This window comes from Burkholderia semiarida (genome assembly GCF_029268935.1).
GTDB lineage: Bacteria > Pseudomonadota > Gammaproteobacteria > Burkholderiales > Burkholderiaceae > Burkholderia > Burkholderia semiarida.
Map to the genome: position 1 here is coordinate 1,790,009 of NZ_JAHLCL010000008.1, position 115,343 is coordinate 1,905,351.

General features: G+C 68.1%; 94 protein-coding genes and 1 tRNA gene (2 of these 95 running past the window's edge). 36 read left to right on the forward strand and 59 right to left on the reverse strand.

The annotated features are described in order from the left end of the window. The 3 genes in view from KPB06_RS31195 to KPB06_RS31205 are tightly spaced (at most 6 nt apart) and all read left to right on the forward strand, a layout consistent with a single transcriptional unit that may run on beyond the window. Positions 1-1,056, forward strand: the 3' portion of a protein-coding gene (locus tag KPB06_RS31195; RefSeq protein WP_059640876.1) for an efflux RND transporter periplasmic adaptor subunit. The gene continues 141 nt to the left of window position 1, outside the view; the window shows 1,056 of its 1,197 coding nt (coding positions 142-1,197); its start codon lies off the left edge, out of view; the stop codon is at positions 1,054-1,056. Further along, the gene (locus KPB06_RS31200; protein WP_410469497.1) at positions 1,053-3,143 is read left to right on the forward strand and encodes a MacB family efflux pump subunit; all 2,091 of its coding nucleotides are present in this window, start codon (positions 1,053-1,055) and stop codon (positions 3,141-3,143) included. Before KPB06_RS31195 ends, KPB06_RS31200 begins: the two co-directional genes overlap by 4 nt. A 6-nt stretch (positions 3,144-3,149) precedes the next feature. Then, entirely contained in the window at positions 3,150-4,532 is a 1,383-nt protein-coding gene (locus KPB06_RS31205) for an efflux transporter outer membrane subunit (protein WP_059584532.1), read from the forward strand. Between the two features lie 37 nt (positions 4,533-4,569). Here KPB06_RS31205 and KPB06_RS31210 read toward each other — a convergent pair whose 3' ends face one another. Then, complete coding sequence (locus KPB06_RS31210; protein WP_059584530.1) at positions 4,570-6,108, reverse strand: MFS transporter; 1,539 nt, start codon at positions 6,106-6,108, stop codon at positions 4,570-4,572. A 177-nt stretch (positions 6,109-6,285) separates the two neighbouring features. On the opposite strand from KPB06_RS31210, the gene KPB06_RS31215 reads away from it, so the two are divergent. Beyond that, positions 6,286-7,206, forward strand: a complete 921-nt coding sequence (locus tag KPB06_RS31215; RefSeq protein ID WP_059584529.1) for a LysR family transcriptional regulator — start codon at positions 6,286-6,288, stop codon at positions 7,204-7,206. A 52-nt stretch (positions 7,207-7,258) separates the two neighbouring features. Here the strand turns inward: KPB06_RS31215 and KPB06_RS31220 are convergent, their stop codons facing one another. From KPB06_RS31220 to KPB06_RS31245, 6 genes are all read right to left on the reverse strand, one after another. Then, the gene (locus tag KPB06_RS31220) at positions 7,259-8,398 is read right to left on the reverse strand and encodes an enoyl-CoA hydratase/isomerase family protein (protein WP_059584527.1); all 1,140 of its coding nucleotides are present in this window, start codon (positions 8,396-8,398) and stop codon (positions 7,259-7,261) included. Continuing rightward, positions 8,395-9,186, reverse strand: a complete 792-nt coding sequence (locus tag KPB06_RS31225) for an enoyl-CoA hydratase (RefSeq protein WP_059584526.1) — start codon at positions 9,184-9,186, stop codon at positions 8,395-8,397. The genes KPB06_RS31220 and KPB06_RS31225 overlap by 4 nt, the downstream gene beginning before the upstream one ends. Beyond that, positions 9,186-10,085 (reverse strand): 3-hydroxyisobutyrate dehydrogenase, encoded by a 900-nt coding sequence (gene mmsB / locus KPB06_RS31230; RefSeq protein ID WP_059584524.1) that lies wholly within the window; start codon positions 10,083-10,085, stop codon positions 9,186-9,188. The genes KPB06_RS31225 and mmsB overlap by 1 nt, the downstream gene beginning before the upstream one ends. A gap of 18 nt (positions 10,086-10,103) precedes the next feature. After that, positions 10,104-11,633, reverse strand: a complete 1,530-nt coding sequence (locus KPB06_RS31235; protein WP_059584523.1) for a CoA-acylating methylmalonate-semialdehyde dehydrogenase — start codon at positions 11,631-11,633, stop codon at positions 10,104-10,106. A gap of 112 nt (positions 11,634-11,745) precedes the next feature. Further along, positions 11,746-13,452, reverse strand: coding sequence for an AMP-binding protein (locus KPB06_RS31240; RefSeq protein WP_059584521.1), 1,707 nt, complete (start codon positions 13,450-13,452; stop codon positions 11,746-11,748). 198 nt (positions 13,453-13,650) lie between these two features. After that, a complete protein-coding gene (locus KPB06_RS31245) occupies positions 13,651-14,784 on the reverse strand; it encodes an acyl-CoA dehydrogenase family protein (RefSeq protein WP_059584519.1) in 1,134 nt (377 codons plus the stop codon). A gap of 137 nt (positions 14,785-14,921) precedes the next feature. Here KPB06_RS31245 and KPB06_RS31250 point away from each other — a divergent pair, with 137 nt between their 5' ends. The 3 genes from KPB06_RS31250 (at position 14,922) to KPB06_RS31260 (ending at position 18,398) form a co-directional block, all read left to right on the forward strand. Next, positions 14,922-15,956 carry an AraC family transcriptional regulator gene (locus KPB06_RS31250; RefSeq protein ID WP_059584518.1) on the forward strand — a complete coding sequence of 345 codons (1,035 nt, stop codon included), beginning with the start codon at positions 14,922-14,924 and terminating at the stop codon, positions 15,954-15,956. A 121-nt stretch (positions 15,957-16,077) separates the two neighbouring features. Beyond that, complete coding sequence (locus KPB06_RS31255; protein WP_059585093.1) at positions 16,078-17,628, forward strand: NfeD family protein; 1,551 nt, start codon at positions 16,078-16,080, stop codon at positions 17,626-17,628. Then, a complete protein-coding gene (locus tag KPB06_RS31260) occupies positions 17,625-18,398 on the forward strand; it encodes a slipin family protein (protein ID WP_059584516.1) in 774 nt (257 codons plus the stop codon). Before KPB06_RS31255 ends, KPB06_RS31260 begins: the two co-directional genes overlap by 4 nt. Before the next feature lie 87 nt (positions 18,399-18,485). Here the strand turns inward: KPB06_RS31260 and KPB06_RS31265 are convergent, their stop codons facing one another. Next, on the reverse strand, positions 18,486-19,763 hold the full coding sequence (locus KPB06_RS31265; RefSeq protein WP_059584514.1) for an HAD family hydrolase: 1,278 nt from the start codon (positions 19,761-19,763) through the stop codon (positions 18,486-18,488). 494 nt (positions 19,764-20,257) lie between these two features. Here KPB06_RS31265 and KPB06_RS31270 point away from each other — a divergent pair, with 494 nt between their 5' ends. The 5 genes from KPB06_RS31270 to KPB06_RS31290 all read left to right on the forward strand — a co-directional run bounded on the left by KPB06_RS31270 (position 20,258) and on the right by KPB06_RS31290 (position 24,922). Next, on the forward strand, positions 20,258-21,157 hold the full coding sequence (locus KPB06_RS31270) for a M24 family metallopeptidase (protein ID WP_059585092.1): 900 nt from the start codon (positions 20,258-20,260) through the stop codon (positions 21,155-21,157). A gap of 49 nt (positions 21,158-21,206) precedes the next feature. Further along, positions 21,207-22,994 (forward strand): SDR family oxidoreductase, encoded by a 1,788-nt coding sequence (locus KPB06_RS31275; protein ID WP_059584512.1) that lies wholly within the window; start codon positions 21,207-21,209, stop codon positions 22,992-22,994. A 29-nt stretch (positions 22,995-23,023) separates the two neighbouring features. Further along, positions 23,024-23,929 carry a metal-dependent hydrolase gene (locus KPB06_RS31280; protein WP_059584510.1) on the forward strand — a complete coding sequence of 302 codons (906 nt, stop codon included), beginning with the start codon at positions 23,024-23,026 and terminating at the stop codon, positions 23,927-23,929. Between the two features lie 79 nt (positions 23,930-24,008). After that, positions 24,009-24,296 carry a hypothetical protein gene (locus tag KPB06_RS31285; protein ID WP_059525440.1) on the forward strand — a complete coding sequence of 96 codons (288 nt, stop codon included), beginning with the start codon at positions 24,009-24,011 and terminating at the stop codon, positions 24,294-24,296. Positions 24,297-24,547: 251 nt separating this feature from the next. Then, entirely contained in the window at positions 24,548-24,922 is a 375-nt protein-coding gene (locus tag KPB06_RS31290) for a DUF2917 domain-containing protein (RefSeq protein WP_059585091.1), read from the forward strand. A 160-nt stretch (positions 24,923-25,082) separates the two neighbouring features. On the opposite strand, the gene KPB06_RS31295 is transcribed toward KPB06_RS31290, so the two are convergent. Further along, positions 25,083-25,361 carry a hypothetical protein gene (locus KPB06_RS31295; RefSeq protein WP_006480752.1) on the reverse strand — a complete coding sequence of 93 codons (279 nt, stop codon included), beginning with the start codon at positions 25,359-25,361 and terminating at the stop codon, positions 25,083-25,085. An 823-nt stretch (positions 25,362-26,184) separates the two neighbouring features. On the opposite strand from KPB06_RS31295, the gene KPB06_RS31300 reads away from it, so the two are divergent. Further along, positions 26,185-27,486, forward strand: coding sequence for an NCS2 family permease (locus KPB06_RS31300; RefSeq protein ID WP_059584507.1), 1,302 nt, complete (start codon positions 26,185-26,187; stop codon positions 27,484-27,486). 243 nt (positions 27,487-27,729) lie between these two features. Here KPB06_RS31300 and KPB06_RS31305 read toward each other — a convergent pair whose 3' ends face one another. Together KPB06_RS31305 and KPB06_RS31310 are read right to left on the reverse strand one after the other, a co-directional pair. After that, on the reverse strand, positions 27,730-28,017 hold the full coding sequence (locus KPB06_RS31305) for a DUF1488 family protein (RefSeq protein ID WP_006486743.1): 288 nt from the start codon (positions 28,015-28,017) through the stop codon (positions 27,730-27,732). 240 nt (positions 28,018-28,257) lie between these two features. Then, complete coding sequence (locus KPB06_RS31310; RefSeq protein ID WP_226291178.1) at positions 28,258-28,533, reverse strand: DUF2964 family protein; 276 nt, start codon at positions 28,531-28,533, stop codon at positions 28,258-28,260. Positions 28,534-28,717: 184 nt separating this feature from the next. Here KPB06_RS31310 and KPB06_RS31315 point away from each other — a divergent pair, with 184 nt between their 5' ends. The 8 genes from KPB06_RS31315 (at position 28,718) to KPB06_RS31350 (ending at position 34,155) form a co-directional block, all read left to right on the forward strand. Further along, positions 28,718-30,622 (forward strand): sigma-54-dependent Fis family transcriptional regulator, encoded by a 1,905-nt coding sequence (locus KPB06_RS31315; protein WP_059584505.1) that lies wholly within the window; start codon positions 28,718-28,720, stop codon positions 30,620-30,622. 79 nt (positions 30,623-30,701) lie between these two features. Beyond that, on the forward strand, positions 30,702-31,004 hold the full coding sequence (locus KPB06_RS31320; RefSeq protein WP_059584503.1) for a 2Fe-2S iron-sulfur cluster-binding protein: 303 nt from the start codon (positions 30,702-30,704) through the stop codon (positions 31,002-31,004). 58 nt (positions 31,005-31,062) lie between these two features. Then, positions 31,063-31,557: an SRPBCC family protein gene (locus tag KPB06_RS31325; RefSeq protein ID WP_059585090.1), complete on the forward strand. Its 495-nt coding sequence runs from the start codon at positions 31,063-31,065 to the stop codon at positions 31,555-31,557. A gap of 92 nt (positions 31,558-31,649) precedes the next feature. Next, a complete protein-coding gene (locus KPB06_RS31330; RefSeq protein WP_059584501.1) occupies positions 31,650-32,027 on the forward strand; it encodes a DUF2946 domain-containing protein in 378 nt (125 codons plus the stop codon). A 293-nt stretch (positions 32,028-32,320) separates the two neighbouring features. Continuing rightward, positions 32,321-32,686, forward strand: coding sequence for a copper resistance CopC family protein (locus tag KPB06_RS31335; protein ID WP_059584499.1), 366 nt, complete (start codon positions 32,321-32,323; stop codon positions 32,684-32,686). 92 nt (positions 32,687-32,778) lie between these two features. Further along, a complete protein-coding gene (locus KPB06_RS31340) occupies positions 32,779-33,222 on the forward strand; it encodes a copper chaperone PCu(A)C (RefSeq protein ID WP_059584498.1) in 444 nt (147 codons plus the stop codon). A gap of 31 nt (positions 33,223-33,253) precedes the next feature. Further along, positions 33,254-33,427, forward strand: a complete 174-nt coding sequence (locus KPB06_RS31345; RefSeq protein ID WP_164725533.1) for a hypothetical protein — start codon at positions 33,254-33,256, stop codon at positions 33,425-33,427. A gap of 98 nt (positions 33,428-33,525) precedes the next feature. After that, positions 33,526-34,155, forward strand: coding sequence for a LysE family translocator (locus KPB06_RS31350; protein ID WP_059584495.1), 630 nt, complete (start codon positions 33,526-33,528; stop codon positions 34,153-34,155). A gap of 14 nt (positions 34,156-34,169) precedes the next feature. Here KPB06_RS31350 and KPB06_RS31355 read toward each other — a convergent pair whose 3' ends face one another. Then, complete coding sequence (locus tag KPB06_RS31355) at positions 34,170-35,483, reverse strand: leucine-rich repeat-containing protein kinase family protein (protein ID WP_059584494.1); 1,314 nt, start codon at positions 35,481-35,483, stop codon at positions 34,170-34,172. Between the two features lie 144 nt (positions 35,484-35,627). Between KPB06_RS31355 and KPB06_RS31360 the strand changes: the two genes are divergently transcribed. Continuing rightward, positions 35,628-35,712 (forward strand) — tRNA-Leu (locus tag KPB06_RS31360). 74 nt (positions 35,713-35,786) lie between these two features. On the opposite strand, the gene KPB06_RS31365 is transcribed toward KPB06_RS31360, so the two are convergent. Beyond that, positions 35,787-36,659 carry a LysR family transcriptional regulator gene (locus tag KPB06_RS31365; RefSeq protein WP_089465715.1) on the reverse strand — a complete coding sequence of 291 codons (873 nt, stop codon included), beginning with the start codon at positions 36,657-36,659 and terminating at the stop codon, positions 35,787-35,789. Positions 36,660-36,798: 139 nt separating this feature from the next. On the opposite strand from KPB06_RS31365, the gene KPB06_RS31370 reads away from it, so the two are divergent. Further along, positions 36,799-38,040, forward strand: coding sequence for an MFS transporter (locus KPB06_RS31370; RefSeq protein WP_060011878.1), 1,242 nt, complete (start codon positions 36,799-36,801; stop codon positions 38,038-38,040). A 73-nt stretch (positions 38,041-38,113) separates the two neighbouring features. On the opposite strand, the gene KPB06_RS31375 is transcribed toward KPB06_RS31370, so the two are convergent. The 10 genes from KPB06_RS31375 to KPB06_RS31420 form a co-directional block, all read right to left on the reverse strand. Continuing rightward, positions 38,114-39,361 carry a RhtX/FptX family siderophore transporter gene (locus tag KPB06_RS31375; protein ID WP_060011880.1) on the reverse strand — a complete coding sequence of 416 codons (1,248 nt, stop codon included), beginning with the start codon at positions 39,359-39,361 and terminating at the stop codon, positions 38,114-38,116. Positions 39,362-39,383: 22 nt separating this feature from the next. After that, positions 39,384-40,895 (reverse strand): PepSY-associated TM helix domain-containing protein, encoded by a 1,512-nt coding sequence (locus tag KPB06_RS31380; protein ID WP_089465716.1) that lies wholly within the window; start codon positions 40,893-40,895, stop codon positions 39,384-39,386. 1 nt (position 40,896) lies between these two features. After that, on the reverse strand, positions 40,897-41,160 hold the full coding sequence (locus tag KPB06_RS31385; protein WP_059640820.1) for a hypothetical protein: 264 nt from the start codon (positions 41,158-41,160) through the stop codon (positions 40,897-40,899). Then, positions 41,160-43,343, reverse strand: a complete 2,184-nt coding sequence (locus KPB06_RS31390) for a TonB-dependent siderophore receptor (RefSeq protein WP_218828261.1) — start codon at positions 43,341-43,343, stop codon at positions 41,160-41,162. The genes KPB06_RS31385 and KPB06_RS31390 overlap by 1 nt, the downstream gene beginning before the upstream one ends. Before the next feature lie 146 nt (positions 43,344-43,489). Continuing rightward, a complete protein-coding gene (locus tag KPB06_RS31395; protein WP_059584483.1) occupies positions 43,490-45,253 on the reverse strand; it encodes an ABC transporter ATP-binding protein in 1,764 nt (587 codons plus the stop codon). Then, positions 45,250-46,977, reverse strand: coding sequence for an ATP-binding cassette domain-containing protein (locus tag KPB06_RS31400; RefSeq protein WP_059584480.1), 1,728 nt, complete (start codon positions 46,975-46,977; stop codon positions 45,250-45,252). The genes KPB06_RS31395 and KPB06_RS31400 overlap by 4 nt, the downstream gene beginning before the upstream one ends. Then, positions 46,974-48,026 (reverse strand): Gfo/Idh/MocA family oxidoreductase, encoded by a 1,053-nt coding sequence (locus tag KPB06_RS31405; RefSeq protein WP_059584479.1) that lies wholly within the window; start codon positions 48,024-48,026, stop codon positions 46,974-46,976. The genes KPB06_RS31400 and KPB06_RS31405 overlap by 4 nt, the downstream gene beginning before the upstream one ends. Beyond that, the gene (locus KPB06_RS31410; RefSeq protein WP_059584477.1) at positions 48,023-53,500 is read right to left on the reverse strand and encodes a non-ribosomal peptide synthetase; all 5,478 of its coding nucleotides are present in this window, start codon (positions 53,498-53,500) and stop codon (positions 48,023-48,025) included. Before KPB06_RS31410 ends, KPB06_RS31405 begins: the two co-directional genes overlap by 4 nt. After that, a complete protein-coding gene (locus tag KPB06_RS31415; protein WP_059584476.1) occupies positions 53,497-57,897 on the reverse strand; it encodes a non-ribosomal peptide synthetase in 4,401 nt (1,466 codons plus the stop codon). Before KPB06_RS31415 ends, KPB06_RS31410 begins: the two co-directional genes overlap by 4 nt. Before the next feature lie 123 nt (positions 57,898-58,020). Continuing rightward, a complete protein-coding gene (locus KPB06_RS31420; protein WP_059584474.1) occupies positions 58,021-58,962 on the reverse strand; it encodes a helix-turn-helix transcriptional regulator in 942 nt (313 codons plus the stop codon). A gap of 214 nt (positions 58,963-59,176) precedes the next feature. Between KPB06_RS31420 and KPB06_RS31425 the strand changes: the two genes are divergently transcribed. The 4 genes from KPB06_RS31425 to KPB06_RS31440 are packed head-to-tail and all read left to right on the forward strand — an operon-like array spanning position 59,177 to position 63,331. Continuing rightward, positions 59,177-60,829: a (2,3-dihydroxybenzoyl)adenylate synthase gene (locus KPB06_RS31425; protein WP_059584472.1), complete on the forward strand. Its 1,653-nt coding sequence runs from the start codon at positions 59,177-59,179 to the stop codon at positions 60,827-60,829. Continuing rightward, positions 60,826-61,599 carry a thioesterase II family protein gene (locus tag KPB06_RS31430; RefSeq protein ID WP_059584469.1) on the forward strand — a complete coding sequence of 258 codons (774 nt, stop codon included), beginning with the start codon at positions 60,826-60,828 and terminating at the stop codon, positions 61,597-61,599. The genes KPB06_RS31425 and KPB06_RS31430 overlap by 4 nt, the downstream gene beginning before the upstream one ends. Beyond that, on the forward strand, positions 61,596-61,901 hold the full coding sequence (locus KPB06_RS31435) for an isochorismate lyase (RefSeq protein ID WP_059584467.1): 306 nt from the start codon (positions 61,596-61,598) through the stop codon (positions 61,899-61,901). Before KPB06_RS31430 ends, KPB06_RS31435 begins: the two co-directional genes overlap by 4 nt. Next, positions 61,898-63,331: an isochorismate synthase gene (locus tag KPB06_RS31440; RefSeq protein ID WP_275905732.1), complete on the forward strand. Its 1,434-nt coding sequence runs from the start codon at positions 61,898-61,900 to the stop codon at positions 63,329-63,331. The genes KPB06_RS31435 and KPB06_RS31440 overlap by 4 nt, the downstream gene beginning before the upstream one ends. 13 nt (positions 63,332-63,344) lie before the next feature. Here KPB06_RS31440 and KPB06_RS31445 read toward each other — a convergent pair whose 3' ends face one another. Continuing rightward, positions 63,345-64,229, reverse strand: a complete 885-nt coding sequence (locus KPB06_RS31445; RefSeq protein WP_059584463.1) for a LysR family transcriptional regulator — start codon at positions 64,227-64,229, stop codon at positions 63,345-63,347. A 77-nt stretch (positions 64,230-64,306) separates the two neighbouring features. On the opposite strand from KPB06_RS31445, the gene KPB06_RS31450 reads away from it, so the two are divergent. Further along, positions 64,307-65,608 carry an aspartate aminotransferase family protein gene (locus KPB06_RS31450; protein WP_275905731.1) on the forward strand — a complete coding sequence of 434 codons (1,302 nt, stop codon included), beginning with the start codon at positions 64,307-64,309 and terminating at the stop codon, positions 65,606-65,608. Between the two features lie 68 nt (positions 65,609-65,676). Here KPB06_RS31450 and KPB06_RS31455 read toward each other — a convergent pair whose 3' ends face one another. Next, entirely contained in the window at positions 65,677-66,426 is a 750-nt protein-coding gene (locus KPB06_RS31455; protein ID WP_060968477.1) for an SDR family oxidoreductase, read from the reverse strand. Positions 66,427-66,467: 41 nt separating this feature from the next. Here KPB06_RS31455 and KPB06_RS31460 point away from each other — a divergent pair, with 41 nt between their 5' ends. From KPB06_RS31460 to KPB06_RS31470, 3 genes are all read left to right on the forward strand, one after another. Continuing rightward, a complete protein-coding gene (locus KPB06_RS31460; protein ID WP_275905730.1) occupies positions 66,468-67,445 on the forward strand; it encodes an AraC family transcriptional regulator in 978 nt (325 codons plus the stop codon). 73 nt (positions 67,446-67,518) lie between these two features. Continuing rightward, entirely contained in the window at positions 67,519-68,376 is an 858-nt protein-coding gene (locus KPB06_RS31465; protein WP_275905729.1) for an AraC family transcriptional regulator, read from the forward strand. A gap of 44 nt (positions 68,377-68,420) precedes the next feature. Then, complete coding sequence (locus KPB06_RS31470) at positions 68,421-68,828, forward strand: DUF2000 domain-containing protein (protein WP_059640792.1); 408 nt, start codon at positions 68,421-68,423, stop codon at positions 68,826-68,828. A gap of 33 nt (positions 68,829-68,861) precedes the next feature. Here the strand turns inward: KPB06_RS31470 and KPB06_RS31475 are convergent, their stop codons facing one another. The 6 genes from KPB06_RS31475 to KPB06_RS31500 form a co-directional block, all read right to left on the reverse strand. Beyond that, complete coding sequence (locus tag KPB06_RS31475; RefSeq protein ID WP_059640790.1) at positions 68,862-69,212, reverse strand: VOC family protein; 351 nt, start codon at positions 69,210-69,212, stop codon at positions 68,862-68,864. Between the two features lie 163 nt (positions 69,213-69,375). Continuing rightward, positions 69,376-70,077, reverse strand: coding sequence for an ABC transporter ATP-binding protein (locus KPB06_RS31480; protein WP_006484776.1), 702 nt, complete (start codon positions 70,075-70,077; stop codon positions 69,376-69,378). Further along, on the reverse strand, positions 70,077-70,850 hold the full coding sequence (gene livG, locus KPB06_RS31485; protein WP_104012572.1) for a high-affinity branched-chain amino acid ABC transporter ATP-binding protein LivG: 774 nt from the start codon (positions 70,848-70,850) through the stop codon (positions 70,077-70,079). The genes KPB06_RS31480 and livG overlap by 1 nt, the downstream gene beginning before the upstream one ends. Beyond that, the gene (locus KPB06_RS31490; RefSeq protein ID WP_059640787.1) at positions 70,847-72,118 is read right to left on the reverse strand and encodes a high-affinity branched-chain amino acid ABC transporter permease LivM; all 1,272 of its coding nucleotides are present in this window, start codon (positions 72,116-72,118) and stop codon (positions 70,847-70,849) included. Before KPB06_RS31490 ends, livG begins: the two co-directional genes overlap by 4 nt. An 11-nt stretch (positions 72,119-72,129) precedes the next feature. Continuing rightward, on the reverse strand, positions 72,130-73,056 hold the full coding sequence (gene livH, locus KPB06_RS31495; protein ID WP_059584442.1) for a high-affinity branched-chain amino acid ABC transporter permease LivH: 927 nt from the start codon (positions 73,054-73,056) through the stop codon (positions 72,130-72,132). A 183-nt stretch (positions 73,057-73,239) separates the two neighbouring features. Next, positions 73,240-74,358, reverse strand: a complete 1,119-nt coding sequence (locus KPB06_RS31500; protein WP_104012571.1) for a branched-chain amino acid ABC transporter substrate-binding protein — start codon at positions 74,356-74,358, stop codon at positions 73,240-73,242. 785 nt (positions 74,359-75,143) lie between these two features. On the opposite strand from KPB06_RS31500, the gene KPB06_RS31505 reads away from it, so the two are divergent. Beyond that, a complete protein-coding gene (locus KPB06_RS31505) occupies positions 75,144-75,797 on the forward strand; it encodes a hypothetical protein (RefSeq protein ID WP_081075384.1) in 654 nt (217 codons plus the stop codon). Between the two features lie 330 nt (positions 75,798-76,127). Here the strand turns inward: KPB06_RS31505 and KPB06_RS31510 are convergent, their stop codons facing one another. From KPB06_RS31510 to KPB06_RS31565, 12 genes are all read right to left on the reverse strand, one after another. Then, positions 76,128-76,880, reverse strand: a complete 753-nt coding sequence (locus KPB06_RS31510; protein WP_104012570.1) for a macro domain-containing protein — start codon at positions 76,878-76,880, stop codon at positions 76,128-76,130. Next, positions 76,877-79,846 (reverse strand): RHS repeat-associated core domain-containing protein, encoded by a 2,970-nt coding sequence (locus KPB06_RS31515; RefSeq protein WP_104012569.1) that lies wholly within the window; start codon positions 79,844-79,846, stop codon positions 76,877-76,879. The genes KPB06_RS31510 and KPB06_RS31515 overlap by 4 nt, the downstream gene beginning before the upstream one ends. 134 nt (positions 79,847-79,980) lie before the next feature. Continuing rightward, entirely contained in the window at positions 79,981-80,778 is a 798-nt protein-coding gene (locus KPB06_RS31520; protein ID WP_146075216.1) for a hypothetical protein, read from the reverse strand. A gap of 6 nt (positions 80,779-80,784) precedes the next feature. Further along, positions 80,785-85,272, reverse strand: a complete 4,488-nt coding sequence (locus KPB06_RS31525) for a DUF6531 domain-containing protein (RefSeq protein ID WP_060011909.1) — start codon at positions 85,270-85,272, stop codon at positions 80,785-80,787. A 7-nt stretch (positions 85,273-85,279) separates the two neighbouring features. Further along, positions 85,280-85,702 carry a DcrB-related protein gene (locus KPB06_RS31530; RefSeq protein ID WP_060011910.1) on the reverse strand — a complete coding sequence of 141 codons (423 nt, stop codon included), beginning with the start codon at positions 85,700-85,702 and terminating at the stop codon, positions 85,280-85,282. A 21-nt stretch (positions 85,703-85,723) separates the two neighbouring features. Beyond that, complete coding sequence (locus tag KPB06_RS31535; RefSeq protein ID WP_104012565.1) at positions 85,724-87,844, reverse strand: type VI secretion system Vgr family protein; 2,121 nt, start codon at positions 87,842-87,844, stop codon at positions 85,724-85,726. A 133-nt stretch (positions 87,845-87,977) separates the two neighbouring features. After that, the gene (gene tssF, locus KPB06_RS31540) at positions 87,978-89,906 is read right to left on the reverse strand and encodes a type VI secretion system baseplate subunit TssF (RefSeq protein WP_275905728.1); all 1,929 of its coding nucleotides are present in this window, start codon (positions 89,904-89,906) and stop codon (positions 87,978-87,980) included. A 240-nt stretch (positions 89,907-90,146) separates the two neighbouring features. Continuing rightward, on the reverse strand, positions 90,147-90,659 hold the full coding sequence (yfiB, locus tag KPB06_RS31545) for an outer membrane lipoprotein YfiB (protein ID WP_059584428.1): 513 nt from the start codon (positions 90,657-90,659) through the stop codon (positions 90,147-90,149). 86 nt (positions 90,660-90,745) lie between these two features. Continuing rightward, positions 90,746-92,014 (reverse strand): diguanylate cyclase DgcN/YfiN, encoded by a 1,269-nt coding sequence (gene dgcN, locus KPB06_RS31550; protein WP_059584426.1) that lies wholly within the window; start codon positions 92,012-92,014, stop codon positions 90,746-90,748. Then, positions 92,011-92,709: a regulatory sequestration protein YfiR gene (yfiR, locus tag KPB06_RS31555; protein ID WP_104012568.1), complete on the reverse strand. Its 699-nt coding sequence runs from the start codon at positions 92,707-92,709 to the stop codon at positions 92,011-92,013. Before yfiR ends, dgcN begins: the two co-directional genes overlap by 4 nt. 429 nt (positions 92,710-93,138) lie before the next feature. After that, positions 93,139-93,864, reverse strand: coding sequence for an SMI1/KNR4 family protein (locus KPB06_RS31560; protein ID WP_275905727.1), 726 nt, complete (start codon positions 93,862-93,864; stop codon positions 93,139-93,141). A 6-nt stretch (positions 93,865-93,870) separates the two neighbouring features. Then, a complete protein-coding gene (locus KPB06_RS31565; protein WP_124862821.1) occupies positions 93,871-94,149 on the reverse strand; it encodes a hypothetical protein in 279 nt (92 codons plus the stop codon). A 718-nt stretch (positions 94,150-94,867) separates the two neighbouring features. Here KPB06_RS31565 and KPB06_RS31570 point away from each other — a divergent pair. Continuing rightward, entirely contained in the window at positions 94,868-96,109 is a 1,242-nt protein-coding gene (locus tag KPB06_RS31570) for an NAD(P)/FAD-dependent oxidoreductase (protein ID WP_059584421.1), read from the forward strand. Between the two features lie 51 nt (positions 96,110-96,160). Here the strand turns inward: KPB06_RS31570 and KPB06_RS31575 are convergent, their stop codons facing one another. From KPB06_RS31575 to KPB06_RS31620, 10 genes are all read right to left on the reverse strand, one after another. After that, entirely contained in the window at positions 96,161-97,306 is a 1,146-nt protein-coding gene (locus KPB06_RS31575; RefSeq protein ID WP_275905726.1) for an alpha-hydroxy acid oxidase, read from the reverse strand. A gap of 178 nt (positions 97,307-97,484) precedes the next feature. Then, positions 97,485-98,252 carry a FadR/GntR family transcriptional regulator gene (locus tag KPB06_RS31580; protein ID WP_059584418.1) on the reverse strand — a complete coding sequence of 256 codons (768 nt, stop codon included), beginning with the start codon at positions 98,250-98,252 and terminating at the stop codon, positions 97,485-97,487. 68 nt (positions 98,253-98,320) lie between these two features. Beyond that, positions 98,321-99,211 (reverse strand): L-fucono-1,5-lactonase, encoded by an 891-nt coding sequence (locus KPB06_RS31585; protein WP_124657673.1) that lies wholly within the window; start codon positions 99,209-99,211, stop codon positions 98,321-98,323. Between the two features lie 70 nt (positions 99,212-99,281). Continuing rightward, on the reverse strand, positions 99,282-100,223 hold the full coding sequence (locus KPB06_RS31590) for an ABC transporter substrate-binding protein (RefSeq protein ID WP_059502372.1): 942 nt from the start codon (positions 100,221-100,223) through the stop codon (positions 99,282-99,284). 94 nt (positions 100,224-100,317) lie between these two features. After that, a complete protein-coding gene (locus KPB06_RS31595; protein ID WP_059584416.1) occupies positions 100,318-101,355 on the reverse strand; it encodes an ABC transporter permease in 1,038 nt (345 codons plus the stop codon). A gap of 26 nt (positions 101,356-101,381) precedes the next feature. After that, positions 101,382-102,920, reverse strand: a complete 1,539-nt coding sequence (locus KPB06_RS31600) for a sugar ABC transporter ATP-binding protein (RefSeq protein WP_059584414.1) — start codon at positions 102,918-102,920, stop codon at positions 101,382-101,384. Between the two features lie 12 nt (positions 102,921-102,932). Beyond that, positions 102,933-103,709, reverse strand: a complete 777-nt coding sequence (locus KPB06_RS31605; RefSeq protein ID WP_124862815.1) for an SDR family oxidoreductase — start codon at positions 103,707-103,709, stop codon at positions 102,933-102,935. An 89-nt stretch (positions 103,710-103,798) separates the two neighbouring features. Further along, complete coding sequence (locus KPB06_RS31610; protein ID WP_124657672.1) at positions 103,799-105,076, reverse strand: L-fuconate dehydratase; 1,278 nt, start codon at positions 105,074-105,076, stop codon at positions 103,799-103,801. A 23-nt stretch (positions 105,077-105,099) separates the two neighbouring features. Beyond that, positions 105,100-105,942, reverse strand: a complete 843-nt coding sequence (locus KPB06_RS31615) for an ureidoglycolate lyase (RefSeq protein WP_226232790.1) — start codon at positions 105,940-105,942, stop codon at positions 105,100-105,102. Positions 105,943-106,049: 107 nt separating this feature from the next. Next, positions 106,050-106,814 carry an SDR family oxidoreductase gene (locus KPB06_RS31620; protein ID WP_275905725.1) on the reverse strand — a complete coding sequence of 255 codons (765 nt, stop codon included), beginning with the start codon at positions 106,812-106,814 and terminating at the stop codon, positions 106,050-106,052. 664 nt (positions 106,815-107,478) lie between these two features. Here KPB06_RS31620 and KPB06_RS31625 point away from each other — a divergent pair. The 3 genes from KPB06_RS31625 (at position 107,479) to KPB06_RS31635 (ending at position 109,436) form a co-directional block, all read left to right on the forward strand. Continuing rightward, positions 107,479-107,769: a DUF3331 domain-containing protein gene (locus KPB06_RS31625; RefSeq protein WP_006484717.1), complete on the forward strand. Its 291-nt coding sequence runs from the start codon at positions 107,479-107,481 to the stop codon at positions 107,767-107,769. Positions 107,770-107,935: 166 nt separating this feature from the next. Next, positions 107,936-108,922 (forward strand): oxidoreductase, encoded by a 987-nt coding sequence (locus KPB06_RS31630; protein WP_275905724.1) that lies wholly within the window; start codon positions 107,936-107,938, stop codon positions 108,920-108,922. 214 nt (positions 108,923-109,136) lie between these two features. Continuing rightward, positions 109,137-109,436, forward strand: coding sequence for a DUF4148 domain-containing protein (locus KPB06_RS31635; RefSeq protein WP_050012329.1), 300 nt, complete (start codon positions 109,137-109,139; stop codon positions 109,434-109,436). 193 nt (positions 109,437-109,629) lie between these two features. On the opposite strand, the gene KPB06_RS31640 is transcribed toward KPB06_RS31635, so the two are convergent. The 6 genes from KPB06_RS31640 to KPB06_RS31665 all read right to left on the reverse strand — a co-directional run. After that, on the reverse strand, positions 109,630-110,823 hold the full coding sequence (locus KPB06_RS31640) for a TauD/TfdA family dioxygenase (RefSeq protein ID WP_275905723.1): 1,194 nt from the start codon (positions 110,821-110,823) through the stop codon (positions 109,630-109,632). Positions 110,824-110,846: 23 nt separating this feature from the next. Continuing rightward, positions 110,847-111,803 carry an alpha/beta hydrolase gene (locus KPB06_RS31645; protein WP_059584407.1) on the reverse strand — a complete coding sequence of 319 codons (957 nt, stop codon included), beginning with the start codon at positions 111,801-111,803 and terminating at the stop codon, positions 110,847-110,849. A 56-nt stretch (positions 111,804-111,859) separates the two neighbouring features. After that, entirely contained in the window at positions 111,860-112,348 is a 489-nt protein-coding gene (locus KPB06_RS31650; protein ID WP_059584405.1) for a thioesterase family protein, read from the reverse strand. A gap of 10 nt (positions 112,349-112,358) precedes the next feature. Continuing rightward, positions 112,359-113,324 carry an L-carnitine dehydrogenase gene (locus tag KPB06_RS31655; RefSeq protein WP_124862803.1) on the reverse strand — a complete coding sequence of 322 codons (966 nt, stop codon included), beginning with the start codon at positions 113,322-113,324 and terminating at the stop codon, positions 112,359-112,361. An 89-nt stretch (positions 113,325-113,413) separates the two neighbouring features. After that, on the reverse strand, positions 113,414-114,343 hold the full coding sequence (gene cdhC / locus KPB06_RS31660) for a 3-dehydrocarnitine:acetyl-CoA trimethylamine transferase CdhC (RefSeq protein ID WP_059584402.1): 930 nt from the start codon (positions 114,341-114,343) through the stop codon (positions 113,414-113,416). A gap of 61 nt (positions 114,344-114,404) precedes the next feature. After that, on the reverse strand, positions 114,405-115,343 hold the 3' portion of the coding sequence (locus KPB06_RS31665) for a choline ABC transporter substrate-binding protein (RefSeq protein ID WP_060011927.1). The gene runs 15 nt beyond the window's last position; only the last 939 of its 954 coding nucleotides appear in the window; the start codon falls outside the window, past its right edge — the gene reads right to left on this strand; it ends in the stop codon at positions 114,405-114,407.

A 115,343-nucleotide genomic window follows, 5' to 3' on the forward strand; every position in this document is an offset into this window, starting at 1 on the left:
CTCGAGAACGCAGTGCTCGCGACCGGCGCGCTGCAGGCGTTCAGGCAGGTCGACGTCGGTGCACAGGTGTCGGGGCAGTTGAAGACGCTGAAGGTCAAGCTCGGCGACAAGGTCACGAAGGGCCAGTGGCTCGCCGAGATCGACCCGGTGATTTCGGAAAATGCGCTGCGCCAGGCGCGCGCCAGCGAGGAAAGCCTGCGCGCGCAGCAGCAGTCGACCGCCGCGCAGCTCACGCAGGCCGAACTCGCGTTTCGCCGCCAGCAGGCGATGCTGCCCGACGACGCGACGTCGCGCGAATCGTTCGAGGCCGCGCGCGCAACGCTGGACGTGCAGCGCGCGACGCTCGCGTCGCTCGCCGCGCAGATCCGTTCGGCCCGCATCCAGATCGAGACCGCGCAAGCCAACCTCGGCTACACGCGCATCGTCGCGCCGATCGACGGGGAAGTCGTCGCGATCGTCACGCAGGAAGGCCAGACCGTGATCGCGCAGCAGCAGGCGCCGGTGATCCTGAAGCTCGCGAATCTCGACACGATGACGGTGAAGGCGCAGGTGTCGGAAGCCGACGTGATCCGCGTGAGCGCCGGCCAGACCGCGTATTTCACGATCCTCGGCGAACCGGACAAGCGCCACTACGGCAAGCTGCGCGCGATCGAACCGGCGCCGCAGAACTACGCGGAGGCACAGAGCGCGCTCGGCGGCGGAGGTAGCGGCGGCAGCACGAAGCCGAACAGCGCGGTGTTCTACAACGCGCTGTTCGACGTGCCGAATCCCGGGCATCGGCTGCGCATCGCGATGACCGCGCAGGTCAACATCGTGCTCGGCAACGCGCGCAACGCGCTCAGCATTCCGGCCGCCGCGCTCGGCGACAAACGCAAGGACGGCACCTACGCGGTGCGCGTGCTGCGCGCCGACGGCGGCACAGAAACGCGCCACGTGCGCATCGGCATCAACAACAACGTGCGCGTCGAAGTGCTGGCCGGCCTGAAGGACGGCGAACGCGTCGTGATCGGCGAGGCGTCGCCGGACGAGCGCGCGCCGCTGGCGGACGCGGTATGACGATGAGAAGCCAGCCCCTGCTGAAACTTGCCGCCGTCACGCGACGCTTTCCGGCCGGCGACAAGGACGTCGTCGTCCTGAACAACGTGAACCTGTCGATCGACGCGGGCGAGATCGTCGCGATCGTCGGCGCGTCGGGCTCCGGCAAGTCGACGCTGATGAACATCCTCGGCTGCCTCGATCATCCGAGCGAAGGCACGTACACGGTCGGCGGGCGCGACACGCACATGCTCGACAGCGACGAGCTCGCGCAACTGCGCCGCGAGCACTTCGGCTTCGTGTTCCAGCGCTATCACCTGCTGCCGCACGTCGACGCGGTGGCGAACCTCGAAATGCCGGCGATCTACGCGGGCACCCCGCGCGCCGAGCGGCACGCCCGCGCCCGCGCGTTGCTCGCGCGCCTCGGGCTCGCGGATCGCGCGCATCACCGGCCCGGGCAACTGTCCGGCGGCCAGCAGCAGCGCGTGAGCATCGCGCGCGCGCTGATGAACGGCGGCCAGGTGATCCTCGCGGACGAACCGACCGGCGCGCTCGACACGAAAAGCGGCCAGGACGTGATCCGGATCCTGCACGAACTGAACGCGCTCGGCCATACCATCGTGATCGTCACGCACGACAAGGCCGTGGCGCGCCATGCGCGGCGCATCATCGAGATCAGCGACGGCGAGATCATCGCCGACCGGCCGAACCGCCACTACGCGGAGGCGCTTGCCGAAGCGCTTGCCGAAGCGCTCGCGGAAGCGCCTGCCGAAGCGCTCGCGGAAGTGGGCGCCGACGCGGCCGCGAGTACGCCGTCCGCGCCCGCCGCTGACGATGCACGGCCGCCCGTCGGCGCCGATCCCGTCGCCAATGCCGATCCCGCGCCACCCGGCCGCCGCTTCGCGGCAGGCACCGGCCGCTTCGCCGAGGCGTGCCGGATGGCGTGGATCGCGCTCGTGTCGCATCGGCTGCGCACGCTGCTGACGATGCTCGGCATCATCATCGGCATCACGTCGGTGGTATCGATCGTCGCGGTCGGCGAAGGCGCGAAGCGCTACATGCTCGAAGAGATCGGCAGCATCGGCACCAACACGATCAACGTCTATCCGGGCACCGACTGGGGCGACAGCCGCGCGGACACGATCCAGACGCTCGTGCCCGCCGACGTCGCCGCGCTCGCGGAGCAGCCGTACGTCGACAGCGCGACGCCCGAAACGTCGCGCACGCTGCTGCTGCGCTACCGCAACATCGACGTCAACGCGCTCGTGAGCGGCGTCGGCGATCGCTACTTCCAGGCGCGCGGGATGCGCTTCGCGCTCGGCGTCGCGTTCGACGACGATGCCGTGCGCCGCCAGGCGCAGGTGGCCGTGATCGATCAGAACACGCGCCGCAAGCTGTTCGGCGCGACGCGCAATCCGGTCGGCGAAGTGATCCTGGTCGACAACGTGCCGTGCGTCGTGATCGGCGTGACCGCCGACAAGAAGAGCGCGTTCGGCAGCGTGAAGAGCCTGAACGTGTGGGTGCCGTACACCACCGCGAGCGGGCGCCTGTTCGGCCAGCGCTATCTCGACAGCATCACCGTGCGCGTGCGCGACGGGCAGCCGAGCGCCGCGGCCGAGAAAAGCCTCGAGAAGCTGATGATCCAGCGCCACGGCCGCAAGGACTTCTTCACGTACAACATGGACAGCGTGGTCAAGACCGTCGAGAAGACCGGCCAGTCGCTGACGCTGCTGCTGTCGCTGATCGCGGTGATCTCGCTCGTCGTCGGCGGGATCGGCGTGATGAACATCATGCTGGTGTCGGTCACCGAGCGCACGCGCGAGATCGGCATCCGGATGGCGGTCGGCGCGCGCCAGTCCGACATCCTGCAGCAGTTCCTCGTCGAGGCCGTGCTCGTGTGCCTGCTCGGCGGCACGATCGGCATCGCGCTGTCGTTCGGGCTCGGCGCGCTGTTCTCGATGTTCGTCACGCAGTGGAAGATGGTGTTCTCGGCCGGCGCGATCGTGACCGCGTTCGCGTGCTCGACGCTCACCGGTGTGATTTTCGGGTTCATGCCCGCGCGCAACGCGTCGCGGCTCGACCCGATCGATGCGCTCGCGCGCGACTGACGAAACATGGCCATCATCACGCACGCCTCCCCGCTTCACCGTCTCGGCGCATTCGCGTGCGCGGCCGCGCTGCTCGCCGGCTGCGCGGGTGCGCGCCACGCACCGCCGCCGGCCGTCGCGATGCCCGCGAACTGGGCCGCGCCGGTCGCGGCCGACGCGCCGGCCGCCACGCGCGACTGGTGGCGCAGCTTCGGCGATCCGCAACTCGATGCGTTGATCGACGACGCGCTGCGCGCCAACAACGACCTCGCGATCGCGGCGATCCGCGTGTATCGCGCGCAGTTGCAGGCCGGGCTCGTCGATACGAACCTGACGCCCAGCGTGACGCTCGGCGCGAACGGCGCCGTGTCGCGCACGCTCGATACGCACCGGATGAGCCGCTCGAGCGGCCTCAACGGTTCGCTCAGCTACGAAATCGACCTGTGGGGCCGGCTCGCCGCGCTGCGCGATGCCGCGCGCTGGGAAGCCGACGCGACGGCCGCCGATCTGGAAGCCGCGCGGCTGTCGCTGATCGGCACGACCGCGGCGCTGTACTGGCAGATCGGCTATCTGAACCGGCAGATCGCGCTCGGCGACGCGAACATCGCGTATGCGCAGCGCACGCTCGCGCTCGTCCGGTCGCGGCACGCGGCCGGCGCCGTGTCGGGGCTCGACCTCGCGCAGGCCGAACAAAGCCTCGCCGCGCAACGCGCGGCGCAGACGCAATTGATCCAGCAGCGCACCGAGAACCGCCACGCGCTCGCGATCCTGTTCGACCGGCCGCCGCAGCAGCGCGTGGCCGAACCGTCGGCGCTACCCGACGCGGCGCCGCCCGAGGTCGCGGCCGGCCTGCCCGCGAGCCTGCTCGGCCGGCGCCCCGACCTGCGTGCGGCGGAATTCCGGCTGCGCGAGTCGCTCGCGCAGGTCGATGCGACGCGTACGAGCTTCTACCCGACCTTCACGCTGACCGGCAACGCCGGCACGACGAGCACGAGCCTCGAGCGCGTGCTGACGAATCCGGTCGGCACGCTCGGGCTCGGCCTCGCGCTGCCGTTCATCCAGTGGAACACGATGCAGCTGCAGATCCGGGTGTCGAAGTCGCAGTACGAGGAAGCGGTGGTCGGGTTCCGCCAGCGGCTCTACACGGCGCTCGCGGAAGTCGAGAACGCGCTGTCGGCACGCGTGCAGCTCGAACGCGAAGCCGAACAGCGCGCGCTGTCGCTGGCCCAGGCGCAGCGCGCCGAACGGCTGGCCGCCGCGCGCTTCGCGGCCGGCGCGACCGCCGTGCAGCCGTGGCTCGACCAGCAGCAGGTGCTGAGGAGCGCGCAGAGCGCCGACGAACTGACGCGCCTGAACCGGCTCAACAACCAGATGAAGCTCTACCGCGCGCTCGGCGGCGGAACCTCCTGACCGGCCGTCACGCGTCATACGTCGCGCGCCGCCCGCGTCATTCGCACACGGCCGCCCCGCGCCGCACCGGCGCGAACGCCACCGCGCTCGCGGTCGCGAGCACGGCCACGCCCGCCGCGCCGTACAGCATCACCCAGCCGAAGCCGTGCACGAGCGCCGCATGCAGCGCCGCGCCGCTCGGATCGGCCTGTGCGAGCGCCGGCGCGATCGCCTGCAGCCCGTCGGTGCGGCCCGCTGCGATTTCCTGCGCGAGCCGGCGCAGCGCCGCGTCGCCGATCGCGCCGGCCGGCCCGCCCTTCAGGCTCGCGACGATCCCCGCCACCAGCACGAAGCCCATCGTCGCGATGTTCAGCGCGAGCGAGATCATCCGCGCGCTCATGTCGATGCCCGACGCCATGCCGGCGCGCGCACTCGGCACCGCGCCCGTCGTCGTGTTGGTGACGGGCGTGTTGGTCAGCCCGAGCCCGATGCCGGCGATCATGCAGCCCGGCAGCATCGTCAGCCAGCTTGCGTGAACGGCCGCGCTGCCGAGCCGCATCAGCACGAAGCCGGCCGCGATCGTGAACAGGCCGCCCGGAATCACGACGCCGGGCCCGTAGCGCAGCGCAAGCCGTTCGCCGAACGGCGGCGCGATCAGCGTCGGCAACGTGTACGCGAGCAACGCGAGGCCGGCCGTCACGCTGTCGTAGCCGAGCGCGATCTGGAACCAGATCGGCAGGTAGATCATGAACGGCCAGAAGCTGAAATTCATCCCCATCGAGCCGAAGATCGCGCCGGTGAACGCGCGGATCCGGAACACCGAAAAGTCGAACATCGGCCGCGCGCTGGCGCGCTCCGCGATGAAGAAACCGATCAGCGCGAGCACGGTCGCGCCGAGCACGCCGAGGCCGGCCGCGCTCGCGAGCCCGAGTTCGGCGCTCTGGGTGATGTAGAAGGCAAGGCCGAGCACCGCGAGCGACAGCGTGACGATGCCCGCGACGTCGAGCGTGCCCGCATGCGGATCGCGCGATTCCCGCACCGCGCCGCCGATCAGCACGAGCGCGACGGCCGCGAGCGGCGCATGGACGAGAAACACCCACGGCCAGCTCGCGAGCGCGACGATCGCGCCGCCGACGATCGGCCCGAAACCGAGCCCGATGCCGAACACGATCCCCCAGATCCCGAATGCGCGGCCGCGCTCGCGCCCTTCGCGGAACTGGTGCGACAGCACGGCGATCTGGCAGATCAGCATCGCGCCGCCGCTCGCGCCCTGCAGTAGCCGGCCCGCGACGAGCACCGGCACGTTCGGCGCGAGCCCGCACAGCAGCGACGTCGCGCCGAACAGCACGGTGCCGATCACGTACACGCGTTTGCGGCCGAACCGGTCCGCGAGCGTGCCGGCCGCCATCAGCACCGTCGTACAGGCGATCGTGTACGCGTTCATGATCCACTGCATGCCGTTGAATTCGCCATGCAGCACGTGTTCGAGCGTCGGCAGGATCACCGGCACGCTCGAGATCTCGAGGCCGAACATCAGCGACGTGAGACAGACGGCCGCGAGCGCGACCGCATTCCTGCGGGAGTCGGATAGCGTCATGCGTATTTGCGCGGCGGCCCGGCAACGGGCCGCGCGCCTCCAGGTCAGTAGGATTCGCCGCGCGCGGCCGGCGACGCACGCTGGGCGGGAATCGGTACTATAGTGAGAATTCGCCTCCCCATTGACGCACGCATTTCCACGCACTGGGGAATTTACGGACCCAATCGACGCAACGCGATGACCGACAGACTCGACGGCGTAACGACCTTCGTCCAGGTGGTGGAATCAGGCAGCTTCGCGCTGGCCGCGGAGCGGCTCGACATGACGCGCTCGGCGGTCGGCAAGGCGATCGCGCGGCTCGAGAAGCGGCTCGGCGCGCGGCTGCTGCAGCGCACGACGCGCAGCCAGAGCCTGACCGACGACGGCCAGGCGTACTACGACCGCTGCGTGCGCGCGCTCGCGGAACTGGAAGCGGCGGAAGCCGATCTCGACTGCGGCCGCCACGAGGCACGCGGCAAGCTGCGGCTGAGCGTGCCGCTCGCATTCGGGCACCACTGCGTGACGCCGATCGTGCTCGATCTCGCGCGCAGCTATCCGCACCTGCGCATCGACGTGTCGATCACCGACCGATTCGTCGATCTCGTCGAGGAAGGGATCGACCTCGCGGTGCGGATCGGCACGCTCGCGGACAGCACGAGCCTCGCGGTACGGCGGCTCGGCACACAGTACGGCAGCCTCGGCGCGGCGCCGTCGTATCTCGCGCGCCATGGGGTGCCGAAGACGCTCGACGATCTGAAGCACCACCGCACGATCGCGTATTCGCGTTCGGGCGTGGTGCAGCCGTGGGATTTGCGCGCGCCGGACGGCTCGACAGTGCGGGTCGACATGCCGCATCAACTGAGTTTCGACGACGTGCAGGCGATCGCCGCGGCCGGCGCGGCCGGGTTCGGGATCGCGTGGGTGCCGAGCTGGCTGCTCGATCAATACGTGAAGCGCGGGGAGATGGTGGTCGTGCTCGATCGCTGCTTCGTCTGCGAAGGCGACATTCACGCGATCTGGCCGAAGACGCGCTACCTGCCGCGCAAGACGCGCTGCGTGATCGACGCGCTCGCGCAGGCGATTCCGCCGATGATCGAGCGCGCGGACGAACCGCGATGAGATGAATGGAAACCGACGCGCCGCACGGGCGCGCCGGGCCATCACGCAAGGATCACGCCGCGCCGAGATCGGCGAGCGGATGCGCGAACAGCTTCCACGGCGACGTCAGGAAATGCCGCACGCGTTCGGCGCGCAGCTCGACGAGCGACGCGGGCGCCCAGCGCGGCTTGCGATCCTTGTCGACGAGATGCGCGCGCACGCCTTCGCAGAAATCGCCTTCCTCGATCGCACGCGCGACGATGCCGAGCTCCATCCGGAACGATTCCGCGAGCGTCATCTGCCGGCCGCGCAGCAGCGCCTCGCGCGTCACCGCGAGCATCGTCGGCGAATGGCTCGCGAGCGCGTCGAGTGTCGCCTGCAGCCATTGGCGGTGCTCGCGCGCGAGTTCGTCGCGCGCCAGATCCTGCGTGAGCGTCGCGACGATCCGCTCGACGGTCGAGCGCTTGTCGAAGTGGCGGACGATCCACGGCATCTGGCTGTCGAGCGCCGCATGCGGCACGACGTTGCACGGCGGCTCGAACACCTTGCGCAGCAGCGGCAGCACATCGCCGTCCCACTTGACGCTTTCGATGCGCGTCTCGAACGTGTCGAGCCACGCGGACGGCACGCAGAGGTCCGCGAGCTTCGCGGCGAGCGCGTCGGCGCCCGACAGCATCGCGCCGGTCAGCCCCACGTACAGTTCGAGTTCGGCCGGCATGCGCGACAGGAAATGCGTCGCGCCCACGTCGGGTACGAGGCCGATGCGCGTTTCCGGCATCGCGATCTTGCTGCGCTCGGTCGCGACGCGCAGCGCCGCGCCCTGCGCGAGCCCCATGCCGCCGCCCATCGTGATGCCGTCCATCAGCGCGACGACCGGCTTCGGGAACGTGTGGATCGCGTAGTCGAGCCGGTATTCGTCGACGAAGAACGGCAGCCAGGTTTCGCGCTGCGCGACCATCTTGTACAACGCGCGCACGTCGCCGCCCGCGCAGAAGCCCTTCTCGCCCGCGCCGCGCAGCACGACCGCGACGATCCGGTCGTCGCGGCGGCAACGCTCGAACAGTGCGGCGAGCTCGCCGATCATCGCGTACGACAGCGCATTGAGCGCGGCCGGCCGGTTCAGCGTGATCAGCGCCACGCGGTTCACCACGCGAAACAGCACCTCGGGCGCATGCTCCGCGAATGCATCGTGATTCGTCACCGGCGTGCTCATCGTTGCGGCTCTCCATCGGTGCGCCACTGCGGCGCGCGCTTGCCCAGGAACGCCGCCACGCCTTCGCGCGGATCGGCCGTGTCGAACAGATCGACGAAGCGTTCGCGCTCGACCGCGAGCGCCGCGCCCCGCGGCACGCCGCGGCGCGCGAGGCCGATCAGTTCCTTGCTGTAGGCCACGGCATGCGGGCTTTGCCGCGCGACGTTGCGAGCCAGCACGAGTGCCGCCTCGCGCGCGGCGCCGCTTTCGACCACGTCCTCGACGAGGCCGATCCGCAGTGCGGTGGCCGCATCGACGCGCGCACCGGTCAGGATGATCTTCTTCGCCCAGCCCTCGCCGACGAGCCAGGGCAGCGTCTGCGTGCCGAGCCCGCACGGCAGCAGCCCGACCGAAGGCTCGGGCAGCGCCATCTGCGCATGCGTCTCCGCGATCCGCAGGTCGCACGCGAGCGCGCATTCGAGGCCGCCGCCCATTGCATAGCCGTTGATCGCCGCGATCGTCACGACGCGTGCGTCGTGCAGCGCCTCGAACGCCGCGCCGAAGCGCGACGCCATCGCACGCGCGACCGCGCGATCGCCGTCGGCGAACGTGTTGAGGTCGGCGCCCGCGCTGAAGAACTTCGGGCCGTCGCCGGTGATCACCAGCGCGCGCACGCGCGGGTCCGCATTCAGTTCGGCGACGGTTTGCTGCAGTTGCCGCAGCCCGTCGGCGGTAAAGGCGTTCGCGGGCGGACGCTTGAGCGTCGCGCACGCGATCGCGCCGTCGTCGACGTAGTCGAGTTCGATCATCACGCGTCCTTCTTCGTGGCCGGTTGGTACAGGCGGATCACCGCCGAGAAATCGAGCTGGCCGTCGCCGCGGCTGCTCATCGTCTGATACAGCTGCTGCGCGAGCGCACCGAGATAGACGGGCTGGCGCGCCTGCTTCGCCGCGTCGTTCGCGAGGCCGAGATCCTTCAGCATCAGGTCGGTGCCGAAGCCGCCCGAGTAGCCGCGCGACGACGGCGCGGTCTCGATCACGCCCGGATACGGGTTGTACGTGTCCGAGCTCCAGCAGCGGCCCGTCGACGTGTTGACGATGCCGGCCAGCACCTTCGGGTCGATGCCGAGCGCGACGCCGAGCGACATCGCCTCCGACACCGCCGCCATCGAGATGCCGAGCACGAGGTTGTTGCAGACCTTCGCGACCTGCCCCATGCCCGTCGCGCCGCAGTGGACGATGTTCTTGCCCATCCCGGCGAGCACCGGTTTCACGCGCTCGAAATCCGCGTCGCTGCCGCCGACCATGAAGGTCAACGTGCCTGCCGCCGCGCCGCCGGTGCCGCCCGACACCGGCGCGTCGACGAACGCGCCGCCGTGCTCGCGCACCAGCGCGCCGAACGCCTGCGCGCTCGCCGGGTCGATCGTGCTCGAATCGATCACCGTCGCGCCCGCGCCGAGGCCGGCCAGCGCGCCGTTCTCGCCGGTGAGCACCGAGCGCACGTGCGGCGCGGCCGGCAGCATCGTGATCACGAACGTCGCGCCCGACGCCGCATCGCGCGGCGACGCGGCCACCTGCGCGCCGGCGTCCTGCAGTGCGCGCAATGCGTCGGCGCTCAGGTCGAACGCGTGCACTTCGTGGCCGGCTTTCAGCAGGTTCAGCGCCATCGGCGCGCCCATGTGGCCGAGGCCGATAAATCCGATTTTCATGGTGGTGTCCTCCGCCGCTCAATGCAGCCGGATCGTCGTGTTCACCGGGCCGGCCGTCGTATCGTCGTCGAACCAGCGCGCGGTGACCGTCTTGGTCTGCGTATAGAACTGCACGACCTGCTTGCCGTACGGGCCGAGATCGCCGAGCTTCGAGCCGCGCGAACCGGTGAAGCTGAAGAACGGCACCGGCACCGGGATCGGAATGTTGATGCCGACCTGGCCGACGTCGATCTCGCTCTGGAACCGGCGCGCGGCCGCGCCGCTCTGCGTGAAGATGCCCACGCCGTTGCCCATCGGATTCGCGTTGACGAGCGCGATCGCCTCGTCGAGCGTGTCGACTTCCATCACGACCAGCACCGGCCCGAAGATTTCATGCGTGTAGATCGTCATGTCGGTCGTCACGCCGGAGAAGATCGTCGGCCCGATGAAGTTGCCTTCCTCGAAACCGGGCACCTTCACGTCGCGGCCGTCGAGTTCGAGCTTCGCGCCTTCCTTGATGCCCATGTCGATCAGCGACAGGATGCGCGCCTTCGCGCCGCGCGACACGACCGGCCCGACGTCGGTGCCCGCTTCCGATCCCGCGTTGACCTTCAGCGTCTTCGCCTTCGCGACGATGTCCGGCAGCCATTCGCGCGCCTTGCCCACCAGCACCGCGACGGACGTCGCCATGCAGCGCTGGCCGGCCGCGCCGAAACCCGCGCCGACGAGCGCGTTGATCGCCTGTTCGCGGTTCGCGTCGGGCAGCACGACCGCGTGGTTCTTCGCGCCCATCATCGACTGCACGCGCTTGCCCTGCGCGCTGCCGAGGTTGTACACGTGCGTGCCGACCGTGGTCGAACCGACGAACGAGATCGCCTTCACGAGTGGATGCGTGCAGATCGCGTCGACGACGTCCTTGCCGCCGTGCACGACGTTCAGCACGCCTTTCGGTATGCCGGCTTGGAGCGCGAGCTCGACGAGCTCCATCGTCGACATCGGGTCCTGCTCCGACGGCTTCAGCACGAACGTGTTGCCGCACACGATCGCCATCGGGAACATCCACAGCGGAATCATCGCGGGGAAATTGAACGGCGTGATGCCCGCGCACACGCCGAGCGGCTGGCGCAGCGTGTAGGTGTCGACGCCGCCCGCGACGTTCTCCGCGAATTCGCCGAGCTGCAGCGTGCCGATCGAGCACGCGTGCTCGACCACTTCGAGGCCGCGGAAGATGTCGCCTTCGGCGTCGGGAATCGTCTTGCCCTGCTCGGCCGTCAGCGTCCTGGCGATGCGCTGCTGGTTCGCGCGCACCAGATCCTGGAACTTCAGCATGATGCGCATGCGCGCGGAAATCGGCGTGCTCTTCCACGTCGCAAACGCGGCGTGCGCGGACTGCACGGCCGCGTCGACTTCCGCGACGGTCGCGAACGGCACGCGCGCGAGCACCTGTTGCGTCGCCGGGTTGACGATGTCGCGCCACTCGCTCGTGGCGGACTCGACGAAGGCGCCGTCGATCAGCAGCTTGACCGTCGGCACGTCTTGCCCCGTACGGGGCGTCGGATTCGCGTTCATCAGTGCAATCTCCTTGCAGTGGGCCGCGACGTAACGGCATGCCGCCGCGCGACCGTTTCAATTCGGCTGCGGGCGGCCGCCGCGGCATGCGGCGCGCACGGCCCGCGGCCGGTCATTTCAGTTCGGCGGCGAAATCTTCTTCCCAGTATTCGCCGGGCATGCGCGCGCTCGCGTCGTCGCCGCGCTCGATCTCGCGGCGGCGCAGCTCGACGCGGCGGATCTTCCCCGAGATCGTCTTCGGCAGCTCCGCGAACTGCAGGCGGCGAATGCGCTTGTACGGCGCGAGCTTCTCGCGCGAGAAGCGAAAGATCTCCAGCGCGAGCGCCGGGCTTTCTTCATAGCCCTCGCGCAGCGTGACGAACGTCTTCGGCACCGACAGCCGCACCGGGTCCGGGCTCGGCACGACGGCCGCTTCCGCGATCGCCGGGTGCTCGATCAGCACGCTCTCCAGCTCGAACGGGCTCAGCCGGTAGTCGGACGACTTGAACACGTCGTCCGCGCGGCCGATGTACACGTAGTAGCCGTCGTCGCGACGCATCGCGATGTCCGACGTGCGGTAGTGGCCGTCGCGCATCGCATGGGCCGTCGCGTCGGGATTGTTCGCGTAGCCCTTCATCAGCCCGACCGGGCGCGCGACGCCATCGCCGATCGGCAGCGCGACCTCGCCTTCGGTCACCGGCGCGCCGTCCGGGTCGAGCAACGCGATCCGGTAGCCGGGCAGCGGCCGGCCCATCGAGCCCGCGACGACCGGCTGGCCCGGCGAGTTGCCGATCAGGCAGGTCGTCTCGGTCTGGCCGTAGCCGTCGCGAATCGTGATGCCCCACGCGTTCTTCACGCGCTCGATGATCTCGGGATTCAGCGGCTCGCCCGCGCCGACGATCTCGCGCAGCTTCACGTCGAACGACGCGAGCGGCTGCTGCACGAGCATGCGCCACACGGTCGGCGGCGCGCACAGCGTGGTCACGCGGTATTTGACGAGCGCATCGAGCACGGCCTTCGGCTCGAAGCGCGCGTAGTTGAATACGAACACGCACGCCTGCGCATTCCACGGCGCGAAAAAGCAGCTCCACGCGTGCTTCGCCCAGCCCGGCGAGCTGATGTTCCAGTGGATGTCGCCGGGCTGCAGGCCGACCCAGTACATCGTCGACAGGTGCCCGACCGGATAGGTGCGGTGCGTATGCTCGACGAGCTTCGGCTTCGACGTCGTACCCGACGTGAAGTACAGCAGCATCGGATCGTTCGCGTGCGTGACGGCGTCCGGCTCGAACGCGGCGCTCGCCGCATAGCCGTCGTTCATCGCGAGCCAGCCTTCGCGCGGCGCGCCGGCGACGATCTTCTGCTCGAGGCCGAGGCCGGCCTGCTCGAACTTCGCGGTTTCGTTCTCGTCGACGATCGCGTAGGTCGCGCCGCCGATCTGCACGCGGTCGCGCACGTCGTCGGGCGACAGTTGCGTGGTGGCGGGCAGCACGATCGCGCCGAGCTTCATCGCCGCGAGCATCGCGTCCCACAGCTCGACACGGTTCGGCAGCATCAGCAGAATGCGGTCGCCGCGCCCGACGCCGATCGAGCGCAGCCAGTTCGCGATCCGCGACGAACGCTCGGACATCTGCGCGAACGAATACGGGTCGCCCGTGCCGGTTGCCGCATCGACGATCCACAGCGCGGGCTGGTCGTTGCCGCGCGCCATCGGGTCGAAATAGTCGAGCGCCCAGTTGAACGCGTCGAGCACCGGCCATGCGAAATCGCGATACGCGGTGTCGTAGTCGGTGCGATGGCGCAGCAGAAAGTCGCGTGCGTCGAGGAATGCCTGTACCGTCATGTGTCGTCTCCGTCCAGTCTCCATGCCCAGCGGTCAACCGGCGCAGGTGCTGCAGCACCTGCCCGGTTCCGTGTCGCCCGGCGCACGGTCACGTCGCTGCGTGCCGCGTTTGCCGCGCTGCCCTCGTGCCTGCGTTGTATGCCTGCTCGTTCGACCGTTTGTTCGACTGCGTGATGCCGGATGGGCGCGCGCCGCGACTCACAGCTGCCGCGCGATCACCATCCGCTGCACTTCGCTGGTGCCTTCGTAAATCTGCGTGATGCGCGCGTCGCGATAGTGGCGCTCGACTTCGTAATCGGCGAGATAACCGTAGCCGCCGTGGATCTGGATCGCATCCGAGCACACGCGCTCGGCCATCTCGGACGCGAACAGCTTCGCCTGCGACGCTTCGGACAGGCACGGCAGCCCGGCCGTGCGCAGCTTCGCCGCGTGATGCACGAGCAGGCGCGCGGCGTTGATCTGCACGGCCATGTCGGCGAGCTTCTGCTGGATCGCCTGGTGCTCGGCGATCGGCTTGCCGAACTGCACGCGCTCGCCCGCATAGCGGCGCGCCTTGTCGAACGCGGCGCGCGCGATGCCGAGCGCCTGCGCGGCGATGCCGATGCGGCCGCCTTCGAGGTTCGACAACGCGATCTTCAGCCCTTCGCCGCGATTGCCGAGCAGGTTCTCTTCGGGAATCGCGCAGTTCTCGAACGTGATCGGGCACGTATCCGACGCGCGGATGCCCATCTTCTTCTCGGGCTTGCCGACGATGAAGCCCGGCGTGTCGGTCGGCACCAGGAACGCGGAAATGCCGCGCTTGCCCGCTTCCGGATCGGTCATGGCAAAAACGATCGCCACGCCCGCGCGCTGGCCGTTGGTGACGAACTGCTTCGCGCCGTTCAGCACCCATTTGCCGTCACGCAATTCGGCCCGCGTGCGCAGGTTGTTCGCCTCGGAGCCCGCCTGCGGCTCGGTCAGGCAGAATGCGCCGATCACGCGGCCGGCCGCCATGTCGGCCAGCCAGCGATCCTTCTGCGCGGGCGTGCCGAAGCCGAGGATCGGCCCGCAGCCGACCGAGTTGTGCACGCTCATCATCGTCGCGCACGCGGCGTCGCCGGCCGCGACTTCCTCCATCGCCAGCGCATAGGCGACGTAGTCCGTATACGAGCCGCCCAGTTCCTGCGGCACGATCATCCCGAGCAGCCCGAGCTCGCCGAGCTGCGCGACGATCGCGTCGGGCAGGTGCGCGTCGTGGTCCCACTGCGCCGCGTTCGGCGCCAGCCTCTCGGTGGCGAACGCGCGCGCGGCGTCGCGGATCATCCGCTGGTCTTCGGTGTAAAGCTCGTCCATGGTGCTGCTGTCTCCCGCGGCCGCCGGGCGCGACCGTCCTTGCGTTTCGATGCAACAAGTGTAGGCAAGCACGCGCGACTGTTCGATGCTCGCGCCGCTCATTTACACTGAGCGTTTTTGCCATACCGGCGACACCGATGAAGCAGGAAGACAAGGGAACCGTCGCGATCAGCCTCGTCGCGTACAGCGTCGCGCTGGCCACACGGCGCGGCGTCGCGGCCGAGCCGCTGCTCGCGCAGGCCGGCATCGCCCCGGCGCTGCTCGGTCAGCCGCGCGCACGCGTGTCCGCGCAGCAATACGGCGCGCTGTGGAACGCGATCGCCCGCACGCTCGACGACGAGTTCTTCGGGCAGGACAGCCACCCGATGCGCAGCGGCAGCTTCATCGCGATGAGCCAGGCGGCGCTATCCGCGCGTGACGGGCTGCACGCGATGGCGCGCGCGGTGAACTTCATGCACTGCGTGCTCGACGACCTGCACGCGGAGCTCGACGCGAACCCGCAGCGCGTGCGGCTGCGCTTCGTGCACCGCAACAACGGCGCGACACCCGCGATGTTCACGTACGCGACCTATTTCATCATCGTGTACGGGCTCACCTGCTGGCTGATCGGCCGGCGCATTCCGCTGCTGCATGCGAGCTTCCGCTGCGACACGCCGCCCGCCGACCACGAATACCCGTCGATGTTCTGCGACGACATGCGTTTCAACGAGCCCGATTCGTATGTCGATTTCGATCCCGAATTCGCGACGCTGCCGGTCGTGCAGAACGCGAAGACGCTGAAAACGTTTCTGCGCAACGCGCCGGCCAGTTTCATCGTCAAGTACCGTAACCCGAACGCGCTCGCGCAGCGCGTGCGCGCGGTGCTGCGCGGAATGCCGCCGGCCGCATGGCCGGGCGCGGGCGGGATGGCCGCGCGGCTGCACGTGGCCGAGGCCACGCTGCGCCGCAAGCTGCATCAGGAAGGTCACGCGTACCAGTCGATCAAGGACACGCTGCGGCGCGATCTCGCGTTCGAGGCGCTGGCCGACCCCGCCCGCACGATCGCGGACGTCGCGGCCGCGACCGGGTTCGCGGAGCCGAGCGCGTTCTACCGCGCGTTTCGCAAATGGAGCGGGCGCAGCCCGGCCGACTATCGCGACGAAGTGCTCGCGCGCGGCGGCGGCGCAAGCTGACGCCGGCCGGTGCGGCCGCAACTTCGCGCTTTCGGCCGAAACCGCCTAATCTTCAAGCATCGGGCCCACGCCCTTTTCGCGAGCCGGACGGCACGCGGCCGTGCGCCGCCCGGACGTCCCGATGCGCTTTCACCGTCATGGGCCGCCGCCGGCGCCTGCCGCGGCCGACGGCCGCCTCCGTCACCCGCTGTCCGCGCGGGTCGCGCGCGCCGCGCTGTTCGCGGCGCTGCTCGTCGTGTGTGCCGCGGTCGCCGCGCCGCCATCGGCCGACGCGCCCGCCGCGCATCCGGTCGTCGTGATTCCCGTCAACGGCGCGATCGGCCCGGCCAGCGCCGATTTCATCGTGCGTTCGCTCGCGCGCGCCGCTCGCGAGCACGCGCCGCTCGCGATCCTCCAGCTCGACACGCCCGGCGGCCTCGATACGTCGATGCGGCAGATCATCAAGGCCATCCTCGGCTCGCCGGTGCCGGTCGCCGCATTCGTCGCGCCGGGCGGCGCGCGCGCGGCGAGCGCGGGCACCTACATCGTCTATGCGAGCCACTTCGCGGCGATGGCGCCCGGCACCAATCTCGGCGCGGCGTCGCCCGTGCAGTTGGGCATCGGCGGCGCCGCGCCGCCGGGCGCGAACCCCGCCGCGCCACATCCCACCGGTGCGCCCGGTGCATCGGGTGCGTCCGCCACGCCGGCCGCGCTGCCGACCGATACGCAATCGACCGAGATCCGCAAGGCGATGCAGGACGCTTCCGCGTACATCCGCGGCCTCGCGCAGTTGCGCGGACGCAATGCCGAATGGGCCGAGCGCGCGGTGCGCGAGGCCGTGAGCCTGTCGGCGAATGAGGCGCGCGCGCAGCACGTCGTCGACCTGATCGCGCAGGACGCGGCCGATCTCGCGCGCCAGCTCGACGGCCGCGCGGTGACGACCACCGCCGGCACGCTGCGTCTGGCGACCGCGCACGCGCCGCTCGTCGCGCTCGCGCCCGACTGGCGCAGCCGCTTCCTCGCGATCATCGCCGATCCGAACGTCGCGCTGATCCTGCTGACGATCGGCATCTACGGCCTCTTCTTCGAATTCGCGAACCCCGGTTTCGTGCTGCCGGGCGTCGCCGGCACGATCTGCCTGCTGGTCGGACTGTTCGCGATGCAGTTGCTGCCGGTCAGCTATGCGGGCCTCGGCCTCGTGCTGCTCGGGCTCGGCTGCCTCGTCGCGGAGGCGTTCCTGCCGACCTTCGGCGTGCTCGGGTTCGGCGGAATCATCGCGTTCACGATCGGCGCGCTGATGCTGATCGACACCGACGTGCCCGGCTACGGGATTCCATGGCCCGTGATCGCGAGCCTCGCGCTCGGCGGCGGGCTGCTCGTCGCGGGTGTGTCGGGCGTCGCGCTGCGCGCGCGGCGCCGCCCGGTCGTGACGGGTGCCGAGGCGCTGCTCGGCAGCATCGGCGAAGTGCTCGACGACGGCCTGCAGCCGGACCAGCCGCCAGGCGCGGCCGGCGCCGTGCCGTCGGCCGCCGGCTGGGCGCGCGTGCACGGCGAGCGCTGGCGCGTGGCGAGCAGCACGCCGCTGGCCGCCGGCTGCCGCGTGCGCGTGACCGGCCGCCACGGGCTGACGCTGACGGTCGCGCCGCTCTACGACGTGCCCGCGCCGGTCCATCCCCAGGGAGAACCTTCATGATCGGTTACACGTTCGGCTTCAGCAGCGTCCTCATCGTCTTCGTCGTGGTGCTCGTCGCATCGTCGATCCGCATCTTTCGCGAGTACGAACGCGGGGTCGTGTTCATGCTCGGCCGGTTCTGGAAAGTGAAGGGGCCGGGGCTCGTGCTGATCATCCCGATCGTCCAGCAGGTCGTGCGGATCGACCTGCGCACCGTCGTGTTCGACGTGCCCGCGCAGGACGTGATCACGCGCGACAACGTGTCGGTGAAGGTCAATGCGGTCGTGTATTTCCGCGTCGTCGATCCTGAGAAGGCCGTGATCCAGGTCGCGCGCTTCTTCGAGGCGACGAGCCAGCTCGCGCAGACGACGCTGCGCGCGGTACTCGGCAAGCACGAACTCGACGCGCTGCTCGCCGAGCGCGAGCAACTGAACGCGGACATCCAGAAGACGCTCGATGCGCAGACGGATGCGTGGGGGATCAAGGTGTCGACGGTCGAGATCAAGCACGTCGACCTGAACGAGACGATGATCCGCGCGATCGCGCGGCAGGCCGAAGCCGAGCGCGAGCGGCGCGCGAAGGTGATTCACGCGGAAGGCGAATTGCAGGCGTCGGAAAAGCTGCTGCAGGCCGCGCAGCGGCTTGCGCTGCAGCCGCAGGCGATGCAGTTGCGCTACCTGCAGACGCTGACGACGATCGCGGCGGACAAGAACTCCACGATCGTGTTTCCGTTGCCGGTCGATCTGCTGGGGGCGTTGCTGGATCGGTTGGGCCCCGCGCGCGAGCGTTGAGACGCGCGCGTGCCGGGCCACATGACGCCGCGGCCGGTGCCGATGGGCGCGGGGGCCGACGCCCCGCCCCCCGGCGCCCCGCCCGCGTCAGGCCAGCAGCTTGCGCTCGGCCTTGCCGTACTTGATCGACTTCTCGTCCGGAATCATCAGGCCCGTGTGCTCGTCGCGGCCCTGCAGCAGGAAGCGTGCGTCCGGGTTGCCGATCTGTTCGGCCGCGAGCTTGCTGTCCGCGCCGATCTCGCCCTTCTTCATCCGGTTGACGATCACGCCGGCCGCGGTGTCCTTGAAATCGCGCAGCATCCACGCGTCGCCGTCGCTGTCGCCGAACACCAGCAGCGGGCCGTAGCCCTTCTTCGACGCGAGGACGTTGCGAATGCCCACCGTCTTGCCGGGCCCCCAGTTGAAATGCCAGCCGGCCGGATAGGTGCTCGTGTACTTGCCGTCCTGCATGTCGAGACGCAGGCCGATCACGTTCTCGGGCGGCACGCCGTAGCCGTAGTTCGGATTGCCGGCAAATACGCGCACGACGTCGTCGAGCGACGCGGTGCTCACGTACACGTCGATGCCGTTCGCGCGCAGCGTATGCATCACCGCGCGGATTTCCTCGTGAATGCGGATGCCGTGGAAATGCGTGTCCGCGACCACGCCGGCCTTGCCCGGCAGCGTCTTCGGGCTTTCGTAGCGGACCTTGCGCAGCGCGTCGCCGATACCGTAGTTGTTCGACGCTTCCGCCATCGCCTGCAGCTCGGCGGTCGTCATGTTCTTGTAGAAGTAGATGATCCACTTGTAGCCGACTTCGAGCGGATGCGTGTCGCAGATCGCGTCGTACATGAAGTACAGCTTCGCGCGAAAATCCTTGAACTGGTCGGTCTCGCGGATCTCGTCGAGGCTCTTGTCGCCGCCGAGGCCCTTGTAGTTCGCATGGAGCCAGCGGTAATCGGACTCGACGTCGGCGGCGAGGTCCTCCATCGTCACCGGCTTGCCGTCGAGCGTCGTGTAGTCCTTCATGAACGCGCCCTTCGGCACGTCCTTCCACATCACGCCGACGAATTCATCCGGCGTCAGCTTGTACTGCAGATGGTTGATCTGGTACATCAGCAACGCCTCTTCACAGTCGTTCATGATGCACGTGTTGTCCCAGTCGAACACCGCATACGGGCGGCGCTTTCCGTCGTAGTGCGCGCTCGCGACACCATGCCGGTCGAGCACCGCCTGCAGGCGCGCGGCGTTGAACGGCGACCAGCGGCCCGGGTCCAGCGCGTCCGGCGCGGCTACGCTCTTCGCGCCGGACGTGCCGGCCTTGAGCATCAGCGGCGTCGCGGCGGTCGCCGCGGCAAGGGTGTTCATGAACCGGCGGCGCTGCATGGTCTCTCTCCGTGGAAATGTCGAATCGGCTTCGGTCGCCCCGCGCGACGCGCGACACACCGGCCCCGCGAAGCCGCAAAGGCTTCGAATCCGGGCGCATGATGTGACGAAATTATTTCGGCAATTTGACAGCGTCGCGCCACGACACGACGGAGAGTTGATCCGGCGCGACATCCCGGGCCCGTGCGGCGCTCCCCGGCCGGCCCCCGCCGCTCGAGACGCGTGCGCAGCGATGGACATCCGGCCCCCACCGCCGGAAACCTAGAGCAACCCCTCCATTTCGACCCTTCATTAGGAGAAGCCCTCATCTCCGGGCGCTGGCGCGCGACGTCGAATCGGCTATTATCGTTACATCACACAATGGCACATTAAATGCTGACTGAATAATCCGCCTCCGAATCACCGGCGGAAGCGTTCCGGATCAGCGCCCAGCCTTGCACAAGGACCCGCATCGCGCCGACACGCAAACGCGGGCCGACACATGGAGACGCATCATGACCGCCCACCATCCGCTGCCGGAAGTCCACCTCGACGAGCTGCCGCAATTCCGCGCGGTCCAGCAACTGGCCTACCGCTGCGTCGAGACCGTCGGCGCGATGCTCTACCCCGGCATCACCGAGAAGGAAGCCGCGCGCCTGCTGACCGAATGGCTGCAGGATCACGGCGTGCACGACTGGCTGCACAAGCCGTTCGCGTGGTTCGGCGACCGCACCGCATTCGACGGCTTCTCGGGCCTCAAGCACATGGGCGGCTTCAATCTCGCGTTCTTCCCGAGCAACCGTCAGCTCGAAACCGACATGCCGGTGATCCTCGACGTCGCGCCCGTGCTCGACGGCATCGTCGCCGATGTCGGCTATGCGCACTGCGTCGGCCGCAACCCGATCCTCGAGCAGTTGCAGGACGACCTGATGGACCACCGCGACATGATCGTGCGGCTCGTGAAGGCGCGCCGGTCGATGGCGGAGGTCGCGCAGGAAGTCGACGCGCTGTGCCGCCGCCAGGGCGTCGACCCGCGCCACAAGGCCTATCCGTTCAAGGTGCTCGCGCATCGTGTCGCGAAGATCCACAAGCTGTCGAAGCCGCGCTTCGTCGCGCGCTTCGGGCTGAACGCGACGCGCAACCTGCTGCTCGACCAGGGCCGCGCGGCGAAGCAGCAGGGCTGGTCACCGCTGTGGTCGATCGACCGCCGCTCCGAGCATGCGCCGGTGCCGGGCCTGTGGGCCGTCGAGCCGCATCTCGGCTTCGCGGGCGTCGGCGCGAAATTCGAGGAACTGCTCGTGATCACCGACGACGACGCGTACTGGCTCGACGACGACCTGCCGCACGTGCGCCGCTGGCAGCGCCGCCAGGCCGAGCGCGCGCAGGCGGCGGCGAACGTGCCGGCCGCCGCTTGACACGCACGTCACGCGCCCTCCTCCCGACTCCCTGAACGACGGACTCACGATGCAGCCTCTTTCCGACGAAGCGCCGCTGGCCCTGTTCGAATCGGTTCACAGCGAAACGGCGGTCGCCTCCGGCGACCTGACGCTCGCGGTGCGCACCTGGGGCGACCCGGCCCGCTCGCCGGTCGTGCTGGTGCACGGCTATCCCGACGACAGCAGCGTCTGGCGGCACGTCGCGCCGCTGCTTGCGCGCAAACACTACGTGATCGCGTACGACGTGCGCGGCGCGGGCCTGTCCGGCGTGCCGACGCGCACGGCCGACTACCATCTCGCGAAGCTGACCGACGATTTCGTCGCGGTGATCGACGCGCTCTGCCCCGGCCGCGCGGTGCACCTCGTCGCGCACGACTGGGGGGCGATCCAGGGCTGGGAATTCGTCACCGATCCGCGCCTGGCCGGCCGCATCGCGTCATATACGTCGTGCTCGGGCCCGTGCCTCGACCACGTCGGCTTCTGGCTGCGCGAACGCGTGCTGCACCCGACGCCCGCGTCGCTGGCCAGGCTCGGCGGCCAGCTCGTGCGCTCGTGGTACGTCTACCTGTTCCACCTGCCGCTCCTCCCCGAACTCGGCTGGCGGCTGTGGCTCGGCCGCGCGTGGCCGGGCCTGCTGCGCCGGATCGAGAAAACGCCCGCCACGCCGCGCCCGACGCAGGCCGACGACGGCGCGCGCGGCGTGCGCCTCTACCGTGCGAACTTCATCCGCTGCCTGTTCGCGCCGCGCGAACGCTATGCGCATGCGCCGGTGCAGACGATCGTGCCGCTCGGCGACAAGTACGTGAGCCCCGCGCTGTCCGAGAACCTGTCGCGCTGGGTGCCGCGGTACTACCGCCGCGAAGTCGCGGCCGGCCACTGGCTGCCGCTCGCCGATCCCGCGCGCTTCGCGGATCTCGCCGGTCAATTGATCGATTCGGTCGAATCCGGCGACGAACCGCCCGCGCTCGCGAACGCGCGCCGCCGCGCGACCAGCGGGCGCTTCAGCGGCAAGGTCGCGGTCGTCACCGGCGCGGGCAGCGGCATCGGCCGCTGCGCGGCGCTGGCCTTCGCACGCGAAGGCGCGACGGTCGTCGCATGCGACATCGATCTCGCGAGCGCCGAGCGCACCGCGCTGCTCGTCGGGCTGACCGGCGCGCACGCGCATGCGAAACGCGTCGACGTCGGGTCCGCCGACGAAATGGAAGCGCTCGCGACCTGGGTCGGCAGCGAACTCGGCGGCGCGGACGTCGTGATCAACAACGCGGGCATCGGGATGGCCGGCGGCATCCTCGACACGAGCACGCGGCACTGGGAGCGCATCCTGCACGTGAACCTGTGGGGCGTGATCCACGGCTCGCGGCTGTTCGCGCAGCAGATGGCCGCGCGCGGCGCCGGCGGGCACATCGTCAACACCGCGTCGGCCGCCGCGTTCGGGCCGTCGCGCGACCTGCCCGCGTATGCGACGACGAAGGCCGCGGTGCTGATGCTCAGCGAATGCATGCGCGCGGAACTCGCCGGGAAAGGCATCGGCGTGACGGCCGTGTGCCCCGGGTTCGCGGAAACGGGAATCATGGCGTCGACGCACTACGCGGGTGCGAGCGCCCAGGACGAAGCGCGGCTGCGCAAGCGCGCGACCAGGCTATACCAGATGCGCGGCCTGAAACCCGAAACCGTCGCGCAGGCGATGATCGACGGCGTGCTGCGCAACCGCCCCGTCGTCGCGGTCGGCGGCGAAGCGCACGCGATGCGCTTCGTCGGCCGCTTCATGCCGTGGCTGGGCCGGATGATCGCCCGCGTCAGCATGGCATCGCATTGACGGCGCACGACGCCGCACAGGGAGACGACATGAACGATACCGCCGACTACCACAAGATCAGGGCCCGACACGTGAAGTTCGACTTCAGCGACACGCCGGTCACCTGGGTGCCGAACGATCCGGGCAGCACGCACATCATCAACACGCTGAACCTGCTGTTCCCGGAGGGCGAGCTGTGGTTCTGCCGCGTCTACAACAAGGCGCTGCCGTTGATCGCCGATGCGCGACTGCGCGACGAAGCCGAAGGCTTCCTGCGCCAGGAAGCCGTGCACTCGCGCTCGCACGGCGGCGTGCTGAAGCACTACTACGACCGTCACGGCATCGACACGAAGCCGTTCACGCAAAAGCTCAACCGGTTGTTCACACGCGTGCTCGGCGAACGGCCGCTCGGGCTGAAGATCGGCCATACGCGCTTCTGGCTGCGGCAGCAACTGGCCGTGATCGCTTCGCTCGAGCATTTCTTCGGCTATCTCGGCAACTGGGTGCTCAACGCGCACGGCCTCGACGAAGGCCATGCGGACCCGACGATGGTCGACCTGCTGCGCTGGCATGGCGCCGAGGAAGTCGAGCACCGCACCGTCGCGTTCGACATCTACCGGCACTTGGGCGGCACCTATCCGGAGCGCTGCGTGCACATGGCGTTGGTGATCCTGCTGCTGCTCCACTACATCACGACCGGCGCGAAGTTCATGTACCGGCGCGATCCGGACGCCGGCCGCTACCCGGGCTTCGTGCTCGCGTGGTGGCGGGGTTCGCGGCGCGGGCACCTGCCGTCGTTCTGGAAGGTGATCGGCGCGGCGCTGCGCTATTTCAAGCCAGGCTATACGCCGCACCACGAAGGTTCGACCGAGCAGGCGCTCGCCTACCTCGCCCGCTCGCCGGCCGCCCAGGCGGCCGCGCACGGCGGCAACTGGGGCACGACGAAAGGCGCGTGACCGGGTTGCCGGCCGGTTCGGCGGGCGGCGCCCGCCGAAATGCGTACAATCGCGGCTTCAATTTCCCGGAGGTGCCGCGATGGCCATGAAGAAAACCGATCTCGAAAAGAACAAGGCGCTCAAGCTGACGCACGCGATGAAACAGTCGAGCTCCGCGCGTTTCGGCAAGGGCGCCGAAGAAGCGGCCAAGCTGGACCGCCGCGCGCAGCGCAAGCTCGACCAGGAACAGGGCCTCGTGCCGTTCGCGTGCAAGCTCAACGCGGAGCTGGTCGAACAACTGAAGGCACGCGCGGCCACGCACCCGGAAGGGATGACGGGCCTGCTGTCCGAGCTGCTCGTGAACGGCCTCGCGCAACGCGACGCGTAATTGCCACGTATCTCGAAATTTCCGTTGACAGGGCCCTGCGGCCACGACACACTCGTTCGCATGCCTATGCTCAAGCCCATCGCCATCGCGCATCAAAAACGAGTGAACGCCCATACGTGGCGATCGCCGGGGGCGCTTGTGCATTAGCATCGAGATTTCAGTCATGCATGTCACGAGGCCTCGCCGGAACCGGATGAGGCCTTTTTGTTTTGTTGCGCGTCATCCCGCCCGGCTCAACGATGGAGATGACGATGGACCAAGCAAGCCGGCTGGTTGTTTGCCCCGATCGGTGCCGCACCGATACGATCTCGTTGCCGAGAGTCGAGTTGCATTTCACGGTCGCGCCGCGCAAGACGCTGACGTGGCGCGCGCAGCACGACGCCGAGATCCGCGTGCATGATGCGACGCTGTGGATCACGCGGCTCGGCAGCGTCGACGATTACTGGATCCGCTCCGGCGACGTGCTGCGCGTGCAACGCGGCGAACGCGTGTGGATCGGCACCGACGGCGACCAACCGGCGCAGGCATCGATCACGACCGCGTACGTACGGCACGGCGAACGCGTCAGGCGCACGCTCGCGCAAGTGCAACGTTTGCTCGTGAAGGTAGGGAGAAGGAGCGGATGAGCGGCGCGCCGTTACACGCACGATACGCGGAACGGCCGCGACCGGAAACGGGCGCACCCGCGGCGCAATGCGCCGCGGGTGCGCATCGAAGAACGCGGCACGCCGATGCGTGCCGCGAGCGATCGCGCGCCATGCGCAGCGAGAGGATGCTGCAGGTGCATCAGGTGCTGGCGGCGAGACGCGGGCCCGTGCTTCGTGGAGTGGAATCGAGGTCGGGGCGTTGCGCAGCCTGCGAGGTCACCCACGGATCGATGCCCTGCTTCTGCACCTCTTCGAGGAATGACACACGTGTGCGCCAGTAATCCGCCTGTAATTTCGCATCGATGACGCGCTGTTCGGCTGCGAACAGTTCCATGCGCGCCGTCACGAGCATCGACGCGGCGGTTTTTTCCGGCGTGGGGGCGTGTCGCATCGCCCAACGGCTGATCCAGTTCAACATGCTGACCTCCGTGATTACGGACGAACCCGCATCGGGCAATCGCAATCGGCCGTGCCTGACCGGCCGTGCGTGACTGGCCGCGCCTGCCCAAACGCGCAACGGCCTTGACCGCCATTCACCGCCTGGCCTGCACGGACTGCGACTTCCCCGCGTCGGCAATGATCGGCCGGCGTGTGCATGTGCGGTGTATCTATCCTAGAAAGACTTGCCGGTTTACGCGATGGGGTCTTGCATTCTTTTACACAGAAACCACAGTCGCCCCCGCATCGCGAAATGACAGTTGCGGACGGGACGGCTTCGGCGCACGATAATCCGGTCCCTGCCGCCGCCTGGACAGACGAATGGCCGCCGCACGCGGTTGCCGGGTCGTGTGTCCGCACCGGCGGCACACGTGCGTTCGCACGAACGCGCCGCCTGCACCGCATTCGTGCAGCATGCGGGCGCTCCGTTTCAGTCGCATGTCGTCGCGCACCGGGTGCGCGCGACGCAGCCGGCATGCCGTTGCGCACGCATCGGCTGGTTTCGCCCGCCTGCCGGGCGCCCCTTCCGCTCGTTTCCTTCGTTCCCGCCGTTTCGGCCATTTCCGCCGGCCGGTGCCGCACGAACCGGTAAAATGCGCGCCTTCGTCGCGCGGGCGGGCTGCCGGACCGTTTGCGCGCAGGCAACCGATCGTGCCCTCCAACTATATCGTCCGAGCTATCCACGCTATTACAATCCGCCGATAGCCGGACAATAGTGGCTGGTTACAGTTAGCCGGCCGCGCTGCCTGTACAACAATTCGGCACAACAATCAACACGACAACCCGACCGGAGAAACGCCTTCATGGAATCCATCAAGCGGTATTTCGGCTTCGCTGAAGCCGGCACCGATTTCCGCACCGAAATACTCGCGGGCGTCACCACGTTCCTGACGATGGCCTACATCATCTTCGTCAACCCCGCGATCCTCGGCGACGCCGGCATGCCGAAGGAATCCGTGTTCGTCGCGACCTGCCTCGTCGCGGCGCTGGCGTCGATCATCATGGGGCTGTACGCGAACTACCCGATCGCCTGCGCGCCCGGCATGGGCCTGAACGCATATTTCGCGTACACGGTCGTCAAGGGAATGGGCTTCACGTGGCAGGCCGCTCTCGGCGCGGTGTTCATCTCCGGCTGCCTGTTCCTGCTCGTCACGCTGTTCCGCGTGCGCGAGGCGATCGTCAACGGCATTCCGAAATCGCTGCGGATTTCCATTACCGCCGGCATCGGCCTGTTCCTCGGCATCATCTCGCTGAAGACGTCGGGCGTGATCGTCGGCAACCCGGCCACGCTCGTCACGCTCGGCGATCTGCACAAGCACGAGACGATCCTCGCGATCGTCGGCTTCTTCGCGATCGTCACGCTCGACCATCTGCGCGTGCGCGGCGCGATCCTGATCGGCATCATCGGCGTGACGATCCTGTCGTTCTTCTTCGCCGGCAACCAGTTCCACGGCGTGTTCTCGGCGCCGCCGTCGATCGACGCGACGCTGTTCAAGCTCGACATCGGCGCCGCGCTGTCGACCGGCATCATCAACGTGATCCTCGTGTTCTTCCTCGTCGAGCTGTTCGACGCGACGGGCACGCTGATGGGCGTCGCGAATCGCGCGGGCCTGCTCGTCGAAGGCAAGATGAACCGCCTGAACAAGGCGCTGCTCGCCGACAGCACGGCGATCGTCGCGGGCTCGGTGCTCGGCACGTCGTCGACCACCGCGTACATCGAAAGCGCATCGGGCGTGCAGGCCGGCGGCCGCACCGGCGTGACGGCCATCACCGTCGCGGTGCTGTTCCTCGCGTGCCTGTTCATCGCGCCGCTCGCCGGCGTCGTGCCGGGCTACGCAACCGCACCGGCACTGCTCTACGTGTCGTGCCTGATGCTGCGCGAGATGGTCGAGGTGCCGTGGGACGATGCGACGGAAGCCGTGCCGGCCGCGCTGACCGCGCTGCTGATGCCGTTCACGTACTCGATCGCGAACGGCGTCGCGTTCGGCTTCATCGCGTACGGCGGCCTCAAGCTGCTGACGGGCCAGGCGCGCACGGTCAAGCCGATCGTGTGGATCATCGCGGCCGTGTTCCTGTTCCGCTTCTTCTATCTCGGCAGCGAGTAAGCGCGGAACGCACACCGGCGCGACGCACGATGAAAACGCCACCTTCGGGTGGCGTTTTCGTTTTCGCACGATTGCTCTGCGATCCTCATGAATCGACGTGCACGAGCGCGCCGACGCTCGGGCAATCCCGCACGGCCCGCATACGAAAATGCCGCGCGGCCCCGCCGAACGGCATTGCGTGAAGGCAATGTCCTCGCGTGCGCCGCGCTCGAGCGCATGCGCCGCCGGACGGACGTCGTGTCGTCAGCGCCAGTTGGCCTCGTAGAAGCGCACGTAGCCGCTGCGCAGCGTCACGCATTGCGCACGTGTCTCCGACAGCAGGCGCCGTGCGGCCGCCTCGATGCGCTCACGATGCTGGTCGAATGCGCCGACCATGTCCTCGAAGCGCGGCGATGCGGCGCCGAAGTGGTCTTCCAGCGCCTCGGCGGTGATCTGGCACTGGACGCGCTCGCCATTGACCAGTGCCGTGAACCCCAGCATCAGGTCACGCCCCGAATACTCGGGCTTCTCGTTCGTGAAATGGATCTGCATGGGCGCTGCCTCGACCGGTAGAAAACGAATGACCGCGTCCGTCGTCCGCTACCGGCCGGACGAAATGCACGCGGGCTCGCCGGCGGAGGCCCCGGCCGCGGAGTGTGGCGCGGTCGATGCATGCCGGTTGAATTCCACTTTAGACGGTTTCGCGCGGGAGACAAAAAATTCGGTGTGCGTCGTTCCGACGCGCATTTCGTCTGATCTGCGCGGCATCCGGCACTGTTTCGCCAACGGACGTCAGTGCGGATCGGTCGGCCAGACGTTGAGCGCGATCGCGGCGGTCGTGACGCCCACCGCAATCGCGGCCGCCCCGTATCTCACCGCATCGGTCAGATCGAACAGCAACCCGTGGATCGCCACGGCAATGCCGCCCAGCATGATGAAAGTGGCGATGGCCGCCAGCACGACTCTCAGTTCCGCCCGAACCATGATGCGTCTCCCGAACGGATGCATGTCGCGTCGCATGCATGTTGCACCGCGGAACACGGCGCGCGCGTGCTCCATTTCCATCATTGCAGGCGGGCGCTTAAAAGCAAGGGGATTTTGTTGGCAGTCGCGCATCGCACGTGGCGCTTGTATGATGATGCGTACCCGGACGGACGGCTGGCGCGCCGAATGGTGCGCCGCGAGCGGAGCCGCACTGCGCCGCCGATGCCGATCCGGTTGCCCCGGCGGCCCCGGGAACAGGAGACAAACCATGCCGCAACCCTTCGTGCTGCCCGCCACCGCCGGGCGTACCGACCTGCTCGCGCAGGCGCATGCGCGTTCGACCGCGGTCGGCCTGCGCGCGCACGAACGCCCCGATTTCTCGCCGCTGTCGCGCGTCGCGCTGCGCGAACTGCTCGACACGAATCACACGCTGTTCTCGCACGCGCGACCGGTGATGGAGGACCTCCACGCGCAGATCGCCGATACGCAAAGCCTCGTGCTGCTGACCGACGCCGACGGCGTGATCCTGCACAGCATCGGCGATGCGGACTTCATCGAGAAGGCAAACCGCGTCGCGCTCTGCGACGGCGTGTCGTGGGCCGAAGGCGCGCGCGGCACGAACGCGATCGGCACCGCGCTCGCGTCCGGCCAGGCCGTCGTCGTGCACGGTTCCGAACATTTCCTGCGCGCGAACCATATCCTCACCTGCGCCTGTGCGCCGATCGTCGATCCGTTCGGCCGCACGCTCGGCACGCTCGACGTGAGCGGCGACCCGCGCGGCTCCAGCCCGCATACGCTCGCGCTCGTGCGGATGTCGGCGCAACTGATCGAGAACCACCTGTTCGCGAACCAGTGCGGCGAAGCGCTGCGGCTGCGCTTTCACGCACACGAGGATTGCGTCGATTCGCTGTTCGCCGGGCTCGTCGCATTCGGCGCCGACGGCAGGCTGATCGCCGCGAACCGCAGCGCCCAGTTTCAGCTCGGCGCGTCGTTCGACACCCTGCAGCACCAGGCCAGCGACGCACTGTTCAGCATGCGCTTCGGCGAGCTCGCGCGGCAGGCCGCCCGCGCGCCGGGCGCCACGTTCCGCCTCACGCTGTCGACCGGCGTGCGCGTGCTCGCACGCTGCGAATTCCCGGAAGCGCAGAAAACGACCGTCGCCGTCACGCCGCCCGCGCCGGCCGCACGCATGCGCGCACCGGACCCCGATGCGATCACGTTCGCGACGCTCGACACCGGCGACGCGCGCATGGCCGCCGTGCTCGAACGCGTCGCGAAGATCCGCGGGCGCGACCTCCCGCTGCTGATCCTCGGCCAGACCGGCACCGGCAAGGAATGGCTCGCCCGCGCGCTGCATCAGGCGTCGCCGCGCGCGGACGGCCCGTTCGTCGCGGTCAACTGCGCGGCGCTGCCCGATTCGCTGATCGAGGCCGAGCTGTTCGGCTATGAAGACGGCGCGTTCACCGGCGCACGCAAGCGCGGCAGCCCCGGCAAGATCGCACAGGCCGACGGCGGCACGCTGTTTCTCGACGAGATCGGCGACATGCCGCTCGCGCAGCAGGTGCGGCTGATGCGCGTGCTGCAGGAGCGCGCGGTGATGCCGCTCGGCGGCGCACGCGCGGTGCCGGTCGACGTGCGCGTGGTGTGCGCGACCCACCGCGACCTGCGCGCGATGATCGCGGAGGGCACGTTCCGCGAGGATCTGTTCTACCGGATCAACGGGCTCGCGGTCACGCTGCCGGCGCTCGCGACGCGCACCGACCTGCCCGCGCTCGTCGAACGGATCCTCGCGCGGCTCGCGCGCAGCGAGCCGATGCCACGCCGCCTCGCGGCCGACGTGCTCGACGCGTTCGCGCGCCACCGCTGGCCCGGCAACCTGCGGCAGATGACCAACGTGCTGCGCACGGCCGGCATGCTCGCCGAAGACGAAGCCGAGATCACGCTCGCGCATTTGCCCGACGACTTCTGGCTCGACTGCGACGATGCGCCGGCTACGCCGGAAGCAGCCACATCGATCCCGTCGGCCGGCAGGCGCGAAGGCACGACGCTGCAAAGCCATCAGGCCGCGATGATCGATGCAGTGCTCGCGCGGCATGGCGGCAACGTATCGGCGGCCGCGCGCGAGCTCGGCCTCGCGCGCAATACCGTGTACCGGTATCTGCGGCGCCACTGACACCCGCGGCGGGCGGCCGTCGGCCGCCGGCGGGTTCGGGTATGCTTGGCGCGATGCCGCCGAACCGCCCGCTTCATTCATGACCGATCCAGATCACCCGCCCCTCGTGCGCGTCGACCCGCTCGGCGCAACCTTCGACGCGCCCGATTCGCTGACCGTGCTCGAAGCCGCCGCGTTCGCGCGCGTGTCGCTGCCGCGCTCGTGCCGCAACGGCACGTGCCGAAGCTGCCTTTGCCGGATCGTCAGCGGCAGCGTACGCTATACGATCGAATGGCCGGGGCTCTCCCGCGAGGAAAAGGCCGACGGCTATACGCTGCCGTGCGTGGCCGTCGCGACGTCGGATCTCGTGCTCGACGTGCCCGACGCGGTCATGCTCGACTAGACGCGGCGTGCGCCCGCGCACGTCGTCCTGCAACGCTCGATCCTGCATGGAGAACGTGATGGCCCAGCCAACCGATCGCATCGAAAAACAGACGCTGCTCGCCGCACCGCCCGACCGCGTCTGGGCGGCCGTCAGCGATTCCGACGAATTCGGCCAGTGGTTCGGTGTCGCGTTCGACGGCCCGTTCGAGGCCGGCCAGCCGCTGTTCGGCCGCATCACGCCGACCCGCGTCGACGACGACGTCGCCAAGGCGCAGGAGCCCTACGCTGGCACCGTGTTCGAAATCGTCGTCGATCGTATCGAGCCAAAACGACTGTTCTCGTTTCGCTGGCATCCGTTCGCGATCGATCCGAATGTCGATTACGCGTCCGAGCCGATGACGCTCGTCACGTTCACGCTCGCGGCGCAAGCCGGCGGTACGCTGCTCACGGTCACCGAAACAGGCTTCGACCAGTTGATCGAAGCGCGTCGCGCGACGGCGCGCGACATGAACGACCAGGGCTGGGCCGCGCAGATGACGCTGATCGCGAAGTATCTGGCGAAGCACGCGTAGCGCGCCGCGATGCCGCACGCGCCGACCGACTCGCGAATCGACGTGCGTGGCATAATCGGCTCCATCGTCGTCCACCCGCCGCCGCGCATCGCATGCTGAGTCGTCGTCTCCGGAAGATCGGCAGTCTGATCGGGATGCTCGCCATCCTGATGACGGCGCTCGCGCCGACGATCTCGCAGGCGCTGACCACGCAAGGGCGCGTCGACGCACTGCTGGCCGGCTACTGTTCGGCCGCGCCGGCCGCTGGTGACCGCTCCGCCGACGCGTCGACGAAAAATCTGCAGGCCCATCTCCAGGCATGCGGCTACTGCAGCCTGCTTGCCCATACGCCCGCGCTGCCCGCGCCCGAGTTGACGTTCGCGGCCCACGTGCACGCGATCGCGCATCGCGCGGCAACCCGCTTCGAAAGCCTGCGCCGCGCGCTGCCGCTCACGGCCGCGCAACCGCGCGCTCCGCCGTTCCCGTCCTGATCCGTCGTCATTGCGCGTGATGCCGCAGCGCATCGCGCAGCCCGCGCACGCCGCCTGCGTGCGCGACATGTCACGTTTCGAAGGACGATCATCATGTGTCACCCTGCTGCGCGCGGCGTCGTGCCGGGCGCATGGTTGGCCGTCTGTGGCCCGGATGGCCGCGCCTGCATTCGCGCGCATGCGAATGTCCGGCCGCGCACGTCCGTACCGACCGCCACCGGCCGCGATGCCGCGCGCGCAGCCGTCCGTCGAATCCGTCTGTTCCATCCGATTCGTCACTCGCTCATCCACCCATGAAAACCGCCACTTTCGCTCGCGGCGCACTCGCCGCGCTCGGCTTCGTCATCATCCACGCCGCCCATGCGCATGCGCTTCCGAAAACGCAGGACCCGGCCCCCAACGCCACGCTGTCGAGCGCGCCGCACGCGGTCACGATCGATTTTGGCGAGACGCTCGAGCCGGCGTTCAGCTCGATCGCCGTGACCGACAGCCACGGGCAGTCGGTCGTCGACGGGAAGTCGGCCGTCGATGGCGGCAACCGGAAGCGGATGCGCGTCGCGCTGACGAGCCTGAAGCCCGGCACCTACACCGTCGCGTGGATCGCGGTGGCCAGCGACGGCCATCGCACGCACGGCCGCTACGCATTCACGCTGAAGTAACGCATGTCACCCACGCGATGCGCGTCGGCGCTCGATGCCGGGCGCATTCGCATCGATGCCCTCGGCATCGCACCCGACAAGGAGAACACACGATGAAACACTCGATTCCGACCGGCCTGCTCGCGGCGCTGGCGCTGCACGCGTCCGCCACGTTCGCCGCGCCGGCCATCCAGGCCGACGCCTGCTGGATCCGCACGATGCCGGCGACGGTGCCGTCCTCCGGCTACTTCACGCTGAAGAACGACGGCGACGCACCCGCGACGCTGACCGGTATCGACACGCCCGCATACGGGATGGCGATGGTGCATGAAACGCGGACGAGCGGCAGCACCGCGAAGATGGTTCACGTCGACTCGGTGGTCGTACCCGCGCATGGCACGCTGACGTTCAAGCCGAAGAGCTATCACGTGATGCTGGAGGAGCCGCGCCAGGCCGTGGCGCCTGGCGCGAAGGTGCCGGTCCGGCTGCATTTCGCGGACGGCTCGACCGTGTCCGTGACCTGCGACGCGAAGGCGCCGACCTACGCCGGCCAGTAACGCCGCCGGCTCACGACAGAAGGAGATGCTGATGAAAAACCGCTTGCCGCTGGCCGACCTGATCGTCCGCTACCGCACGCCGCTGAATGTCGCGGTACTGATCGCCTGTGGGTCATGGGCCGCGTGGATCGCGTGGATGACGCGGCCGGCCGCGATCGACACGCCGCCGTCGATTCCCGCGTACTGCATGCGCGACGCGCGCTGACGCGCGGCGACCGCACGGTTCCGGCGGCGGCGCGCGCCATTATTGGCGTGGCACCATCGCTTCACCCCAACCGCCGGAACCGCCTCTCGGAGCGCCGCATGTCCATTCAGACCTGGATGTTGTTTGCCGCCGCCTATCTCGCCACGACGCTGTCGCCGGGGCCCAACGTGCTGCTCGTGATCCGCAACACGGTGCGCTACGGCGCGCACGGCACCGCCGCGACGATCGCCGGCAACCTCGTCGCGCAGGGCGTGGTCGTGCTGCTCGTCGCGCTCGGCGTCGGCGCGGTGCTGGCCGCGATGCCGCCGCTATTCGTCGCGATGAAGGTGATCGGCGCCGCGTACCTGATCTTCCTGGGTGTCCGGCAGTTGCGCGGCGACCGCCGCGCCAGCACATCGAGCAACGCCGCGGAGATCGCCGTGCCCGATCGCCGGAAGCTGTTCCGCGAAGCGCTGCTCGTGTCGGGCAGCAATCCGAAGACGATGATCTTCCTGTCCGCGTTCATGCCGCAGTTCATCGTGCACGACCGCCCGCTCGCGCTGCAGTTCGTCGTGATGTACGCGACGATCGCCTGCATGGTCGTGGTCGTTCACAGCGTCTATTCGGCCGGCGTGCGCCGCCTGCATCGCGGTGTCGGCATGAGCCGCGCGGTGCGCGCGCTCAAGCGCGCGAGCGGGCTGCTGTTCGTCGGGCTCGGCATCAAGCTGCTGACCGCGCGGCACGCGTAAGCCGGCGCCCTCCGTCAGCGCATCCGAGCGGCCAGCGCGGCCGTGATCTCGTCGAACGACGGCCGCGCATCGACGTCCTCGTTCACGCACGCCGCCGCCAGCGCGTCGAGCGCGCCGGTGCGCGATTCGCAGCGTTCGAGCAATTCGCCGAGCAGATAGCCGAACGCGCGCACTTCGAGCCGCTCGAACCTTGCGCCGCGCGTGCGCTCGTTCACGTCGTACAGCGAAGCCGCCCCGAAATCCCCGAGCAGCGCGCCGCCCGAGCCGTCGTGCAGGATGTTGTGCGCATACAGGTCGCCATGCATGATGCCGCGCGCGTGCAGATGGCCGGCCGCCGACGCGATGCCGTGCGCGATCCGCAGCGCTTGCGCCGGATCGAATGTCGCATCGGCGGCATAGACGTCACGCGTGCACGACGCGAAGCTCGGCGGCCCGGCGAGGTTCGTCAGCGCAGGATCGACCCGCTCCATCACGAGGCCGTGCGTGCCGTCCGGATGCCCGCGCACCTTGCCGATCACCGGAATCAGGTTCGGGTGGCGGCCGGCATGCAGGCACGCGGCCATTTCGCAATCGGGCAGGCCGTCGCTCGTCACCGCACCCTTGAACAGCTTCACCGCGACCGTCCGTGGCGGATGGCCGTCCGCACGCCATTGCGCGCGATAAATGACACCCGACGCGCCCTCGCCCAGTTCCTGTTCGCACGACAGCGCGGCCCAGTCGATCTCCGCGACGTCCGGCCCGGCGGACGCCGCGGCCTCCGGCGCCGCGCCGAACGGATTGCCGGCCACCGCAAGCCATGCGAGACGCGGCAGGCGCGGCAGCCACTCGGGCAACGCGTCGAGCCGGTTCGCCGACAGGCGCACCAGTTCCAGCGCGCGGCAGGCGGCCATTTCCACGGGTAGCGCACGCAACTGGTTGCCGGCCAGCATGAGCTTCTGCAAGCGCGCACAGTCGCCGATATCGGCCGGCAGTTCGTCGATCGCGTTGTCGGTCAGGATCAGCCAGCGCAGCGCACGCGGCAGCGCGCCGCGCGGCACGGTGCGGATCCGGTTCGCCTTGAAGCCGATCATGTCGAGCCGATCGCACGCGCCGAGCACGTCGGGGAACGCGGTGAAGCGGTTGCCCGACGCGAACAGGATGCGCAGCCGATGCAGCCGCGGCAGGTCGTCCGGCAGCGCGGACAGCGCATTGCCGGTCAGGTCGAGCACTTCGAGCGTATCGGCCAGATCGAAGATCTCGCGCGGAAATTCGGTCAGTCCGCACGCGAGCTTCAGTTGCCGCGCGCCCGACAGTTGTCCGGCCTGCAGTTGTTCGAGGGTGTGGGTCACGGGGAGAAAAACGGGTGGCGGTTGCGGGGACCCGTCGGGTCGATCGGATGAATTCTACCGGGATCGATCGGGCGCCCGTACACGACCTTGCCATACCCCCTTCACAAACGCGCGATGTGACGTTAGAATTGCGCCCCTTGCAGTGCCGACGTGGTGAAATTGGTAGACACGCTATCTTGAGGGGGTAGTGGCGAAAGCTGTGCGAGTTCGAGTCTCGCCGTCGGCACCAGATGCGTTTTCCTCGCATTCCCGCATTTCCGAAACCCGCGACAGCACACGGCTTCGCGGGTTTTTTGTTGCCCGCTACGCGAGCAGCAGAAAATTCCGCACCACCGCGGACGGCTCGTCGCACCGCGACGCAATGGCGAGCCTCGCGCGAAACCGGTTGCCCGCGAACGGCCGGTATACGACCCCGGGCACCTGCACCTGCGTAATCGCCTTCGGCACGACCGACACGCCGAGGCCAGCCGCCACCAGCGTCACCGCGGACGCGATCTGCGGCGCCGGTTGCCCCATGCGCGGCTCGAACCCGGCAGCCTTGCACGCCGCGACGATATCGTCGAACAGCGCGGCGCCGGCCGCGCGCGGCACCTGCACGAACGACTCGTCGGCGAGTTCCGCCAGTTCGACGCGCCGCCGCTGCGCCAGCCGGTGCGCGACGGGCAGCGCGACGAACATCGGCTCCTCGTCCCAATCGGATACCCGCAGCGTCGCGGCGACACGGCGCTCCGGCCGCACGATCGCGACGTCGAGGCGCCCGGCCTCCAGCGCCTCCAGCAGCACACCGGACGTCGCTTCCTGCAACGTCAGTTCCGCATCCGGAAACGCCTCGCGAAAGCGGCGAATCAGACCCGACACTTTCGGATTGAACGCGGCCGTCCCGGTGAAGCCGACGCGCAGATGGCCGGTTTCCCCGCGCGCGGCGCGCCGGGCCGCCCGTGCCGCGCGCTCGGCATCGTCGAGCACGCGCCGCGCCTCTTCCGCGAAAACTTCGCCCGCCAGCGTCAGCTCGGCGCCGCGCGCGGTGCGTTTGAACAGTTCCACGCCGAGCTCGTTTTCGAGCGCCTTGATCTGCTGGCTCAACGGCGGCTGGCCGATGCCGAGCGCTTCGGCGGCCTTCGTGAAATTCGACGCGGCCGCGACGGCCAGAAAGTAGCGCAGATGCCGGAGTTCCATGCGTGACGTGACCTCGCGATGAGTCGGGCTGGCCTGCCAGCCAGTGTTAAAACATATTGCTGCGGTTCGTTTCATATATTGGACATATATATGACCGTGCGCAAGAATTCGTGTATTCCGTCGCACATCGAGTGCCCTCATGTCCTCCGCTTCGATTTCCCGCTCCATGCCCGGCACGCAGAACACCACGCCCGATGCGCTGCCGGCCGGCGTATCCCCGCGCTCGGCCGCGTACAAGCGCATCGCGTTCGCGCTGTTCCTCGCCGGCTTTGCCACTTTCTCGCTGCTGTACTGCGTGCAGCCGCTGCTTCCCGCCTTTGCACGCGAGTTCAACGTCGGCGCGGCGTCGAGTTCGCTGTCGCTATCGCTGTCGACCGGAATGCTCGCGGTGTCGATCCTGTGCGCGGGCGCGCTGTCCGAACGGGTCGGGCGGCGCGGGCTGATGTTCGCGTCGATGACGCTGGCCGCGCTGTTCAACCTGCTCGCCGCGTGGTCGCCGAGCTGGCACCTGCTGCTGCTCTGTCGTGCGCTCGAAGGCTTCGCGCTCGGCGGCGTGCCGGCGGTGGCGATGGCCTATCTCGCGGAAGAAATCGCCGCCGACGGGCTCGGCCTGTCGATGGGGCTCTATGTCGGCGGCACCGCGTTCGGCGGCATGATCGGACGGATCGGGATGAGCGCGCTCGAGGAGCACTTCTCGTGGCGTACGGCGATGCTGTCGATCGGCGTCGTCGATCTGCTCGCGGCGCTCGCATTCGTGATGCTGCTGCCGGCGTCGCGACGCTTCGTGAAGCGCACCGACCTGACGCTGCGTCACCACCTGCGGCTGTGGCACGCGCAATTGCGCCACGCACGCCTGCCGTTCGTGTTCTCGATCGGCTTCCTCGTGATGGGCGCGTTCGTGACGATCTACAACTACGCCGGATTCCGGCTCATGGCCGCGCCGTTCAACCTGAGCCCGACCGCGTGCGGGCTGATCTTCGGCGCGTACCTGTTCGGCATGGTGTCGTCATCGAGCGCCGGCGCGCTCGCCGATCGCCTCGGGCGCGCGCCGGTGCTGGTGAGCGGCATCGTCGTGTTCGCGGCGGGCCTCGCGCTGACGCTGTCGCATTCGCTCGTCGCGATCGTCGTCGGCATCGTGCTCGTGACGATCGGCTTCTTCGTCGCCCATTCGGTGGCGAGCGGCTGGGTCGGCGCGCTCGCGGGCGCCGCGAAGGGGCATGCGGCTTCGCTGTATCTGCTCGCCTACTATGTCGGGTCGAGCGTGCTCGGCTCGGTCGGCGGCGCGTTCTGGCAACACGGCGCGTGGGCGGGTGTCGCCGCGTATGTCGCGGTGCTGCTCGTCATCGCATTGCTGGCGGCGCGGCGCTTGAGCCGCGCTTGAGCCACACGCGATGTGGCGCACTACGGCACGGTGCGCACCCCGCACCCCGCACCGTGCGCCGGCCGCGCAGCCGTCACGACACCAGCGCATCGTCCCCCTTCATCGCATACGCGGCCTCGCGCCGCCGCAGCTTCATCGCGATCAGCGCCGCCAGCACCGCCAGCGCGACGCCGGTGAGAAACCCGCCCGTATAACCGACCTTCGCGGTCAGCGACAGGATCGTCGACGACGCGATCAGCTCGCCGAGATCGCGCGTGCTCTGCACGGCCGTCACGTCGGTGCCGGCCTGATCGCTGCCGCCCGCGAAGCGCATGCCGGCCGTCATGATCGACACGGACGTGATGCCCGTCGCCAGCGAGCCGAGCACCGTGCAGAGCCATGCCCACGACGGCGACACCGGCAGCCACCCGCTCGCCTGCGCGAACCACAGCAGCGCCGCCGCGCCCGCGCAGCTCACGCCGGCCGTAAACGCGCGCCACAGGCCGAGCGCCCTGACGAGCCACGCGCCGCCGCCGCATCCGAGCACGACCGTCACGACACCGCCGGCCATCCCGAGTTTGCCGATCGCGTCGAGCGACCAGCCCGCGTCGTTGAGGAACAGCTTCGACAGGCCGAAGCCCGATACGGCCGTCATCGCCGACAGCAGCGCGAGCGACAGCAGCGACCACGAGCGCGGCCGCTTCGCGAAGCGCACGAGGCTCGCCGCGTGTTCGGGCCGGGCGCGGGCACGATCCGCGTCGCGCGGCAAGAGCCACAGCACGCAGACGAGGCTCGCGAGCGGGACGGCCGCCAGCGCGAGAAACGCGGTTGACTGGCCGAACAGGCCGATCAGCGTCAACGTGCCCGCGCCGCCGCCGAAGAAGCCGATCATCACGCCCGCGATCTGGATCGCGTTGATCCTCGCGAGCGCGTCGCCGCTGAAATGCTCGGCGGCCATGCCGTCGTTCGCGATGTCCTGCGTCGCGCTCGCGAACGACGCGACGGCCAGCAGCCCGACCGCCCAGCCCGCCGTCGCGACCGTCATCCCGATCTGCGCGAGGCTGACGAGACACAGCACGACGATCGTCTGCATCGGCAGCATCCAGCTGCGCCGGCGGCCGATGCGGGGCGACCAGCGGTTGTCGACGACCGGCGCCCACAGGAATTTCACGACCCACGGCAGGCCGACGAGCGGCAGGAACGCGAGTGCGTGAAGCGGCGCGCCGTCGTGGCGCAGCAGCGTCGGCATCGCGTCCATCGCGATGCCGATCGGGATGCCCTGTGACAGGTACAGCAGCGTGATCGTGATGACCAGGCGGCGATGTTCGAGCATATCGCGCATCGGAGTCTCCAGTTGCATGAGGTTAAAAAGGTTCGGCGCCGGCCGGCATGCGCGCCGGCTGCATCGCGTCGCGCCGCGGACGGCGCGCCGCCCGCAGCAGCAACGCGCCGAATGCGACGAGCGCCAGGTCGATCGGCCAGTACACGAGTCTGCCCACGCCCAGCAGCGCGAGCGCGCAATGGGTCGCGCCGGCGAGCGCGTAGGCGGCGCCGGCCGCACGCATCAGCACACGCAGCCATGCCGCGCGATCGGCGACACACGCGGCGAGCGCAATCGCGCCGCCCCACACGGCCCAGAACAGCAGCGCGAGCGCATGATCGACGTGCACGCCGTCGGGCAACGCACGGCCGGCGAACAGCAGCGCGCCGCCGGCGAGCACGAGCCCGCCGCACACACCGACCGCGGCGGCAGCCAGCACGTGCGCCGAGCGATCGCGCTGCGCGCGCCGCCGCTCGATCCACAGATGCAGCCCCGTCGCGCACAGCGCGCACGCGGCGAGCCCCATCAGGAAATGCAGCACGCGCAGCACTCCACCGGCCGCACCGACCCAGCCGTATTGCGCGAAATGCAGCGGCTGTACCGCGATGAACGCGCGCAGCCAGAAGCCGCGGCCGCGCGACGTCGCATCGGCGAGCCATTGCCCGTCCGTCGCGCGGTACAGGTGGCGCTCGAACACGGCCGTGCTCGGCAGGCCCGCGCGCGTGCCGGCGATCTCGACGCGCGCATTCGCATCGCCCCAGCGATGCAGCACGACGGCTTCGGGCCGGAAATCCGGCCGGCGCGCCGCGTCGCGCCGCAACAGCGCATCGAGATCGGGCGCATGCCGCCACGGGCCGCCGGCCTCGACGGGCGGCGGGCCGCCGAGCAGTTCCGCGAACGCACGCTGCGGCTGCCCCGGATACGCGATGCCCGCGAGCGACACCGTGCCGAGCGCGCCGAGCCCCGACAACGCGCCGGTGAACGCGAACAGCACGAGCCACGGCATTCCCCACAGGCCGATCCACGCGTGCAGGTCGAACAGCGCGACGCGCAAGCCGTTGCCGCGCCGGATGCGCGCCGCGTCGGGCCAGCGCTTGCGATGCACGACGACGCCCGCGACGATGAGCACGAGCAGCACGATGCCCCACAGGCTGACGAAGATGCGCCCGGGGAAACCGGCGAACAACGTCTTGTGCAGCGTGACGATCACGGTCGCCCGCCCCGTATCGGGCAGCGGCGCGCCGGTCGCCGGATCGAGCGCGAGCGTGCATGTCTGGCGCGCGTCGCAGAAGCGGATGGCCGGATCGTCCGGCCGCGGCAGCACGATGCGCGCGTCGCGCAACGCCACGCCGAGCGCCGCCGCGCGCGCGACGAGCGCATCGAGCGGCAGCGTCGGCCGTGCGACGGCGACCGATGGCGGCCGCCACCAGCCCTGCATCGAATCGAACGCGAGACTCCAGGTGCCGCTGAACAGCACGACGAACAGCACCACGCCGAACAGCGCGCCGGCGCCGCGATGCAGCGCGCGCCAGCGCGAACGCGACGACGCGTCCATGTCAGCGCCCTCCCCAGATCACCGCGCACGGCACGAGCACCGCGAGCCACGCACCCGCACGCCACGCGGCCTGCCGCCAGCCGGGAGCGACGAGCACCCACAGCAGCGCGGCGACGCTCGCCACGAGCGTCATCAACACGGCCGCATAGAGCCGGTTCAGGCCGTCGCCGGGGTAATGACGGGCCAGCGTCACCGCGAGCGCGGCCGCACCCGGCAGCACGCCGCCGATCGCGATCGCCGCCCGCGCGCCCCAGCCGGACGCCATCAGAATTGGCCGCGCACGGTCAGCATCACGTTGCGCGGTTCCCCGTAACGGTTGTTCCAGCCCGGCTGGCTCAGGCTCAGGTAGTAGTTCCGGTCGAACAGGTTGTTGACGTTGAGCGCGGCGCTCCAGTGCTTGTCGTAGCGGTAGCCGAGCCGCACGCTCGCGAGCGCGTAGCCGCCCTGGCGCATCGTGACGCCGTTCGCCTGCGCCGAATAACTGCTCTGCACCTGCACGCCGCCGCCGATGCTCCAGCGCCGCTCCTGCCAAGGCAGGTCGTAGTTGGTCCACAGCCGGAACAGGTGGCGCGGGTTCAGCAGCGGCGCGAACGTGCCCGCGTTCGCGAGGTTGTCCGCATAACGCATCGTGTCGTACGTGTAGCTCGCCCATACGCTCCACCACGGCGTGATGCGGCCGTTCGCCTCGAATTCGAAGCCCTGGCTGCGCACGCTGCCGCCGTTCACGTAATAGCAGCTCGGCCCCGCGCACGGATGCGCGAGATCGACCTGCGGGTTGTTGTCGAGATCGATGCGGAACGCCGCGAGCGACACGTCGAGCTTGCCGCCCGCCAGTTCGCCCTTCACGCCGGTTTCATAGGTGCGCCCCTTCACCGGCGTCAGGATGCCGCCGCCCCACATCGACTTGGTCTGCGGCTGAAACACCTCCGCATAGCTCGCGTACCACGACCAGTCGCGCGCGAAATCCCAGATCAGCCCGCCGTACGGCGTGAACTGGTGGCCGGTGTTGTAGTGCGCGCCGAGACTGTCCTGGTTCCACCAGCTCATCCGGCCGCCGAGCACGAGCGTCACCGGTTCCGCGAGCTTGATGCGGCCGAGCCCGTAGACGCCCTTCTGCGAAATGTCGTTCTGCTGCGACTGCTGGTACGGCCCGATGCCGGGCTCGGGCACGCTGCTCGGGTTCCAGCGGTACACGTTCACCGGCGTGCCGGCCACGTTGCCGAGCAGCGGCGCCGTCATCTGCCCGCTGCTGCTGTTCGCATACGTGATGCCGAACAGCAGGTCGTGCGTGAGCCCGAACGCATGCACGGGGCCCTGCACGTTCGCATCGACGCTGCGGCTGTAGCTGCTGAACCGGTACGCGGCGCCGGTCAGCCGGCCGCCGGCGCCCGTCGCCGGATCGATCGCCCCGAACGAACCCGCGTACTTCAGGTCCGAGCGCACGCTCTGGTATTCGCCGCTGACCTTCGCCTTCCAGCCGGCGCCGAGCTTCTGTTCGACCGACGCGAACGCGCGCGTCGTGTCCCAGTTGAAGCGGCCCCACGCGGTGTCGAGGAACGTCGAGCGCGACAGGCCGAGGCTCGACCCGTCGCGCGCCATCGGCACGCCGGACATGTCGGGCACCGACGACGTCGTCTGGTACTGCGCGCCGAACGTGAGCAGCGTGTCGCGCGTCACGTCGACTTCGGTGACGCCGTAGATCGAACGCGTGTCCTGCTTCGCGTGGTCGTAGAAGAAGTGGCGATCCTCGTACGCGGCGACGAGCCGGCTGCGCACGGTGCCGGCCGCATTGAGCGGGCCGCCGATGTCGGCTTCCGCGCGATAGCGGTCCCAACTGCCGACGCTCGCGGTCGCATGCGCGGAGAACTGGTATTGCGGACGCTTGCGCACGAGGTTGACGGTCGCGGCCGGATTGCCCGAGCCGTGCAGCAGCCCGTTCGCGCCGCGCAGGATTTCCACGCGCTCGTACACCGAGATGTCCTGCGGCGCGCTCGCCATGTCGCCGATCACGACCGGCACGCCGTCGAATTCGAACGAATCGACCTTGAAGCCGCGAACGAAGTACGCGGTGGTGAGCAGCACGTAAGGCTGAACGGTCACGCCGGCCGACTGCTGCATCACCTCGTCGAGCGAGAACAGGTTCTGCTGGTCGATCCGCTCGCGCGTGGTCACACTGACCGACTGCGGAATCTCGCGCAGCGCGAGCGGCATCTTGCCGACTGTCGCCACCGACGGATCGTCGGCCACGCCCCGCGACGCGTTCACCGCAATCGCCTTCAGCTCGCCCGCAGCGGGCGGCGCGGCGCCCGCCTCCTCCTTGCGAACTTCCGCGCCGCCCGCCGGCGCCGCATCGGCGAACGCGGCCGCCGGGTGCGCGGCGATCAGCAGGCCGAGATACAGCGACGGACGCCAGCGCCCGAAACGGGCGACACGCGCGCCCTTCATCATCGATCTCCCAGGTTCCCGTACCTCGTACCGCATTCACGCCCCCGTATTTGATAATCATTCTCATTATCAATTAGAACCGGCAGGCGATTTTTCGATCGAGGGGCTTTTCCTATCGATTCCGGGCACGGCGGCCCGCATTGTTCACGTCACTGTTCGGATTCGGCCGGACGGGTTTCCTCGCCCCGGCCGGCGGGCGGCGCCCCGTCGGGCGGCTGGCCGGCGCGGGCGAACGTCGCGTACCACGCATCGGTCTCGATCAGTTGCGCATGCGTGCCGGTCGCCCGGATGCGGCCCGCGTCGAGCACGACGATCGTGTCGGCGGCCGCCGCGAGCGCCGGCTGGTGCGTGACGACGATGCGCGTGCGCTGCCCGCGCAGCGCGACGAGACTGTCGCGCACGCGCCGCGCGCTCAGTTCGTCGAGGCTCGCGGTCGGCTCGTCGAACATCAGCACCGGCGCCCGCGCGAGCAGCGCCCGCGCGAGGCACGCCCGCTGGCGCTGCCCGCCCGACAGCAACTGGCCGCCCGGCCCCACGTCGGTGTCGAGGCCGTCCGGCAGGCGCTCGGCGTCGCGCAGCAGGCCGACCGCGTCCAGCGCGGCGCGCAGCTGAGCATCGGTCGCATCCGGCCGCCCCATCCGCACGTTCCACGCGAGGCTGCCGCGAAACAGCCCGTTGTCCTGGAATACGAGGTTGCGCGTCGCGGCGAGCGTCGCCTCGCTCAGGTGCCGCACGTCCGAACGGCCGAGCAGCACGCGCCCGGCGCACGGATCGTCGAGCCGCGCGAGCAGGCCGAGCAGCGTGCTCTTGCCCGCGCCCGTGGGGCCGACAATCGCAACGAAGCCGCCCGCCGGACAATGCAGGTCGATCCCGTCGAGCAGCGTCGCGCCGCCGACCGACCGATAGCCGACACGCACCGCATCGACGCTCGCATCGTGTACCGGCGTGCCGCGCTCGGGGCTGTCGAAACGCGGTGCATGCAGCACCGCGAGCACGGTGTCGAGCGCGCGCCAGCCGCCGCGCAATGCCTGGTCGAGCTGCGTGAGCTGCGCGAGCGGCTCGATGAAGCGCACGAGCAGCACGAGCACCGCCACGGCCGTCGCCGCGTCGAGCCGGCCGGCCGCGACGGCCCACGCGCCGCCGACCAGCATCGCGACGAACACGCCCTGCACCGCGCCCGCGAAGCCGAGTTCGATCGGCAGCGAGCGCCGCATCAGCGCGCGCGTGCGGCGATGCCGTTCGTCGAGCGCGCGCTGCAGCGCCGCGCGCGCGTCGCCGTCCCGGCCCGCGAAGCGCAGCAATCCCTGATGCGCGGCGAAGATCTGAAGCTGCACGGCCATGTCGCGATCGCCGGCGGCGCGCGCCTGTTCGAACGCGAGCGTGCGGGCGCCGCCACGCTCCAGCAGCGCGAACAGCAGCCCGGCCGCCGCCCCGAGGCACAGCGCGATGCGCCAGTCGATCCACGCGAGCCCCGCGACCACCGCGAGCGGCGTGACGACCGCGCCGATCAACGGCCCGAGCAGATGCGCGGGAATCGCCATCGCCTGCATCACCGGCCCACGCAATAACCCGGCCGGATGACTGTCGCGCACGGTCTGCCACGACGCGACGCGCGGCAGGTGCTGCACGAGGCGTTCGACGAGGCCGACGGCCAGCGCGCCGCCCGCGCGATAGCCGCGAAGCTGCGCGACGTACAGCACGAGCGCATGGCACAGCGTCAGCGCGCCGAGCACGGCCGTCCAGTGCAGCGCGGCCGCCTGCGCGCCGGCAAACCACGCGCGGATCAGCGGCACGAGCAGCAGCCCGCACGCGCCGTCGAGCAACGCGGCGGCCAGCGCCCAGCCCACGCCGCGCCACAGCGCGCGGCGCGTGTCGCGCGGCAGGCACTGCAAACGTTCGAGCGACTGCATCATCGTGCGGCCTCCCCGCCTGCGGCGCCGCGTTCGCGCCAGAGCCGCGCATACAGCCCGTGCGCGGCGAGCAGCGCCGCATGCGTACCGCGTTCGACGATGCGGCCGCGTTCCATCACGAGAATCTGGTCCGCGTGCCGGATCGCATCGAGATCGTGGCTGACGATCACGCGCGTGCGCGTGTCGGCGCGCAGCGCGTTGCGCAACGCGCGCCCGGTTTGCGGATCGAGCGCCGACGCCGGTTCGTCGAGCAGCAGCAACGGCGCGCGCGACAGCAGCGCACGCGCGATCGACAGCCGCTGCAGTTCGCCGCCGGACAGGCGCACGTCGCGCCCGCACACGCAGTCGTAGCCGCCCGGCAATGCGTCGATGCGCGCGTCGAGACAGGCCGCGCGCGCGGCGGCGCGAATCGCGTCGCGATCGGCATCGGGCCGGTACAGCGCGATGTTCGCGGCAATCGACACATCGTCGAGCGCCGTCGCTTGCTGGAACACCATCGCAACCTGTTCGCGACGCGTCTGCGATGTGAGCCGCCGCAGATCGGCGCCGCCGAGCCGCACCGTGCCGCGATCCGGATCCATGAAGCGCGCGAGCAGCATCAGCAGCGTGCTCTTGCCCGCGCCCGACGGCCCGACGATCGCCGTGGTCGTGCCGGCCGCGATCGTCGCATCGATGTCGCGCAGGATCGGCTCGCCGTCGATGTCGACCTGCACGCCGCGCAGTTCGATCGACGCATCGCGCGGCACCTGCGCCGCGCTGTCGGCGGGTTCCTGCAGGCCCGGCTGCGCGAGCAACGCGTCGAGCCGCGCGGCGGCCGCGCGCGCCTCGCGCAACGCATCGGCGCCATGACCGAGCGCGCGCACCGGCGCCGCGATGGCCCAGACCAGCAGCGCGAACGCGCACAGCGTGCCGACCGGCAACTGCCCGGCCGTCAGCCACGTCGCGCCGAACACGACCCACGCAAGCAGGAACGGCGTGCCGAGCAGCACCTGCGTGCAGGCGCCGAGCCCGCCGATGCGGCCGACCCACGCCGAGAACGCGTGCGAGAAATGCCCGGCCGACGCCAGCGCGGCCGCCTCGATGCCGGCGCCCGGATACTGCCGCACGAGCGCCGGATTCTGCGCGAGCTGCGCGTAGTCGCCCATCAATCGTTCGAGCGCCGCGTTGCGCGCCGCGAAGGCCGGCGCGAATCGCGCCGAGCGCATCCAGCGGAACAGCGCCGCACCGGCGGCGAGCGGCGCGAGCGCGAACGCGAGCAGCACGGGATTCAGGTAAAGCAGGCACGCGAGCGCCGCGCACGGCACGACGACGAGCTGCGTGAGATCGGCCGGCGCATGCGCGACGAGCTGATGCAGCGCGCGCACGTCCTGATCGACGTGGCGCGCGACGCGGTCGCTGCCCGCGCGCGCGAACCAGCCCAGCGGCAAACGTTGCAGATGATCGGCGAGGCGCTTGCGCAGGCGGTCGCCGAGATCGGCGTCGACGCGGTGCGTCAGGTGCAGCGCGACCGTCTGGCCGCCCAGCCAGCACGCGCCGGCCGCCACGGCGGCGACGAGCCAGCCGCGCGCGGCCACATCGAGCTGCGGTGCGACGCGCCATGCGTCGGCGAGCTGCGCGAGCGCGAGCCACGGCACGAGCGACGCGATGCCGGCCAGCGCCTGCAACGCCACCGCGGCGACGAGCGGCGCCGCGAACGGCCGCAACATCGAAAGCAGCGGCCCGTTCATGCGGCCCGCTCCAGCAGCATGCCGAGCGTCGCGGCGCGCGCATCGCCCGGCGGCTGCTCCGGAAAACCGAGTTGCGCGGTCAACTGCTGCCAGACGCGCGCCACGTCGATGCCGCGCTGGTTGCACGCATGCAGCCCGTCGCCGGACACGAGCCGATCGACCGCACGCACGGCGGCCTGCGGCCAGCTTCGCGCGTGAATCTCGCCCCACGTATCCTGCGCGTCGTCGCAGATCTGGATGCTGGGCATGGTGTCGCCGGCCAGCTCGCCGAAGATCGGAAAGAGGCCGTCCTCGTCGGTCGCCGGCTCGCGCAGCGCGGGCGCCCACCACAGCGGGCCGTGCGGCGACGCGAGCGTCCAGGTGCCGGCGTCGGTCGTCAGCGTGATGCTGAACAACAGGCTCATCCGGCCGTCGTCGGCCGCTGCCATTTCGTTGTGCACGCGCAGCGACACCGGCGTTTCGGCGAGCACCATCGCGCATTCGCGCATCGACGACAGCGCCGGCCCGATCGGTTCGACCGACCACGGCCCGACACCCTGCAACGCGGCCGCGAGCACGTCGAGCGCCGCGTAGCTCGCCTGCACCGAGCACGCCACATCCGCATGCACGGGCGCGCTCGTCTCGCGCAGCCGTCGCGCGACCGCGATGAAGCGCGCGACGACCGGCAGGTTCGGATAGAAGCTGTTGAGCAGGCAGCGGCGGCCCTGGCGCGACGCGGTGCGCAGCACGCCGTCCCATTCGTCGGGCAGCAGCGGATGCTCGATCACGACGTCGATCCCGCGTTCGAGCAGCCGGCACGCGAGCGCGGCGCCTTGCTCGCCGCGCGCCGCGCCGCCGACGGCGACGCAGGCGACGCGCACGTCGTCGGGCAACGCTTCGACGCGGTCGAACACCGGCGCGCCGACGCGCGCGGCCAACGCCGCGGTGCGCGCGCTGCCCCGCCCGAGAATGCCGGCGACGCGATACGAACCGGACGCCGCGAGGCCCGCCGCATAGAACTGGCCGAAACGGGAGCCGGCCACGACGACCGGCAGCGGATGGACCTTCATCGTGCCTCCTTCAGGTGCGTGTCGACGAACGCGGCGTTCAGGCAGTCGAAATGACCGCCGGGAATATCGACGGCGGTGATGCCGCCGAGCGCCTGCGCCGTCCAGTAATCGGTGAGCGCCGCGCGCTGCTGCGGGATCAGCGGGTTGCAGCGCTCCGGCACGAACAGCCGCAGCGCGCCCGCATACGGCGCGTCGCCGGCCCAGTGGCACGCCTGCACCGAATGCATGAAGAGCCGGTAAAGCCGTTCGCGCTCGTCGAGCAGCGGATGCGCGAGTTCGTCCTGCATCGACAGGCCGGCCGCCGCGCGCAGCACGCGGCGACGCAGCGCATCGACCGGCTCGCAGCAATCGCCGAAGATCTCGAGCTGCGCCTGCAGGCTGCCGGGCGCGAGCCGCGCGGGGTCGGCCTTCAACGCGTCGGCGAGCGCGTCGGCCAGCACGTACGTTTCCGGGAAGCCGAGCGCATCGAGCGGCAGCCCGAGCGTCGCCGCGAAGTTGAACAGCACGAGCCGTTCGTCCTCGACCAGATACGGAATCCGGTAGCTCGACACGATGTCGAGCGTGCGCACCGCGACGCCGAGCTGCACCAGCGACTTCGCCATTTCGAGCGCGACCAGCCCGCCCGAGCAATAGCCGAGCACGTCGACCTCGCGCACGCCGCTGCGCCACAGCGCCTCCGCGTAGCGCCGGCCCAGCGTCGCGTTCAGGTGGCGCACCGGCAGGTCGAGGTAGTCCTGCGCGTCGCGCACCGCGAAGCCGAGCACCGGGCCGAGCCGCGCGAGCGCGGGAAGCACCGGACGATACGCATGCACGGTGCCGAGCCCTTCGTGCACGATCACGCGCGGCACGCCGTCGCCGGGCGCGAGCGGAATCGGGCGCACCGCCGCGCGCACGCGCGGCGCCGGCGCATGGACGACCACCGATGCAGGCGGCGTGCGCGGGGTTGCAGGCGCGGCCGGCGGCATCGCGCTCGCCGGCTGCGCGCTCGCATCGCGCAGGCATTGCGCGAACGCGGCCGGCGTCGGCTGCACGAGCACCCAGCGCAGCAGCCGGTCGAACGGATGCGCATGCGCGAGCGGTTCCTCGCCGCGCAGCCGCGACACGAGCTGCGCGATCAGCAGCGAATCGCCGCCCGCGGCGAAGAAGTCCTGATCCGGCGAGACGTTGCACGTATCGAGCACGGTTTCCCACAGGCCGATCAGCCGCGCCAACAGCGGATCGGCCGCCTGTGTGGGCGCCGGTCGGGCCACGGCCGGCGCCGGTTCTCGGATGTCGGCGATGCCGGCCAGCGTGCGGCGGTCGATCTTGCCGTTCGCGGTCACCGGCAAACGTTCGAGCACGCGCAGTTGCGACGGCACCATGTAGCCCGGCACGCGCTCGGCCACGAACGCCAGCAGCGTATCCGGCGCGAGGCGCGCCGCGCCGCGCTTCACATGCGCCAGCAGGATGTCGTAGCCGAGCGCGGCGAGCGGCGTGCCGGGCGCGACGCAACCGAGCGCGCGATCGCCCGCTTCGGCCTGCAGCCATTCGAGCCACTGCGCGTGCGGCACGAACAACCGCGCCGATGCGGCCCGCGCGTCGTCCGGCGTCTCCATCATCAGCGCCTGGCTGATGCTGATTTCCGGATGCTCGGCCGTCAGCTCCTGGATCACCCACCACGCGTCAGGCGCCGACAGCGCGCGCAAGCCGGCGATCAGCGCGACCGTGTCGCGCGCATTGTTCAGCGCGCCGGAGCTGATCGTCAGGTCGACCGAATGCGGCGCGATGCCCTGCGCATCGCATCGCGCGTTCATGTCGAAGCGCACGAAGCGCATCCACGGATACGCGGCGAAACGCTCGCGCGCGGCCGCGAGGAAGTAGCTCGACACGTCGCTGAACAGGTAATCGATGCGCGTGCCGGCTTCGACGAGCGGCGCGAGCGCATCGACGATCGCCCGCGTCGCGGCGGCCGTGCCCGCGCCGATTTCGAGGATGCGCCACGCGCGCCGAGGCTCGCGCGCGACGACCGCCCGCACGGCCTGCGCCATCCCGCGATGCAGCGCGCGGGCGTGCTCGCCGTCGCTGTACATCGCTTCGGCGATATGCGCGGCGCCTTCCGGGAACATCAGGCCGGCCGGCGATACGCTGCCGTCGATCTGCGCATCGAGGCATCCCGCGCTGGTGCGGAAATAATCGACGAGAACGGCCGGCCACAGATCGGGCGATGCGTGCTGCGCGAATGCATCCCAGCATGCGAGCGCGTCGACGACGCCGGCATCGGGCCGCATGCGCCAGCCGTCTTCGCCGTCCGCGTCCAGCACGCCGTGCGCGACCAGCATCGCGAGCCAGTGCCGCAGCAGATGCCGTCGCGCCGCCGGCACACGCAGCCGCTCGCACAGCGTCGCGAAGCCGGTCGAGCCGTCGGCCGTCAGGCCGCCGGCCGGCACGATCCACGCGGCGAGCGACGCCACGCACGCCGTTTCGAGTTGCGCGACCGAGCGCGACACGTCCGCTTGCGCGGGCCAGCGCGCCGTGTCGAATGCCGCACGCACATGCGTCGCGATCTCGTGCAGCGCGTCGTCCTGCGCCGACGGTGGCGCTTCCGCGCCGTGCAGCGACACGAAGCTCGCGAGCCGGCGCTCCGCGCCGTCGCCGAGCACGATCGTCGCGGCCGCGCCGACGAGCGGATGCGCGGTCAGCGCCGCGTCGATCTCGGCCAGCTCGATCCGGTAGCCGCGGATCTTCACCTGATCGTCCTGCCGGCCGAGGAATTCGAGCGCGCCGTCGGCCCGCACGCGCCCGAGGTCGCCGGTGCGGTAAAGCCGGCGCCCGTCCGGATGACGGATGAACCGTTCGGCCGTGCGCACGGGATCGTTCGCATAGCCCGTCGCGAGCCCGACGCCGCCAATGTGGATCTCCCCGCGCACGCCGGGCGGGCACAGCCGGCCAAGTGCGTCGAGCACTTCCATCGTCTGCCCGGTCAGCGCGCGGCCGTACGGAATGCTCGCGAGCTGCGTATCCTCCGGACGGATCGGATGCTCGATCGACCAGATCGACGCCTCGGTCGCGCCGCCGAGGCTGAACAGCGCGCTGTCGGGCCAGCGGCGCCACCAGCGGGCCGGCAGCGTCACCGGAATCCAGTCGCCCGACCACAGCACGCGGCGCGGGCCCGGCACGTCGAGCGCCGGCTCGCCTTCGAGGTAGTCGATCAGCATCTGTCCCTGGGCGGGCACCGAGTTCCACAGCGTCACGCGGTGGCGCGCCATCAACTCGGCCCAGTGCGACGGATCGTTGCCGCGCGCCGGGTCGGGCAGCACGACGCACGCCCCGCGCGCGGTCGCGCCGAAAAAGTCGTACACGGACAAGTCGAAGCTCAGTTCGGCCAGGCCCAGCACCACGTCGCCCGCGCCGACCGCATGCCGCGCGTTGATGTCGGCGAGCGTGTTGCACACCGCCGCGTGGCTCAGCATCACGCCCTTCGGCTCGCCGGTGGAGCCCGACGTGTAGATCACGTAGGCCAACGCATCGGGGGCGACGTCGCGCACGGCGCGCGGCGGCCATTGCGGATCGATCGGCAACGCATCGATATCGATGCGCACGCAACCATCGTGTTCGAACGCGAGCGCCTGCACGCTGACGACCGCGCGCACCCGCGCATTGCGCAGGATCGCCTGCTGCCGCAGCGCCGGCTGGCGGCTGTCGACCGGGACGTACGCGGCGCCCGCCTGGACGATCGCGAGCACGGCCGCGAGCTGGTGCGCGCACTTCGGCATCAGCACCGCGACGGTATCGCCCACGCCGACGCCGGCCCGTTCGAGCGCGCCGCGCAGCGCCGCCGCATGTTGCGCGACCTCGCGGTACGTGCGTGCGCCCCGCGCATCGATCACGACCGGCGCATCCGGCGTGCGCAGCGCCTGCGCGGCGAACCCGGCCGCGAGATGCGTATCGGCGTCCGGATGCACGTCGGCGACGGGCGCGGCGGACGGCAATACGATGTCGCCCGCGCGCGACCACCATTCGGCATCGTCGGCCAGCCGGCCCAGCAGCGCGACATACGCATCGAACATCGCGGACGGCATGCCGTGCGGAAACAGGTCGTCACGCACGTCCCAGCCGATTTCCAGCCCGCCGAACTGGTCGGTCACCTGGCAGTCGAGCCACACCTGCGGCGTCTGGCTGATCATGTAGCGCGGCGGTTCGGCGCGCGCCGCGTGCTCGCCGAGCAGGCGCCCGACGCTGCCGATTCCGCTCGTGAACACCACCGGCATCAGCGCCGCATCCTTGCCGCGCCGCCGCGCGAGTTCGCGCATCACGTCGACGCCGGTGAACGCGCGATGGTCGAGATCGTCGAACATCCGCGCGCCGATCGCGCGGGCACGCTCGACGAAATCGCGCCCGTGCGTCGCATCGACGGCGAGCAGGCTCAATGCGGTGAAATCGCCGAGCACCGCATCGATGCGCGGATGCACGGGCGGACGGTTCAGCACCGTCAGGTTCAGGCAGAACGCCGGCGCCTGGCTCCAGCGGCCGACGACCTCGGCGAACGCGGCCAGCGCGACGCTCGCCGCGCTCAGCCCGAAACGGCTCGCATGGCCGCTCAGCGCGGCCCATTGCGCGCGATCGAGCCGCGCATGCCGATGCGTGAAGCGCGGCCGCCCGTCGGCGCGCAGCGCGGGCACGATCGGCAGATCGGGACGTGCGGGCAGATCGTCGAGCCGGGCAAGCCACCACGCCTTGTCGCGTGCATGGTCGGCACGCGTCGCGGCCTGCGCTTCATGCATCACATAGTCGCGGAACGTCGCGTCGAGCGGCGCCGGTTGCCATTGCGGATCGTCGTAACGACGCCGCCATTCGGCGAGCAGCAATTGCAGGCTCGCGTAGTCGATCAGCGTGAAATCCACGGACAGGTGCAGCACCGCGCCGTCCGGCCCGACGCTCACTTCCGGCTGCAGCACCGGCCAGCGGTCGAGCGCGTGCACCGCATGGTCGAGGCGCTCGCGCACGCGGTTCAGGTGGGCGTCGAATGCGTTCGCGTCGGCGTCGCGCAGGTCGTGCACGGTGAGCGGCTGCCACGGCACGTCGGGCAGCACGCGCTGCCATGCGTTGTCCTCGACGATCGCGCGCAGCATCGGATGGTGGGCGACGCACGCATTCCACGCGGCTTCGAAACGCACGCAGTCGAGATCCTTCGGTTCGTCGTATTCGACGTACAGATGGCAGGCGCTGCCGCCGAAGTCGAACGATTCGTGCCGGCCGAGCACGTACGCGGCCTGTACCGGCGTCAGCGCGAACCGTTCGTACTGGCGCGCCGGATCGCTGCGCCACGCGCCGCCCTGAAGGAAACGGACGAACGCATCGCGTTCGGCCTTGATGCGCGCGGCGAGATCCGCGTCGAGCGCGCCGGCCGGCGCGCGATAGCGCAACTGGCCGCCGTCGTCGCACCACAGTTCGATCTGCCGTTCGCGGCAGAGATCGAGCACGTCGTCGAAGCTCACAGCACGCCCTCCTCGATCGTCGCGAACGATGCGTCGCCATCGGCAGGCGCCGCAGGCGTCAGTGCGTCGAGCTGCGCCGCGAGACCGGCGAGCGTCGGCTGCCGGTAGAACGCGGCCATCCCGATCCGCACGCCGAGCCGCTCGCGCAGTTGCGCGAGCAGCCGTGTCGCGAGCAGGCTGTCGCCGCCGAGCGAGAAGAACGTCGCGTCACGCGCGTTCGCCGCGCGGCCGAGCGCCTGCTCCCAGCAGGCGAGCAATGTCGCGTGCCGTTCGTCGGCCGGCACGAACGCGTCGTGCGCGGCCGGCGCGTCGCCGAGCGCGCGCGCGAGCGCGTCCCCCACCGCCCGGCGATCGATCTTGCCGTTCGCGTTCAGCGGCCAGCGCGACGCCCACCACAGCGCATCGGGGCGCATCGCGTCGGGCAACCGGTCGCGCAGCCAGTCGGCCAGCGCCGCCTGCGCGGTCGGCTCGCCGGTCCGGCGCGCATCGATGCACGCGAACGCCGCCGAGCGCCAGCTCCGCGCATCGACCGCAAAGCCGCATGCGTGCGCGGCCGCCGCGAGCGCGTCGTGGGCGAACGGCCGCGGCGGCGACGCATCGCCCACGACGCCCGCGACGAGTTCGCGCAGCGGCGAATCGCGCAGCACGTCGGCGAGCAGCAGGCGGCCGTCCCGCGCGAGCAGCGCGGCCGCGATCCGGAACGTGTCGCGCGGATCGTCGCGCAGGTGCGCCGCCGCGAAACTGATCACGCAATCGAATGCGCCGAGATGACGGGCGGGCAGCAAGCCGTCCTGCATCGTCTGCAACGCGGGCAGCGTTCGCGTGAAGCGCGCCCGGGCGTCGTGCAGCAGGCCGGGCGACACGTCGAACAGCGTCACGTCGAAACGCGGATCGTCGAGCACGCCGAGCCCCGCATCGAGCGCCTGGCCCGCGCGCGCATCGAGCACCGCGACGCGCAATGCCCCGGCGTGTGCCGCGGCCTGCGCGTCCAGCGCGGCGGCGAACGCGCGCAACGCGCGGGCGCCGTCCGGCAAACGCGTCGCGAACGCGAGCGGCGCCACGCACGGGTCCAGCGGCACGCGCTGCGCGGCGGTATCCGGATCGGCGGCGAGCGCGCGCAGCGCGGCCGTCAGCTCGTCGAGATCGGTTGCCTGCCAGTCGAGCCGATCGAGCGCCGCGTCGATGGCCATCGATGCGTCGCCGTTTGCGTGCCAGTGCGCACGCAGCGACGACGGCAGGCCCGCGCCCTCATCGAGCAGCCGGCCGGCGACGGCACGCGCGACGGCCGCTTCCGCCGGCATCGTGTCGGCCATGCCGGCCTCGACGAGCGATGACGGCGCCGTGTCCGCTGCCGCGCGATCGGCCGGCACGAACGCCGCGACGATGCGCGCGGCCTCGCCGTGGACGACGCTCGCGCACGCGCCGTCGATCAGCGGATGCACGGCCAACGCCGCCTCGATCTCGCCGAGTTCGATCCGGTGCCCGCGCACCTTCACCTGCCGATCCTCGCGCCCGAGAAATTCGAGCGTCCCGTCCGGCCAGTAGCGGCCGCGATCGCCGGTGCGATACCAGCGGCCCGACGCGTGTTGCACGAAACGCTGCGCGGTCAGCTCGGGATCGTTCCGGTAGCCGCGCGCGAGACTGTCGCCGCCGATCAGCAATTCGCCCGGCACGTAATCGGGCGCATCGCGCCCGTCGCCATCGACGACGCGATACGCCTGCCCCGGCAATGGCCGGCCGTACGGAATCGAACGCCAGTGCGGCGGCACGTCGTGCACCGTCTGCACGTTGGACCAGATGCCGGCCTCGGTCGCGCCGCCGAGCGCGTGGAACGCACAGGCATCGCCGCAGCGCTCGCGCAGCCGCGCCGGCAGGTCGAGCGCGATCCAGTCGCCGGACAGCAGCGCCGCGCGCACGCTGCGGCACGCGTCGCTCGCCGCCGGCACGGCCAGCGCCATTTCCAGCAGCGCGGGCGCCGAGTTCCACAGCGTCACGCGGTGCTGCGCGATCAGCTCGATCCAGCGCGCCGCATCGCGCGCTTCGTCCTGCGTCGGCAGCACGAGTTCGGCGCCCACCCCGAGCGCGCCGAACAGATCGTACACCGACAGATCGAAATCGAGCGCCGATACCGCGAGCAGCCGGTCGTCCGCGCTCACGCCGAGCAGCGCGTCGATCGCATCGATCGTGTTGATCGCCGCCGCGTGCGTCATCTCGACGCCCTTCGGCACGCCGGTCGAACCGGACGTGTAGATCACGTAGGCCGTCGCCTGCGGCGCGACCGCGAGCGGCGCGGCCAGCGGCGCATGCCGCAGCAACGCGGCGATGCCGACATGCGGCAGCGGCCCGTCCGCGCATGCGATGTCGCCGATCGCCATTTTCACGCCTGCCGCGCGCTCGATCAGCGCCTTGCGCGCGACCGGCTGCGCGACGTCGAGCGGCACGTAGCACGCGCCGGCCGCCAGCACGCCGAACACGGCCGCGACCTGCGCGGGCCCGCGCGGCAGGCTGATCTCGACGGCATCGCCGTGCCCGATTCCGGCCGCCCGCAACCCGCCCGCGACCGCGAGCGCCTGCGCGGCCAGTTCGCCGCGCGTCACCGCGCGGTCGCCGCAACGCAGGGCCACGGCGGCCGGCTCGCGCGCGGCCAGCGCGAAGAAATCGTGATGCAGCGTGCGCGCGCGGCCGCAGGCCGGCAACGCGTTGAGCGTATCGCGCACGCGCCGCTGCGCGGACGGCAGCTCGACCGCGATCGGCCACCGCCAGTCGCGATCGCACAGCGCCTGCACGAACGCGACATACGCGCCGAACATCGCGTCGATCATCCCGTCCGGGAACAGGCCGTCGACGCTGTCCCACGCGAGCAGCGCGCCGCCCCGCACGCGATAGAGCTGATGGTCGAGCCATACCTGCGGCGTCTGCGAAATCATGTCGTGCAGATCGCCGAATACCTGCGCGAACGCGTCGGGCACGAACGATTCGTCGCCGAGGTTGCACGAGAACACCACGGGCGCCGCGCGCGGCATGCCCTGCCGACGCGCATCGCGCAGCACGTCGAGCGCCGGATACGCGGCATGCGCGATCGCTCCGTGCAGCCGCTGCTGGAACGCGCGCACCGTATCGGCCGCGCTCGCATCGGCGCGCACGTCGCATTCGACGAGCAACAGCGTCGTGAAATCGGCGATCACGCGGCCCAGGTCGGGCGCATCGCCGTGCCGGTCGAACAGCGGCACGTTCAGCAGGAATGCCTGCCGGCCGCTCCAGCGCGCGAGCACGGCCGCGAACGCCGCGCCGAACACCGACGACAGCGTGACGCCGTGCTGCGCGGCGCGCGCCTGCAGGCGCGCGAGCTCGTCCCTGCTCAGCGTATGCGCGACGCGGCTGAAACGCGGCGCGCGGATCGTTTCCGGCGCACGGGCGAGCGGCAGCGCGGGCCCTTCCGGCAACGTCGCGAGCCGCGCCTGCCACGCGTCGCGCGCCGCGGCGCGTGCATCGCGCGTTTCGGCCGCGCGACGCGCGAGCCAGGCCGGGAACCACGTCGACGGCGCGGCGGGCAGCGCCGACGGCTCGGCATACGCGACGCCGATCTCCTGCATCAGCAGCCGCACGCTGTCGACGTCGGCCGCGAGCAGATCGACACTGAGCCACACGCGATCCTCGCCGCCGGGCATCTGCACGAGTCCCATCATGAACACTTGCGCGTGCTCGACGTCGAGGCATTCGTGCGACCGGAACGCACGCAGCGACACCCATTCGGCCTGCGCATCGGCCGCCGTCCGGTCGCGCCAGTCCGCATGCGCGAACACCGGCGCATTCGACTCGGCGAGGATCTGCTGGCGGCCGCCGTCGAAACGCGCGCGCAGCATCGGATGACGCTCGCGCACGCGCCGGCATGCGATGTCGAGACGAACGGGATCGATCGCGCGGCTGCGGAATTCGAGAAACGCGTGACAGCTCACGTTGCCGAGCACTTCGCCGTCGCCGCGGCCGAGCCAGTACGCCTGCTGCACCGCGGACAACTCGAACGGCGCGTGCACGTCGACCGCTTCGGCAGCGACGACGGCCTCCGCCCGAGCGGCTCGAGCGGCCCGAGCGGCCCGAGCGACAGGCGGCGCACTCGTGAGCAACGCGGCCCACGCGCCGAGCGTCGGCGTGCGCGCGAGCGCATCGAACGTCAGCGCATGGCCGAGCCGGTTCAAGCGCGTCTGCAGATACATCAGCCGGATCGAATCGAGGCCGCAGCTCAGCAGGTCCTCGTCGTCGTCGAGCGACGCGATTTCATCGACGGATTCGTCGAGCAGCTCGGCGATCAGCTCGACGAGCCGCGCGCGAAAATCAGTAGGAGAACAACAGGAAGGATCGGAATGGTCGGTCGTGGAATCGACAACGGTCTGGCTCATGGGCACGCCTTGTATGGGTCGTTCGGCGGCGGCTCCGCGCGGCGGCGGCCACCTGTGAATGAGAATCTATCTCATTAACACCCATGCGCCCGGTCGATTCCTTTAGGCTGCCGGTCAGTTGTTTTAGATCGCCGCGCCCGCCAGTTCCTCGTGGTCGATCGCGTTCGACGACACGCGAATATCGCTCGGCGAAATGCCGTAGCGCTTGCGGAACGCGATCGAGAAATGCGCGGGGCTGTAGCCGACGCGGTACGCGACGGTCGATACGTTCGCATCCTCCGCACACAGCATCGCGTGCGCGGTCCGCAGCCGGTATTCCTGCAGATACGCGTACACGCTCGTGCCGAACACCTTGCGGAAACCGGCCGTCAGCTTGCGCGAATTCATCCCGACGCGCGCCGCGAGCGCGTCGAGCGTCGGCGGATGCTGGAGCTCGCGCGTCAGGATGTCGCTCGCCGCGTACACGCGCTCGACATCCGACGACGTGACGCGCACGTCGGCCGGTGCGGACTGCCGCTGCGTGGCCAGCAACTGCGCGCTCAGCGCGGTCAGCTCGAACGCCTTCGCCTTCAGGTAGTACTCGCGCACGGCCCCCTCGAACGGACAGGTGGCGATCTGCACGGCGAGCGCCTGCAGCGCCTTCGACGCCGGGCAACTGACGATGCGCGGATCGCCGCCCGTCGGCGCGAGCAGCTTCTCCGGCAGCAGGCTCAGGTTGCGGTCGAGCGCATCGAGGCCGAGCTGCACGATCGTGTAGCGCAGCGGCACGTCGCGGTCGTAGATCTGGTGCGTCGTGAATTCGCCGTCGTTGGCGATCACGCACAGGCCCGGCCCCTTGATGCATTGCTCGGGCTGGCCCGGCACGCGGCAGCGCAACTGCCCGCTCTGCACGAGGACGAGCTTCAGCCCTTTTTCGAGCGGCTCCTCGTACCAGTCGCGGCTATCCGAGCACAGCGTGCCGCTCATGAGTTTCATGCCCGCGTCGATGTGCACCACGCCCGGGTGATTGCCGGGCACGAGCACCGGCGGGTGACGTCGTGACGAAGCGAAGGAGGTCGATCTCATCGGAGGTCCGTTGGTTAGGCGGCACGCGCGGACCGGCACGCACCGGCAGCCGGCCGATTGTCCGGCCGGATTGGCCGGGCGCCGCGCGACCGGCGCCTGATCGAACGAAATTGCCGCGATATCGAAAGAAACGGCGCTATCGCAGCACCCGTTCCAAATGATAATACCTCTCATTTACATTTTCTGACAACTTGCCGGAACCCAAGGTCAGCGCATGCAACCCTCCCCTTCCTCCCTGGCGGCGGCCGTGCCGGCCGACGCGCCCGACTGGCCCGACGACTTCGCGCGCCGCTATCGCGACGCCGGCTACTGGCAGGACACGACGTTCTTCGACGCGCTCGACGCGTGCGCGCGGCGCCATCCCGACGCGCTCGCCATCGTCGACGGCGCGCGCCGCCTGCGCTATCGCGATCTGCTGGCGCGCATCCGCCGCCTCGCGGGCGGCCTCGCACGGCTCGGCCTCACGCGCGGCGACGCGGTCGTCGTCCAGTTGCCGAACGGCGCGCGCTTCATCGAGACCTGCTTCGCGCTGTTCCAGCTCGGCGTGCGGCCGGTGCTCGCGCTGCCGGCCCACCGTCACTACGAGATCGGCGCGTTCTGCCGCTTCGCCAGTGCGCGTGCTTACCTCGGCGCGTCGCGACTCGGCGATTTCGACTGCCAGCCGCTGGCGGCCGCCTTGCAGGCCGACTGCCCGACGCTCGAGCACGTCGTGATGGCCGGCGACGATCACGCATTCACGTCGTTCGACGCGCTGTACGACGCGCCACCCGTGCACGCCTGCGCGGCGCGCGCCGACGACATCGCGTGCTTCCAGTTGTCGGGCGGCACGACCGGCACGCCGAAGCTGATTCCGCGCCGCCATCGCGAGTACCTGTACAACGTGCGCGCGTGCAGCGCCGCGAGCGGTGTCGATGCCGACACCGTCTACCTCGCCGCGCTGCCGATGGCGCACAACTTCACGCTGTGCTGCCCCGGCACGATCGGCGCGCTGCTCGCGGGCGGCCGGGTCGTGACGACCTCCCGGCCCGAGCCCGACCAGAGCTTCGCGCTGATCGCGCAGGAACGCGTCACGCATACCGCGCTCGTGCCGCCGCTCGCGCTGCTGTGGCTCGACGAGCAGCCGCAACGGCAGGCCGACCTGTCGAGCCTGCGCGTGCTGCAGGTCGGCGGCGCCCGGCTGATGGACCACGCGGCCGCACGCGTGACGCCCGTGCTCGGCTGTCGATTGCAGCAGGTGTTGGGCATGGCCGAAGGGCTCATCTGCTGCACGCGGCTCGACGATACGCCCGAGCGCATCGCGCGCACCCAGGGCCGCCCCGTCTCCGAAGGCGACGAAGTGCGCATCGTCGACGAAGCCGGCGCACCGGTCGCGCCCGGCGAAATCGGCGAACTGCAGGTACGCGGCCCGTACACGATCCGCGGCTACTATCGGCTCGCGGAGCACGACGCGACGGCGTTCACGGCCGACGGCTTCTACCGCAGCGGCGACCGCGTGCGGCGCACCGCGGACGGCGACCTCGTCGTCGAAGGCCGCGACAAGGATCAGATCAACCGCGGCGGCGAGAAGGTCTCGGCCGAGGAAGTGGAGAACCTGCTGCTCGCGCATCCGCAGGTGCACGACGCGGCGGTCGTCGCGATGCCCGACCCGATGCTCGGCGAGCGGACCTGCGCGTTCGTCGTCGCACGCGCGCCTGCTCCGTCCAGACTGATGCTGAAACGCTACCTGCGCGACTGTGGGCTCGCGGCCTTCAAGATCCCCGATCGCATCGAATTCATGCCGCGCTTTCCGGAAACCGGCATCGGCAAGACCAGCAAGAAATCGCTGCGCGACCTGTTGCGCCGCCAGTTGCAGGCGGCGGCCGCATGAGCGCGCGCCCGACCGAGTCGAACTGGATTCGCGAGTTGCGGCTGTCGCCGTGCCCGCGCGCGCAGCTCGTCTGCTTTCCGCACGCGGGCGGCACCGCGAATTTCTTTCGCGGCTGGAGCCGGGCGCTGCCGTGGGACGTCGATCTGCTCGCGCTGCAGTATCCGGGCCGCGAGGAACGCTTCGGCGAGCCGTGCCTGCACTCGATCGACGCGCTCGCCGGCCCCGCCGCCGACGCGCTGCAACGCCATGCACACGCGCCGCTCGTGCTGTTCGGGCACAGCCTCGGCGCCGCGCTCGCGTACGAGGTCGCGGTGCGGCTCGAGGCGCGCGGCGCCGCGCCGCTTTACGTGGCTGTTTCCGCGCTGCCGCCGCCGCATCGCCAGCGCCCGTCGGATCTGCACCTGCAATCCGACGACGCGCTCATCGGCGACGTCGCCCGGCTGTCCGGCGAGCACGCCGCGCTGCTCGCCGACCCGGAAATGCGCGCGATCTACCTGCCGATGATCCGCGACGACTACCGCGCGATCGAAACGTATCGGCGCGAGCGTCCGCCGCGCATCGATGCGCCGCTCGGCGTGATGCTGCCGCTCGCCGATACCGAGCTCGACAGCGACGAGGCGCATGCGTGGCAGGACGTCGCGACGCGCCCGATCCGCGTCGCGACGTTCGACGGCGACCACTTCTACCTGCGGCACCAATACCCGGCGGTGATCGCCCATCTGGTCGAACGGATCGACCAGTCCCTTCGTTACGGAAAGGAGTACACATGAAAACACCGGACGCCTGCACGGGGCTGCCCGACATTCGCGAAGCGATCGATCGCCTGGACGCCGACATCATCGACGCGCTCGGCCGGCGCATGCAGTACGTAAAAGCCGCGTCGCGCTTCAAGCCGGACGAGGCGAGCATCGCCGCGCCGGAGCGGGTGGCCGCGATGCTGCCCGACCGGCGCCGCTGGGCCGAACAGGCCGGCCTCGACGCCGACTACGTCGAGAAGCTGTTCGCCCAGCTCATCGCGTGGTACATCGCGCAGCAAACCCGATACTGGCGACAACAGCGGGGGCTCGCATGACCGCCGGCCTTCCGCTGCTGCACGACACGTTCGCGCGGGCGGCCCGCCGCGCCGCCGCCACCGGCACGCCGACGCTGGCGTCGGTCTCGGTGCCGCTGCGCGCGCTCGACTTCTTCGACCTGATCGCCGCGTGGGACGACGGCGTCACGCCGTGGTGCTTCCACGAAGCCGGCGATGCGTCCGTCACGCTGTTCGGCTGGGACTGCGCAGTCGAACTGAGCGCCGCCGGCGACACGCGCTTCGCGCAGATCGACGCGCGCTGGCGCACGCTCGTGCGCGACGCGGTCACGGCCGGCCCGCAGCCGCCGCGGCTCGTCGGCGGCTTCCGGTTCGATTCGCGGGGCCCGCGCAGCGCGCACTGGTCGCCGTTTGCCGATGCGAGCATGACGCTCGCGAAGCTGCTGATCGTGCGCGAAGGCGATGCGCACTGGGCCGTCTGCCAGCAGGTCGTCTCCGCCCACGACGATCCGGCCGCGCTCGCGCATGCGTGTCTTGCACGGATCGACTCGCTCGGCGCCCTTGCGCCGGCCGCGGAAGACGAGGCGCCGCAACTGCTGCACACGCAGGCGCTGCAGGCGAGCGAATGGCAGCACGAAGTCCGTCGCGCGGTGGACGCGATCCACGACGGCGCATTCGGCAAGGTCGTGCTCGCGCGCGACGTGCTCGAGCAGTACGCGCGGCCGGTCGCGATCGCGCCGCTGCTGCGCCGTCTGCGGCGGCGCGACCCGCATGCGCATCTGTTCGCGGTCCGTCGCGAAGGGGCGTGCTTCGTCGGCGCCACGCCGGAACGGCTCGCGCGTGTCGCGGCCGGCGACGTGCGCACGCATGCGCTGGCCGGCACGATCCGGCGCGGCGCGACGCCCGACGACGATCGTGCGCTCGGCGCCGCACTGATGGCTTCGGCGAAGGAGCGGCTCGAACACGCGCTCGTCGTCGACGCCATCCGCGCCGCGCTCGGGCCGCTGTCGCGCGCGCTCGACGTGCCCGATCGACCGTCGCTGCACCGGCTGCCGAAGCTGCAGCACCTGAGCACGCCGATCCGCGCGACGCTGAATCCGGATGCGTCACTGTTGCAGGTCGTCGCCGCGCTGCACCCGACGCCCGCGGTCGCCGGCTATCCGCGCGCACCGGCGCTCGACCACCTCCGTGCGCACGAAGGCTTCGATCGCGGCTGGTATGCGGCGCCGATCGGCTGGATCGATGCGCACGGCAACGGCGATTTCATCGTCGCGCTGCGCTCGGCACTGGTCGCGGGCGGCGCGTGCCGGCTGTTCGCGGGCTGCGGCATTGTCGCCGATTCCGAGCCGGCCAACGAATATCAGGAAACCGAACTGAAGCTGTCGGGCATGCGGGCGGCGATCCGCGTGCGCGATACGGCGGCGGCGGTGCGTGGCCGCACGCCCGCGTCGGCCTCGTCGACGGTCGACTGATTCGCGCCGGCCGTCAAAGCAACGGCAGCGTTTGCCGGATATGGTCGGCGAAAGCGGCCGTCAGGTGCGACGGCCGCTTCCGGTCGAACCGCAGCGTAATGCCCACGGCCGGCAACGGCGGCAAGTGCGGGTCGCCGTTGACGATCGCGAGGTCGGCCGGCACGGCCGTCTGCGTCATCACCGCGAACGCCTGCCCCGAGCGCACCAGCGCGATCAGCCCGGCGAGGCTGCTGCTCGCATACGCGACACGGTAGTCACGGCCGGCGCGGTTCAACGCGTCGCAGGCCGCGAGGTGATCGAGCGTATCGCGATCGGACAGCGCGAGCGGCAGCGGATCGAAATGCGCGGGCTCGAGCCCCGGATAGCCGATCCACACCAGTTGCTCGCGGCGAATGATGTCGTCGGTCGCGCCGTCGTCCGGCACGGAAATCATCGCCAGATCGACCGCACGCTTCTCCAGGTGTTCGATCAGCCGCGGCGTCGGCCCACACACGACTTCGACGATCGCCTGCGGATGCTGGCTCGAAAACTGCCGCAGCAGCGACGGCAGCCACACTTGCGCGTAATCGTCCGGGCACCCGAACCGGATCGTCCCCGACAGCCCCGTGCCGCACAGGTCGGCCATCGCCTCGTCGTGCAGCCGCAGGATGCGCTGCGCATGCACGAGCAGCCGCTCGCCCGGATGCGTGAGCACCACGCCCCGGCCGGTGCGCTGGAACAGCGGCTGGTCGACGGCCTCTTCGAGCCGCTTCATCTGCTGGCTGAGCGCGGATTGCGTGCGGCCGACCCGCGCGGCCGCGCGGCTCAACGCGCGCACCTCGGCGATCACGACGAACGAGCGCAGCAGGTCGATTTCGAGCGAAAGCGCCAAGGTATTAGCCCCTCTTCTAGCTTGCATTAGAACTATTCGTTTCCATCAAACCAGACGCGCGCCTAGACTGCAAGCGATCCCTGCCCTTTGCCCGGAGCCGCCCGATGTCCCTGAACGACGACGCAATCTTCTGGCGCAACGCCACGCAGCACCTGGTCCGCTACGGCGGCACGTTCGAGCCGATGATCGTCGAGCGCGCGAAAGGCAGCTTCGTCTACGACGCCGACGGCCGCGCGATCCTCGATTTCACGTCGGGCCAGATGAGCGCGGTGCTCGGCCACAGCCATCCGGAAATCGTGTCCGTCATCGGCGAATATGCGGGCAAGCTCGATCACCTGTTCAGCGGGTTGCTGTCGCGGCCGGTCGTCGATCTCGCGACGCGCCTCGCCGACATCACACCCGCCGGGCTCGACCGCGCGCTGCTGCTCAGCACCGGCGCGGAATCGAACGAGGCGGCGATCCGGATGGCGAAGCTCGTCACCGGCAAGTACGAGATCGTCGGCTTCGCGCAGTCGTGGCACGGGATGACGGGCGCCGCCGCATCGGCCACCTACAGCGCGGGCCGCAAGGGCGTGGGCCCCGCGTCGGTCGGCTCGTTCGCGATTCCGGCGCCGTTCGCGTACCGGCCGCGCTTCGAGCGCAACGGTGCGTACGACCCGCTCGCCGAACTCGACTACGCGTTCGACCTGATCGACCGGCAGTCGAGCGGCAACCTCGCCGCGTTCATCGCGGAGCCGATTCTCAGCTCGGGCGGGATCATCGAGCTGCCGGAAGGCTACATGGCCGCGCTCAAGCGCAAGTGCGAGGCACGCGGGATGCTGCTGATCCTCGACGAGGCGCAGACGGGCGTCGGCCGCACCGGCACGATGTTCGCGTGCCAGCGCGACGGCGTGACGCCCGACATCCTGACGCTGTCGAAGACGCTCGGCGCCGGGCTGCCGCTCGCGGCGATGGTCACGTCCGCGGCGATCGAGGAACGCGCGCACGCGCTCGGCTACCTGTTCTACACGACGCACGTGTCCGATCCGCTGCCGGCCGCCGTCGGCCTGCGCGTGCTCGACGTCGTGCAGCGCGACGGCCTCGTCGCGCGCGCGAACACGATGGGCGAGCGGCTGCGGCGCGGCCTGCTCGACCTGATGGAGCGCTTCGACTGCATCGGCGACGTGCGTGGGCGCGGGCTGCTGCTGGGCGTCGAGATCGTCAAGGATCGCCGCACCAAGGAGCCGGCGGACGGGCTCGGCGCGAAGATCACGCGCGAGTGCATGAAGCTCGGGCTCAGCATGAACATCGTGCAGTTGCCCGGCATGGGCGGCGTGTTCCGCATCGCGCCGCCGCTGACCGTCAGCGACGACGAGATCGATCTCGGCCTGTCGCTGCTGGAGCAGGCGATTACCCGCGCGCTTTAGCGCCCGTCGCCGCCTCGCCCGGTCCGTCGCACCGGTTCAACCAGCCGGCGCGACGGACGCCCGATCGTTCAACCCGCTTCCGCCGCCCACGCCTGCGCATCGGCGCCGGCCGGAATACGCATCGGGCTCGACGGATCGGTCGCCGCGCGCCACACGGCTTCGGCGACGTCCTGCGCATGCGTGATCGGCCCCGACGCATCGAGCATCCGCGCCACGGCCTTGCCGACGAAGTCCGCATACGCTTCGTGCTCGAAGCCGTGCATGTTGGCCCGTGCGTTGTCGGCGAAACGCGTGTCGGGCGCGCGGCCCGGCAGCACCAGATGCGCGCGCACGCCGAACGGCGCGAGTTCGACCGCCATCGATTCGGTGAACGCATTCACCGCCGCCTTGCTCGCCCGATACGCGCCGACCAGCGGCAGCGCCTTCAGCGTGACGCTCGACGTGACGTTCACGACCACGCCGGCGCCGCGCGCGCGAAACTGCGGCAGCACGGCCTGCGTCACCGCGATCGTGCCGATCGTGTTGGTGTCGAACAGCGCGCGCACCGTGTCGAGCGGCGTGAGTTCGGCCGGTGCGGCCGCGCCGAAGCCCGCGTTGTTCACGAGCACGTCGATCGGGCCGGCGGCGTCGATCGCGGCGCGAATGCTGTCCTCATTCGTCACGTCGAGCGGCAGCACCCGCAAGCGCTCCGACGGCGGCAGCACGTCGTCGGCCGGCTTGCGCATCGTCGCGACGACCTGCCAGTCGCGCGCCAGAAAATGCCGCGCGATTTCGAGGCCGAAGCCGGAAGAACAGCCGGTAATCAGTACGGTCTTCATGCGAACTCCTGGGGTGTGTTGAGCATGTGTTCGTACGATAGATGGCGGGAGCCGTATTCGCTACAATCGACAATCCGCTTTTCTGTTGCGAGAGTCCGGCGATGATCGACCCGCTGACCGAAGTCGTGACGCTGCTGCAACCGGGCGCGCGGTACTCGAAGTACGTGCGCGGCGCGAGCCCGTGGGCGATCAACCGCACGGTCGCCGGCGAGCCGTTCTATTGCGCGGTCCTCGACGGCGGCTGCCGGATCGCGATCGACGGGCATGCGCCGATCGAACTGCTGCCCGGCGACTTCATGCTGATTCCGGCGGCCTACGGCGTCGCGATGTCGAGCCTCGAACCGCCGCCGCCGGGCGTCGACACCGCCCCGCCCGTCATGCTCGAGCACGGCGAATACCGGATCGGCGATCCGGCCAACCCGGTCGATACGCGGATGATGGCCGGCAACTGCAGTTTCGGTTCGCCCGATGCATCGCTGCTGGTGTCGCTGCTGCCCCGCTTCGTGCACGTGCGCGGCGAACCGCGGCTGACTACCCTCGTGCAACTGGTGCGCGACGAATCTCGCGCACAGCGGCCTGCCCGCGAGATCGTGCTGGCGCGTCTGCTGGAAGTGCTGCTGATCGAGGCGCTGCGGTTCACGACCGGCACGCACGCGTCGCCCGGGCTCGTGCGCGGGCTCGCCGACAGCCGCCTCGCGGCCGCGCTGCGCCGGATGCACGAACGCCCCGCGCACCCGTGGACGATCGTCGAACTCGCGAAGGAAGCCGCGCTGTCGCGCTCGACGTTCTTCGAACGCTTCAGCCGCGCGGTCGGCGTCGCGCCGATGGAATACCTGCTGACGTGGCGCATGGCGCTCGCGAAGGATCTGCTTCGCCGCAACGAAGGCCGCATCGCGGAAATCGCGGCGCGCGTCGGCTACAGCTCGGCGAGCACGTTCAGCGTCGCGTTCGCGCGTCATGTCGGCCGGCCGCCCGCGCAATATGCGCGCGACGAACAGGCGGCGGTGAACGGAGCATGAACCGCACGCGCCTCCGCTGTTCCGCCGCCTGCTTAGAGGGTCCGTCACACAACGACGACGTGAGAGGTAGCCGATGACGACAGATGCGAAAGCCACCGGCGAACCCGACCACTGGCTCGTCGCGCGCCGCGACGCGGAAACCGGCATCGAAAGCCTGCACGCGCATTTCAACGGCCATGCATACGACGCGCACGACCACGACGACATGCTGGTCGGCTTCACCGAACAGGGCGTGCAGCGCTTCCAGTGCCACCGCTCGCTGCATACGAGCGTGCCGGGCCGCGCGATCCTGATCGAGCCGGGCGCGATGCACGACGGCCACGCGCCCGAAGCCGGCGGCTTCACGTACGGGATGCTGTACCTGCCGCAGGCCTGGGTCGAGCGCGCCGCGCGCCGGCTCGACCTGCCGGGCCTCGGCAGCGTCGAAGCCACGTTCGGCCACACGCTCGTCGACGATCGCGGCCTCGTCGATGCGATCCGGAATGCGTTCTTCGCGCTCCACGACAACGAAGGCCGGCTCGCGCGCGACCAGACGCTCGACCGCCTGCTGATGCGGCTCGGCAGCCATCTGGGCGGCCCGCTTGTGCTGGAGAGCAGCGTCGTGCCGCCCGCGATCGCACGCGTGCGCGACCTGCTGCACGAACACATGGGCGACAACATCGGCCTCGACGAACTCGCGAGCGTCGCCGGCATCGACCGGTTCCGGCTGACGCGCATGTTCCAGCGCGCGTTCGGCACGTCGCCGCACGCGTACCTCGTGCGTTTGCGGCTGCGTGCCGCGCGCCGGCTGCTGGCCGCCGGCCGCACGCCCGCGCAGGCGGCCGCCGACGTCGGCTTCGCGGACCAGAGCCACCTCGGCCGCTGGTTCCGCCGCGCGTACCGGATCACGCCGGCCGCGTACCGGCAACTCTGCACAAACGTTCCAGACTGATCGCGCGCGGCGTCGGATCATGGGCGCTCCAACCAGGAGCAAGCATGTTCGATACCAAAGTAGCGCTGATCGTGCGCGACGATCTCGCCGCGTGGCAGAAACTCAATGTCGTCGCATTTCTCGCGACGGGCGTCGCCGCCGGCGCGCCCGAGGCGCTCGGCGAACCTTACGAGGACGCGGCCGGGCGCCGCTACGGCAGGATGCTGGGCCAGCCGATGCTGGTGTTCGCGGCCGATCTGAACGGATTGCAGGCCGCGCACCGGCAGGCGCTGTCGCGCGAGTTGACGATCGTGCCCTACGTGCGCGCGATGTTCTCGACCGGGCACGATGCGGCCAACCGCGAAGCGTTTCGCGCCGAGGATGCGGAGAATCCCGATCTGGTCGGGTTGGCGTTGCGCGGGCCGAAGAAGGCCGTGGACAAGGCGGTGAAGGGGCTCGCGTTGCATGCGTGAACGCCGGCGGCGTGCCCGGCTCGCCGTCGCCGGTCAGCGATGCGCGAGCACGTTGACGAGCTTGCCGAACGGGTCGCGCACGTAAAAGCGCCGCACGCCCCACGGCTCGTCGGCCGGGCCGTATTCGACGGGCACGCCGGCCGCATGAACACGCGCAAGCGCTTCGTCGAGATCGTCGACCTCGATCGACAGATCGGGCGTCGGCGTGCCCGATCCGCCCTGCGACGCGAAGCTGATCTGCACGGCCATCTGCTCGGCGTTGCCGTAGGTCGCGATCCAGCCGTGGTCCATCAGCAGGTCGAGGCCGAAGATGTGCCGATAGAAGCGCTTTGCGTCGTCGATCGAGCGTGTGTCGATATTGGCGACGATTCGTTTGACCTTCATCGGTTTGCTCCGGGAAGCGAGGAAGTCGCCGATTCGACTACGATCGAAGCCGAATCGGCTGCGGATTCGCTACACAAACGGGCATGGCCCCCATCGTACCGACACATCCGGAAACAACGCTAAAAAGCCGCCGGCCCGTTGCAGGCCAGCGGCTTCCCGCCGATCAACCGCCGAGATACGCTTGCTTGATCCGGTCGTTCGCGAGCAGGTTCGCGCCCGTGTCGGCCAGCACCACGCGCCCGGTTTCGAGCACGTAGCCGCGATCGGCCACGCCGAGCGCCTTGTTCGCGTTCTGCTCGACCAGGAACACCGTGACGCCTTCGTCGCGGATCGTCCGGATGATGTCGAAGATCTGCGCGATCACGAGCGGCGCGAGGCCGAGCGTCGGCTCGTCGAGCAGCAGCAAACGCGGCTTGCTCATCAGCGCACGGCCGATCGCCAGCATCTGCTGCTCGCCGCCCGACATCGTGCCGGCGCGCTGCGCCGCGCGTTCCTTCAGGCGCGGAAACAGCTTGAACACGTGCTCGATGCCGTCGTCGATCTCGTGACGGCTCGCGAAAAAGCCGCCCATCTTCAGGTTCTCGAGCACCGTCAGACTCGGGAACACGCGCCGCCCTTCCGGCGAGATCGCCATCCCCTGCCGCATGATCTGGTGCGTCGACATCGCGGTGATGTCGTTGCCCTCGAACAGCACGCGGCCCGACGACGCGCGCGGCGTGCCGCATACCGTCATCATCAGCGTCGTCTTGCCGGCGCCGTTGCTGCCGATCAGCGTGACGATCTCGCCCTTGTTCACCTCGATCGACACGCCCGCGAGCGCCTCGACCGCGCCGTAGTGCGTATGGACCTGTTCCAGCTTCAGCATCACTCTTCCCCCAGATACGCCTTGATCACGCGCGGGTCGTTGCGGACCGCTTCCGGCGTGCCGATCACGATCGGCCGGCCATGCTCCATCACGAGGATGCGGTCGGACACGCCCATCACGAGGCTCATGTCGTGTTCGATCAGCAGCACCGATACGCCGAATTCACGGCGCAGCTTGTCGATCAGGTGCTGCAGCTCGATCTTTTCCTGCGGGTTGAGGCCGGCCGCCGGCTCGTCGAGCATCAAGAGACGCGGCTCGGTGATCATGCAGCGCGCGATCTCCAGACGCCGCTGGTGCCCGTACGACAGCGTGCCGGCCGGCCGGTTGGCGACCGCGGTCAGCCCCATCCGGTCGAGCCACACGGCCGCGCGTTCGAGCGCTTCCTTCTCGGCATGGCGGTACGCGGGCGTCGCGAACAGGCCGTGCAGCAGCCCGGCCTTCACCTTCCGATGCTGCGCGACGAGCAGGTTCTCGACGACGGTCAGCGACTTGAACAGGCGGATGTTCTGGAACGTGCGCACCAGGCCCTTCAACGCGATCTGGTGGCTCGGCAGCCCGCCAATCGCGTGGCCGTCGAGCACGACGTCGCCGCCGGTCGGCTTGTAGAAGCCGCCGACGCAGTTGAACACGGTGGTCTTGCCCGCGCCGTTCGGCCCGATGATCGCGAACACCTCGTTGCGGCGCACGTCGAAATCGATGCCGTCCACCGCGAGCAACCCGCCGAAGCGCATCTGCAGCCCGGCAACCTTCAACAGTTCTGCATTCGCGCTCATTGCGGCAGCTCCACGTGAGGACGGCTCGCGGGCAAGAGGCCCTGCGGACGCCACATCATCATCAACACCATCACCAGACCGAAGATCAGCATCCGGTACTCGGCGAACCCGCGCGCGACTTCCGGCAGCACGGTCAGCAGGATCGCCGCGAGAATCACGCCGAGCTGCGAGCCCATCCCGCCGAGCACGACGATCGCGAGGATCAGCGCCGATTCGATGAAGGTGAACGATTCAGGATTCACGAGGCCCTGACGCGCGGCGAAGAACGCGCCGCCGATACCCGCGAACGCCGCGCCGAGCGTGAACGCCGACAGCTTGATGCGCGTCGGGTTCAGGCCGAGCGAACGGCACGCGATCTCGTCGTCGCGCAGCGCTTCCCATGCGCGGCCCATCGGCATGCGGATCAGGCGGCTCGTCACGAACAGCGTGAAGCCGACCAGCACCAGCGCGATCAGGTACAGGAAGATCACCATGTGCTCGCCGCTGTATTCGAGCCCGATCAGTTCATGGAAAGTCTTCGCGCCTTCGACGCTCGCCGAGCGCGCCATCTCGAAGCCGAACACCGTCGGCTTCGGAATGCTCGAGATGCCGTCCGGGCCGCCGGTGAGGCTCGTCAGGTTGTTTGCGAGCAGGCGGATGATTTCGCCGAAGCCGAGCGTGACGATCGCGAGATAGTCACCACGCAAACGCAGCACCGGGAAGCCGAGCAGGAAGCCGAACGTCGCCGCGGCAATCGCCGCGATCGGCAGGCATTCCCAGAACGACAGCCCGAAATACTGGTTCAGCATCGCGTACGTATAGCCGCCGACCGCGTAGAACCCGACATAGCCGAGATCGAGCAGCCCCGCGAAACCGACCACGATGTTCAGCCCGAGACCGAGGATCACGTAGATCAGCGCGAGCGTCGCGACGTCCACTGCACCGCGCGAGCCGAAGAACGGCCACACGAGCCCGACCGCGAGCAGCACCCAGATGATCACGCGCTGCTGCCGCGCGCCCATCGCGGGCATCGCCGGCAGCTTCACCGCGGATTTCGCGCGCACGAGCCACGGCTTGAACAACTGGAACAGGAACACGGCCGCGACCGCGATCCACACCGGGCGCCAGTGCGGCGTCAGCACCACCTGATAGCCGTCGAGCTTCAGTTGCAGCCCGAGCACAGGAATCGTGAGGATCGCCGTCAGGAGCGCGGCGGCCACGGCATTTTTCAGCGCCTGGCCGATCGATGCGTCGGCGGCCGGGCGGCGAACGGAAATGACTTGACTCATCTGCGTCTCCGTCAAACCTTTTCGATGTCCGACTTGCCGAGCAGGCCGGTCGGGCGGAAGAGCAGGATCAGCACGAGCAGGCCGAACGCGACCACGTCCTTGTACTCGGCCGGCATGTATCCCGCGGCGAAGGTTTCGGCGAGGCCCAGCAGCACGCCGCCGAGCATCGCGCCCGGAATGCTGCCGATCCCGCCGAGCACCGCGGCGGTGAACGCCTTGATGCCCGCGACGAAGCCGATATACGGATTCAGCTTGCCGATCGTCAGCCCGATCAGCACGCCGCCGACGGCCGCCAGCATCGCGCCGAGCACGAACGTGAACGAGATCACGCGGTTCGTGTCGATGCCGAGCAGGTTCGCCATCTTCATGTCCTCGGCGCACGCGCGGCACGCACGGCCCATCCGCGAATGCGAGATGAACAGCGTGAGCGCGATCATCAGCACGATCGTCACGCAGACGATCAGCAGGCGCGCATACGGAACCGTCACGTCGTAGTCGCCGCCGAGATGGATCTCGAACGCGCCGGAGATCAGCACCGGCACCGACACGTCGCGCGCGCCCTGGCCGATCTGCACGTAGTTTTGCAGGAAGATCGACATGCCAATCGCGGAAATCAGCGGCACGAGGCGCGGGCCGCCGCGCAGCGGGCGATACGCGACGCGCTCCACCGCGAAGCCGTACAGGCCGGTGACGATCACCGACACGATCAGCGCGGCGCCGAGCACGAGCGGCAGCGGATAGCCGGCGGAGATACCGATGGCCGTCAGGGTCACGAGGCCCACGTACGCACCGATCATGTAGATCTCGCCGTGGGCGAAGTTGATCATGCCGATGATGCCGTAGACCATCGAATAGCCGATGGCGATCAACGCATAGATCGCACCCAGCGTCAGGCCGTTGACCAGCTGCTGGGCGAATTGGGGAAAGAAGTCAGTCATATGCGGGAAGCTCCCGTTGGCGCTGGGCCGCGTGCCGTCGCCGGATCACGGCGGCCGGCCGCGCGCAGCGCACGGTGTCGTCTCGGGCCGCCCTTTGGCGCGCATGGGGCAGATGCGCGGCCAATACGCACCCGCCCCGTCCGGGTTTCGGGCGGGGCGGGTGCGCGAGCGGATACTTCGTTGTTACTTGGCGGCGGTCTTCGTCGCGTCCTTGTGCCACGTGTACACGACGAACTTGAACGCCTTCAGGTCGCCCTGCGCGTCATACGCGACCTTGCCGATCGGCGTGTCGAACGTCGTCTTGTGCATGTACGCGGCGACCTTCGTCGGGTCCGTCGTCTTCGCGCCCGCGATCGAGTCGGCGATGATCTTCACCGCTGCGTACGACGGCATCTGGAACGGGCCGTTCGGGTCGCGCTTCTTGTCCGCGAACGCCTTCACGAGCGCCGCGTTGGCCGGATCGGCCGAGAAGTCGGCCGGCAGCGTGACCAGCATGCCTTCCGAAGCCGGGCCGGCGATCGCCGTCACGTCCTTGTTGCCCACGCCTTCGGGCCCCATGAACGTCGCCTTCACGCCCTGCTCGCGCGCCTGGCGCATCAGCAGGCCCATTTCCGGGTGGTAGCCGCCGAAGTAGACGAAATCGACGCCTTGCGACTTCAGCTTCGTGATGATCGCCGAGTAGTCCGAATCGCCGGCGTTGATGCCTTCGAACAGCACGACCGGGATCTTCGCGGCTTCGAGATCCTTCTTCACCGACGACGCGATGCCCTGGCCGTACGACTGCTTGTCGTGCAGGACCGCGACCTTCTTCGGCTTCACGTTGTTGATGATGTAGTGCGCGGCGGCCGGACCTTGCTGGTCGTCGCGGCCGATCGTGCGGAAGATGAAGTGGCGCTTCTTGCCTTCCGTCAGCTGCGGCGCGGTGGCCGACGGCGTGACCATCACGATGCCTTCGTTCTCGTAGATGTCCGACGCGGGAATCGTCGAACCCGAGCACACGTGGCCGATCACGTACTTGATCTTCTGGCTGACGATCTTGTTGGCGACGGCGACGGCCTGCTTCGGTTCGCACGCGTCGTCCATCATCACGACTTCGAACTTGTTGCCGCCCGCACCGCCTGCCGCGTTGATCTGTTCGATCGCGGTCAGCGCGCCGGCCTTCACCATGTCGCCGTATTGGGCGACCGAGCCGCTCATCGGACCAGCGATGGCGATCTTCACGGTTTCCGCTTGCGCGGCGGCGGCGCCGGCGGCGAACAGCACGGCGGCGGCGGAAATGGACGTAAGACGGGACAGCGTCATCTGGGAGCTCCTCGATGTTGTTTAGTCATACGGGCAAAGGCGGCATGACTTGCGCAATCGAACAGCACCCGGGGCGAGGACAGGGGACACGCCCGAGACACATAGAAGACGGAACTCCAGCGGAATGTTGCGTAGCGGGGCCCGGCTCTTGCAGTCCCCGAAGGGGACGTCTGGTTCGGAAAGACATCGTGATGCGTCTTGCATTGCGCAAGCGTTTCGCCTGCCCCGCTTGCCAAATCGCTCGTTCGGAGGGATGGTCCGACAGCCATTGGCAAGGCAGCCGAAATTATATGGGCGTTTTTCAATCGTCTGTCAAAAATGCCTGTCGATTGAGGGAAAACACGTATGTTTTTGAGGCGGGCGGGTGGCGACGGGGGCGCAACCTTTTCGGGGTGGGACGATTGCCTTGGGTGCAATTGGGTTGCTATTGGGCGGGGAGACCGGGGTGGGTTCCTTGCTGGGCATGGCGTCCGGCGAGGGCGTGGTCCGCGATGGTGCGTTTTGTGGGCGGCCCAGGAGTCGATCGCGGGAAACCAATCGACTGATGATTGTGTGAGTGCGCACCAGAACGGGCGCTCGACATCGCGGCAAATCTTACTGTTTACTTTTGAAGCTAAACATTTTGAAAGCTTTTTGAGATTTCCATGAAATAATGTGGCCTCGCTTCAGCAATCCAGCCAGCCTCCCTGCAAGTCGCGCCCGCCGCGCCTCGCAGTCGCTTCAGGGACGCTTCGACGTCCCCCTTGTCGCTCAGCCGCCAGCCAGTGATTTGCCGTTTTTGTTCAATGCACATCACCTGCTTCGAATCATCGATGAATTGCCCAATCCGCCTCTCTTCCGCCGCCGCGATTGCGTGTGCGCTTTCTGTTTGTGCTGCCCATGCTTCCGGACGCGATACGCTGACCGACCGGTCGGCCAGTGCCAATGTGTTTCGCTCGGAGCGACGTGCGGCCGCCCGGGATGATGGGCATGCGGCGCGGTTGAGCCGCAGGCGGGTGCAGTTCGCCACGCCTGCCGAACGCAGCCCGTTCGATACGCCGGATACGCGGCCGTTGCGGGTGACGAGCGATGCGCTTGTGGCATCGCCGCCCGCTTCTTCTGAACGTGAACCCGATGTCATCTTGCCGCCGAATCGTGTCGCGCTCGGCGCGGGCGGGAGCGACAGTTTGGGGCGCGCTGTGCCGGGGTATGAGCAGCGCGAGCGGAACTGGAATGAATACCTGCGCGCTAATGGATCGCGGCCGGCTGTGAGTGGCGGCTCGTATGCGCCGCAGCGGCCGTACGATGCGCCGCGCGGTCCGCACGGCGCGCCGAATCCGTTCGATCCGTCGGTGCCGCAACCAGAGACGCGGACGTTCTATGACAACGGCTCAGGGGCGAAATGCACGGCTACCGGCGGTGCGGGGACGTCGCGGTCGTCTTGCGATATCGCTTGGTGATGCGTGGTTTGGGGTGGCTGCCGCCGGTTACGGCTGCTCTACCCCGTCCGGCGCGCTGCGCGACGTCGCGCAGCGCGGCCGCATCTCGCGGCGTTGCCTTTTACATCTGCGTGATGATCAGCCTGCCCGGCTCAATGTCGATCCTCGCCTTGCGGCCCGGAACAAAACACGCATCGTTGATCAGCCACGCGCGTCGAGGCCGGCGCGGCCACCGACACTTCACCCCAGGCGGCCGTCGACCGCTGCGGCACCCGCGTAACCCACTCCTCCTGCACCGCATCGTCCCACACCTTGTAGCGCGCCTGCCAAACCAGCTCGCCGCCAGCGTTATCAAGAAAGTGTAATTATTTTACAAGTCTGTTTATAGTACGAAAACACTTCGTCGATTTCCGCCGAAATGACTTCCCAATCCCCGCCACCAAGTCCCGCGCCAATCATTGGCATTTGCACCGAAAGTCGATTAGCTAACGCAAATTCGCAAATTTTACTAAGGCATATCTTGAGGTCAGAATACGAAACGTATTGAGCAACGTCGCGACTACTCTTGCGAATCCCGTCCTGAGAAACCATGTTCGCGACAAATATCCGCTTCTCGTCATCCACAGACAAAAATTGAACCATTCCGAGCGGAGGCCGCTGTTCATCTCGGAACAATTCGAGATAACCATCTCGTGCGACAGGGTATTTCTTGCCGAGAGAAACAACAAACCCGCGCCCCCATTTCCCCCGATTGTTCACCACATGAGCAATCAAGGTTGAATTTTCCCGTGGCACAGCCGCATCCCCAACTTCATAGACAATCGACAGTCCTTTGGGAGGATTGCCTATGACCGCCTTCCAGACATGCTCGAAATCTTCTCGTTTGATTTCGTCTTTTTGAGAAATTTCAAGCTCGTCCTTAATTCCATCAAAGAGCAAAAATCCTATCTCAGGATTCCAATCACGTACCGATGAAGATGCATAGATAACTCCACCATCAGGATGGCTAATCTGGCGCGTCGCGACGCCGTCGAGAAATTCCGTATAAACCTCCCCTACACCACACGGAAACTCTGTTTTTGAATGGAAATATTCTCTTTTCATGAGCAACTCGATCCACTTCTTTTCACGCGATTCGAAATATCAAGTGGTTCACTCCCTTCAACCAAGAAAGTTCCTGGACGGGGCTCCTTGACATCCAAACCCGTAACGTCAATTTCAACAAAATGCGTGATGCTATTAAGTTTTCGCGCATCGCCGTAAATATTTGCCGCAAGCTGTCCTAGTGACATCTTTCCAGTTCCAGCAGCATCGGCCATAGTTCTACCGCCAATCATATCGGGAGATATATCAGTGAAATACTGACCATCTCCAAACCTTGCATGTACGGGCCCATGCGACGCATTCAAAAGTCCACTACTCGTAATGCCCTCCATACCATCTTGAGTCGTGTAGTGGTAAAGCGTTGTTATGTCGTCGCCAGTCAGTCCCCATGGGTCAATCCACGATACCGGGTTAGGCGCGTACCGATAGAGGTTCGCTCCTCCCAGCAATCCAATCGGATCCGGATTGATGAATCTCCCGATGTCTGGATCGTAGAACCGGAAAGTGTTGTAGTGCAACCCGGTCTCGCGGTCCAAATACTGTCCTTGGAAGCGCAAGTTCTGTGGTCGTGGTGCATATGTCGACGTCGGCGCGGCTACCGACACTTCACCCCAGGCGGCGGCCGACGTCTGCGGCGCCCGCGCGATCCACTCCTCCTGTACCGCATTGCCCCAAACCTTATAGCGCGCCTGCCAGACCAACTCGCCACCAGCGTCAGTCAGTTCCTCCGGCAACCCCGATACATCATTGTGGAAGTAGTAAACCGCATCCCGTCCATCCGCATCATTAGCCGCTGCCCTCCCTTGATCGATCCGGGCAAGCGGCACATAACTATTGGACTCGTACAAGTACGTCAGCGCTTCCTCGCCCTGACGATCGTGATACGTCTCCTGCACCAACCGCATGCCGTCCCACAGGAAATCCGTACTCGCATAACTGCCATTGAGCTTCCTGATCCGTCGACCGAACGCGTCGTATTCGAAATGCGTCGTTGCAACCCCGAGCCGGTCCTTCGTCACGACGGTCTTCAACTGGTTCCAGTCGTCGTATTCAAGCGTGAGCTCTTTAGCCGGCCCATGCCCGCTCACCTTACGAACGAGCCGCCCATACGCGTCGTACTCAAAGCGCTTGTCCTCGAACATCTTGAGCCGGTTGTGCTCGACATACCCGCCCGGGTGATCGCTCGACACCAGGTTCGCCGCGGCATCCCACCGAAACACTTCCGACGGCAATCCCGGCCCCACCGCCTGTTCGATGCGCCCCGTCGGGTCATACCGATAGCTCGTCGTGCCGTAACGCTGGTCGCGCTTCTGGATCACGTCGCCAGCGGCATCGTATTGCCACTGCTTCGCAAGCAACTCGCCGCCCGCCGCGCCGCACTGCGCAGTTTGCCGAGCACGGCGCCCCACCGCGTCATACCCGAAGTGACTCGTCAGCTTGCCCTGCGTCCGCAGCACCTCGCGATGCAGGTCGTCCCGTTCGATGTCCGCAACCGTGGCACCGTCGAAACGAATCTGGTGCACATGCCCCGACCCGTAATGCAGCCAGTCGATCGTGCGCTCGCCGGAAATCGTCGTGCTGACACGATTGCCGAGCTCGTCGTAGGTGTGTGCGAGCCAGCCGGTCGGCGTGTATTCCTCGACGACTTCTCCACGCTTGTCGTACTTCAGGCTGACGCGATTCTTCAGCGATGGTCCACGCGCGGCAAGCGTGTACAACTCGGCCGACGTGATCCGGCCGGCCTCGTCATACAGGTATTCGCAACGCTCGTGCGCGGCTTGTTTCGCCGTCAGCTGCCCGATCGCATCGCGCTCGTATCGCGTTTCGATCTGCCCATCGCGTACGATCGTGCCTTGACCGCACACGTCGTACTCGTATGTCCGCTTGTGGCCATCGAGCCCGATCTGTGCGGAAACGAGATCGCGACGGTCGTACTGAAAGCGATACGTCTCACGATTCTCGTTGGTCAGGCTCGCCAACCGGAACGCCTGGTCATAGCCGAACTGCACGACCCGACCCGCCGCATCCGTGCGTGCAAGCAACAATCCACGCGGATTGACTTCGTAGCGCGTGCTGCGCTGGTTTGGATCGACGACCTCAATCAGCCTTCCGGCCGCGTCGTAACGGAACATCTGACGCGCACCATCGGTCGTCCCGATCCCCGTGACTCGCCCCATCGCATCCGTTTCGTACACCGTGGCATTGCCGGCCGCATCGGTCACCCGAGCGAGCGCACCGCGTGCGTCATACGCAAACCGCGTGACCTTGCCGGAACAGTCGGTATACGCGGTCAACTGCGCCCGGCCATTCCATTCGAGGAATTTGTACCCGCCACGCGCATCGCGAATCGTATGCACGAGCCCGCGCTCGTCCCTGTAGTACTCGGTCGCGAAATCCGCCGGATCGCGCACCATCACCAGATTGCCGCGCGCGTCGTAACGATAGATCCATCGCGCGTTGGTCGGATCGATTTCCGCAACAGGCAGATCGTAGTGCCCATTCCATTCGGTCCGCTCGACATGGCCGAGCGCGTCGATGCGCTGCGTCTGCCGGCCGCGCTCGTCATATTCGAAGCGAGTGACATGGCCGGCCGGATCAGTCGTGCTGACCAGCTGCCGCATCGCGTTCCATTCGAGCCGCCACACGTTGCCTTCGGCATCCGTATAACTCGTCGGCTGCTGATCCTCGTTCCACGTCCAGACCGTCACGCGCCCGATCTGATCGGTGATCGTCACCGAACGCTGCGCAAGGTCTGCATCGAACGTGTACGCTTCGCCGTCGTCGGTCCAATGGCGCACGACACGTGCGTCGCAGCCCACACCCTGCCACGCATAAAAGCAGTTCAAGCCGCCGGGCAACGTGTGCTGGACCATCAACCCATGCTCGTAGGCAAACCGTCGCCCGGTGTGGCCGCTGCGATCGGTCACGGCCACGAGTTGGCCGGCATCGTCGTACGCATAACGCACCAGCGTGTCGGGTTGCTCTCCGTCGACACCGCGCGTCAGTTCGATCGTGGCATGCGGCTAGTCATTCGCCGCATTCCGCGGCACGAATGTGAACCAGACGAGTGGTTACGATTCGCACCGTTTCGAAAATGCCCTCAGGGCAATCTCCGCACCGGCTTACTCGCAGGTGGTTTTTGCCAAGCGAGCAATATTCCTGCTTCTCCACAAGCGTTGTTTACTTCGGTCAAGTCTGCATCATCGACCGTCCAGAGCCACATATTGTTTGGAATACTTCTCAAAGAACCTCGAGATGAGTCAGATACAATCCACTCCCTCAATGAAATACCGTCTACGCAAATTTTCAAGTGATTCTCGTTAAGCACATTCAACGGATAAATCATCCTGAGTCTTTCCCGCTCATAACTCGCCGAGCCAGGCACCCGACCGGGGAGTTCTCGCGTGAAAAGCGACGTATTCTCAAACGGGAAAATCCTGACCAAATTCACCCCAGTCGAGTATTTATAAGCAATCGACGATTTTTCCGCATCGTACGCGATGGCGTATTTGCAACTCAATCTCGCCACAACGTTCTCAAGAAATTTCTCTATTTCTTTATTTATCTCGCACACCGCCCTCTCGATCTGCACATCGATAAATGACAACCCCCCAAATTCCGGGACATTACAACCAAACGAGATAGTCGGAACGTCAACCGTTTTTTCGTCACTGAATACCTGAAATGCGGAAACCTCCCCGGTCGATATTTTTGACCTCAGATCGGGAAGAGACGTTTCTTGATCGTCAATAGTTCTCTCCGCACCGCGAACGACGAATTTCAAAAACACCGCCCTCGTTGCCGCCGAACCTAATTGACGAAATAGATCTTCAGCCACCTCTAGAGTGGAGACGACCTGAGTCGGACTAGTCCCATAAACTACGATTCCAGTGCTCATATTCCTTCAAATCCCTGATATCAAATTATCCAAATCCGCCTTTATCATCCGCGCATCATACGGATGCTCAAACACAAGAATATCTCCGCGCGTATTTTGGGGAAGATTTTGCATTGCATCGTAGTTACGCGTTGTTAGCGTTCGCAATTTTGTCCCCATGTCGGTCCGGGAAGCCATTTCGATCGCATGCACCCTACCATTAACATCTACCGCCATAATGTCGGGGCGTCGCGCTGAAACGGCATTATCAGTAGCAAAATTGTAGGATCGATTCAGATAAATTTCCTTGAATTTCCCACTCATCGCAAGCTTGTTGGCAATCACCTCCGAGAACTGATCGTGTCCCGGTGTTCCGTCCTTCTGCCCCTTGCCGTATATCTTCGTTCCATTGACTTCCCGTTCTGGGCATTGCTGTAACCCGAATGGATCAACCCACTCGCTGGGTTCATGAACGTAGCCCTGAGTCCGGAATCCACCCGCAAGCCCGAGCGGATCAATGCTCAGATACTGGGCTGAGTCCGGGTCGTAATAGCGATGCAGGTTGTAGTGCAGGCCCAATTCTTCGTCAAACCATTGTCCCGGGAACCGCAACGTCGCATCGATGGGCACGACATCGCCATCATTAGCTGCGCCTCGTACCGGCAACACTTTCCCCCACAGTGTATGGGAGGCCTTGAAGATCCTCTTGCCACGTACGTCGAACACCGCCTTCGGCTGGCCAATCTGATCAGTCACGATAGGGTACAGACCATCATCAGTCTCCTGCGCCAGTGGCGAGAAGGTCCCTGGCTCGATATGCCACGTCACCACCTGACCGGTCGTACCATCCCGCTGCTCGACCCAGCGTTCGGCAAGCGTCGAGCCGTCCCACATGAACCTCACCGTCTCGCGGCCGCCGACTTGCTGCTTCTCAATCCGGCGATTGAAAGCGTCGTATCGATATGCCCAAACACCGCGCTCGGGCGTCACAACTCTTACGAGCCGATTCAGGCCATCCCACGTGTATCGCCACGTTTTCGGCCTGAACCCGGGCTGTTCAACCGTCTTCTCGATCGTACGGCCGCGTGCGTCGTACTGATAGCGGGCGTAGCCAATCCGTTCAGGCAGACCGCCGCGGCCATAGTGGTGGGCATCTACGGGCGCCTGCTGCCCGTGCGCCGCAATGTTCATCGCCGCGTCGTAGCGGAAGTGCTCGGTCGGCTGCAGCAGACTTTCTGCGGTGACGATCTGGCCACGTGCATCGCGCCGATACGTGAGCGTATCTATGTCGGCGTCGACTCGCTCCAGTTGTCCGGCTGCGTCGTAGTGATAGACCTGCCGCGTCAATTGCTCGAGCGCACGGGCCGGATCGGTTTGCAAGGCATCGAAAGCGGCGGCAGGCCCCGCAATCTGGCGGCGGATACGGCCGAGTGCATCGTACTGTTGCTGTGCGACAAAATCTCCCGCCTGCCGCCCGATCTCGCGCCCTAGGCCATCGCGCTGGATCGTCAGCCCTGCTACCTGCGTGAGCGCGCCCAGTGCATCATAGGCATAGGCCGTCTCCCGCCGTGGCGTCACCCGATGGCGCCGCTGCCCGTCAGCGTCATAGACGTGACGCAATAGTTCGCCATGCTGATCTTCTCCGATCAAGCGACCATTCCTGTCGTAAGCAAAGCGCGTGACATGCAAGTACTCGCCCTGGACCTCCGCCGATGCCAGTCGTCCGCTCGCATCGTAGCGGTAGACCAACTTCACGTCGCCGGCATCGATCTCGATGAGCCGGTCATACGCGTCATACGTATAGCGCCACCGACCACCGTCGGGCAGCGTCTTCGTCAGCAGACGACCGACGGCATCGCGCTCGTATTCGGTCGTGCGACCTCCCCAGTCGATCTCGGCCGCGAGACGCCCGGCCACGTCGTAGCGGTACGTGTAGGACTCGCCCAGCGCGTTGATGACCTTCGTCAGCCGGGTCGCATGGTCGTACTCGAAACGAGTTGCATGTCCAGCAGCATCGATCGAAGCCGTGACCAGATCGAACGGGCCATAGGTTCGCCGAGCTGTACGTCCGAGCGGATCGATCCACTCGACGGGCAGGCTCTCGCTGTTGTATCGCACCCTCGACACCGAGCCGTCTGGGCGCGTAACCATGCTTAACAGGCCGCGCGGATTTACCGGGCCGTCAGCATAGTCGAAGTGAGTCACGTGCCCGTCGGGCGACGTTTCCTCCAACACGCGTCCGAATATGTCGGCCTTGCGCCCGAAGTGTGCTCCACCTGGCAATACAATGTCAGTCAGCCGCAACCGATCATCGTAGTCCAAGCGCGTCTCGCGATCGCCCTGAACCACCCGCAGTAGTTCGCCTCGGGGGCCGTAGCGATAGGTCGTCTTGGTGCCGTCCGGCTCGGTGCGTGCGATCAACCGGTGTAGATGATCATATTCGAGCCGGAGCCGGCCCCCGTTCGGCAAGCGCACCCCGGTGAGGCGCTGCTCGTCGTCATAGTCAAAGCCAACCGTCCTCCCCGAGCTTTCCACGACCGAAGTCAGTTGACCGCGCTCGTCGTATCGATAGTCCGTCCGTCGCCCAAGCGGATCGATCCGAGCCATCAAACGACCAAGTTCCCATTCGGAGCAAGTGCAATGGCCGAGCGGATCGGTTTCGGCCGTTACGAGACCTTCGTCGTTATAGTCGTAGGTCCACTCTCCATCGACATCGATCACGCGCGTACGACCGGCTTCGTAGATGAACCGACCTGTGTGATAACCCTGCTGCGTGCCAGTCTCGACTACACGACCAGCGGTGTCGTACCGATATCGAACATCGGTCTGATCCGTATCCCGCCATTGGGTCATCCAGCCGTGTTCGGCGTACGCGTAATAGAACTGGCCAAACTGGAAGCTCGCCACGTGGGTAAGCATGCCGTTCTGGTAGCCGTAGTCCACAAGCGTTCTGGAACCACCGCTCGCATCATGGAGAACGATCCGTTGCAGCCGACGGTCGCGCCCGGGATAGGCGATCTCGAGCCGATAGCCATCGCTATGGGCGATGCCACTCAAACGGTCAGCAATATCGTAGGAAAGAACGATCTTGTTGCCGTCGAGGTCTTCAATCCGTTCAAGGCGGGACGAACGCCCCTCGGCGAGTGGAGCGAAAATACGCAGTTGCCGCGTATCGCGATCGAAAATGCGCGGTTCGAGCCGACTTCCGACCAGCCGATAACGCGGCTCGCGCAAGTTGATGCCGTTGAGCGCCATATCCGGCGCGTCGAAGCCGATCGCAAGGCCGGCGCCGTCGTGGAATCTCACGAAGCGGCCACCATCGAACGTCAATTGCTGCGACCAGTTGTCCGACCAGCGGTGACCGAGCAATCCATGATCATCCGATCGAGTCCGATAGCGTCGTTTGAACTCAAGTGGCAAGATTCCGGGAATGGCAAGATCCGTACGGATTTCCAGCATTTCTCCGGATACCGGATCGACCGGATCCTTGCACTTCGGTCGATTCTCGTCCTTGATACCCCTTTGTTCCGCAGATCGGGTAGGCTCAGGTCTGAATTTTTCGCGCAGCCCCTTGCCGGCAAACTTTCCCGCCCCACCGCCTACTAGCCCCCCGAGCAAACCCGCCAGAAATTCCTCAGTCGCAGACAGCTCCGGATTCTTCGGACCATAATTTCCGGTCGTCTTGTCGATCCAGATGCTGTTGCGCCCCGAATTGACTTTGCCGCTACAGTGAGTCTCGTGGCCGATCCGCACCAGCGGCAGGCCGTTGACGAACACGGTTTTGCTGCCGTCGACGAGTGCCTGCGGCACGCCGGAATGGTGATCGCATTTCACCAGGTCCGTGACGCGCGCCACTTTCTTACCTTCAAAGTACACGTTGCTCGAACCGGTGACGATCTCGCCACAGTTGGTGCCCATACTTTGGCTGGCCGACGCAAGCGCACCACCCAACGTCAGGCCGCCCGCCATGCACGCCCCGACGATGAGCGCCCCGGCGAGCCCGCCTGTTGCCACGGTCGCCGCCACTGCCACGCCAATCGCGACCCCGACGGCAATGCCGGCGAGAATCCCCATAAAACCTGACGAGTGTGCGATTCGATCGCCAACGCATGCAGGGTGTGGATCGCCTCGGCCGATGGTGAGGCCCAGTGCGTCGCCAACCTGCGTGAACTCCTTTGACAGCCATCCGGTCACGCCAACCTTGTCGAGCGCCCAAGCTCCACCGACTGCAATCGCCAGCGGGAGCATCACGGTACCCGCCGCAACCGCGCCCGCCCCCAGTGCCGCCCCGCCGGTCGCACCACCCGCCAGCGCTGTACCGGCCGCACCCAGCCCGGCGGCCGTCCCCTCGATGGCGGTCAGGCCCGCGTCGGCGCCAAGCATCCCATAATTGAGGTGCTCGTAAAACGGCTGCTCGGCCGCTTTCGCGGCTTCGCCGTCCTCCAGCTTGGCGATCTGATCGAGACGTTCCTGTGCGCTTCCGCTCGGCTCGTTGTAATTCGGCGTGTCCGACATTGCATCCTCAGACCGGATCGCGCAACTGAAGGCTCTGAATCACCGCCCGGATTTGTTCGCGCTGTGTGTCGCTGAGCGTACCGGGCGCAGTGAAGGTAAGCATCAGCACAACCTGCCCGTATTCCACCATCGTCAGCCGCTGGTGAATGCGTGCCTGGTTGTTCGCCCAGGTAAACTCATGCACGTGCGCAGCGCGTCCGGATACCGTGGCATCTTCATTTGCAACCTCGGCGTAATCTGGAACCTGCTTCGCCACCTTCCGGATTTCGCTCGTTACATATTCGGCGAACTTCATGCCCCACGGAAGTCGCTCGCGCGTGATCACGAAACTCACGCCCTCCGTGCCAGTCGCTGCCGACACAAATACGTTCATTGTTTTGTCCTGCCACTCCACGGGCAGCGCCAACGTGCCTTCCTGCATCTGGTACATGCTTTGTTATCCTTATCGGTGTTAGCCGTTCTTCGGATTGATGTCGGTTCGAGCAGCCTGGATATTGATGTTGCTGTCATCCAGGTGGATCACCGACTCGCCTTTATAGATATCAATAGAATCGGCAGTCATGTGGATCCGCGTGCCGCCATCGCCGCCGATCTTGATCCAGAGTTCTTTCGCTTCCAGTGTGTGCACGCCCTGCGGAGTCTGATGCAGCGTATTGCCCTGCACTACGACGTCCGACAGGTTGCCGACTGCGACAGCCGTCGTATGGTTGCCCTTGCCAACCTCGACGGTCCGGTCGCCTTTGAGAACTTGAGTCCACTGCGCGTCCTCGACAACGGTATGCATGTCTTTCTGCGCATGCATGTAGAGCATCTGCGCACCATTGACGTCGCTCATCAGCAACTCGTTCGACCCCGCACCCTTATGCGTCTGGCTCTTGATCCCCATCGTCTGGCCGGCCGCGCCGTGATACGGGTTGCCCTGCTCGCCGTTGAACACGCGGCCGACGATCACCGGGTTATCCGGATCGCCCTGATTGAACGCCACCAGCACTTCCTGCTTGATCCGCGGAATCGCGGCCGCGCCCCAGCCGTCGCCCGCCCACGGCTGCGACACGCGCACCCACATCGAATCGGAGCCGTCCTTCTTGCCGCGCCGGTCCCACGGGAAATGCACCTTCACCGCGCTGCCGTTCGTATAGATTTCCTCGCCCTTCGGCCCGACGACGATCGCCGAATGCGTGCCGTGAATCACCGGCTTCGGCGTCGCGCGCGGCGCACGGTACGGGATCTTCTTCGGCAGCAGCGAGAAGCTGTTGCGGTACGGTAGCTTCGCGCTGTGCTGCGTGTAGTCGTTCACGGCCTCGTGACGCACGTGCAGGATCACGTACTCCTGGTTGTTTTCGAGCACCGGGTGGTTCGCGACGGCGACGGTGCCCGCCGTGGTCATGCGCCACGCATAGCCGCTGCCCGTATAGCGATGCGCCTGCGCCTCCTCGGCCTCCATCGCGAAACGCGCGTAGCGGTTACCGTCGTCGCCGTGGTCGTACAGCGACTGGTGCTCGAACCGCTCGGTCGCGTCGAGCCGTGCGTGCTTGAGGTTCTGCGGGCCCGCCTCCACCAGCATCAGCGGCGACGACGGATTCTGGTGATTGAAGTCGCGGAACGTGATCTTGCCGACGCCGAAACGCCGGCCTTCGTGCAATTGATCGATGCCGCTGTCCTCGCTCGCCTCGGTCGCCGCGAACGGCACGGTGGCGAGCCCGTCGATCGGGCGGAACAGCAGGTTCGTGTCGCCGATCACGAGAAAATGCTTGTCCTTCTCGTAGCGGTGCGTCCACACGAGCCCCTCTTGCTCCATCAGCCGCGCGCAGAAGTTGTAGTAGCTCTCCTGGTACATCACGACGTATTCGAGCGGCTTCTGGCTCGTCCGGATGTCGAACACGAAATCGGAAAAACCGTGTTCCTGGAAGATTTCGGTGAGGATGTCCTGCGCGGTCTTGTTCTGGAAGATCCGGCAGTCGGTGGAACGCGTGAGGAACCAGAACCACGGCACGGCCGTCAGGTGGTATTGCGTGACGTTCCCGGGGTTGCCGGCGCGGTCGAACGACGCGACGTAGCCGTCGAAGTAGCGGTCGTTGTCGCCGGTGCCCGACGCCACGACGCGTTCGAGGGTCGACAGGCGCGCCTGCTGGTCGAAGCGGATCTTGACCTGCTGGCCGATCAGATCGTCCGGGCGCAGGTCGTGGCGATGCGACAGCAGGTCGAGGTGGATCTCCGGCAACCGGTTCACATGCTCGTCGATGACAGCCGCGCTGACGAGCAGCACATCCGGGCCGAGCGGCGTATCGAGCGTCACGTAGCGGTTGAGCTGGGTCAGGCGCGCGGGGTTGGCGGCGCCGTTGATCGCCTCGGCAATCGCGCCGGGCGTCTTCTCCATCAGCGAGAAGCCGGTCTGTGCGAGTTGCAGCGCGCGCTGGACGGTGTCGACGTGCCCGGCCAGCCCTGCGAGCGGCCCGAGACTGCCGGCCACACTCGACGCGACCGGGCCGGCGAGGCCCCCGAGCGCGCTCAACGAGCCGAGCGCACCACCGCCCAATCCATTGGGAATACCCCCGTTCGGAGCGAAACTCATTGTTGTTCCTTGCGTGTGATCTCAGGTTCCGTTAGCCGGCTCGCCGGCCCGAAGCCTCGATAATGTAGGGTAAAACCCGGCGGCTTGAAAGACGTCCGCAAACGTTTTCGTTCGGGCCCTGAAAATCGGGAAACTAGACCAGTGGCTGGGTGCCCGGACGCGGCGCCCCACGCCGAAGCACCGCACCGGTAGCGGCCGAAAACAGCACGACCTGCACGAAGCTCGTGACCGGCACGTAGGGCGCGAAAAACCGGTCCATCACGTGCGCGAATCCGCTCAGGCTGAACGCGGCGAAACGCTGCTCGTCCACGACCAGCCGCACCTCCAGCCCGTGCACGAACGCCGATGCCGGCTTGCCGGGCAGCCAGCCCCGCACGCGCACGGTCGACAACGACACGATCGCATCGAAGCGCCGGCCGGCGTCCATCGAGTTCTCCGCCCAGCGCGCGCAAAGCCGCCTGAGCTGGGTCAGGCCGCCCTTGTCCAGCCGGACCGCCTGCGGCACGAGAAGCGACAGCAGATCCCACAGCTCCCCATGGCGGAAAGCGGTCGGCCGGCTCGCGGTCGGCCGGTTCAGCAACATGACCGTTCCCGCCGGATCGCCCGCGGGCAACGCCAGTTCGCGCTCGCGCATCGCGGACAGATCGCCCTGCGTGCAGGACAGCCGGATCTCCAGCTTGCGATGGCCGGGGTCGGCAGGTCGCCCGTCCTGGTCAACGAGTTCCAGTTCGACACCGCGGAGCGATTCGGCAGCGTCGGCCGGGGACGGCGCCGGGCGCGCGTCCGTCTCCTTGGCGCGCGGATCGGCGGGTTCCTTCGGTGCCCGCCTTGCCTCGTCGTGCAACACCGTCCAGAACAACCCGGCACGCCTGTCCGTGCCATGGCTTAGCGACCGAAACGGCGCCAGCGTCGACGTTCCCGAGTCGCAAACATGACGCACGGCATCGATCGACCAGATAGCGGTGCGCGGCGCGCCCGCCTGCGCGAGCGCCCTCACCGCATAGTGCGCGCAACCCGCGCGCGTCTCGATCGGCTGGGCCTCGTCCTGAAACAGGTTGACGATCGGCGTACAAAACAACCGGACGTGGTCGGCCGTGGCGGCGGCCAGGCGCCGGGCGCGGTGCGAATCCGGATGCACGCCCGCGATCGCGAGGTGAAGCGCGACGCGACGGCTGCCGCCGGCGATTCGCTTGATCTTCCGCATGTCCACGTCGACAAAGTCGAAACGCTCCGGCATCGCGCAATACGCCATCAGCAAATGGAGCGGCCAAAGCGCCTCGTCCGGCCGCACGTCGAGCAGCGCATCGGCAGGATCGAAGCCGGCGGCCGTGAACGTTGCCTCCGGCAGACGCTTCCAGCGCGTCGAATCGCCTGCTTCGGCAAAGCTTCGGCCAGCAAGGAGCAACGCGGCGTCGGTGAGCGCCGCGACGATTTCGCGCGCGCCGGTGAAATGCACGCGCACGGTGTCCGGCACGATGGCGAAGGTGGCGTTCGGCGTGGTGAGCTCGAACGTGAAAGTCAGCAAGCCGGTAGCTTCCGCAGGCCACGCGACGTCGCGTGGCGCGATCGACGATGTCGTGTAACGCACCGACGACACCGTGAGCGGCACGACCGCGACGTCGTCCGCGACGCGGAATACTTCCTTGCCGATGGGCGCGATCAGCTTGTCGCCGCGCGACACGACGCGCGGCGCAGTCAGGTCGCTGCTGCGGTCGCCCAGAAATTGCGCAATCGCGCATGAAGGAAACGGGCGCAGGAAAACACCGTGCAGCGTGTCGAGAAAACCGTGCGTAAACGCCGGCACGTCATCTTCGATGCGCATGTCGTGGCTCGCCGCCATCAATGCGAACGACTGCAACAGGCGTTCGACGTGCGGATCGTCCGAATGCTCGCCGTTGATCGCCAGCCGGGCGGCAATTTTGGGGAAGCGCTGGGCAAACGTCTGCACTGAACGGCGCAGCAGCGTCAGTTCACGCTCGAAGTGCGGCAGCAGATCCTTGGGTTCGATGGCCATCCTCGTTCCGTCCGTCGCCGCATGTGCGTATGACGATGCGGCGTTCAAAAAGGCGGAACGATTTTATTGGGACCACCTATTGTTTCATTCGCGACGCATCGACCGGGCGTCATTTCTGCGATGACGAATACTGCCGATGCCGCGCCTGAATGCCGCGAACATCAAGGCTCGCCGCTTGCAAACGGCCGCTCGGGCACTTTCGCGTCAATGGTGGCGAACCGTTACAGCGGACGGCACGGCGTGCGTGTCGGCGCGTCTACACACACCACCCATGCGCGGCGTGCCACCTCACCGCGGCGAGACCACAATCGCCGCCCGCCGATTCTGCGCGCGCCCTGCGGGCGTCCTGTTATCGCCCACCGGATCGCGCTTCCCTTTGCCGGCAATCGCGATCTGCTTCGCGTCGAGCCCGACGTCGACCAGTTCGATCGCCACCGCCTCCGCCCGCCGCCTCGACAATTCGATGTCGTACTTCTCCGTGCCCTCGTTATCCGAATACCCATAAACCCGCACGCCGTTGATGCCCGCCGACCGCAACGTTCGCCCGATCCGTTCGACGATCCGTCTGACATCCGGCTTGAGGTTGTATCGATCGAAATCGAACAGAATCGGCCCGGTCGAACCGAACTCGAACCCCTGCCCGGTCTCCTGGAACCCGGCCGACTTCAGCGCCGTCACCTGCGTCTGCGTCAGCCCCCGATGAAGCGGCGGCGGCGTGTTGCAGCCCCCCAGCAGCATGCACAGCAGCAGCGCACTCCCGACGCACATCCGCCCCGTGCTCACAGGAAACGAGTGGTTCATTTCGCATCCCCTTCCATCGCGCCCGCTCTGCAAGCGCTTCTTTTAACCGCCGCCGCGGCCTCGCCCGCGGCGCGAGTCGATCGACATCACACCGGCCCTGCCACGCTCTCCGCCAGTTGCCACGATCCCGGCCGCGCGCGCTTGGCGCGGTACATCGCGATATCCGCCGCGCGCAGCAGGCCGCTCGCGTCGGATGCGTGATCGGGAAACAGCGCAACGCCGGCACTCATCATGGTGGCCACCACGCGGCCGTCGGACAGCTCGATCGACGGCGCCATGCCGGACAGAATCTCGTCGGCGATCCGGCACACGCTGCCCGCTTCAGGCACCGCCGCCAGCATCACCGCAAATTCGTCGCCGCCCAGGCGCGCGACGAGATCGGCCTCGCGCACCCGCGTGCGCAGCCGCGACGCGATGCCGATCAGCACCGCGTCGCCCGCATCGTGACCGAGACCATCGTTGATCTCCTTGAAGCGGTCGCAGTCGAGATAGAGAACCGCGACCCGCTGCCCCGTCAACGTGGCGTCGCACAGCGCCAGCGCGAGACGCGATTCGAACTGCACGCGGTTGGGCAACCCGGTGAGCGCATCGTGCGTCGCCTTGTGTTCGAGCGACGCGTTCTCGTCGCGCAGCGTGTTCTGCCAGTCTTCGAATTCGTCGAGCAATGCGTTGAAGTCGTCGCCGAGCTGGTTCAGTTCGGCGATCGCCGCCGGCTCGACGCGCCGCGCGAACGCACGCTCGCGCCGCACCGCGTGCGCGACGCCCGCCAGCGCGCGCAGCGGCGAAACGATGTTGCGCAGCAGGCGCTTCGAACTGACGTACGCACCGAACACGCTGACGGCCAGGCAGCCGAGAATGCCGCCGACGCCGCCGAGCAGGAAGCCGAAGAACTGGTGCCCGCGGCCGCGCACGACGACGTGGCCGACGATGATGCCGTCGTGCATCACCGGGACGGTCACCGGCCCGGGCAGCGCCACGTCGGCGACCGCGCGCTCGAGCCGCGCGATCCCGCTTCCGGCCGGCAGCTGCCACGTGGCGAACAGTTGCCCGTTGCTGTCGGTGACGACCACCTGCGCGACGTCCTCGTCGCCGGCGATCATGCCGATCGCCTCGTTCGCCGCGACGCGATCGCCGAACACGAGCGCCGCCTCGACCGTGTAACCGAGCGAGCGCGCGAGCAGGTTCAGGTTGTTGCCGGCATACGCGCGCAACGCGATCACGGCGACGACGATCAACGACACGGCGGCCATCGTCACGGCGACGAACGCGAGCCGCAAGTGTGCGCGACGCAGCACGCTTTGCAACGTCGGACGCGGCACGGGCGAAGCGGGAACGGGAAGCGAGGGCCGTGTCATGGCGTCACCGGCCGTCGTGCGAGATTGAGGACGTTCGGATGCACGCGCACGCCGCTGCGCGCGACGGCATCGAGGTTGATGTCGAACGACACGCGATCGCCGTCGACGTCGAGGCAGAACATGCCGCCCGCGGTGCAGGACGGATCGCGTTCCGCGATCGTCAGCACCGGATGGCCGGCCAATGCGGCTCTCACCCGCGCGCGCTCGTCGTTGTTCAAGGCGCCGAGATAGACGACGTCGCATGCGATGCCGAGCGACGGATCGTCGAAGCGGACGCGTTGCACGTCGAGCAGCGTCGAGCCGGCCTGCAGCGTGTCGGTCAGGCCGCGCGCGTAGTCGGGGCGCCCGGTGATGCACAGATGCAGGCGCACGGGCGTCGTCGGCCAGCGCGTGAAGCTGATGATGCCGAGTACGACGTGGCGCACGGCCGCGTCATGTGACGAAATGGCGGGATCGGCCGGGCTCGCGGCGGCGGCGGCGATGAGCCCATTGTCGGCCGGGCCGTCCGTATCGGCGAACGCTCCGGCGAGCACGGCAGGCGCGGCGCCCAACACGCAAACGATTGCGAACAACGCGTGGCGCAGCGAAGTGATCCGGCCGGGCCGGCGCGTCGTCCGTGCGGCGCCCTGCGCCGCGCCCGTCGGCGTCGCTGCCGTCGCAAGACAGGCAGCAGCCGCACACACTTTCGCTTCCATGATCGCAACATCCGCCGGCATCGCTCTGGCGCTGCCTCCTGCCTCCCTCCATGCGCGCAAGCACCGAACGACGCGCACGATTTCTTCATCTTAGGTAAAAATTCGGACCACCAAGCAGTGGGAAACACCCGCGAAAAACACCCTGAATGGTATGGATCCGGTGCCGCGGCACGACGAGGCTGGCAATCGCGTCGACCGAAGCCGATCGGGTGTCGACGCGTGCAGATTGATCAGTGGATTGGACGCCCGTGCGCGGAAAACCTCATACGTTCCCACGCGTCAGGTGAGCGCCGGCAAATCGAATGACATCTCGCAACGGCTTTCGGGTCGGCCGGAACACTGCATTCGCAACCGGAGAAGTCGCGCGTGCGGCACGCGGCATGGACCTACGGTTGTATGCGCACCGGCCCGAAACGACGCACCAGGTCGTCATCGCTTGTCGGCTTCCTCGACGAAAATCTCGAACCACGCGTTCATCACGGCCCAGAAATCCACCGGTTCGAGTTCGGTCGGGTTCTCGTGCCACCAGATCCGCCCTGCGTCGCTCCCGTTGCCGGCGCTGTTGCGCAGGTCGAGGCACAGATAGTCGCCGCCGCCATTCTGGAACACCGTCCACACGAGATCGGGATTCACGCCGAGCTGGCGCGTCTCGTCGGGCGTCAGGTCGAGCTTGTCGGTCAACGCGGTCTGGTCGCCAATCGGCAACGGGCCCATCGAGTTGGCCGGGAAGAACGTCCAGCCGTTGTGCGTGAACTGGTAGAAGCTGCGCAGATCGTCGGGTAACGCGCGCCACAGCGGCATGTCGTCCGATACGAGCTCGCCGAGCGGCGGATGGCCGATGAAGAAGTTCAGGTCGTCCTGTTCGACCGTGTACGGATACAGCAGGCACAGATCGCCGCTCTCCTTCTGGAACACGGCGGGGCGCCGCAGCTTCTCCGCGAAGAACTGCTCGACCGCCGGCAGGCGGCCGGCGACGCCCGCCCACATCTTCGCGAGCCAGTTGCCGAGCGCGGCGTCGGGCGTATCCAGCAGCACGCGCCACGCGGTCGGCACCTGCACGTCGGCGGGAATCTCGTTCGCTGCAAGCCAGACCTGGCCGCGCAGCTTGAAGCGCTTCAGTTCGGTCGTGTAAGTCGTTGCGGAAAGCTCGATCATTGCCACTCACACCGCCGTCTTCGCCGTGTGCTGGATGTGTTCGTCCTGCGACTGCACCGAAATCGCCTTGCGCACGATGCTCGCGTGCTGGCCCTGCGTGACGATGTTCGTCTGGTTCGGGCCGTTCACGACCGTCACATGATTGTTCTGGACCGTCGGTGCGATCTTGCCGACGGCGGGATTCGCCGCCGCGGCCAATTGCATCGCGCCCGACTGCAGCGCGCCGGCAAGCGGGGACGATCCCGCGGACTCGGCCAATCCGGCGATTCCTGGCAACTCTTTCATGGGCCCTCTCGCTTTCTTTTTCGATTGCCGCGGCGCATGCGACGCGGCATTACTACATGTCGGTGTCCGAAATATTAATTTCGGAATGCGTCTCCGACGAAACGCGATTCGCGGCTTTCAGGCCATCAACGCAATCGCATTCGCCAGCAGACGGACATTCGAGAAAATCGCCATCTTCTCCCACGTTTATGTCTTTTTCTTGGCGCGGTCGGCTGTCTCTCAGGGCAAGCGGCGCCATCATAACGGCCCGCCTCGGGCGAGTCCATACCTTTCAATTAAGCAGTCCCGCGAATTACGCCGGTAAGCCGGCGGTGCAGCGGGACCTGGATCTTCCGGAATGACGCAACGGGTAAATTTGGCAATTCCGCGATGCAGCATCGTACGATTTACCGATGCCCCGGATCAAATGATCAACACGATCGGCGGCTTATGACAGGGTGTCGACACGTGGTGTGCAACGCATCGAGAATCGCGGGCGCCGGCGCGCGCATGCCGTCGCCATCGACGAACGTCAGTCCCGCCCGCGCCTGGCGCCCGGTTAGAATCCGGAACATCGCGAATCGTAAGTACGCATCCGGCAAGCCGAATCGGTTTTTGCGAATCGCATGACATCGCGGGTATCCTGACGGCAAGCTGTCCGTCGGCAGCCCTCCTCCGGAATTCGCCCCGACTGCAACGTCGGTTTCCAACCTGTCTCGACCGTTGTTCATTCATACCGATGGATTTCGACGTCATCGTTCTCGGCGCCGGCATCGTCGGCGTCTGCGCCGCGCTGCACCTGCAGGATCGCGGCCGCAAGGTCGCCCTCGTCGATCGCGGCGCGCCCGGCGAAGGCACGAGCTTCGGCAATGCCGGGCTGATCGAGCGCTCGTCGGTCGAACCGTACCCGTTCCCGCGCAGCCCGTTCACGCTGATGCGCTATGCGCTGAACCGCTCGACCGACCTCTACTGGCACAGCGCGTCGCTGCCCGCGTTCGCACCGTGGCTCGCGCGGTTCTGGTGGGAATCGGCGCCGCTGCGTCACGCGGCGGCCTCGCGCGACATGCTGCCGCTGATCGAGCGCTGCATCGTCGAACACGACGCGCTGATCGCGCGGGCCGGCGCCGGTGAACTGGTCCGCGCCAGCGGCTGGCTGGAAGCGTTCCGCACGCCGGCCGCATTCGAGCGCGGCGTGGCCGACGCCGGCCTCACCGCGCGCCGCCACGGGCTCGGCATCACGCCGCTCGACGCGGCCGCGCTGCGCGCGCACGAACCGAGCCTCGCACCGGGCTTCTGCGGCGCGCTGCACTGGCTCGACCCGAAAAGCGTCGTCGATCCGGCCGCGCTCGTCAAAGCGTATGCGCAACTGTTCGTGCAGGGCGGCGGCACGCTGCTGACCGGCGACGCCGCGAGCCTCGACGCGCTGTCGCCCGGCTGGCAGGTCCGGACCGACGACGGCCCCGCGGCCGCGCCGGCCGTCGTCGTCGCGCTCGGCCCGTGGTCCGACACGGTGTTCGGCAAGTTCGGCTACAAGATCCCGCTGCGCGAGAAGCGCGGCTATCACATGCACTATGCGCCGTCCGCGCGCGGCGTGCCGTCGGCGCCGATCGTCGATCGCGAATACGGCTACGTGATCGCGCCGATGCGGCGCGGGCTGCGGCTGACGACCGGCGTCGAGATCGCGCGGCGCCGCGTGCCGCCCACCGGCGTGCAGCTCGAACGCGCGGAACGCGTCGCGCGGCCGGTGTTCGGTTTCGGCGAGCGGCTCGACCCGCATCCGTGGCTCGGCTTCCGGCCGTGCACGCCCGACATGCGCCCGGTGATCGGCCCCGCGCCCGCGCATCGCGGGCTCTGGTTCGCGTTCGGGCACAACCATCACGGGCTGACGCTCGGCCCCGTCACCGGCCGCCTGCTCGCCGAGATGATGACCGGGGAAGCGCCGTTCACCGATCCGGCGCCGTATCGCGCGGATCGCTTCTGAGCGGGCGATGCCGGCCGGCACGCAGGCCTGACGGCGTCGTGCCCGCCGCCGTCAGCGAAAACGAAGCTGGCCCCGCCCGAGCTGAGAAACGGACGCGCAGCCCATCAGCCGCATGTCCCGCTCGATCTCCGTGCGCATCAGTTGCAACGCGCGCTCGACGCCGGGCTGCCCGGCGGCGGCGAGCGGGAACAGGTAATAGCGCCCCAGCCCGACGGCCTTCGCACCCAGCGCCAGCGCCTTGAGCACGTGCGAACCCCGTTGCACGCCGCCGTCCATCATCACGTCGATCCGGTCGCCCACCGCGTCCACCACCTCGGCAAGCTGGTCGAACGCGGCGCGCGAGCCGTCCAGTTGCCGTCCGCCGTGGTTCGACAACACGATGCCGGTACAGCCGATGTCCGCCGCCCTGCGCGCGTCGTCGACCGACATCACGCCTTTCAGGCAAAACTGCCCGTTCCACTCCCGCACCATCGCGGCGACGTCGTCCCACGACATCGACGGATCGAGCATGTCCGTGAAGTAGCGGCTGATCGACATCGCGCCGCCGCCCATGTCGACATGCTGGTCGAGTTGCGGCAAACGGAACCGCTCGTGGGTCAGGTAGTTGATCGCCCAGGCCGGCTTCAACGCGAATTCGGTGAGCCCCGCGAGCGTCAGCCGGAACGGAATCGAGAAGCCGGTGCGCTTGTCGCGCTCGCGATTGCCGCCGGTGATGCTGTCCACCGTCAGCATCATCACGTTCACGCCGGCCTCCCTCGAGCGGTTCATCATCTCGCGGTTGAGGCCGCGGTCCTTGTGAAAATAGAACTGGTAGACCTGCGGGCCCGGGCTGATCGCACGGGCTTCTTCCAGGCTCACGGTGCCGAGCGACGACACGCCGAACATCGTGTCGAATTTCGCGGCGGCGGCGGCGACCGCGCGCTCGCCGTCATGGTGAAACAGGCGTTGCAGCGCGGTCGGCGAACAGTACACCGGCATGCCGAGCTTTTGCCCCATGACCGTCACCGACAGATCGACGTCGCCCACGCCGCGCAACACGTTCGGCACGAGATCGCAGCTTTCGAACGCGCTCGTGTTGCGTCGATACGTGGTTTCATCGTCGGCCGCGCCGTCGATGTAATTGAAGATCGGCCCCGGCAACCGTCGTCTGGCCAGCTCGCGGAAGTCGTGGAAATTGTGGCAATCGTTCACGCGCATTCGTCACACTCCATTCGGCGCGCGAGCGGCATGCCGATCGACCGGCGCGCATCGCTCGCATCGCAGCGTTCGTTCTGTCCCGGCGGCCGATACCCTCGTGCGATGCGCACGCCGCATCGGCACGCGAAAATCCGCATCGCGTCGGCCGCGGCCGACCATGCGGCGAATCGGCTCGCGCTCAGTCGAGCGCACGGCCAAAGATGCGGATCACTTCATCGAGATGCTCGGCCATCGCGCGACGCGCGCCGTCGGGGTCGCGCGCGCGGATCGCGTCGAGGATCGCGCGGTGTTCCAGCTCCGAGCGGTGCGGCATGTCGTTCGGCATGTACAGCGACTGCAGCCGCTGGAACATCGGGTCGTACTTGTGCGCCAGCAGTTGCTTGATCATCAGCGCATACGCGGCGTTGTCGCTCGCTTCCGCGATGCGGATATGGAACAGCCGGTCGCCCGGGTGCGTGAGCGAGCCGCTGCGGTTGTCGTCCTGGTTGCGCAGGAACGCTTCGTGGATACCTTCGATCTGCGCGTCCGAGCCGTGCCGCGCGGCCAGCGAAGCGGCTTCCGGCTCGATCAGCCGGCGCGCCTGCAGCAGCGCGAACGGCGGGATTTCGGTATCGAGATCGAGTGCGATGCCGAGCTCCGGATCGATCTCGACGATCGAGAACGGCGCGACCGTCCCGACCGGTGCCGGCGCGGGTTCGGGCGCGGCCGCCGTTTCAGGAAGGCGCACCTTCACGCCGTCGCCGACGCGCACGCTGACGAGCCCGCTCACCTCGAGCGCGATCAGCGCCTCGCGCACCGACGTGCGCGACACGCCGAACTGTTCGGCGAGCTCGCGCTCGGGCGGCAGATAGCTGCCCGGCGGGAAATCGCCCGACTCGATCATCGCGCTGAGCTTGTCGGCGATCTGCTGGTAGAGGCGGCGGTTCTGAATCGGCTGGATGGACATACGTTGACGCTGGTAATCGGTTTCGTTGCGGACGGCCCGACGCATCGCACAGACCGCTCGCGCCTATTCTATATGCCGCGCTTCACATCGCCCGGCACCGCGTAGCAACGCGCGGCCGTGCCGCCCCACAACGCGCCGCGCTCGGCCGCCGACAGCCGCGATTCGGCCCAGCGCTCGACCAGCGACGCGACCTCGTCATACGACGCCGCGAGCAGGCACACGGGCCAGTCCGATCCGAACATCAGCCGCTGCGGGCCGAACGCGTCGAGCGCCGCGTCAAGGCACTGCTCGATATGCCGGATGTCCTGCGCGCGCAGGCCGCGCCGCCAGTCGGCCTCGGTCACGAGCCCCGACAGCTTGCATGCGACGTGCGGCAGCGCGCCGAGCTCGCGCAGCGACGCGCGCCAGCGTGCGAACGCCGTGTCGTCGCGCCCGAACTCGGCGAGCGCCGGCTTGCCGCAATGATCGAGCACGAGCCAGTGCGCATCGTGCCGCGCGCAGAACGCACGGACCTCCGGCAACTGGCGTTCGAACACGAGCACGTCGTACACGTAGCCGTTCGCCTGCAGCCACGCCACACCGCGGTTGAAGCCGGGATCGGCGACGAACGCGCCGACGTCGGCTTCGTCCTGCACTTGATGACGAAAGCCGCGCAGCTTCGGGCTGCGCCACTCGGCGACGCGGTCGGCCAGCGCCGGCGCACCGAGATCCTCCCAGCCGACCACCGCCGCGATGCGCGCGTCGTCGCGCGCGAGGTCGAGCAGGAACGCCGTCTCGTCGCGCCCGGCGCGCGCCTGCACCGCGATCGACGCGCCAAGCGCCTGCGCATGCAGTTGCGGCCAGAGCATATCGGGCAGGTAGTCGCGCGCGAGCACGCCCATGCCCGGGCCGATCCACGGATAGTCGGCCGCGCGATAACGCCAGAAGTGCTGATGCGAATCGATACGCACTGCGCCCATGATCCCCTCGTGTTCAATCGCCCCGGCAGCGGCGGCGCGCATCGTCGCGATCGCCGCCGGCACGCCACGATCAGTCGTACAACACCGCCGCGATCTTCGGATCGTCGATATTGGTCTTGTCGTACCAGTAGAAGCCGGTATCGATGACCTTCGGCAGCTTCTCGCCCTTGATCGCCTTCACGGCCGCCTCGACCGTCTTGTAGCCGATCCCGATCGGGTTCTGCGTGATCGCGCCGGCCATCAGCCCGCTGCGGATCGCATCCTTCTGCTGCTTGCCGGAGTCGTAGCCGACGATCACGACCTTGCGCTTCATCTCGCGTACGCCGTTGACCACGCCGATCGCCGAGCCCTCGTTGGTGCCGAACAGCCCCTTGAGCTTCGGATACGCCTGCAGGATCGACTTCGTCACCTCGGTCGATTTCAGCTGGTCGCCTTCGCCATACTGCACGGTCACGACCTGCACCTTCGGGTGCGCGGATTTCATCCGTTCGAGGAAGCCGTCGCGGCGGTCGATGCCGGTGCGGCTCGTCTGGTCGTGCGCGACCACGGCCACCTGCCCTTCGTCGCCGATCAGCGCGGCGAGCTTGTCGGCGGCGAGCGCGGCGGCCGCCTTGTTGTTGGTCGCGGCCGTCGTCACCGGAATGTCGCTGTCCACGCCCGAATCGAACGCGATCACCGGGATCTTCTCGGCCTGCGCCTTCTTCAGCAACGGCAGCGCGGCTTTGCTGTCGAGCGCCGCGAAGCCGAGCGCGGCCGGCTTCTTCGCGATCGCGGCCGACAGCATGTCGATCTGCTTGTCGACCATCGCCTCGGTTTCCGGCCCTTCGAACGTCACCTTCACCTTGTAGTCCTTCGCGGCCTGCGTCGCGCCCGATTTCACGGCCTGCCAGAACTGATGCTGGAAGCCTTTCGAGATCAGCGGGATGTACGTCTCCTGCGCCTGCGCGCCGGCCGTGACGCCGACGGCGAACGTCAGCCCGACGATCGCGTTCAACACCTTGCTCCTGATCACTTCGCGTCTCCTTGGTTGGTATCGACTGAAATGCCGGCCCGGCCGGCGGTGCAGCGCCTGGGTGCCCGTGTTCGTTTCTTCCTGCGCGCGTGCATCAGCGGCGGCGCCGGCGCAGGATGTCCACATAGACGGCGAGGATGATGATCACGCCCGTCACGACCGTCTGCCATTCCTGCGCGACCGACATGATGCGCAACCCGTTGGTCAGCACGCTCATGATGAACGCGCCGATGATGGTGCCGACGATGCTGCCCGCGCCGCCCGACAGCGACGTGCCGCCGATCACGACGGCCGCGATCGCATCGAGCTCGTAGCCCTGCCCGAGCGCCGGCTGCGCGGAATTGAGCCGCGACGCGATCAGCAGGCCGGCGATCCCGCACACCGCGCCGCTGAACGTGTACACGGCGATCTTCCACGCGTCGACGTTCACGCCGGACAACCGCAGCGCTTCCTCGTTGCTGCCGAGCGCGAACGTGTAGCGGCCGAAGATCGTGCGATTCAGCACGATCGATGCGCCGATCGCGACGAGGAACAGGATCAGCACCGCGTTCGGGATCGGCAGCGCGGGGATCAGGTTGCCGATCAGCGAATCCTGCGCGATCGACGTGAAGCCCGGCGTATCGTTGAAGTAGATCGGCCGCGTGCCCGAGATCACGAGCGACAGCCCCTTGAGCAGCATCATCATGCCGAGCGTCGCGATGAACGGCGGCACCTTCATCTTCGCGATCACGAAGCCCGACACGCAGCCCGACAGCGCGCCGAAGCACAGCGCGGCCAGGATCCCGAGCGGCAGCGGCATCCCCCACTTCGTCAACACGACGCCGGCCATCACCGCGCAGAACGTCATCAGCGTGCCGACCGACAGGTCGATGCCGGACGTGATGATCACGTACGTACAGGCGACGGCCAGCACGCCGTTCACGGCGGTGGCCTGCAGGATCGACACGAGGTTGTCGACTTCGAGGAAGTTCGACGACGCGAAGCTGAAGAACGCGATCAGCAGCACGAGGCTCGCGAACGCGAGCAGCTTCTGCCGCGCGGCCGGGTTGAAGAAGCGCGACTTCAGGCTCGATGCGGCGGCCGGCGTGTCGCCGGTGGCCAGGGGCGGAACGGGATGCGTATCGTTGGACATGATCGTTGGGCGTCTGAGCGTCTGATTCAGGACAACACGGTCGACTCGCGCTGCGTCGCGAGCTGCATGATCTTTTCCTGCGTGGCGTCGGCCGCGCGCAATTCGCCGGTCACGCGGCCTTCGCACATCACGAGAATCCGGTGGCTCATGCGCAGCACCTCCGGCAACTCCGACGAGATCATCACGATCGCCTTGCCGTCGGCGGCCAGCGCGTCGAGCAGCTTGTAGATCTCGCTTTTCGCGCCGACGTCGATGCCGCGCGTCGGCTCGTCGAAGAACAGGATGTCGCAGTCGCGCAGCAGCCACTTCGCGATCACGATCTTCTGCTGGTTGCCGCCCGACAGCAGTCGCGCGGGCTGCGCGACCGACGGCGTGCGGATCGCGAGCCGCCGTACGTACGACTGCGCGGCGTCGCGCATCGCGCGCGCATCGAGGAACAGGCCGCGGCGCACGAAGCGGCGCATGCTCGACAGCGCGATGTTGTTCTGCACGTCCATCCCGACCGCGAGCCCGAAGTGCTTGCGATCCTCGGACAGGTAGCCGATGCCATATTTCACCGCATCGGCGGGCGTGCGGATCGTCACGGCCCGGCCGTGCACGCGGATCTCGCCCGCGTCCACCGGATCCGCGCCGAATACCGCACGCGCGACCTCGGTGCGGCCCGCGCCCATCAGCCCGGCGAAGCCGAGGATCTCGCCGCGCCGCAGCGTGAAGCCGACGTCGCGGATCGCGCGGCCGCGCGACAGCCCGCGCACCTCGAGCGCAATCTCGTTCGCGGACGTATCGGGCGGCGTGCGGCTTTCCGTATCGAGCTGGCGGCCGACCATCATCGAGATGATCGATTCCATCGACGTGCCCGCCATCGGCACGGTCGCGACATACTTGCCGTCGCGCATCACGGTCACGCGATCGGCGATCTGGCGCAGCTCGTCCATCTTGTGCGAGATGTACACGATGCCGACCCCGTTCGCGCGCAGGTCGCGGATGATGCGGAACAGTTCGGCGATCTCCGCGTTGTTCAGCGCGGCGGTCGGCTCGTCCATGATCAGCGCGCGCGAGTCGAACGACAGCGCCTTCGCGATCTCGACCATCTGCTGCTTCGCGACCGTCAGCCGGCCGACCGGCGTGCGCGGGTCGAGATCGAGCCGCATCCGCCGGAAGATCGCGGCCGCGTCGCGGTTGAGTTTCTCTTCGTCGACGAACACGCCGAAGCGGCCGCGCGGCTCGCGACCGATGAAGATGTTCTGCGCGACGCTCAGGTGATTCATCAGGTTCAGCTCCTGATGGATGATGCCGATGCCGAGCGCCTGGGCGGTGCGCGGATCGGCGATCTCCACCGGGCGGCCGTCCATCCGGATCTCGCCTTCGTCCTTCTGGTACACGCCCGCGAGAATCTTCATCAGCGTCGACTTGCCGGCGCCGTTCTCGCCCATCAGCGCATGCACTTCGCCCGCGCGCAGGTCGAAACGGCAATCGTCGAGCGCCTGCACGCCCGGAAAGCGCTTGCCGATGCCGGTCAGCGCGATCAGCGGCGGGGCGGTGTTCGGGTTCAGGTCGGGTTGCATCGCGCGCGGCCCTCAGCTGATCGCACGATCGAGATGCGTATAGCCGCCATCGACGAACAGCCACTGGCCCGTCGTGTGCGATGCGCGCTCCGACAGCAGGAACACGGCCGTGTCGGCAATTTCGTCGGCCGTCGTGAAGCGCCGGCCGAGCGGCACCTTGCCGGCAATCTCCGCGACCTTCGCTTGCGGGTCGTCGAAGCCGGCGATCCAGTTCTGGTAAAGCGGCGTCATCACTTCGGCCGGGATCACCGCGTTCACGCGCACGCCGTCGTCGCGCAACGCGACCGCCCATTCGCGCGTCAGCGCGAGCTGCGCGCCCTTCGACGCGCAATAGCCGCTCGTGTTGCCCTGCCCGGTCACGGCCGTCTTCGACGAGATGTTGACGATCGCGCCGCGCGCCGCCTTCAGGTGCGGCACGCAGTAATGCGCCATCACGTAGTAGTGGATCAGGTTGCGTTCGAGCGATGCGACGAACGCATCGCGCCCGGCGTCGAGACCGATGCTGTCGTTGATGCCCGCGTTGTTGACGAGCCCGTCGATGCGGCCGAAGCGCGCGATGGTTTGCGCGACGCCGTCGCGGCACTGCGCGTCGCCCTGCAGTTCGACCGTGACGCACGCGGCGCGCGGCTGTTTCCGCGTGAGTTCGCGCCAGAAGCCGTCGTCCGGTGCGTGGCGCGCGAACACCACCGGTATCGCGCCTTCGCCGACCAACCGCATCGAGATCGCGGCGCCGATGCCCGACGCGCCGCCGGTCACGATCACGACCTTGTCTTGCAGATTCAAATCCACTTCGCGTCTCCGTCGTTCATGTTGTCGCCGCGCACGGCGCGCGGGGTGCGCCCGACGCGCACAGCGCGCGCCGTCGTGCGTCGCCCGCGTCAGCCGCGGAACCGGTACTGCTCCAGCGATTCGGGCTTCATCTCGATCGAGAAACCGGGCGCGGTCGGCGGCATGTACGCCGCGTTGCGCACCACGCACGGCTCGACGAAATGCTCGTGCAGGTGATCGACGTACTCGGTCACGCGCCCTTCCTTCGTGCCGGAGATGCACACGTAATCGATCATCGACAGATGCTGCACGTATTCGCACAGCCCGACGCCGCCCGCATGCGGGCACACCGGCAGCCCGTATTTCGCGGCCATCAGCATCACCGCGAGAATCTCGTTCACGCCGCCGAGCCGGCACGCATCGATCTGCACGACGTCGATCGCGCCGCGCGCGATGAACTGCTTGAACAGCACGCGGTTCTGGCACATCTCGCCGGTCGCGACCTGCACCGGCGCGATCGCGTCGCGGATCTTGCGATGCCCTTCGACGTCGTCGGGGCTCGTCGGCTCCTCGATGAACCACGGCCGCGCGAACGCGAGCTCGCGCACCCAGTCGATCGCCGCGTCCACTTCCCACACCTGGTTCGCGTCGATCATCAGCTTGCGCTCGGGGCCGATCACCTCGCGCGCGATCGTCACGCGGCGAATGTCGTCCTCGAGGTTCGCGCCGACTTTCAGCTTCACGTAGTCGAAACCCTCGTCCACCGCCTCGCGGCACAGCCGGCGCAGCTTGTCGTCGCTGTAGCCGAGCCAGCCGGCCGACGTCGTGTAGCACGGGTAGCCGTCGCGCTCCAGCGCGGCGATCCGCGCGGCCTTGCCGGGCGCCTGCCGGCGCAGCAGGTCGAGCGCTTCGTCCGGGCGCAGGCAATCGGTCAGGTAGCGGAAGTCGATCGCCCGTACCAGCTCCTCGGGGCTCATGTCGGCGACGAGCCGCCACAGCGGCTTGCCGGCGGCCTTCGCCCACAAATCCCATACCGCATTGACGACGGCGCCCGTCGCCAGATGGATCGCACCCTTGTCGGGGCCGATCCAGCGCAACTGGCTATCCGACGTGACGTGCCGCCAGAAGCGGCCCATGTCCTCGCGAATCCAGTCGAGGTCGAGGCCGACGACGAGGTGACGCATCGCGTCGATCGCCGCGCAGCAGATTTCGTTGCCGCGGCCGATGGTGAACGTGAGCCCGTGACCCTCCAGCCCGTCGCGGTCGGTTTCGAGCACGACGTAGGCCGCCGAATAATCGGGGTCCGGATTCATCGCGTCGGACCCGTCGAGCTGGCGCGAGGTCGGAAAGCGCACGTCGAGGACGCGCATCGATCGAATGATAGGCATGACGAACCGTCCGTTAAAGGGAATCAGGCCTGCACGGTGCGCTGGCGTTGCTCGCCGAGCCCGTCGATGCCGAGCGTGATCACTTGTCCGGCACGCAGGTAGACGGGCGGCTTCTGCCCGAGGCCGACGCCCGGCGGCGTGCCGGTCGAGATCACGTCGCCCGGCTGCAGGCTCATGAAGCGGCTCAGGTAGCTGATCAGGTACGGCACGCGGAACACCATCGTCGCGGTCGTGCCGTTCTGGTAGCGGTGGCCGTCCACCTCGAGCCACAGCCGCAACGCGTGCGGATCGGGCACTTCGTCGGCCGTCACGAGCCACGGGCCGATGGGGCCGAACGTGTCGTTGCCCTTGCCCTTGTCCCACGTGCCGCCGCGCTCGAGCTGGTATTCGCGCTCCGACACGTCGTTGACGACGCAGTAGCCGGCGACGTGCGACAGCGCATCGGCTTCGTCGATATAGCGGCCGCCCTGGCCGATCACCACGCCGAGCTCGACTTCCCAGTCGGTTTTCTCCGAGCCGCGCGGGATCTCGACGTCGTCGTTCGGGCCCGAGATCGCGCTCGTCCACTTGCCGAACACGACGGGCTCCTTCGGCACCTCCATCCCCGATTCGGCCGCGTGATCCGAGTAGTTGAGCCCGATGCAGATGAACTTGCCGACGCGGCCGACGCACGCGCCGAGCCGCGGCGTGCCGTCGACGCGCGGCAGCGACGACGGGTCGAGATCGCGCAGCCGCGCGAGCGACGCGGGGGTCAGCGCGTCGCCGGCGATATCGTCGATCACGCCGGACAGGTCGCGAATGTGGCCCTGCGCATCCAGCAGGCCCGGCTTTTCGTGGTGTTTGTCGCCAAATCTCAGCAGTTTCATGTCGTTGTCTGAACGGAAAGTGAATGGGAAGGCGTGGTCGGGCAGACGCGGTCGGCTAGACGCGGTCGGCTAGACGCGGTCGGCCAGACGCGGTCGGCCAGACGCGGTCAGTTCGACCAGCCGCCGTCGATCAGGTGAATCGTGCCGGTGGTGAACGACGCTTCGTCGGACGCCAGATACAGCGCGAGCGCGGCCACTTCGTCCGCGGTGCCGATGCGGCCGATCGGCTGGCGCGCAACGAATGCCTGGCGTACCTCGTCGGCGGACACGTGGCGCGTGCGCGCCTGGTCGGCGATGCGCTGCTCGAGCGACGGCGATTCGATCGTGCCCGGGCAGATCGCGTTGCAGCGGATGCCGCGCTCGACGAAATCGGCGGCCACCGCCTTGGTCAGCCCGATCACGGCCGCCTTGGTGGTGCCGTACACGAAGCGGTTCGGCACGCCCTTCACGCTCGACGCGGCCGACGCCATGTTGACGATCGACGCGCCGCCGGCTTCGAGCATCGCGGGCAACAGCGCGCGGATCAGCCGGTACATCGACGTGACGTTCAGGTTCAGCGAGAACGCCCACGCGTCTTCGTCGCACTCGAGGATCGAGCCGTGGTGCACGTAGCCCGCGCAGTTGAACAGCACGTCGAACGCGCGTTCGCTCGCGGCGAGCGCGGTGATGTCGCTCGCGTCGGTGACGTCGAGCCGCCGCGTGACCAGCCGGCCGCCCGCACGCTCGGCGTCGGCCTCGAGCCGCACCAGCGCGGCTTCGTTGACGTCCGTCGCCAGCACGTCGGCGCCCTCGCTCGCGAACCGCAGCGCGGTCGCGCGGCCGATGCCCTGCCCGGCCGCCGTCACCAGCGCGCGTTTGCCCCGCAATCTCATGAGCATGTCTCCGAAAAAGCCGGCCGCCAGTCGGCCGATTGGCACAAAGGACTAAAGGTCCAACCAATCATAGGAAGGGACGGCGTGTTTGTCACGAACTTGGGATTCAGTATTTACCCAGGGCTGCTCAATCCGTCGGGCGCAAGAATTCGGCGGGCGAGCGGCGTTGAAGCACCACCCCGCGGTCCGCTCAAACCCAATACCAGCGGGCCTTCCAGCCGAACACCGGGCAACGCCCGGAGCGGCGGACAACGTAAACTGACAAAAAAGTCATGTTCGCGTCAGGGTGTCAACGGGTGGCGCACGTCATCATGGTGCTGCCGGACCGCGCTTCCGGTACATCGCCCCCCTGCCCGCGCCGGATCCCTGCGGGCACCTCCGTCCCCCGGCGATGTATCCCGTGACTGGGCGAGCAGACACGGCGCGCGGCCCGATTTTCCGCCCCGGACTTTCCGTCCGGGGCTTTTTGTTCATGGTTTTTCAAGAAAATAAGCGTGGATTGTTTCTAAATCGGCAAAAGGTAATTCGAGCCGGGCAGGATGTTTTTTCCGGTCACAGACGCTTACATTTAGCGCACCACTCATGGAAACCGCTACGGATTCGCCATCGGGTAGTGACATCCACTGCCACGGCCGAAACCGCACGAGCTTTAGGAAACGGCAAAATGAAGGCCTCCAAATCCCTGCCTGCGCTCGATCCCGCCGACGTCCACGTCGAAATTCTGGAACGTTCCGATACGCTGCTCGTCGTGCGCTGGGTCGAACCCGGCCGCTGTCACTACGGCGAACAACGCTGGCGCCGCCGCTTCGCGCAGCGCACCGGTACCTGCGCGCTGTCGCGCCAGGTCATCCACCGCGGCGACGAAGTGTTCCGCCCGGCCGAGCGCCCGGCCCCCGCGAACGCCGCCGCCATGATCTCCGCCGCCGAGGTGCTCGCGCTGGCCGGCAGCAGGTAACGCCTGCCGGCCGTGCGCCGGGCTGGCGGTGCCACGCCATATGCCAGCCCTAGAAGCGCCGGTCTAATTCTCCTGCTTGTCTGCGACGTCCGTCCGCACTATCGTTACATCACTCGATGTAACGATTACGTGTCGCGGCCGACCGGTCGCGCCGATGGAGGCAGACATGCATGCATGGAGCGCGCGCCACGTGCCGGCGCAAGGCGGCAAGGTCGCGGTCGTGACGGGCGCCAACAGCGGCCTCGGCTGGCAGCTCGCGGAAACGCTGGCCGCGAAAGGCGCGACGGTCGTGATGGGCTGCCGCGACGCCGCACGCGGCGCGCAGGCGGCCGACGCGATCCGCCGGCTTCATCCTCATGCACGCGTCGAAGTCGATCCGCTCGACCTCGCCGATCTCGCGTCGATCGCGCGCTTCGCGGCCGACGTCGGCGAACGCCACGGCCGCGTCGACATCCTGTGCAACAACGCCGGCGTGATGTTCCTGCCGCTGCGGCATACGCGCGACGGCTTCGAGATGCAGTTCGGCACCAACCACCTTGGCCATTTCGCGCTGACCGGCCATCTTCTGCCGGCGCTGGGCGCCGCGCGCCGGCCGCGCGTCGTCACGATGTCGAGCGGCTTCAACCGCGGCGGTCGGATTCGCGTGGACGACCTGCGCGCCGCGCAGCGCTACAACCGTTATCTCGCTTACTGCGACAGCAAGCTCGCGAACCTCGTGTTCGCGCTCGAGTTGCAGCGCCGCTTCGAACGCGCGGCGTTCGCCGGCATCAGCGTGGCCGCGCACCCCGGCTACGCGGCGACCAACCTGCAGTTCGCGGGCCCGGCGATGGACCGCTCGCCCGCCCGCGCCGCGCTGATGCGTGCCGCGAACCGTTATCTCGCCCAGCCGGCCGACCAGGGCGCGCTGCCGGCGATTCATGCGGCGACGTCGCCCGTTCTGGCCGGCGGCGCGTACATCGGTCCGTCCGGCTGGTTCGAATCGCGCGGGCTGCCGGCGCCGGCGAGCGTGCCGCGCGCGGCGCGCAATGCGGCCTCCGCGGCGTTGCTGTGGGAAGCATCGGAAGCCGCGACGGGTGTGCGCTTTCTCAGCGCCGACGCGCCCGCCGGACGCTCGCAGCGCCGGCCGTTCGACACGGCGGCCGAGGCACGCTGAACCGCGCACCGCCCGCCGCAACATTCTTCATACTTATTACGCCCACCGAAAAGAAAGCCCGTTGAAAGACTGATTCGACGCCGCACTGTTACCAGCCAGGAAACAATTTATCGTCAAAATCAGCGTTTACCCTGAACACGCCGGTGACTAAGATTTGATCAATCGCTCAAGACATGGTGTCGGGAGCGAACTCAATAAAACACCGGAGGTCACCATGAAATCGCTCGTTTCCGCAGTCGTTGCCGCTGCCGCCCTGTCCGCTTCGTTCGGCGCGTTTGCCCAAAGCACCGTGACGCGCGCTCAAGTGCGCAACGAACTCGTCCAGCTCGAACAAGCCGGCTACAAGCCGGGCGTGTCGAGCCCGTACTACCCGAACGACATCCAGAGCGCCGAAGCGCGCGTGCATGGCGCCGACACCAGCGGCTACGGCGCGCAACCGGCGCCGCTCGTCCACTCGGGCGCACCGGCTGCCGCTTCGTCGAACGCACGCGACTCGATCTTCTTCGGCCAGTAAGCCGAGGCGCCCCGGCGGGCGCCGCGCGTCGCGCGATGAAGTCACGCAGTCCTGACGAGCCCCGTTCGCGGGGCTCGTGTTCTTTGTGAAACGCATACCTCCGCCGCCCGGCAGCGGGTGGCTTCGCCCGGACGCCTCGCGTCCGGGTGCTTTTTCCCCGAAAAGGCGTGCGTGAATGCGCCGTGTGCGCGGGTCAGCGCACCGCGGCCGGCACCGACCGCGACAGCACCCGCCACCGCGACAGCAACTCGTCGCGATCGACGTAGCAGCCCTGCAAGTGCCGGCGGCCCGTCGACGGCTCGAACGCCGTGCGCGCATGCAGCACGCGCCGGTTGTCGAACGCCCACATGTCGCCCGCCCGCAGTCGGCGCTGCACGCGAAAGCGCGGTTCGCGCGCCAGCGCGAGGAACCGCCGGTACGCGCGATAGACGGCCGCCACCGAGCCGGCCGGCGCATCGAGCGGCCCGCGCAGGAAGTTCGCGACACGCACTTCCGTCACGTTGCCGCGCGCATCGCGCCCGATCACCGGCGCCGAACAGCGGTAGTCGCTGTTCTCGCTCTTGTTCCAGAACTCGAACGGCGTCGACGCGAGCCGCTCGAAATCGTCCGGATGTTCGCGCCGCAGCGCATCCGCGAGCGCGAAGCCGTCGAGGAAGATGCTGTCGCCGCCCGTCGCATCGTTCGCAAGGCAATGCAGGAACTGCACGCCCGGCTGCAATTCGCGCGTCGGCAGGTCGGTGTGCGGCGGCAGATTCAGCGACGTATACGCATTGCTGTCCGGGCGCGGCTTCGATTCGACGTCGAACAGCACGCCGAAATTGCTTTCGCGGATCAGGCCGACGCGGCGCGCGATCTCGTCCACGCGGCCGCGCTCGGCCGGCACGCCCTCGACGAGCGTGAGCCCCGTGCGCTGCAATGCGCCGAGCCATGCGAACAACGCGCGGTCGTCATCCATCACGTCGCGCCACGCGAACACACCGATCGCCGTTGCATCGTCGCCGGTCCATACGTGCCGCCCGTGCGCGGCCACGCGCTCCGCGCGCGACGCATCGTCGTACGCATGCGCACGCAACCATCCCGGCGACCACGCGCTGCGGTGCCCGTCGTTCCATTCCACATGCAGCGCGCCGTCGGTTTCGACGTGCACGGTGAGCGCGGACAGATCGTCGCGCGCATCGGCGATCTCGAACACCTGTTCGCGCGTGATCGCATGCACGCACGCCGAACACGCGCAGTTGTCGCGCAGCCAGTCGAAATGAAATGGCGATCGTCGCGCGTCGCTCCACTCGACGTGCACCGCGCCATCGCCGATCGTCGCCGACGCGATGGCCGCGTCGGCCGAAAACGTCCGCCAGTCCTCGATACGGTGTTGCGCTGCTGCCTGCATCGTTGCCTCCCGGAAAACGCCCGCTACGCGTATGGTGCGAGCAAGAACCCGCCGACCGTCCGGTGCATCCGTGCGGCCTGCGGGCTCGTCCCGAGCGCGCGCCAGCAGCCGTGCACCAGCCCCTCTCCCATCCAGTAGTGCGCGACGCCGCCGGCCGCGCGAATCCGCTCGACGTACACGCGCGCATCGTCGCGCAGCGGATCATGCTCCGCGCCGATCGCCAGCACCGGCGGCAGCCCGTCGAAGCGAGTGGCTTCGAGCGGCACCGACGCACGCAGCAGCGGATCGCCGTCGCGCAGCACGTCGCGAAGGCTGCCGCTCCAGTACAGCTCACGATAGCGGTGCACGTCGTCGAGCGTCAGCATCGGCGCGTGCGCTTCGGCTTCGCGCGCGGGCGATTGCGGTTCGAAGCCGAGCATCGGATAGACGAGCGCGATGCCGTCCACGCCGCTTTCGCCCGCATCGCGCAGCGCGGTCGCCACCGCCGCCGCGAGCATCCCGCCCGCGCTGTCGCCCGCGAGCGTCAGCGGATGCACGCAGCGCCCGAACGGCCAGCGTGCATCGCGTGCGGCACGCGTGACGGCCAGGCAATCTTCAAGCGCGGCCGGCGCACGGTGTTCGGGCGCCAGCCGATAGTCGACCGCGATCACGTCGAGGCCGGTATCGGCCGCCAGTTGCGCGGTGATCAACGCATGGCTGTCGAGCGAGCCGACGACGAAACCGCCGCCATGAAAAAACAGCACCGTGCCGCGCGGCGCGCCGTGCACGCACGTATAGCGCCGCAGCGCGATCGTGCGGCCGTCCGGCGCGTGCCACTCGGCGTTCTGCTGCACGATGCCGGCGGGCAGCGCGGCCGGCGTCCATTCGGCCGCGAAGCGGTCGTAGAGGCGGCGCTGCTCGCCGGGCGGGCGCGCCGCCGCATCGGCCGGATACCACGCGTCGACGGCCGCGACGAACGCCGCGATTTCCGGTTCGAGCATCGTGTGCGCTCCGCGGTGGAAGTGGAAGGTCGAAGATCGAACGGTGAAGCACGCCGCTAGCGGCGCGGCGGCAGCGCAATCACACGGCCGGCGTAAGCGGGCGCCGCGCGATCGCGCTGCAATGCATGCAGTTCAGCCACGCGCGCGGCCACGTCGTCGTCGAACGGCGCGGACTTCGCGCCGTCGCGCGTATCGACGTGCAGCAGCATCTGCTCGCTCGCCGATACCGCGTCGTCATGCCCTTGCGCGAACAGTTCGAGATACAGGTGCAGCCGCTTCGCGTCGTGCGCGAGCACGCGCGCATCGACGCGCACCGGCGTGCCTTCCTTGATCTCGTGCAGGTAGTTCACGTGCGCTTCGAGCGTGTAGACCGAGCGGCCCCGCGTGCGACGCGCGGCGTCGTCGAGGCCGATGCGATCCAGCAACGCATCGGTCGCGAAGCTGAAGATCAGCAGGTAGAACGCATCGCGCAGGTGGCCGTTGTAGTCGACCCATTCGGGCCGCACCACGTCGCGGTAAATCGTCAGCGGGGTATCGCCCGTCATCGCCAGTCCTTTATTCCTCGAATCGCATCCCGTGCCGCGCCTTCACCGCGGCGATCGCCTTCAGCACCTCGGTGATGCACTCGTCGCGATAGCGTTCGAGTTCCTTGATGCTGCGCGTGCCCTGCTGCTCGGTCGTGCCTTCGACGACGCTGTCGATCAGCGCGTCGGTGAGCTTGGGCGCGACCAGCTTCGTCCATGGCAGTTCGAGCGCGGGGCCGAACTGCTGCATGAAGTGTCGCATGCCCGCGTCGCCGCCGGCGAGCGTATAGGTCAGGAACGTGCCCATGAACGACCAGCGGATGCCCGCGCCGAAACGGATCGCGTCGTCGATCTCGCCGGTCGTCGCGACGCCTTCGTTGACGAGATGCAGCGCCTCGCGCCACAACGCTTCGAGCAAACGATCCGCGATGAAGCCCGGCACTTCCTTGCGCACGTGCAGCGGCCGCATGCCGAGCTTGCGGTAGATCTCCATCGCGGCTTCGACCGCTTCCGGCGACGTGCGCGCGCCGCCGAGCACCTCGACGAGCGGCAGCAGGTAGACCGGATTGAACGGGTGGCCGACCACGCAGCGCTCCGGATGCGTCGCACGCGCATAGAAGTCGGTCGGCAGCAGCCCCGACGTCGACGACGCGATGATCGCGTCCGGCTTCGCCGCGCGGCTGATCTGCTCGTGCAGTTCGAGCTTCAGCGCCTCGCGCTCGGGCGCGCTTTCCTGGATGAAATCGGCATCGGCGACGCACGCTTCGATCGTCGACACGAACCGCAGCCGCGCCGGATCGGCGCCCGGCGCGAGGCCGACGCGCTCGAGCGCGGGCCACGCGTTCGCGACGTTCGCGCGCAGCCGTGCTTCGGCGCCGGGCGCCGGGTCCCACACGACCACGTCGAGACCGTGCGCGAGCGCACGGCAAATCCATCCGCTGCCGATGACGCCGGTGCCGATCGCGGCGAACGTCTTGATGTCGGTCTTCACAGCCATGTCAACGCATCCTTCGAATCAGGGGAAATCGATGGCGGCCGCGCGTGGACGCACGCCGCCGTGTCATGCCGGTCAGTGGGTGAAAAAGCTCACGCGAATTCGGCGATCGCGCGGCGTTCGAGCGGACGCTCGCCGCGCGCCGGCAAGCCGAGCTTGCGGCGGCCTTCGGCCGGCGTCAGCACGCGGCCGCCGAGCCGTTCGATGATTTCGCGCGCGCGCTCGACGAGCGTGCCGTTGGTCGCATGCACGCCGCGGTCGAGCCAGATGTTGTCTTCGAGTCCCACGCGTACGTGACCGCCGAGCAGCATCGCCTGCGCGACCATCGGCATCTGCATGCGGCCGATTCCGAAGCCGGCCCAGTGCGCGCCCGGCGGCAGGTTGTCGACCATCGCCTTCATCGTGCCGGTGTCGGCCGGCGCGCCCCACGGAATGCCGAGGCACAACTGGAACAGCGGCGGATCGTCGAGCAGCCCTTCCTTCAGCAACTGCTTCGCGAACCACAGATGGCCCGTATCGAAGATTTCCAGCTCCGGCTTCACGCCGAGCTCCTGGATGCGCTTCGCGCCGGCGCGCAACTGCGCGGGCGTCGATACGTAGATGTAATCGCCGTCGCCGAAATTCAGCGTGCCGCAGTCGAGCGTGCAGATCTCGGGCAACAGTTCCTCGACGTGCGCGAGACGCGTGAGGCCGCCGACGAGATCGGTGCCCTTGCCGAAGCGCATCGGGTCCTCGCCGGGGCCGATCTCGAGATCGCCGCCCATGCCAGCTGTCAGGTTGATGATCACGTCGACGTCGGCCGAGCGGATGCGGTCGACCACCTCGCGATACAGGTTCGGGTCGCGGCTGCCGCGCCCCGTTAGCGGATCGCGCACGTGGCAGTGGGCGACCGTCGCGCCGGCCTTCGCGGCTTCGATCGCGGCGGCCGCGATCTCCTTCGGCGTGACGGGAATGGCCGGATGCTTGCCGACCGTATCGCCCGCGCCGGTGACGGCGCAGGTGATGATGACTTCGTGATTCATGCTGGATGCCTCGCTTGATTCGGGTTGTGTCGCATTGCGGGTAGCGCGCGGGCGCCGGCCATCACAGGCCGAGATACGCCTTCACGGCTGGCAGGCCGTCCTTGCCGTCGAACGTCTTGACGCCCGCGAGCCACGGATCGAGCACCTGCGGGTTCTTCTTCAGGTACGCCTTCGCGGCCTCGGCCGGCTTGGTCTTGTTCATCACCGACTGCATCAGCTGGTTCTCGAGCTGCGTCGAGAAGCGCAGGTTCATCACGAGCTTGCCCGCGTTCGGGCAGCGCGCGATGAAGTCGGGCGCGGTGAGCGTGTACACGCGCGCCTCGCCGTAGTTCGGCCCGAACGCCGCGTCGCCGCCCGACAGGTAGTTCATGCTGAGCTGGATGTTCATCGGGTGCGGCTCCCAGCCGAGGAACACGACCCACTTCTTCTCGCGAATCGCGCGCTCGACCGTCACGAGCATCCCGGCCTCGCTCGATTCGACGAGCTTGAAGCCGCCGAGCCCGTACTGGTTCGTGTCGATCATCTTCTGGATCGTCGCGTTCGCGCTGCTGCCCGGCTCGATCCCGTAGATCTTGCCGTCGAGTTCCGCGCGGTGTTTCGCGATGTCGTCGAAGGTCTTCAGGCCGGCCTGGTACACGTAGCTCGGCACCGCGAGCGTCGCCTTCGCGCCGGACAGGTTCGGCGGCTCGACGACGTTGATCGATTTGCTGTCGAGGAACGGTTGCAACTGCTTCTGTTGCACGGGCCACCAATAGCCGAGCGACACGTCGAGCTGCTTGCTCTTGAGGCCGGCGAACGAGATCGGCACCGATGCGATCGTCGTGGTCGGCTTGTAGCCGAGCGCCTCGAACACGGTCGACGCGAGCGCGGTGGTCGACGTGATGTCGGTCCAGCCGATATCCGCGAAACGCACGGTGCGGCAGGTGGCGGCCTCCGTCTCGGCCAGCGCGGCCTGCGTGAACGCGCCCGTCGCCAGCACGGCCGCGGCAAGCGCGGCGAT

Coding starts and splice junctions, on each gene's coding strand:
- KPB06_RS31200 (WP_410469497.1), top strand. CDS start 1,053: ATGACGATGAGAAGCCAGCCCCTGCTGAAACTTGCCGCCGTCACGCGA.
- KPB06_RS31205 (WP_059584532.1), top strand. CDS start 3,150: ATGGCCATCATCACGCACGCCTCCCCGCTTCACCGTCTCGGCGCATTC.
- KPB06_RS31210 (WP_059584530.1), bottom strand. CDS start 6,108: ATGACGCTATCCGACTCCCGCAGGAATGCGGTCGCGCTCGCGGCCGTC.
- KPB06_RS31215 (WP_059584529.1), top strand. CDS start 6,286: ATGACCGACAGACTCGACGGCGTAACGACCTTCGTCCAGGTGGTGGAA.
- KPB06_RS31220 (WP_059584527.1), bottom strand. CDS start 8,398: ATGAGCACGCCGGTGACGAATCACGATGCATTCGCGGAGCATGCGCCC.
- KPB06_RS31225 (WP_059584526.1), bottom strand. CDS start 9,186: ATGATCGAACTCGACTACGTCGACGACGGCGCGATCGCGTGCGCGACG.
- mmsB (WP_059584524.1), bottom strand. CDS start 10,085: ATGAAAATCGGATTTATCGGCCTCGGCCACATGGGCGCGCCGATGGCG.
- KPB06_RS31235 (WP_059584523.1), bottom strand. CDS start 11,633: ATGAACGCGAATCCGACGCCCCGTACGGGGCAAGACGTGCCGACGGTC.
- KPB06_RS31240 (WP_059584521.1), bottom strand. CDS start 13,452: ATGACGGTACAGGCATTCCTCGACGCACGCGACTTTCTGCTGCGCCAT.
- KPB06_RS31245 (WP_059584519.1), bottom strand. CDS start 14,784: ATGGACGAGCTTTACACCGAAGACCAGCGGATGATCCGCGACGCCGCG.
- KPB06_RS31250 (WP_059584518.1), top strand. CDS start 14,922: ATGAAGCAGGAAGACAAGGGAACCGTCGCGATCAGCCTCGTCGCGTAC.
- KPB06_RS31255 (WP_059585093.1), top strand. CDS start 16,078: ATGCGCTTTCACCGTCATGGGCCGCCGCCGGCGCCTGCCGCGGCCGAC.
- KPB06_RS31260 (WP_059584516.1), top strand. CDS start 17,625: ATGATCGGTTACACGTTCGGCTTCAGCAGCGTCCTCATCGTCTTCGTC.
- KPB06_RS31265 (WP_059584514.1), bottom strand. CDS start 19,763: ATGCAGCGCCGCCGGTTCATGAACACCCTTGCCGCGGCGACCGCCGCG.
- KPB06_RS31270 (WP_059585092.1), top strand. CDS start 20,258: ATGACCGCCCACCATCCGCTGCCGGAAGTCCACCTCGACGAGCTGCCG.
- KPB06_RS31275 (WP_059584512.1), top strand. CDS start 21,207: ATGCAGCCTCTTTCCGACGAAGCGCCGCTGGCCCTGTTCGAATCGGTT.
- KPB06_RS31280 (WP_059584510.1), top strand. CDS start 23,024: ATGAACGATACCGCCGACTACCACAAGATCAGGGCCCGACACGTGAAG.
- KPB06_RS31285 (WP_059525440.1), top strand. CDS start 24,009: ATGGCCATGAAGAAAACCGATCTCGAAAAGAACAAGGCGCTCAAGCTG.
- KPB06_RS31290 (WP_059585091.1), top strand. CDS start 24,548: ATGGACCAAGCAAGCCGGCTGGTTGTTTGCCCCGATCGGTGCCGCACC.
- KPB06_RS31295 (WP_006480752.1), bottom strand. CDS start 25,361: ATGTTGAACTGGATCAGCCGTTGGGCGATGCGACACGCCCCCACGCCG.
- KPB06_RS31300 (WP_059584507.1), top strand. CDS start 26,185: ATGGAATCCATCAAGCGGTATTTCGGCTTCGCTGAAGCCGGCACCGAT.
- KPB06_RS31305 (WP_006486743.1), bottom strand. CDS start 28,017: ATGCAGATCCATTTCACGAACGAGAAGCCCGAGTATTCGGGGCGTGAC.
- KPB06_RS31310 (WP_226291178.1), bottom strand. CDS start 28,533: ATGATGGAAATGGAGCACGCGCGCGCCGTGTTCCGCGGTGCAACATGC.
- KPB06_RS31315 (WP_059584505.1), top strand. CDS start 28,718: ATGCCGCAACCCTTCGTGCTGCCCGCCACCGCCGGGCGTACCGACCTG.
- KPB06_RS31320 (WP_059584503.1), top strand. CDS start 30,702: ATGACCGATCCAGATCACCCGCCCCTCGTGCGCGTCGACCCGCTCGGC.
- KPB06_RS31325 (WP_059585090.1), top strand. CDS start 31,063: ATGGCCCAGCCAACCGATCGCATCGAAAAACAGACGCTGCTCGCCGCA.
- KPB06_RS31330 (WP_059584501.1), top strand. CDS start 31,650: ATGCTGAGTCGTCGTCTCCGGAAGATCGGCAGTCTGATCGGGATGCTC.
- KPB06_RS31335 (WP_059584499.1), top strand. CDS start 32,321: ATGAAAACCGCCACTTTCGCTCGCGGCGCACTCGCCGCGCTCGGCTTC.
- KPB06_RS31340 (WP_059584498.1), top strand. CDS start 32,779: ATGAAACACTCGATTCCGACCGGCCTGCTCGCGGCGCTGGCGCTGCAC.
- KPB06_RS31345 (WP_164725533.1), top strand. CDS start 33,254: ATGAAAAACCGCTTGCCGCTGGCCGACCTGATCGTCCGCTACCGCACG.
- KPB06_RS31350 (WP_059584495.1), top strand. CDS start 33,526: ATGTCCATTCAGACCTGGATGTTGTTTGCCGCCGCCTATCTCGCCACG.
- KPB06_RS31365 (WP_089465715.1), bottom strand. CDS start 36,659: ATGGAACTCCGGCATCTGCGCTACTTTCTGGCCGTCGCGGCCGCGTCG.
- KPB06_RS31370 (WP_060011878.1), top strand. CDS start 36,799: ATGTCCTCCGCTTCGATTTCCCGCTCCATGCCCGGCACGCAGAACACC.
- KPB06_RS31375 (WP_060011880.1), bottom strand. CDS start 39,361: ATGCGCGATATGCTCGAACATCGCCGCCTGGTCATCACGATCACGCTG.
- KPB06_RS31380 (WP_089465716.1), bottom strand. CDS start 40,895: ATGGACGCGTCGTCGCGTTCGCGCTGGCGCGCGCTGCATCGCGGCGCC.
- KPB06_RS31385 (WP_059640820.1), bottom strand. CDS start 41,160: ATGGCGTCCGGCTGGGGCGCGCGGGCGGCGATCGCGATCGGCGGCGTG.
- KPB06_RS31390 (WP_218828261.1), bottom strand. CDS start 43,343: ATGATGAAGGGCGCGCGTGTCGCCCGTTTCGGGCGCTGGCGTCCGTCG.
- KPB06_RS31395 (WP_059584483.1), bottom strand. CDS start 45,253: ATGATGCAGTCGCTCGAACGTTTGCAGTGCCTGCCGCGCGACACGCGC.
- KPB06_RS31400 (WP_059584480.1), bottom strand. CDS start 46,977: ATGAACGGGCCGCTGCTTTCGATGTTGCGGCCGTTCGCGGCGCCGCTC.
- KPB06_RS31405 (WP_059584479.1), bottom strand. CDS start 48,026: ATGAAGGTCCATCCGCTGCCGGTCGTCGTGGCCGGCTCCCGTTTCGGC.
- KPB06_RS31415 (WP_059584476.1), bottom strand. CDS start 57,897: ATGAGCCAGACCGTTGTCGATTCCACGACCGACCATTCCGATCCTTCC.
- KPB06_RS31420 (WP_059584474.1), bottom strand. CDS start 58,962: ATGAGATCGACCTCCTTCGCTTCGTCACGACGTCACCCGCCGGTGCTC.
- KPB06_RS31425 (WP_059584472.1), top strand. CDS start 59,177: ATGCAACCCTCCCCTTCCTCCCTGGCGGCGGCCGTGCCGGCCGACGCG.
- KPB06_RS31430 (WP_059584469.1), top strand. CDS start 60,826: ATGAGCGCGCGCCCGACCGAGTCGAACTGGATTCGCGAGTTGCGGCTG.
- KPB06_RS31435 (WP_059584467.1), top strand. CDS start 61,596: ATGAAAACACCGGACGCCTGCACGGGGCTGCCCGACATTCGCGAAGCG.
- KPB06_RS31440 (WP_275905732.1), top strand. CDS start 61,898: ATGACCGCCGGCCTTCCGCTGCTGCACGACACGTTCGCGCGGGCGGCC.
- KPB06_RS31445 (WP_059584463.1), bottom strand. CDS start 64,229: ATGCAAGCTAGAAGAGGGGCTAATACCTTGGCGCTTTCGCTCGAAATC.
- KPB06_RS31450 (WP_275905731.1), top strand. CDS start 64,307: ATGTCCCTGAACGACGACGCAATCTTCTGGCGCAACGCCACGCAGCAC.
- KPB06_RS31455 (WP_060968477.1), bottom strand. CDS start 66,426: ATGAAGACCGTACTGATTACCGGCTGTTCTTCCGGCTTCGGCCTCGAA.
- KPB06_RS31460 (WP_275905730.1), top strand. CDS start 66,468: ATGGCGGGAGCCGTATTCGCTACAATCGACAATCCGCTTTTCTGTTGC.
- KPB06_RS31465 (WP_275905729.1), top strand. CDS start 67,519: ATGACGACAGATGCGAAAGCCACCGGCGAACCCGACCACTGGCTCGTC.
- KPB06_RS31470 (WP_059640792.1), top strand. CDS start 68,421: ATGTTCGATACCAAAGTAGCGCTGATCGTGCGCGACGATCTCGCCGCG.
- KPB06_RS31475 (WP_059640790.1), bottom strand. CDS start 69,212: ATGAAGGTCAAACGAATCGTCGCCAATATCGACACACGCTCGATCGAC.
- KPB06_RS31480 (WP_006484776.1), bottom strand. CDS start 70,077: ATGCTGAAGCTGGAACAGGTCCATACGCACTACGGCGCGGTCGAGGCG.
- livG (WP_104012572.1), bottom strand. CDS start 70,850: ATGAGCGCGAATGCAGAACTGTTGAAGGTTGCCGGGCTGCAGATGCGC.
- KPB06_RS31490 (WP_059640787.1), bottom strand. CDS start 72,118: ATGAGTCAAGTCATTTCCGTTCGCCGCCCGGCCGCCGACGCATCGATC.
- livH (WP_059584442.1), bottom strand. CDS start 73,056: ATGACTGACTTCTTTCCCCAATTCGCCCAGCAGCTGGTCAACGGCCTG.
- KPB06_RS31500 (WP_104012571.1), bottom strand. CDS start 74,358: ATGACGCTGTCCCGTCTTACGTCCATTTCCGCCGCCGCCGTGCTGTTC.
- KPB06_RS31505 (WP_081075384.1), top strand. CDS start 75,144: ATGCACATCACCTGCTTCGAATCATCGATGAATTGCCCAATCCGCCTC.
- KPB06_RS31510 (WP_104012570.1), bottom strand. CDS start 76,880: ATGAAAAGAGAATATTTCCATTCAAAAACAGAGTTTCCGTGTGGTGTA.
- KPB06_RS31520 (WP_146075216.1), bottom strand. CDS start 80,778: ATGAGCACTGGAATCGTAGTTTATGGGACTAGTCCGACTCAGGTCGTC.
- KPB06_RS31525 (WP_060011909.1), bottom strand. CDS start 85,272: ATGTCGGACACGCCGAATTACAACGAGCCGAGCGGAAGCGCACAGGAA.
- KPB06_RS31530 (WP_060011910.1), bottom strand. CDS start 85,702: ATGTACCAGATGCAGGAAGGCACGTTGGCGCTGCCCGTGGAGTGGCAG.
- KPB06_RS31535 (WP_104012565.1), bottom strand. CDS start 87,844: ATGAGTTTCGCTCCGAACGGGGGTATTCCCAATGGATTGGGCGGTGGT.
- yfiB (WP_059584428.1), bottom strand. CDS start 90,659: ATGAACCACTCGTTTCCTGTGAGCACGGGGCGGATGTGCGTCGGGAGT.
- dgcN (WP_059584426.1), bottom strand. CDS start 92,014: ATGACACGGCCCTCGCTTCCCGTTCCCGCTTCGCCCGTGCCGCGTCCG.
- yfiR (WP_104012568.1), bottom strand. CDS start 92,709: ATGGAAGCGAAAGTGTGTGCGGCTGCTGCCTGTCTTGCGACGGCAGCG.
- KPB06_RS31560 (WP_275905727.1), bottom strand. CDS start 93,864: ATGATCGAGCTTTCCGCAACGACTTACACGACCGAACTGAAGCGCTTC.
- KPB06_RS31565 (WP_124862821.1), bottom strand. CDS start 94,149: ATGAAAGAGTTGCCAGGAATCGCCGGATTGGCCGAGTCCGCGGGATCG.
- KPB06_RS31570 (WP_059584421.1), top strand. CDS start 94,868: ATGGATTTCGACGTCATCGTTCTCGGCGCCGGCATCGTCGGCGTCTGC.
- KPB06_RS31575 (WP_275905726.1), bottom strand. CDS start 97,306: ATGCGCGTGAACGATTGCCACAATTTCCACGACTTCCGCGAGCTGGCC.
- KPB06_RS31580 (WP_059584418.1), bottom strand. CDS start 98,252: ATGTCCATCCAGCCGATTCAGAACCGCCGCCTCTACCAGCAGATCGCC.
- KPB06_RS31585 (WP_124657673.1), bottom strand. CDS start 99,211: ATGGGCGCAGTGCGTATCGATTCGCATCAGCACTTCTGGCGTTATCGC.
- KPB06_RS31595 (WP_059584416.1), bottom strand. CDS start 101,355: ATGTCCAACGATACGCATCCCGTTCCGCCCCTGGCCACCGGCGACACG.
- KPB06_RS31600 (WP_059584414.1), bottom strand. CDS start 102,920: ATGCAACCCGACCTGAACCCGAACACCGCCCCGCCGCTGATCGCGCTG.
- KPB06_RS31610 (WP_124657672.1), bottom strand. CDS start 105,076: ATGCCTATCATTCGATCGATGCGCGTCCTCGACGTGCGCTTTCCGACC.
- KPB06_RS31615 (WP_226232790.1), bottom strand. CDS start 105,942: ATGAAACTGCTGAGATTTGGCGACAAACACCACGAAAAGCCGGGCCTG.
- KPB06_RS31620 (WP_275905725.1), bottom strand. CDS start 106,814: ATGAGATTGCGGGGCAAACGCGCGCTGGTGACGGCGGCCGGGCAGGGC.
- KPB06_RS31625 (WP_006484717.1), top strand. CDS start 107,479: ATGAAGGCCTCCAAATCCCTGCCTGCGCTCGATCCCGCCGACGTCCAC.
- KPB06_RS31630 (WP_275905724.1), top strand. CDS start 107,936: ATGCATGCATGGAGCGCGCGCCACGTGCCGGCGCAAGGCGGCAAGGTC.
- KPB06_RS31635 (WP_050012329.1), top strand. CDS start 109,137: ATGAAATCGCTCGTTTCCGCAGTCGTTGCCGCTGCCGCCCTGTCCGCT.
- KPB06_RS31640 (WP_275905723.1), bottom strand. CDS start 110,823: ATGCAGGCAGCAGCGCAACACCGTATCGAGGACTGGCGGACGTTTTCG.
- KPB06_RS31645 (WP_059584407.1), bottom strand. CDS start 111,803: ATGCTCGAACCGGAAATCGCGGCGTTCGTCGCGGCCGTCGACGCGTGG.
- KPB06_RS31650 (WP_059584405.1), bottom strand. CDS start 112,348: ATGACGGGCGATACCCCGCTGACGATTTACCGCGACGTGGTGCGGCCC.
- KPB06_RS31655 (WP_124862803.1), bottom strand. CDS start 113,324: ATGGCTGTGAAGACCGACATCAAGACGTTCGCCGCGATCGGCACCGGC.
- cdhC (WP_059584402.1), bottom strand. CDS start 114,343: ATGAATCACGAAGTCATCATCACCTGCGCCGTCACCGGCGCGGGCGAT.